The organism is Streptomyces sp. NPDC042371, from assembly GCF_056437465.1.
The window spans coordinates 1-113,618 of the sequence record NZ_JBWKAP010000009.1 but is presented as its reverse complement, the minus strand read 5'-3'; the positions used below and the strand labels follow the sequence as shown (position 1 = coordinate 113,618).

96 protein-coding genes (1 of these 96 running past the window's edge) are annotated in these 113,618 nt (G+C 72.7%); 55 read left to right on the top strand and 41 right to left on the bottom strand.

Features of this window, described 5'->3' with window-relative positions; all coding sequences use genetic code 11:
* On the bottom strand, positions 1 to 741 hold the 5' portion of the coding sequence (locus tag AC068B_RS27165) for an 8-amino-7-oxononanoate synthase (RefSeq protein WP_478674259.1). Its footprint begins 453 nt before the window's first position; only the first 741 of its 1,194 coding nucleotides appear in the window; it begins with the start codon at positions 739 to 741; its stop codon lies off the left edge, out of view.
* Positions 742 to 861: 120 nt separating this feature from the next.
* On the opposite strand from AC068B_RS27165, the gene bioB reads away from it, so the two are divergent.
* The 4 genes from bioB (at position 862) to AC068B_RS27145 (ending at position 4,905) form a co-directional block, all read left to right on the top strand.
* Positions 862 to 2,064: a biotin synthase BioB gene (gene bioB, locus AC068B_RS27160; RefSeq protein WP_478674258.1), complete on the top strand. Its 1,203-nt coding sequence runs from the start codon at positions 862 to 864 to the stop codon at positions 2,062 to 2,064.
* On the top strand, positions 2,057 to 3,355 hold the full coding sequence (locus AC068B_RS27155; RefSeq protein WP_478674257.1) for an adenosylmethionine--8-amino-7-oxononanoate transaminase: 1,299 nt from the start codon (positions 2,057 to 2,059) through the stop codon (positions 3,353 to 3,355). The genes bioB and AC068B_RS27155 overlap by 8 nt, the downstream gene beginning before the upstream one ends.
* A gap of 1 nt (position 3,356) precedes the next feature.
* Positions 3,357 to 4,091 (top strand): dethiobiotin synthase, encoded by a 735-nt coding sequence (gene bioD, locus AC068B_RS27150; protein WP_478674256.1) that lies wholly within the window; start codon positions 3,357 to 3,359, stop codon positions 4,089 to 4,091.
* A 142-nt stretch (positions 4,092 to 4,233) separates the two neighbouring features.
* Positions 4,234 to 4,905, top strand: coding sequence for a class I SAM-dependent methyltransferase (locus AC068B_RS27145; protein ID WP_478674255.1), 672 nt, complete (start codon positions 4,234 to 4,236; stop codon positions 4,903 to 4,905).
* A gap of 33 nt (positions 4,906 to 4,938) precedes the next feature.
* Here AC068B_RS27145 and AC068B_RS27140 read toward each other — a convergent pair whose 3' ends face one another.
* Positions 4,939 to 5,310: a fic family toxin-antitoxin system, toxin component gene (locus AC068B_RS27140; RefSeq protein ID WP_478674254.1), complete on the bottom strand. Its 372-nt coding sequence runs from the start codon at positions 5,308 to 5,310 to the stop codon at positions 4,939 to 4,941.
* Positions 5,311 to 5,314: 4 nt separating this feature from the next.
* Positions 5,315 to 5,563: an antitoxin gene (locus AC068B_RS27135; RefSeq protein WP_468566953.1), complete on the bottom strand. Its 249-nt coding sequence runs from the start codon at positions 5,561 to 5,563 to the stop codon at positions 5,315 to 5,317.
* 164 nt (positions 5,564 to 5,727) lie between these two features.
* On the opposite strand from AC068B_RS27135, the gene AC068B_RS27130 reads away from it, so the two are divergent.
* The 6 genes from AC068B_RS27130 to AC068B_RS27105 all read left to right on the top strand — a co-directional run bounded on the left by AC068B_RS27130 (position 5,728) and on the right by AC068B_RS27105 (position 12,254).
* A complete protein-coding gene (locus tag AC068B_RS27130) occupies positions 5,728 to 6,570 on the top strand; it encodes an ABC transporter ATP-binding protein (RefSeq protein WP_478674253.1) in 843 nt (280 codons plus the stop codon).
* A gap of 13 nt (positions 6,571 to 6,583) precedes the next feature.
* The gene (locus AC068B_RS27125; RefSeq protein ID WP_478674252.1) at positions 6,584 to 9,148 is read left to right on the top strand and encodes an ABC transporter permease; all 2,565 of its coding nucleotides are present in this window, start codon (positions 6,584 to 6,586) and stop codon (positions 9,146 to 9,148) included.
* A complete protein-coding gene (locus tag AC068B_RS27120) occupies positions 9,148 to 9,318 on the top strand; it encodes a hypothetical protein (RefSeq protein WP_478674251.1) in 171 nt (56 codons plus the stop codon). Before AC068B_RS27125 ends, AC068B_RS27120 begins: the two co-directional genes overlap by 1 nt.
* On the top strand, positions 9,315 to 9,749 hold the full coding sequence (locus AC068B_RS27115; protein WP_478674250.1) for a GNAT family N-acetyltransferase: 435 nt from the start codon (positions 9,315 to 9,317) through the stop codon (positions 9,747 to 9,749). Before AC068B_RS27120 ends, AC068B_RS27115 begins: the two co-directional genes overlap by 4 nt.
* A gap of 160 nt (positions 9,750 to 9,909) precedes the next feature.
* Complete coding sequence (locus AC068B_RS27110) at positions 9,910 to 11,244, top strand: hemolysin family protein (RefSeq protein WP_478674249.1); 1,335 nt, start codon at positions 9,910 to 9,912, stop codon at positions 11,242 to 11,244.
* A complete protein-coding gene (locus tag AC068B_RS27105; protein WP_478674248.1) occupies positions 11,241 to 12,254 on the top strand; it encodes a hemolysin family protein in 1,014 nt (337 codons plus the stop codon). Before AC068B_RS27110 ends, AC068B_RS27105 begins: the two co-directional genes overlap by 4 nt.
* 78 nt (positions 12,255 to 12,332) lie before the next feature.
* Here AC068B_RS27105 and AC068B_RS27100 read toward each other — a convergent pair whose 3' ends face one another.
* Entirely contained in the window at positions 12,333 to 12,608 is a 276-nt protein-coding gene (locus AC068B_RS27100; RefSeq protein ID WP_478674247.1) for a holin, read from the bottom strand.
* Positions 12,609 to 12,725: 117 nt separating this feature from the next.
* Between AC068B_RS27100 and AC068B_RS27095 the strand changes: the two genes are divergently transcribed.
* A complete protein-coding gene (locus AC068B_RS27095; protein WP_468566940.1) occupies positions 12,726 to 13,505 on the top strand; it encodes an SGNH/GDSL hydrolase family protein in 780 nt (259 codons plus the stop codon).
* Between the two features lie 49 nt (positions 13,506 to 13,554).
* Here the strand turns inward: AC068B_RS27095 and AC068B_RS27090 are convergent, their stop codons facing one another.
* Entirely contained in the window at positions 13,555 to 14,466 is a 912-nt protein-coding gene (locus tag AC068B_RS27090) for a glutaminase (RefSeq protein ID WP_478674246.1), read from the bottom strand.
* 270 nt (positions 14,467 to 14,736) lie between these two features.
* Here AC068B_RS27090 and AC068B_RS27085 point away from each other — a divergent pair, with 270 nt between their 5' ends.
* Together AC068B_RS27085 and AC068B_RS27080 are read left to right on the top strand one after the other, a co-directional pair.
* On the top strand, positions 14,737 to 15,624 hold the full coding sequence (locus AC068B_RS27085; RefSeq protein ID WP_478674245.1) for an ArsR/SmtB family transcription factor: 888 nt from the start codon (positions 14,737 to 14,739) through the stop codon (positions 15,622 to 15,624).
* A gap of 110 nt (positions 15,625 to 15,734) precedes the next feature.
* Positions 15,735 to 16,118 (top strand): winged helix-turn-helix transcriptional regulator, encoded by a 384-nt coding sequence (locus AC068B_RS27080; protein WP_478674244.1) that lies wholly within the window; start codon positions 15,735 to 15,737, stop codon positions 16,116 to 16,118.
* 17 nt (positions 16,119 to 16,135) lie between these two features.
* On the opposite strand, the gene AC068B_RS27075 is transcribed toward AC068B_RS27080, so the two are convergent.
* Positions 16,136 to 17,251 carry a MerR family transcriptional regulator gene (locus tag AC068B_RS27075; RefSeq protein WP_478674243.1) on the bottom strand — a complete coding sequence of 372 codons (1,116 nt, stop codon included), beginning with the start codon at positions 17,249 to 17,251 and terminating at the stop codon, positions 16,136 to 16,138.
* A 353-nt stretch (positions 17,252 to 17,604) separates the two neighbouring features.
* Here AC068B_RS27075 and AC068B_RS27070 point away from each other — a divergent pair, with 353 nt between their 5' ends.
* The 4 genes from AC068B_RS27070 to purB all read left to right on the top strand — a co-directional run bounded on the left by AC068B_RS27070 (position 17,605) and on the right by purB (position 33,399).
* Positions 17,605 to 21,561: a non-ribosomal peptide synthetase gene (locus AC068B_RS27070; RefSeq protein ID WP_478674242.1), complete on the top strand. Its 3,957-nt coding sequence runs from the start codon at positions 17,605 to 17,607 to the stop codon at positions 21,559 to 21,561.
* Positions 21,561 to 30,869 (top strand): amino acid adenylation domain-containing protein, encoded by a 9,309-nt coding sequence (locus tag AC068B_RS27065; RefSeq protein ID WP_478674241.1) that lies wholly within the window; start codon positions 21,561 to 21,563, stop codon positions 30,867 to 30,869. The genes AC068B_RS27070 and AC068B_RS27065 overlap by 1 nt, the downstream gene beginning before the upstream one ends.
* A gap of 87 nt (positions 30,870 to 30,956) precedes the next feature.
* Positions 30,957 to 31,826, top strand: a complete 870-nt coding sequence (locus AC068B_RS27060) for a TauD/TfdA dioxygenase family protein (RefSeq protein ID WP_468566924.1) — start codon at positions 30,957 to 30,959, stop codon at positions 31,824 to 31,826.
* A 130-nt stretch (positions 31,827 to 31,956) separates the two neighbouring features.
* Entirely contained in the window at positions 31,957 to 33,399 is a 1,443-nt protein-coding gene (gene purB, locus AC068B_RS27055; protein ID WP_478674240.1) for an adenylosuccinate lyase, read from the top strand.
* An 88-nt stretch (positions 33,400 to 33,487) separates the two neighbouring features.
* Here the strand turns inward: purB and AC068B_RS27050 are convergent, their stop codons facing one another.
* From AC068B_RS27050 to AC068B_RS27040, 3 genes are all read right to left on the bottom strand, one after another.
* On the bottom strand, positions 33,488 to 34,324 hold the full coding sequence (locus AC068B_RS27050; protein ID WP_478674239.1) for a SigB/SigF/SigG family RNA polymerase sigma factor: 837 nt from the start codon (positions 34,322 to 34,324) through the stop codon (positions 33,488 to 33,490).
* Positions 34,325 to 34,560: 236 nt separating this feature from the next.
* Positions 34,561 to 35,955 (bottom strand): diaminopimelate decarboxylase, encoded by a 1,395-nt coding sequence (gene lysA, locus AC068B_RS27045; protein ID WP_478674238.1) that lies wholly within the window; start codon positions 35,953 to 35,955, stop codon positions 34,561 to 34,563.
* A 31-nt stretch (positions 35,956 to 35,986) separates the two neighbouring features.
* Entirely contained in the window at positions 35,987 to 36,349 is a 363-nt protein-coding gene (locus AC068B_RS27040; RefSeq protein WP_478674237.1) for an SAV_915 family protein, read from the bottom strand.
* Positions 36,350 to 36,692: 343 nt separating this feature from the next.
* Between AC068B_RS27040 and AC068B_RS27035 the strand changes: the two genes are divergently transcribed.
* The 5 genes from AC068B_RS27035 to AC068B_RS27015 all read left to right on the top strand — a co-directional run bounded on the left by AC068B_RS27035 (position 36,693) and on the right by AC068B_RS27015 (position 43,818).
* Positions 36,693 to 37,481: a GNAT family N-acetyltransferase gene (locus AC068B_RS27035; RefSeq protein ID WP_478674236.1), complete on the top strand. Its 789-nt coding sequence runs from the start codon at positions 36,693 to 36,695 to the stop codon at positions 37,479 to 37,481.
* A gap of 167 nt (positions 37,482 to 37,648) precedes the next feature.
* On the top strand, positions 37,649 to 39,499 hold the full coding sequence (locus AC068B_RS27030; RefSeq protein ID WP_478674235.1) for a methylmalonyl-CoA mutase family protein: 1,851 nt from the start codon (positions 37,649 to 37,651) through the stop codon (positions 39,497 to 39,499).
* Positions 39,499 to 41,700 (top strand): methylmalonyl-CoA mutase, encoded by a 2,202-nt coding sequence (gene scpA / locus AC068B_RS27025; protein WP_478674234.1) that lies wholly within the window; start codon positions 39,499 to 39,501, stop codon positions 41,698 to 41,700. Before AC068B_RS27030 ends, scpA begins: the two co-directional genes overlap by 1 nt.
* 19 nt (positions 41,701 to 41,719) lie before the next feature.
* Positions 41,720 to 42,712, top strand: coding sequence for a methylmalonyl Co-A mutase-associated GTPase MeaB (meaB, locus tag AC068B_RS27020; RefSeq protein ID WP_478674233.1), 993 nt, complete (start codon positions 41,720 to 41,722; stop codon positions 42,710 to 42,712).
* A 32-nt stretch (positions 42,713 to 42,744) separates the two neighbouring features.
* Positions 42,745 to 43,818, top strand: a complete 1,074-nt coding sequence (locus AC068B_RS27015) for an enoyl-CoA hydratase/isomerase family protein (RefSeq protein ID WP_478674232.1) — start codon at positions 42,745 to 42,747, stop codon at positions 43,816 to 43,818.
* Positions 43,819 to 43,839: 21 nt separating this feature from the next.
* On the opposite strand, the gene AC068B_RS27010 is transcribed toward AC068B_RS27015, so the two are convergent.
* The 3 genes from AC068B_RS27010 to AC068B_RS27000 are packed head-to-tail and all read right to left on the bottom strand — an operon-like array spanning position 43,840 to position 46,046.
* Positions 43,840 to 44,295, bottom strand: coding sequence for a hypothetical protein (locus AC068B_RS27010; RefSeq protein WP_478674231.1), 456 nt, complete (start codon positions 44,293 to 44,295; stop codon positions 43,840 to 43,842).
* Positions 44,296 to 44,355: 60 nt separating this feature from the next.
* Positions 44,356 to 45,102, bottom strand: coding sequence for an ABC transporter permease (locus AC068B_RS27005; protein ID WP_478674230.1), 747 nt, complete (start codon positions 45,100 to 45,102; stop codon positions 44,356 to 44,358).
* Between the two features lie 2 nt (positions 45,103 to 45,104).
* Positions 45,105 to 46,046 (bottom strand): ABC transporter ATP-binding protein, encoded by a 942-nt coding sequence (locus AC068B_RS27000; RefSeq protein WP_478674229.1) that lies wholly within the window; start codon positions 46,044 to 46,046, stop codon positions 45,105 to 45,107.
* A gap of 109 nt (positions 46,047 to 46,155) precedes the next feature.
* On the opposite strand from AC068B_RS27000, the gene AC068B_RS26995 reads away from it, so the two are divergent.
* The 3 genes from AC068B_RS26995 to AC068B_RS26985 all read left to right on the top strand — a co-directional run bounded on the left by AC068B_RS26995 (position 46,156) and on the right by AC068B_RS26985 (position 49,305).
* Positions 46,156 to 47,373 carry a sensor histidine kinase gene (locus AC068B_RS26995; RefSeq protein WP_478674228.1) on the top strand — a complete coding sequence of 406 codons (1,218 nt, stop codon included), beginning with the start codon at positions 46,156 to 46,158 and terminating at the stop codon, positions 47,371 to 47,373.
* A 14-nt stretch (positions 47,374 to 47,387) separates the two neighbouring features.
* Entirely contained in the window at positions 47,388 to 48,050 is a 663-nt protein-coding gene (locus AC068B_RS26990; protein ID WP_356252595.1) for a response regulator transcription factor, read from the top strand.
* A gap of 97 nt (positions 48,051 to 48,147) precedes the next feature.
* Positions 48,148 to 49,305 (top strand): ROK family transcriptional regulator, encoded by a 1,158-nt coding sequence (locus tag AC068B_RS26985; protein WP_478674227.1) that lies wholly within the window; start codon positions 48,148 to 48,150, stop codon positions 49,303 to 49,305.
* A 22-nt stretch (positions 49,306 to 49,327) separates the two neighbouring features.
* Here the strand turns inward: AC068B_RS26985 and AC068B_RS26980 are convergent, their stop codons facing one another.
* Together AC068B_RS26980 and AC068B_RS26975 are read right to left on the bottom strand one after the other, a co-directional pair.
* Positions 49,328 to 50,089, bottom strand: a complete 762-nt coding sequence (locus tag AC068B_RS26980; RefSeq protein WP_478674479.1) for a GntR family transcriptional regulator — start codon at positions 50,087 to 50,089, stop codon at positions 49,328 to 49,330.
* Between the two features lie 306 nt (positions 50,090 to 50,395).
* Positions 50,396 to 51,286: an RNA polymerase sigma-70 factor gene (locus AC068B_RS26975; RefSeq protein ID WP_478674226.1), complete on the bottom strand. Its 891-nt coding sequence runs from the start codon at positions 51,284 to 51,286 to the stop codon at positions 50,396 to 50,398.
* Positions 51,287 to 51,503: 217 nt separating this feature from the next.
* On the opposite strand from AC068B_RS26975, the gene AC068B_RS26970 reads away from it, so the two are divergent.
* On the top strand, positions 51,504 to 52,334 hold the full coding sequence (locus AC068B_RS26970) for an alpha/beta fold hydrolase (RefSeq protein ID WP_478674225.1): 831 nt from the start codon (positions 51,504 to 51,506) through the stop codon (positions 52,332 to 52,334).
* Between the two features lie 21 nt (positions 52,335 to 52,355).
* On the opposite strand, the gene AC068B_RS26965 is transcribed toward AC068B_RS26970, so the two are convergent.
* The gene (locus AC068B_RS26965) at positions 52,356 to 52,766 is read right to left on the bottom strand and encodes a VOC family protein (RefSeq protein WP_478674224.1); all 411 of its coding nucleotides are present in this window, start codon (positions 52,764 to 52,766) and stop codon (positions 52,356 to 52,358) included.
* A 184-nt stretch (positions 52,767 to 52,950) separates the two neighbouring features.
* Here AC068B_RS26965 and AC068B_RS26960 point away from each other — a divergent pair, with 184 nt between their 5' ends.
* Both AC068B_RS26960 and AC068B_RS26955 read left to right on the top strand, forming a co-directional pair.
* Entirely contained in the window at positions 52,951 to 54,531 is a 1,581-nt protein-coding gene (locus tag AC068B_RS26960; protein ID WP_478674223.1) for an alkaline phosphatase D family protein, read from the top strand.
* Between the two features lie 137 nt (positions 54,532 to 54,668).
* The gene (locus AC068B_RS26955; RefSeq protein WP_478674222.1) at positions 54,669 to 56,141 is read left to right on the top strand and encodes a GNAT family N-acetyltransferase; all 1,473 of its coding nucleotides are present in this window, start codon (positions 54,669 to 54,671) and stop codon (positions 56,139 to 56,141) included.
* On the opposite strand, the gene AC068B_RS26950 is transcribed toward AC068B_RS26955, so the two are convergent.
* Positions 56,065 to 57,351, bottom strand: a complete 1,287-nt coding sequence (locus tag AC068B_RS26950) for a trans-sulfuration enzyme family protein (protein ID WP_478674221.1) — start codon at positions 57,349 to 57,351, stop codon at positions 56,065 to 56,067. The genes AC068B_RS26955 and AC068B_RS26950 overlap by 77 nt on opposite strands.
* Positions 57,352 to 57,411: 60 nt before the next feature.
* Here AC068B_RS26950 and AC068B_RS26945 point away from each other — a divergent pair, with 60 nt between their 5' ends.
* The gene (locus AC068B_RS26945) at positions 57,412 to 57,927 is read left to right on the top strand and encodes an Lrp/AsnC family transcriptional regulator (protein ID WP_468566879.1); all 516 of its coding nucleotides are present in this window, start codon (positions 57,412 to 57,414) and stop codon (positions 57,925 to 57,927) included.
* A gap of 32 nt (positions 57,928 to 57,959) precedes the next feature.
* Positions 57,960 to 59,678: a DUF885 domain-containing protein gene (locus AC068B_RS26940; RefSeq protein WP_478674220.1), complete on the top strand. Its 1,719-nt coding sequence runs from the start codon at positions 57,960 to 57,962 to the stop codon at positions 59,676 to 59,678.
* Between the two features lie 27 nt (positions 59,679 to 59,705).
* Here the strand turns inward: AC068B_RS26940 and AC068B_RS26935 are convergent, their stop codons facing one another.
* Both AC068B_RS26935 and AC068B_RS26930 read right to left on the bottom strand, forming a co-directional pair.
* Positions 59,706 to 60,551 carry an SDR family oxidoreductase gene (locus AC068B_RS26935; protein ID WP_478674219.1) on the bottom strand — a complete coding sequence of 282 codons (846 nt, stop codon included), beginning with the start codon at positions 60,549 to 60,551 and terminating at the stop codon, positions 59,706 to 59,708.
* A gap of 68 nt (positions 60,552 to 60,619) precedes the next feature.
* Complete coding sequence (locus AC068B_RS26930) at positions 60,620 to 61,156, bottom strand: rhodanese-like domain-containing protein (protein WP_478674218.1); 537 nt, start codon at positions 61,154 to 61,156, stop codon at positions 60,620 to 60,622.
* 431 nt (positions 61,157 to 61,587) lie between these two features.
* Here AC068B_RS26930 and AC068B_RS26925 point away from each other — a divergent pair, with 431 nt between their 5' ends.
* Together AC068B_RS26925 and AC068B_RS26920 are read left to right on the top strand one after the other, a co-directional pair.
* Positions 61,588 to 62,325 (top strand): S1 family peptidase, encoded by a 738-nt coding sequence (locus tag AC068B_RS26925; protein ID WP_478674217.1) that lies wholly within the window; start codon positions 61,588 to 61,590, stop codon positions 62,323 to 62,325.
* Positions 62,326 to 62,486: 161 nt separating this feature from the next.
* Positions 62,487 to 62,933 carry an Lrp/AsnC family transcriptional regulator gene (locus tag AC068B_RS26920; RefSeq protein WP_356252636.1) on the top strand — a complete coding sequence of 149 codons (447 nt, stop codon included), beginning with the start codon at positions 62,487 to 62,489 and terminating at the stop codon, positions 62,931 to 62,933.
* A 13-nt stretch (positions 62,934 to 62,946) separates the two neighbouring features.
* Here the strand turns inward: AC068B_RS26920 and AC068B_RS26915 are convergent, their stop codons facing one another.
* From AC068B_RS26915 to AC068B_RS26900, 4 genes are all read right to left on the bottom strand, one after another.
* Positions 62,947 to 63,747: an SAM-dependent methyltransferase gene (locus AC068B_RS26915; RefSeq protein WP_478674216.1), complete on the bottom strand. Its 801-nt coding sequence runs from the start codon at positions 63,745 to 63,747 to the stop codon at positions 62,947 to 62,949.
* Between the two features lie 109 nt (positions 63,748 to 63,856).
* Complete coding sequence (locus tag AC068B_RS26910; RefSeq protein ID WP_478674215.1) at positions 63,857 to 66,979, bottom strand: AAA family ATPase; 3,123 nt, start codon at positions 66,977 to 66,979, stop codon at positions 63,857 to 63,859.
* A complete protein-coding gene (locus AC068B_RS26905; protein ID WP_478674214.1) occupies positions 66,976 to 68,139 on the bottom strand; it encodes an exonuclease SbcCD subunit D in 1,164 nt (387 codons plus the stop codon). The genes AC068B_RS26910 and AC068B_RS26905 overlap by 4 nt, the downstream gene beginning before the upstream one ends.
* Positions 68,140 to 68,232: 93 nt before the next feature.
* Complete coding sequence (locus tag AC068B_RS26900) at positions 68,233 to 68,859, bottom strand: YigZ family protein (RefSeq protein WP_478674213.1); 627 nt, start codon at positions 68,857 to 68,859, stop codon at positions 68,233 to 68,235.
* 159 nt (positions 68,860 to 69,018) lie between these two features.
* Here AC068B_RS26900 and AC068B_RS26895 point away from each other — a divergent pair, with 159 nt between their 5' ends.
* A complete protein-coding gene (locus AC068B_RS26895) occupies positions 69,019 to 69,672 on the top strand; it encodes a 4'-phosphopantetheinyl transferase family protein (protein ID WP_478674478.1) in 654 nt (217 codons plus the stop codon).
* A gap of 12 nt (positions 69,673 to 69,684) precedes the next feature.
* On the opposite strand, the gene AC068B_RS26890 is transcribed toward AC068B_RS26895, so the two are convergent.
* Together AC068B_RS26890 and AC068B_RS26885 are read right to left on the bottom strand one after the other, a co-directional pair.
* The gene (locus AC068B_RS26890) at positions 69,685 to 71,355 is read right to left on the bottom strand and encodes an amidohydrolase (protein ID WP_478674212.1); all 1,671 of its coding nucleotides are present in this window, start codon (positions 71,353 to 71,355) and stop codon (positions 69,685 to 69,687) included.
* A 44-nt stretch (positions 71,356 to 71,399) separates the two neighbouring features.
* Positions 71,400 to 72,911, bottom strand: a complete 1,512-nt coding sequence (locus AC068B_RS26885) for an APC family permease (protein WP_478674211.1) — start codon at positions 72,909 to 72,911, stop codon at positions 71,400 to 71,402.
* Positions 72,912 to 73,027: 116 nt separating this feature from the next.
* On the opposite strand from AC068B_RS26885, the gene AC068B_RS26880 reads away from it, so the two are divergent.
* Positions 73,028 to 73,651: a TetR/AcrR family transcriptional regulator gene (locus tag AC068B_RS26880; RefSeq protein WP_478674210.1), complete on the top strand. Its 624-nt coding sequence runs from the start codon at positions 73,028 to 73,030 to the stop codon at positions 73,649 to 73,651.
* Between the two features lies 1 nt (position 73,652).
* Here AC068B_RS26880 and AC068B_RS26875 read toward each other — a convergent pair whose 3' ends face one another.
* On the bottom strand, positions 73,653 to 74,327 hold the full coding sequence (locus AC068B_RS26875) for a thiaminase II/PqqC family protein (protein WP_478674209.1): 675 nt from the start codon (positions 74,325 to 74,327) through the stop codon (positions 73,653 to 73,655).
* Between the two features lie 149 nt (positions 74,328 to 74,476).
* Here AC068B_RS26875 and AC068B_RS26870 point away from each other — a divergent pair, with 149 nt between their 5' ends.
* Positions 74,477 to 74,932 carry a tellurite resistance TerB family protein gene (locus AC068B_RS26870; protein WP_356252661.1) on the top strand — a complete coding sequence of 152 codons (456 nt, stop codon included), beginning with the start codon at positions 74,477 to 74,479 and terminating at the stop codon, positions 74,930 to 74,932.
* A 63-nt stretch (positions 74,933 to 74,995) separates the two neighbouring features.
* Here AC068B_RS26870 and AC068B_RS26865 read toward each other — a convergent pair whose 3' ends face one another.
* Positions 74,996 to 75,928 (bottom strand): M48 family metalloprotease, encoded by a 933-nt coding sequence (locus AC068B_RS26865; protein WP_478674208.1) that lies wholly within the window; start codon positions 75,926 to 75,928, stop codon positions 74,996 to 74,998.
* Between the two features lie 23 nt (positions 75,929 to 75,951).
* On the bottom strand, positions 75,952 to 76,386 hold the full coding sequence (locus AC068B_RS26860; RefSeq protein ID WP_478674207.1) for a BlaI/MecI/CopY family transcriptional regulator: 435 nt from the start codon (positions 76,384 to 76,386) through the stop codon (positions 75,952 to 75,954).
* A 150-nt stretch (positions 76,387 to 76,536) separates the two neighbouring features.
* Between AC068B_RS26860 and AC068B_RS26855 the strand changes: the two genes are divergently transcribed.
* The gene (locus AC068B_RS26855) at positions 76,537 to 77,112 is read left to right on the top strand and encodes a TerD family protein (protein WP_359343316.1); all 576 of its coding nucleotides are present in this window, start codon (positions 76,537 to 76,539) and stop codon (positions 77,110 to 77,112) included.
* Positions 77,113 to 77,163: 51 nt separating this feature from the next.
* A complete protein-coding gene (locus AC068B_RS26850) occupies positions 77,164 to 77,571 on the top strand; it encodes a CoA-binding protein (protein WP_478674206.1) in 408 nt (135 codons plus the stop codon).
* A 19-nt stretch (positions 77,572 to 77,590) separates the two neighbouring features.
* Here AC068B_RS26850 and AC068B_RS26845 read toward each other — a convergent pair whose 3' ends face one another.
* Complete coding sequence (locus tag AC068B_RS26845) at positions 77,591 to 78,652, bottom strand: PucR family transcriptional regulator (protein ID WP_478674205.1); 1,062 nt, start codon at positions 78,650 to 78,652, stop codon at positions 77,591 to 77,593.
* Positions 78,653 to 78,759: 107 nt separating this feature from the next.
* On the opposite strand from AC068B_RS26845, the gene AC068B_RS26840 reads away from it, so the two are divergent.
* From AC068B_RS26840 to AC068B_RS26830, 3 genes are all read left to right on the top strand, one after another.
* Positions 78,760 to 79,200, top strand: a complete 441-nt coding sequence (locus AC068B_RS26840; RefSeq protein WP_478674204.1) for a nitroreductase family deazaflavin-dependent oxidoreductase — start codon at positions 78,760 to 78,762, stop codon at positions 79,198 to 79,200.
* A gap of 177 nt (positions 79,201 to 79,377) precedes the next feature.
* Complete coding sequence (locus AC068B_RS26835) at positions 79,378 to 80,247, top strand: AAA family ATPase (protein WP_478674203.1); 870 nt, start codon at positions 79,378 to 79,380, stop codon at positions 80,245 to 80,247.
* The gene (locus AC068B_RS26830) at positions 80,244 to 81,683 is read left to right on the top strand and encodes a VWA domain-containing protein (protein WP_478674202.1); all 1,440 of its coding nucleotides are present in this window, start codon (positions 80,244 to 80,246) and stop codon (positions 81,681 to 81,683) included. Before AC068B_RS26835 ends, AC068B_RS26830 begins: the two co-directional genes overlap by 4 nt.
* On the opposite strand, the gene AC068B_RS26825 is transcribed toward AC068B_RS26830, so the two are convergent.
* From AC068B_RS26825 to AC068B_RS26795, 7 genes are all read right to left on the bottom strand, one after another.
* Positions 81,649 to 82,602, bottom strand: a complete 954-nt coding sequence (locus AC068B_RS26825; RefSeq protein ID WP_478674201.1) for a tellurite resistance/C4-dicarboxylate transporter family protein — start codon at positions 82,600 to 82,602, stop codon at positions 81,649 to 81,651. The two genes, AC068B_RS26830 and AC068B_RS26825, sit on opposite strands and share 35 nt — an antisense overlap.
* Before the next feature lie 81 nt (positions 82,603 to 82,683).
* A complete protein-coding gene (locus AC068B_RS26820) occupies positions 82,684 to 83,913 on the bottom strand; it encodes a carboxylesterase family protein (RefSeq protein ID WP_478674200.1) in 1,230 nt (409 codons plus the stop codon).
* A gap of 84 nt (positions 83,914 to 83,997) precedes the next feature.
* Entirely contained in the window at positions 83,998 to 84,372 is a 375-nt protein-coding gene (locus AC068B_RS26815; protein ID WP_478674199.1) for a VOC family protein, read from the bottom strand.
* Between the two features lie 16 nt (positions 84,373 to 84,388).
* The gene (locus AC068B_RS26810) at positions 84,389 to 85,561 is read right to left on the bottom strand and encodes an XdhC family protein (protein ID WP_478674198.1); all 1,173 of its coding nucleotides are present in this window, start codon (positions 85,559 to 85,561) and stop codon (positions 84,389 to 84,391) included.
* Positions 85,554 to 87,692, bottom strand: coding sequence for a xanthine dehydrogenase family protein molybdopterin-binding subunit (locus AC068B_RS26805; protein ID WP_478674197.1), 2,139 nt, complete (start codon positions 87,690 to 87,692; stop codon positions 85,554 to 85,556). Before AC068B_RS26805 ends, AC068B_RS26810 begins: the two co-directional genes overlap by 8 nt.
* Positions 87,689 to 88,681: an FAD binding domain-containing protein gene (locus AC068B_RS26800; RefSeq protein ID WP_478674196.1), complete on the bottom strand. Its 993-nt coding sequence runs from the start codon at positions 88,679 to 88,681 to the stop codon at positions 87,689 to 87,691. The genes AC068B_RS26805 and AC068B_RS26800 overlap by 4 nt, the downstream gene beginning before the upstream one ends.
* Positions 88,678 to 89,220, bottom strand: coding sequence for a (2Fe-2S)-binding protein (locus tag AC068B_RS26795; RefSeq protein WP_478674195.1), 543 nt, complete (start codon positions 89,218 to 89,220; stop codon positions 88,678 to 88,680). The genes AC068B_RS26800 and AC068B_RS26795 overlap by 4 nt, the downstream gene beginning before the upstream one ends.
* Positions 89,221 to 89,471: 251 nt before the next feature.
* On the opposite strand from AC068B_RS26795, the gene AC068B_RS26790 reads away from it, so the two are divergent.
* The 4 genes from AC068B_RS26790 to AC068B_RS26775 all read left to right on the top strand — a co-directional run bounded on the left by AC068B_RS26790 (position 89,472) and on the right by AC068B_RS26775 (position 92,921).
* Positions 89,472 to 90,062, top strand: coding sequence for a TetR/AcrR family transcriptional regulator (locus AC068B_RS26790; protein ID WP_478674194.1), 591 nt, complete (start codon positions 89,472 to 89,474; stop codon positions 90,060 to 90,062).
* A 191-nt stretch (positions 90,063 to 90,253) separates the two neighbouring features.
* Positions 90,254 to 90,949 carry a type 1 glutamine amidotransferase domain-containing protein gene (locus tag AC068B_RS26785; protein ID WP_478674193.1) on the top strand — a complete coding sequence of 232 codons (696 nt, stop codon included), beginning with the start codon at positions 90,254 to 90,256 and terminating at the stop codon, positions 90,947 to 90,949.
* 3 nt (positions 90,950 to 90,952) lie between these two features.
* Complete coding sequence (locus AC068B_RS26780; RefSeq protein ID WP_478674192.1) at positions 90,953 to 91,543, top strand: TetR/AcrR family transcriptional regulator; 591 nt, start codon at positions 90,953 to 90,955, stop codon at positions 91,541 to 91,543.
* Positions 91,544 to 91,586: 43 nt separating this feature from the next.
* Positions 91,587 to 92,921 carry an aldehyde dehydrogenase family protein gene (locus AC068B_RS26775; protein WP_478674191.1) on the top strand — a complete coding sequence of 445 codons (1,335 nt, stop codon included), beginning with the start codon at positions 91,587 to 91,589 and terminating at the stop codon, positions 92,919 to 92,921.
* Between the two features lie 10 nt (positions 92,922 to 92,931).
* Here the strand turns inward: AC068B_RS26775 and AC068B_RS26770 are convergent, their stop codons facing one another.
* From AC068B_RS26770 to AC068B_RS26755, 4 genes are all read right to left on the bottom strand, one after another.
* Entirely contained in the window at positions 92,932 to 93,516 is a 585-nt protein-coding gene (locus AC068B_RS26770) for a M15 family metallopeptidase (protein ID WP_478674190.1), read from the bottom strand.
* Between the two features lie 297 nt (positions 93,517 to 93,813).
* Positions 93,814 to 97,011: an AfsR/SARP family transcriptional regulator gene (locus tag AC068B_RS26765; protein WP_478674189.1), complete on the bottom strand. Its 3,198-nt coding sequence runs from the start codon at positions 97,009 to 97,011 to the stop codon at positions 93,814 to 93,816.
* A gap of 257 nt (positions 97,012 to 97,268) precedes the next feature.
* Positions 97,269 to 98,633, bottom strand: a complete 1,365-nt coding sequence (locus AC068B_RS26760; protein ID WP_478674188.1) for an FAD-dependent oxidoreductase — start codon at positions 98,631 to 98,633, stop codon at positions 97,269 to 97,271.
* 190 nt (positions 98,634 to 98,823) lie between these two features.
* On the bottom strand, positions 98,824 to 99,441 hold the full coding sequence (locus AC068B_RS26755) for a TOPRIM nucleotidyl transferase/hydrolase domain-containing protein (RefSeq protein ID WP_478674187.1): 618 nt from the start codon (positions 99,439 to 99,441) through the stop codon (positions 98,824 to 98,826).
* Positions 99,442 to 99,552: 111 nt separating this feature from the next.
* Here AC068B_RS26755 and AC068B_RS26750 point away from each other — a divergent pair, with 111 nt between their 5' ends.
* The 4 genes from AC068B_RS26750 (at position 99,553) to AC068B_RS26735 (ending at position 104,468) form a co-directional block, all read left to right on the top strand.
* Complete coding sequence (locus tag AC068B_RS26750; RefSeq protein ID WP_478674186.1) at positions 99,553 to 100,353, top strand: methyltransferase domain-containing protein; 801 nt, start codon at positions 99,553 to 99,555, stop codon at positions 100,351 to 100,353.
* A 265-nt stretch (positions 100,354 to 100,618) separates the two neighbouring features.
* The gene (locus AC068B_RS26745) at positions 100,619 to 101,902 is read left to right on the top strand and encodes a hypothetical protein (protein ID WP_478674477.1); all 1,284 of its coding nucleotides are present in this window, start codon (positions 100,619 to 100,621) and stop codon (positions 101,900 to 101,902) included.
* 80 nt (positions 101,903 to 101,982) lie between these two features.
* Positions 101,983 to 103,218 carry an AAA family ATPase gene (locus AC068B_RS26740; protein WP_478674185.1) on the top strand — a complete coding sequence of 412 codons (1,236 nt, stop codon included), beginning with the start codon at positions 101,983 to 101,985 and terminating at the stop codon, positions 103,216 to 103,218.
* Positions 103,215 to 104,468: a vWA domain-containing protein gene (locus tag AC068B_RS26735; RefSeq protein WP_478674184.1), complete on the top strand. Its 1,254-nt coding sequence runs from the start codon at positions 103,215 to 103,217 to the stop codon at positions 104,466 to 104,468. Before AC068B_RS26740 ends, AC068B_RS26735 begins: the two co-directional genes overlap by 4 nt.
* A gap of 54 nt (positions 104,469 to 104,522) precedes the next feature.
* Here AC068B_RS26735 and katG read toward each other — a convergent pair whose 3' ends face one another.
* On the bottom strand, positions 104,523 to 106,748 hold the full coding sequence (gene katG / locus AC068B_RS26730) for a catalase/peroxidase HPI (RefSeq protein ID WP_478674183.1): 2,226 nt from the start codon (positions 106,746 to 106,748) through the stop codon (positions 104,523 to 104,525).
* A gap of 234 nt (positions 106,749 to 106,982) precedes the next feature.
* Between katG and AC068B_RS26725 the strand changes: the two genes are divergently transcribed.
* On the top strand, positions 106,983 to 107,399 hold the full coding sequence (locus AC068B_RS26725; RefSeq protein ID WP_478674182.1) for a Fur family transcriptional regulator: 417 nt from the start codon (positions 106,983 to 106,985) through the stop codon (positions 107,397 to 107,399).
* A 44-nt stretch (positions 107,400 to 107,443) separates the two neighbouring features.
* Here AC068B_RS26725 and AC068B_RS26720 read toward each other — a convergent pair whose 3' ends face one another.
* Complete coding sequence (locus AC068B_RS26720; protein ID WP_478674181.1) at positions 107,444 to 107,866, bottom strand: secondary thiamine-phosphate synthase enzyme YjbQ; 423 nt, start codon at positions 107,864 to 107,866, stop codon at positions 107,444 to 107,446.
* Positions 107,867 to 107,968: 102 nt separating this feature from the next.
* On the opposite strand from AC068B_RS26720, the gene AC068B_RS26715 reads away from it, so the two are divergent.
* The 6 genes from AC068B_RS26715 (at position 107,969) to AC068B_RS26690 (ending at position 113,490) form a co-directional block, all read left to right on the top strand.
* Positions 107,969 to 108,052 (top strand): putative leader peptide, encoded by an 84-nt coding sequence (locus AC068B_RS26715; RefSeq protein ID WP_355809829.1) that lies wholly within the window; start codon positions 107,969 to 107,971, stop codon positions 108,050 to 108,052.
* Between the two features lie 253 nt (positions 108,053 to 108,305).
* Positions 108,306 to 109,199, top strand: a complete 894-nt coding sequence (locus tag AC068B_RS26710; RefSeq protein ID WP_478674180.1) for an ABC transporter permease — start codon at positions 108,306 to 108,308, stop codon at positions 109,197 to 109,199.
* The gene (locus AC068B_RS26705; protein ID WP_478674179.1) at positions 109,172 to 109,945 is read left to right on the top strand and encodes an ABC transporter ATP-binding protein; all 774 of its coding nucleotides are present in this window, start codon (positions 109,172 to 109,174) and stop codon (positions 109,943 to 109,945) included. The genes AC068B_RS26710 and AC068B_RS26705 overlap by 28 nt, the downstream gene beginning before the upstream one ends.
* Before the next feature lie 80 nt (positions 109,946 to 110,025).
* Positions 110,026 to 111,075, top strand: coding sequence for an ABC transporter substrate-binding protein (locus tag AC068B_RS26700; protein ID WP_478674178.1), 1,050 nt, complete (start codon positions 110,026 to 110,028; stop codon positions 111,073 to 111,075).
* A 2-nt stretch (positions 111,076 to 111,077) separates the two neighbouring features.
* Positions 111,078 to 112,286, top strand: coding sequence for an LLM class flavin-dependent oxidoreductase (locus AC068B_RS26695; RefSeq protein WP_356252754.1), 1,209 nt, complete (start codon positions 111,078 to 111,080; stop codon positions 112,284 to 112,286).
* Between the two features lie 91 nt (positions 112,287 to 112,377).
* Positions 112,378 to 113,490, top strand: coding sequence for an NAD(P)-binding domain-containing protein (locus AC068B_RS26690; RefSeq protein ID WP_478674177.1), 1,113 nt, complete (start codon positions 112,378 to 112,380; stop codon positions 113,488 to 113,490).
* The last annotated feature ends 128 nt before the right edge of the window (positions 113,491 to 113,618 follow it).

Genomic DNA, 113,618 nt, shown 5'->3' with positions numbered 1-113,618 from the left:
GAGGGTGAGGGTGGCCACGGTGTCGTCCGCCCCCGCGAGCCCCACGGCGTGCGGCGCGCCCCGGCCGCCCTCGCCGAGCACCCCGAGTCCATGGGCGTCGTCGACGATCAGCCCGGCGTCGAACTCCCGGCAGGCCGCGGCGAGTTCCGTCAGCGGCGCCATGTCGCCGTCCACCGAGAACACCGAGTCGGACACCAGCACGGCGGGCCCGTCGTGGGCGTCGAGCGTCTTGCGCACCGCCTCGGGGTCGGCGTGCGGCACCACCTGGGTCGTCCCGCGTGCGAGACGGCATCCGTCGATCAGCGACGCGTGGTTGCCCGCGTCGGAGACGATGAGCGTGCCGTGCGGGGCGAGTGCGGTGACGGCGGCGAGGTTCGCCGCGTATCCGGAGGAGAAGACGAGGGCCGCCTCGAAGCCGCAGAACTCGGCGAGCTCGCGCTCGAGTTCGGCGTGCAGCTCCGTGGAACCGGTGACGAGCCGCGAGCCGGTGGCGCCGCCGCCCCAGCGCCGGGCCGCGGCCGCCGCGCCCTCGGTGACCTCCGGGTGCCGGGTCAGGCCCAGGTAGTCGTTGCCCGCCAGGTCGAGGAGGCCGTCCGGGTCCGCGGAGCGCGGGCGCAGGGTGCGGACGAGTCCCGCGTCCGCGCGCAGCCGCGCCTGTTCGTCGAGCCAGCCGAAGGCCGCGCTCGACGCGGTGTCCGGCGCGGTGGACGGCCCCGTCAGGGGGTGCCTGTTTGTAGACATTGCACAGACCTTAGCCGCCGGACCACCTGGCCAGGGTGTGGCAATACCCACACCTCAAACCGTTTCTGTTGTGCGAACTCTCCTTGGCCGGGGAGGCTGCCGTGCGTAAGGATCAGCGCCATGGACCTGCTGAACACGCTGGTGGAAAAAGGGCTTCGGCGCGAGCTGCCGACCCGCGAAGAGGCGCTGGCCGTACTGGCCACCTCCGACGACGATCTCCTGGACGTAGTGGCCGCCGCCGGGAAGGTGCGGCGGCACTGGTTCGGGCGACGGGTGAAACTCAACTATCTGGTCAACCTCAAGTCGGGCCTGTGCCCCGAGGACTGCTCGTACTGTTCGCAGCGGCTCGGCTCCAAGGCCGAGATCCTCAAGTACACCTGGCTGAAGCCCGACGAGGCCTCGCAGGCCGCGGCGGCCGGGGTCGCGGGCGGCGCCAAGCGGGTGTGCCTGGTCGCCAGCGGCCGCGGTCCGACGGACCGGGACGTCGACCGGGTGGCGCAGACCATCGCGGCGGTGAAGGAGCAGAACGAGGGCGTCGAGGTGTGTGCCTGCCTCGGGCTCCTCTCGGACGGGCAGGCGGAGCGTCTGCGGGGCGCGGGCGCGGACGCGTACAACCACAACCTCAACACGTCGGAAGCGACGTACGCGGACATCACCAAGACGCACACCTACGCCGACCGTGTCGACACCGTCCAGAAGGCGCACGCGGCGGGCCTCTCCGCCTGCTCGGGACTGATCGCCGGGATGGGCGAGCGCGACGAGGACCTCGTCGACGTCGTCTTCTCGCTGCGCGAACTCGACCCGGACTCGGTGCCGGTGAACTTCCTGATCCCCTTCGAGGGCACCCCGCTGGCCAAGGAGTGGAACCTCACGCCCCAGCGCTGCCTGCGCATCCTCGCGATGGCCCGCTTCGTCTGCCCCGACATCGAGGTGCGCATCGCGGGCGGCCGCGAGGTGCATCTGCGCTCCCTGCAGCCGCTCGCCCTGAACATCGCCAACTCGATCTTCCTGGGCGACTACCTGACCAGCGAGGGCCAGGCGGGCAAGGACGACCTGGCGATGATCGCGGACGCCGGATTCGAGGTCGAGGGCACGGACCAGGTGACGCTGCCGGAGCATCGCGCCGACGCTGCCCCTGCCGCCGCGGCGGCGGACGCCGGGGGCTGCGGCTCACACGGGGGCGGCGGCTGCGGTCCCTGCGGGTCCGGTGAGCCCGCCGCGGAGCCCGTGGCCGAGGCCGTGCCGGATGCCAACGAGGCGCGTACGGACCTGGTGGCGGTGCGCCGCCGGGGCGCGGGAACGGATCTGGCGCCCAATGCCTGACCGGTCCACCCTCTCCACGGAGCAGTTGCTCGCACTCGACCGGCAGCACGTCTGGCACCCCTACGGGCCGATGCCCGGCCGTCAGGAACCCCTGGTCGTCGAGTCGGCGAGCGGCGTCCGGATGCGTCTGGCGGGCGGCGGGGGCGAGCTGATCGACGGCATGTCGTCCTGGTGGTCGGCGATCCACGGCTACAACCATCCGGTCCTCAACGAGGCGGTACGCGGCCAGCTGGACCGGGTGAGCCACGTGATGTTCGGCGGGCTCACGCACGAGCCTGCCGTCTCGCTCGCCAAGCGCCTCGTCCACATGACGCCCGACGGTCTGGAGCACGTCTTCCTCTCCGACTCGGGTTCGGTCTCGGTCGAGGTCGCGGTCAAGATGTGCCTGCAGCACTGGCGCTCACTCGGCCGCCCCGAGAAGCAGCGGATGCTGACGTGGCGCGGCGGTTACCACGGCGACACCTGGCAGCCGATGGCCGTGTGCGACCCCAAGGGGGGCATGCACGAGCTGTGGCAGGGCGTCCTGCCGCAGCAGGTGTTCGCGGACGCGCCGCCCAGCGGGTTCGACGCGTACGAGGAGTCGTACGCCGATCACCTCCATGAGCTGATCGGGCGGCACGCCGACGAGCTGGCCGCGGTGATCGTCGAGCCGGTGGTGCAGGGCGCGGGCGGGATGCGCTTCCACTCCCCCGGCTACCTCCGCGCCCTGCGGGAGGCATGCGACGCCCATGACGTCCTGCTCGTGTTCGACGAGATCGCGACGGGCTTCGGCCGCACGGGCGCGCTGTTCGCGGCCGACCATGCGGGCGTCACACCCGATGTCATGTGTGTCGGCAAGGCCCTGACCGGCGGCTATCTGTCGATGGCGGCGACGCTGTGCACGCCCCGCGTCGCCGACGGCATCTCGCAGGGCGAGGTGCCGGTCCTGGCGCACGGCCCGACGTTCATGGGGAACCCGCTGGCCGCCGCGGTGGCCGGTGCCTCGATCGACCTGCTGCTCGGGCAGGACTGGCAGACCGAGGTCAAGCGGATCGAGACGGGGCTGCGGGGCGGTCTGGCCGAGGCGGCCGACCTTCCTGCGGTCCGGGAGGTCCGTGTCCTCGGGGCGATCGGCGTCGTACAGCTGGACCACCCGGTGGACATGGCCGCGGCGACCCGGGCGGCGGTGCGCGAGGGCGTGTGGGTGCGGCCGTTCCGCGACCTGATCTACACGATGCCGCCGTTCATCACGGGCGACGACGACGTGGCACGGATCGCGCGCGCGGTGTGCGCGGCGGCGAAGGAGGGCTGACGTGACGGTGATCGTGGTGTCCGGTACGGGCACGGAGATCGGCAAGACGGTGACGACGGCCGCGGTGGCCGCCGTCGCCCGCGCGGCCGGGCGCAGCGTCGCGGTGCTCAAACCGGCACAGACCGGGGTCGGCCCCGGTGAGCCCGGCGACGCCCAGGAGGTGCTGCGGCTGGCGGGCGACGGCATCACCACGCGTGAACTCGCCCGCTATCCCGAGCCGTTGGCGCCCGACGTGGCGGCGCGGCGGTCCGGCCGTGCCCAGGTCCACCCGCACGAGGCGGCCGAAGCGGCGGCGAAGCTCGCGACCGAGCACGATCTGGTGCTGGTCGAGGGGGCGGGCGGTCTGCTGGTGCGCCTCGACGACGAGGGCGGCACCCTCGCGGACGCCGCCCGGCTCCTGGGCGCGCCGGTTCTGATGGTGGTGTCGGCGGGCCTCGGCTCGCTCAACACGACGGGCCTGACGGCGGAGGCGCTGCGGGCGCGCGGCGTGCGCCAGCTGGGTCCGCTGGTCGGCAGCTGGCCGTCCGTGCCCGACCTGGCGTCCCGCTGCAACCTGGCGGACCTGCCGAAGGACGCGGGCACACCGCTGCTCGGCGCCATTCCGGAGGGGGCCGGGGCGCTCGAAGGGGCCGCCTTCCGCGCCGCGGCCGGGAGCTGGCTGGGGCCGGAGCTCGGCGGCACGTGGGACGCGGTGTCCTTCGCCGAGCGGGAGGCACCCGGAGCGCTCGTGCAGTGACGCGGTGAGCGGGACGGTGGGGCGGGTGACTCCTGGGGCGCGGTCGGCGAGGCGCGTCCGCTTCGAGGGTCGAGCGCCCCGCCGTCCGGGCACCATGGCGGTATCCGCTCGATCCGCCGAGGATCTCCGCCGAGGAGGGCCCATGTCGCCGCGCTCCGCCAAGCCCGTGTCCCGGGACGTCGTGCACCACCCCGTTTTCGCCCGCTTCTACGCCCGGCAGAGCGTCGCCGCCGAGTCCGTGATCGGCGTCCACCGCCGGGAGCTGCTCGCCGGTCTCTCCGGCCGGGTCATCGAGGTCGGGGCGGGCAACGGGCTCAACTTCGCGCACTACCCGGGTGCGGTCTCCGAAGTGGTGGCGATCGAGCCGGAGCGGCTGCTGCGGCGGCTTGCGGTGTCCGCGGCCCTGCGTGCGGACGTGCCGGTGGACGTCGTGCCGGGCGCCGCAGAGGCGCTGCCCGTCAAGAGCGAGGCGTTCGACGCGGCGGTCGTCTCGCTGGTGCTGTGCAGCGTGCGGGATGTGCCGCGGGCGCTCGGCGAGCTGCGAAGAGTGCTCAGGCCCGGCGGTGAGCTGCGGTTCTTCGAGCACGGCAGGGCGCCGGGGAAGCTGATGGTGGGCGCCCAGCGCGTCCTGGACCGCACGGTGTGGCCTCCCCTGTTCGGCGGCTGTCACGTCTCGCGGGACACGATCGGGGCGCTGCGCGAGGCGGGCTTCGAGCTCGGTGCGCACCGGCGGCTGCTGGTGCCCGCGAAGGGGCCGCGCCTGCCGACGTCGTACTGCGTGCTCGGTACGGCGTACCGCCCCGACGCTCCCTGACACGCCGGTGTCAGCGCCCGGCCCGTGGCGGGCTCACAGGCTCCACTGGCGCAGTTGTTCCGCGATGGCGTGCACGCTCGCGTCGCCCTCCTTGACCAGCCGGGCGAGGTCACGCACTTGCTCGGGCGAGGTGACGACCTTCAGGCCGCTGGAGACGAGGTAGGCGTAGGCGACGGAGGAGGCGAAGAGGGCGTTGGAGCGCTCCAGCGCCGGGATGTGCAGCAGGACCTGGAGGAGCGCAGCGGCGCGGTCGTGCGGCGTTTCGTAGACGGGAACGCCGAATATCTCCGCCTCGTGTCTGCTCACGGCGGCGACGAGTGCGCCCCAGTCGGTGACCTGGGGGTCTCCGGGCGTCTTGTGTTCGGCGATCATCAGGAGCCAGGCAAGGTCGATTCTGAGGTTCAACGGCTCAGCGACGACCTTCACGCAGCGGGCGGCTGCCCTCGCGCTCGACGCCGAACTCCTCGGCGAAGACGGATTCGTACTGCTTCATGAAGTCGGCGGCGGACTCCACGAAGGTGTGTCCGATTTCGCCTGCGTCCTGTTTGACCAGTTCTTCAATGTAGCGATTGACGCTCATTCCTCGGGCCAGGGCGCGCTCCCGCGCGGCCCGGGCGGTGTCCTCGTCCACCCGCACGTTCAGCTGAGTCTTCGCCATACCGTCAAGCTAGCGCCGGAGCGCTAGCACGACAAGACCGCCAGGACCATGCCCCTTACATACGTTCCGGGGCCCGACCTCGGAGGGATACCGGACACCCGGGGAGCCCCACTACTCTCGGCGGCAATACGGGAGTTGGAACGGCCACAACCCAGGAGGCCGCCTTGTCCACACCTGCTTCGGCACCGTTCACGGACAGTTCGGAGCCCGCCGGGATCGCCGCGCGTGCTCGCGGCCTCACCAAGGCGTACGGCTCCGGCGAGACGACCGTCCTCGCCCTCGACTCAGTCGACGTGGACATCGCACGCGGGCGCTTCACGGCCGTCATGGGCCCTTCCGGGTCGGGGAAGTCCACCCTTATGCACTGCCTGGCCGGGCTCGACAGCGTGTCGGCGGGCCAGGTGTGGCTCGGCGACACCGAGATCACGGGCCTGAAGGAGCGCGAGCTGACCCGGCTGCGGCGCGACCGCATCGGCTTCATGTTCCAGTCCTTCAACCTCATCCCCACGCTCAACGCCCTGGAGAACATGACGCTCCCGATGGACATCGCGGGACAGCGGCCCGACCGCGACTGGCTGGAGCACGTCATCGACACGCTGGGCCTGCGGGACCGGCTGAAGCACCGCCCGGCGCAACTGTCCGGCGGTCAGCAGCAGCGGGTGGCCTGCGCGCGGGCGCTCGCCGCGAAGCCCGAGCTGATCTTCGCCGACGAGCCGACGGGCAACCTCGACTCGCGGGCCGGTCTCGAGGTCCTGGGCTTCCTGCGCGACGCGGTGGACCAGCTCGGCCAGACCGTGGTGATGGTGACCCACGACCCGAGCGCGGCAGGCCACTCCGACCTGGTCCTCTTTCTCGGCGACGGGCGGATCGTGGACGACATGGCGCGGCCGACGGCGGATGCGGTCCTGGAGCGCATGAAGAGGTTCGACGCCCTGCACGCGGCGGCGCCCGACGCACCCGAAAAACCAGCGCACGCACCCGCCGACCGCCCGTCCGAGCAGAGCTGAGCAGGGGGCCGCGGTGCTGAAGGCGACGCTCAGGAGCTTCCTCGCGCACAAGGGCAGGCTCGCGCTCTCCGCGCTTGCCGTCATCCTCTCGGTCGCGTTCGTCGCGGGCAGCCTGATCTTCTCGGACACGGTCACCCGCACCTTCGACCGCCTGTTCGCCTCCACCTCCGCCGATGTGACGGTGGAGCCGAAGGAGGACCTCGACGAAGCGGTGCCCTCCGGGCAGACGCCGACGGTCCCGGCGCACCTCAAGGAGCAGGTGTCCGGGGTTCCCGGAGTCGCGGCGGCCCACATCGACGTGTCCGTCGACAACATCACCATCGTGGACCGCGACAACGAATCCGTGGGCTCCACGACGGGCGCTCCCACGATCGCCACGAACTGGTACCCCACCGACCGCAGCCCCGTGGAGCTCACCTCGGGCCATGCCCCGCGCGGCGGCGGCCAGGCGATGATCGACGCGGACACGGCCGACAAGAAGAACGTGGAGATCGGGGACACGCTCACCGTCCTCGCACGCCCCGGCTCGTTCAAGGTCGAGGTCGTCGGCATCGCCACCTTCACCACCACCAACCCCGGGGCTGCACTCGTCTTCCTGGACACCGCGAGCGCCCAGCGCGAGCTGCTCGGCTCGAAGAGGGTGGCGACGAGCATCGACGTGACCGCCGCCGACGGCGTGAGCGACACGACGCTCAAGCGCCGCATCGGCGCCGAACTGGGCTCAGGCTACGACCTGAAGACCGCCGACGAGCAGGCCGAGTCCGCGGCGTCCGAGCTCGGCGGCTTCCTGGACGTCATCAAGTACGTGATGCTCGGCTTCGCCGGTGTCGCCGTGCTCGTGGGCATCTTCCTGATCGTCAACACCTTCTCGATGCTCATCGCACAGCGCACCCGCGAACTGGGCCTGCTGCGCGCGCTCGGCGCCGACCGCAGGCAGGTGCGCCGGTCGGTGCTCATCGAGGCGCTCCTGCTGGGGCTCGTCGGCTCGACGCTGGGGCTCGCCGCGGGCGTAGGTCTTGCTCTCGGCCTGATCAAGCTGATGGGCCTGCTCGGCATGAACCTGAAGTCCACGGAGATGGTCATCGGGTGGGCGACGCCCGTCGCCTCGTACGTCGTCGGGGTCGGCGTCACGTTCGTCGCGGCGTACCTCCCCGCCCGGCGGGCCGCGCACGTCTCGCCGATGGCCGCGCTCGCGGACGCCGAGATCGCCGGTGTGGGGCGGCCGTTGAAGGTACGGGCTGTCGCCGGTGCCCTCGTCGGCGCGGCCGGTGCCGCCGCCCTGGTCGGCTGCGCGAACGCGGAGAAGACCTCGTCCGCGGCGTCGCTCCTCGGCCTCGGCATCGTCCTGACCCTGATCGCCACGGTCATCGCGGGGCCGCTCCTGGTGCGCCCGGTGATCCGGGTCCTCGGCGGCGTCTTCCCCGCGGTCTTCGGCTCCGTCGGCCGGATGAGCCAGCGCAACGCGCTGCGCAACCCGCGCCGCACGGGCGCCACCGCGGCCGCGCTCATGGTGGGGCTCGCGCTGGTCGGAGGCCTCTCGGTGGCCAGCGCTTCGATGACGAAGTCGTTCGACCGGCAGATCGACAAGACGCTCGGCGCGGACTTCGTCGTGCAGAACAGCAACTTCATGCCGTTCTCGTCGGAGATCACCGGGAAGGTCGAGGACACCGAGGGCGCGGGGCTCGTCGTACGCCAGCGCTTCACCCCCATCGAACTGGCGCTGCCCGACGGCAAGAACGTCGAGTCGACCGCCGCGGGCTACGACCCGCAGCTCGACGAGGTGGCCAAGGTGACGTACGCGCAGGGCAGTTCGCGGGCCGCGCTCGCCGCGGGGCGGATCGGCATGGACGTGGACTACGCGAAGAAGCACAAGGTGCGCATCGGTGACGTACTGGAGGCGACGTTCCCCGGCGGGCGCGGCACGAAGCTGACCGTCGGCGCGCTCACCGACCAGGACTCGCCCGAGGGCTTCGGCGTCGAGGGCGGGCTCTTCATGGGGTTCGGCACGGTCGAGAAGTACGTGCCGGGCGGCCAGGACTCCGCGCTGTACGTCAACGCGGCGTCCGGCACGGACGCGGACACCCTGCGTGCCCGCCTGGACAAGAGCCTCGACCCCTATCCACAGGTGCAGGTGCGCGACCAGGCCGACTACAAGGAGCTGATCCGGCAGCAGATCGCCGTGATGCTCTACCTCGTCTACGCCCTCCTCGGTCTCGCGATCGTCATCGCGGTGCTGGGCGTCGTGAACACCCTGGCCCTGTCTGTCGTGGAGCGCACCCGGGAGATCGGGCTGCTGCGCGCCATCGGCCTCGGGCGGCGTCAGCTGCGCCGGATGATCCGTCTGGAATCGGTGGTGATCGCGGTGTTCGGGGCGCTGCTCGGGCTCGCGCTCGGGCTGGTCTGGGGCGTCGCCGTGCAGCAGGTGCTCGCGCTGCAGGGCATGAAGGAGCTGGCGTTCCCCTGGACGACGATCGTCGCGGTGGTGATCGGCTCGGTGGTCGTCGGCCTGGCGGCGGCGCTGCTGCCCGCGCTGCGCGCCTCGCGCATGAACGTACTGGCGGCCATCGCGCACGAGTGATGGACTGGCCCCTCGGCGGGCTCCCGATCCTGCTCATCGGCACCGTCCGCCAGATGGCCGACCAGCTGCGCGCCCAGCGGGAGCGGTACGGCTTCTCGTACATCACGGCCGTCCACATCCTGGAAATTTCGCGCGCCGGGGCGGCGGCCGGTGATGGGATGGCCGTATGAGCGATCTTCGAATACGGGCCGCGGCGGCCGGGGATCTGGATGCGGTGCTCGCCTTCTGGAAGGAGGCCGCCGAGGGCACGAGCATCAGCGACGACCGCTCCGGCGTGGAGCGGCTCGTCGCCCGCGATCCGGAGGCCCTGATCCTCGCCGAGCGCGACGGCGAGCTTGCGGGGACGGTGATCGCGGGCTTCGATGGCTGGCGCTGCCACCTCTACCGGCTGGCGGTGCATCCGGACCACCGCCGCCGGGGCGTGGGCTCGGCGCTGCTCGCCGCCGCGGAGGAGCGGTTCGTGCGGCTCGGCGGGCGCCGCGGTGACGCGATGGTCCTGGACGGCAATGATCTCGCCCACCACGCGTGGCGTGCGGCGGGCTACGCTCCGGAACCGCAGTGGAGCCGCTGGGTGAAGCCGCTGTCCGCGGGTACTCGGTAAACCCCGACAGAGGTTCGAGTGGCTTTGCTGATCCTTTACCATGGACCCACCACTCGTATCCAACTGAAAGGTGTGAGCGTCCGCCCATGGGCGAGCCTCCCAGTACCCGACATCGCGCATTCCTCCTGCCCCTGCCCGATCATGGGACGGAGGTGACCCGATGACCGAAGTGCTTCTGCTCCTCGTGGCGGTGCTGCTCTCGCTGGCGTGCGGTGTGTTCGTCGCCGCGGAGTTCTCCCTCACGACGGTCGAGCGCAGCGAGCTCGAGCGGGCAGTCGAGCGCGGCGAGCGCGGCGCCGCCGGTGCCCTCAAAGCCGTCAAGAACCTCACCTTCCAGCTCTCGGGCGCCCAGCTGGGCATTACCGTCACCAACCTGGTGGTCGGCATGCTCTCCGAGCCGTCCATCGCCGCGCTGATCGCGGGCCCGCTGCGCGACCTCGGCATACCGCGGTCGGCGGCGTCCTCCATCGCCCTGGTGATCGGGACGGCGCTGTCCACGGTCTTCCTGATGGTCATCGGCGAGCTGGTGCCCAAGAACTGGGCGATCTCCTCGCCGCTCGCCGTCGCCAAGCGGGTGGCCACGCCGCAGCGTCTGTTCAGCGCCGCGTTCCGGCCGTTCATCGCGCATCTCAACAACACCGCGAACCGTTCCGTACGCCGCTTCGGCATCGAGCCCGCAGAGGAGCTCGCCTCCGCGCGCGGCCCCAAGGAGCTGGTGGCCCTGGCCCGCCACTCCGCGAAGGCGGGCGCCCTGGAGGCGGACACGGCCGAGCTGTTCGTGCGCACGCTGAACCTCGCCGACCTCACGGCGGAGAACGTGATGACGCCCCGCGTGCAGGTCATGGCCCTCGACGTGCACGCCACGTGCGAGGACGTCGCGAATGCCACCCGCGCCACCGGCCTCTCCCGCTTTCCCGTGTACCGCGGAAACCTGGACACGGTCGTCGGCGTCGCGCACATCAAGGACGTGCTCGCCGTGCCCGCGGAGCGCAGGCAGCGGGTGCCCGTCGCCGAGCTGATGCGCGAGCCCCTGCTCGTGCCGGAGACGCTCACCGTCGACCGGCTCCTGGACCGCCTTTCGGGCAAGCGCACGATGGCCGTGGTCATCGACGAGTACGGCGGCACCGCCGGGGTGGCCACCCTGGAGGACATCGTCGAGGAGGTCGTCGGCGAGGTGCGGGACGAGCACGACCCGCACGAGACGCCCGACATCGCCCACGCGGGCACCGACGACGACGGCAGGACGCTCTACTCCGCCGACGGCGCGGCTCGCACCGACCAGCTCGCGCGGGTCGGCCTCCGGACGCCGGACGGGCCGTACGAGACGCTCGCCGGACTCGTCGCCACGGAGCTCGGCCGCATTCCCGCCGTCGGCGACAGCGTCGAGGTGGGCGGCTGGCGGCTCGACGTCGTCGACGCGGCCGGGCGCCGCGCCGCCCGCGTCATGCTGCACGCTCCGCTCGCCGCCGACGACCACGAGGAGGATGTCCGATGATCGCCGTTCAGTTGCTGATCGGTCTGGCGACGCTCGTCGTCAACGCCTTCTTCGTGGGCGCCGAATTCGCCCTGATCTCCGTGCGCCGCAGCCAGATCGAGCCGCACGCGGAGGAGGGGAACAAGCGCGCCAAGAGCGTGATGTGGGGCCTGCAGCACGTGTCGGCGCTGCTCGCCGCGGCGCAGCTGGGCATCACGCTGTGCACGCTCGTCCTCGGTATCGTCGCGGAGCCTGCGATCGCGCATCTGCTGGAGCCCGCGTTCGACGCGGTGGGCGTGCCGCACGGCCTGGTCCACCCGATCTCGTTCGTCATCGCGCTGGCCCTGGCCACGTATCTGCACATGCTGCTCGGCGAGATGATCCCGAAGAACATCGCGCTCGCGGAGCCCGTGCGCTCCGCGCTGCTGCTCGGCCCGCCGCTGGTGGCGCTCGCGCGGGCGCTGCGCCCCGTGATCTTCGCGATCAACGCGTTCGCCAACGGCCTGCTGAAGCTGCTGCACGTCGAGGCCAAGGACGAGGTGTCGGCGAGCTTCTCCGACGACGACCTCGCCCGCATGGTCAAGGACTCCGGGGACGCGGGTCTGATCGACAACCGTGCGCAGGAGCGGCTGCACGACGCGCTCGAACTGGGCCGCCGCCCGGTCAGGGACGTGGTCCTGCCCCTGGAGGACGTGGTCTACGCGCGCGTGGGCGTCACTCCGGAGCGGCTGGAGGCACTCTCGGCCGAGTCCGGGTTCTCCCGCTTCCCCGTGGTCGACGACGGCCGCCGGATCGTGGGCTATCTGCACGTGAAGGACGCCCTGGACCGGGCGCCGCGCGATCTGCCGTTCCGGGTGCCGGACATGCGCAAGATCGCCCAGGTGCGCGAGACGACACCGCTGGACGACGTCCTGACCGCCATGCGCGGCAGCCGTACCCATGTGGCGGCGGTGCTCGGCTCGGACGGGCGGCTCGCCGGGATGGTCACGATGGAGGACGTCCTGCAGCGGCTCTTCGGCCAGCCGGTGTGAGCCGGTAACCGGTGTGAGCCGGTAAGGGGTGGGACCGGGCCGGGGCGGCGTCTTCGTGGCCCCGGCCCGGTCCCACGTTCAGACCGCGGGCTCTCCCGCCGTCTTCGGCTTCTTCGGCTTCTTCGCCTTCGTGGTCGGCTGCTCGGTGATGCCGGGTCCTGCCGCCCCGACCTCCGAGGTGCCGATCGCCGTCAGGACCGCAAGGACCGCGGCCAGCCCCGCCGTCGCGAAGGCCGCGCCCCACGCGACGTCCAGCAGGCTGGTCGCCCCCGCCACCAGCACGGCGGCCAGCGCCTGCGCGAAGGTGCGGATCGCACGTTCCGTGGTGGCCTTCCAGAAGGCTGCGGTCCACATGGTGGCTCGCTCTCTCGTGACGATGGCGTGCCTATGACATACCGCCGTCGGGCCGCGCTGCCCAGATCCGCCGCACCGCCCCGCCGGACGGCCCGGCGGGTTACGATCACTTTCGCCATGCAGATGAATGTCAATTACACCAGTCTCGTCGCGGTGGGCGACTCCTTCACCGAGGGCATGTCGGATCTGCTGCCCGACGGCACCTACCGCGGGTGGGCCGACCTCCTCGCCGCCCGGATGGCCGCGCAGAGCCCCGGCTTCCGCTACGCGAACCTCGCCGTGCGCGGCAAGCTCATCGGCCAGATCGTCGCCGAGCAGGTGGATGTCGCGGCCGCGATGCAGGCCGACGTGGTCACCCTGGTGGGCGGCCTCAACGACACCCTGCGCCCCAAGTGCGACATGGGCCGGGTCCGTGGTCTGCTCGAGGAGGCCGTCGAACGGCTCGCCCCCTCCTGCAAGCAGCTCGTCCTGATGCGCAGCCCGGGACGGAACGGCCCGGTGATGGAGCGGTTCCGTCCGCGCATGGAGGAGCTCTACTCGTACGTCGACGACCTGGCGTCCCGGCACGACGCGATCGTCGTGGACCTCTACGGCGCGGCCGTCCTCGGCGACCAGCGCATGTGGGACGTGGACCGGCTGCACCCCACCGCCGAGGGGCACCGCAGGATCGCCGAGGCGGTGTGGCAGGCGCTCGGCCACGCCCCGGAGGACGACTGGCAGACGCCGCTGCCCGCCGCCGTGCCGCCGGGCTGGGCCACGCGCCGCATCGCCGACGCCCGGTTCGCCAGGCAGTACCTCGGCCCGTGGATAGGCCGCCGCCTCACCGGCCGCTCGTCCGGCGACGGACGCGCACCGAAGCGCCCCGACCTGCTCCCCTACGACGGCCCGCTCCCTTAGGGCCTGTGTCGGAAGCCCCGCCTGCCCCGCGGCACCCGGCGAAGGAGCTCTAGAACACCGACCAGCCCGTCACCGTGGTGAAGTGGTCGAGCGCGGAGACGCCCGCCACGGAGTTGCCGTACGTGTCCAGGCCCGGGCTCCAGACGCACAACGTGCAGCGCCCCGGGATCACCGCGACGATGCCGCCGCCGACGCCGCTCTTGCCCGGCAGGCCGACGCGGTAGGCGAAGCTGCCCGCCGCGTCGTACGTACCGCAGGTGAGCATGACCGCGTTGACCTGCTTCGCCTCGCGCGCGGGCAGCAGGCGGGTGCCGTCGCGGCGCAGTCCGTGCCGGGCCAGGAAGGCCCCCGCGAGGGCGAGGTCGCGGCAGCTCATGCGGATCGCGCACTGCCGGAAGTAGTGCTCAAGGACCGTGGAGACGGGGTTGTCGAGGTTGCCGTAGCTCGCCATGAAGTGCGCCAGGGCCGCGTTGCGGTCGCCGTGCTCGGCCTCGGAGGCCGCCACCACCGGGTCGAAGGCGACGTCCGGGTTGCCGCTCTCCGCGCGCAGGAACTCCAGCATCGTCGTGCCAGCGTCTCCGGTGAGGCTCTGCAGCCGGTCCGTGACGACCAGCGCTCCGGCGTTGATGAACGGGTTGCGCGGGATGCCGCTCTCGTACTCGAGCTGGACGAGCGAGTTGAAGGGGTTGCCCGACGGCTCCGTGCCGACCCGGTCCCAGATCCGCTCGCCGCCCTCGGCGAGGACGAGCGCGAGGCTGAAGGCCTTGGAGATGGACTGGACGGAGAACGGCTCCTCCCAGTCCCCCACCCCGTGCACCTCGCCGTTGACGTCGGCGACCGCCATGCCGAAACGCTCGGCGTCCACGTCCGCGAGCGCCGGAATGTACTGGGCCACTTGGCCCCGGCCCACCAACGGCCAGGCATAGGCGGCGACTTCTTCGAGAACGGCCTGGTAGTCCACAATCTGAGCTTTCTGCCTGTGTGGCGCGACCGTTTCCTCCCGAAAAGCCGCTGGATACAGGACTTTGTCATCGGTCGCGGCCACAGGATAACGCCTGGCCGAGATGGGCCCTCGTCCGGGATGTCGTGCGTGCCGGAAACTTGGTCGAGCGTCGGAGGCCAACGGGGGGAAGCCATGCTGCGCATCCATTTCACCGGCGACGACTTGGCGAACGTACGACTTGCCCGGCGTCCGGATCCGCTGTGGGAGATCGTATGCAGCCTGTGCCGCTTGCAGACACGCGAGGGCGCCCTCGCGTTCGCGCCATGGCGGCGGATGGCCGGTGGGCTGGTCCGGCAGGGGCGGGCGGGCCGAGGGGTGGCGTCGGCGCTGTGCAGTCTGGTGCCGCGTGCGGCCTACTTCCCCGACTTCCTCACCCCGCCCGTCGAAGTCGGGCCCCATGAGCTGCGGGACGGCATCGACCGGGTGCTCGCGACGCCGCGCCGTCGGCTGCGGCACGAGCTGTCCCTGCTGTCGGCGGGCGGTGGGCGCCCTTGGGCGGGTGCGGAGTTGGCGCGCGGTGACAGGGCGGCGCTGACCGCGCTCGGCGGGAACCTCCGTACCTACCACCGGGAGTTCATCGCGCCGGTGTGGAAGCGCATCGACACGGCCACGGCGACGGACCGGGCCCTGCGCACCCGCGCCCTCATGGACGGCGGGACGCGGGCCCTGTTGAACAGCCTGCGGCCGATGGCCGTGTGGGAGCCGCCGGTGCTCGCGGTCGACTATCCGGTTGAGCGCGACCTGTACCTCCAGGGCCGGGGCCTGCTCCTGGTCCCGTCGTACTTCTGCTGGCGGCGCCCCATCACCCTGGCCGACACCCAGCTGCGTCCGGTGCTCGTCTATCCGGTTGACAAGACCCCGTCGTCGCCTGCCGCCTCCCCGGCGTCGCTGGCCCGGCTGCTGGGGCCGACCCGCGCCGCGCTCCTGTACGAGACCGCCGTGCAGACCTGCCCCACCACCTCCGAACTCGCCCACGCGACAGGGGTTTCCCTGCCGAGCGCGAGCCAGCAACTCGCAGTGCTGCGGGAGGGAGGACTCATCGCGTCCCGACGCAACGGAAAGCGGGTCCTGCACACCGCGACCCCCTTGGGCCTGCGACTCCTCGACGGTCGCTGAGGCCACTCCCTCCACGACGTCTGCGCTGTGCTCTCTTGTGGTTACTCAGGAACCGTAGGAGAGTCAGCGCCGACCTGGAAGAACGTGTTTTTCGGTGACTGGGGGACCTGGTGGGGACCAAACTGCAGCTCAACGGCCTGCCCGAGGACGCCGACCTGCGGCGCGCGGACTCCCTGGCGCGGGAGATCTTCTCGGACGTCGCCAACAAGTGGGCGCTCCTGATCATCGAGGCGCTCGGCGAGGGCACCCTGCGCTTCAGCGAGCTGCGCGACGAGGTCGAGGGCATCAGCCACAAGATGCTCACCCAGAACCTGCGCATGCTGGAGCGCAACGGCCTGGTCGACCGGAAAGTGCACCCCACCGTGCCGCCACGGGTCGAGTACACCCTCACAGGACCTGGCCGGGCCCTGCGCGCCGCGGTCGACGTCATCTGCGGCTGGACCCAGCAGCACCTCGGTCACATCGAGAGCGCCCGGGACCGTTTCGACTCCTGACGGGCGCGCCGTTCTCGTCAGGCCACCAGCAGGCGGAGGCCCAGCTCGGCCGCGTCGAGGGCGACCAGGTGGCGGTTGCGCTCCGCCCACCGTCCCGAGGAGAGGTCGTCGTGGAGCCGGTCCACCGCGCGCTGTTCGGCCTCCGGGCCGACTCGGGTCCACACCGACACCGCGCGGCGCACGTGTTCCTCCAGATACGCCTCGGGGCGGCGCCAGTAGGCCTCGAAGAAGCCGTCGGCGCAGTCCCACGGGACGAGCACCGGTTCCGCGCGGCCCTCGATCGCACGGGCCAGGTCGGCCAGTGAGGGCCAGTCGGCGAGCAGGCCTGCGAACTCGGGCAGATAGTCGCGGGTGAGCCAGAAGCGTTGCCGCCAGCCGGTGTCACTCGCGTCGTACGTGAACACGACCACCCGGCGGGCCACGCGCCGCATTTCACGCAGCCCGGCGACCGGATCCGGCCAGTGGTGAACGGTGCTCACCGCCATCGCGGCGTCGAAGGACTGGTCCTCGAAGGGAAGGCTCTCCGCGGCGGCGGCCACGCACGGCGCCGCGCCCGCTGGACGCTGCGCCCGCATGACGGCCGACGGTTCCACCGACGTCACGTCGCGGTCCAGAGGCTCGTAGGAGCCGGTGCCCGCCCCGACGTTCAACACCGTTTGCGCGTCCCCGAGTGCGTCCCAGATCCTCTCGGCGATCCGCGGCTCGGTGCGCCGCGTCGCCGGATAGGCGGACCCGATGGTGTCGTACAACTGCGTTCCGAAAATCTTCAATTGCTCCTCCGGCGTGGTCCTGATCCCCATGGCCCGTGCCTCCAGCTCCCGGTCGATGGCGGTCACCGTGGCGGCGGCGCGATCCCGTTGCTCAAGGAGCAGGCCGCGCATCCGGCGCAGGTGCGCGACCGCGTCGGTGGCCGGGTCGTCGACCAGGCCCGCGATCTCGCGCAGTCCGAAGCCGAGTCGGCGGTAGCCGAGCACTTCGCGCAGCCGCTCGACGTCGCCCGCGGAGTAGGCCCGGTACCCGGCCTCGGTCCGCGCGGACGGTCGTACGAGGCCTATCTCGTCGTAGTGGTGCAGCGTGCGGACGCTCACGTCGGCCAGCTCGGCCACGCGCCCCACGGTCAGGTGCTCCTCCATGGCCCGGACTATCCGGCATCACGCCACGTGAGGGTCAAGCGCTCCCCACCCGGCGCCGCTCCCCTCGTGCCGGTGCCCGAAGGGCACTCCTCGATGCCCGGGTTTCTGCCCGCAATGCCCAAACGGGCAGCAATCGGGGCACATGAGTCCGTTGACACAGTGAAGAACCGAGGCCAATGATTGTGGCTGGCCGGACCCTTGACCCTCTGACCAGGCCTGACGACAGTCCGCGATTCGCCCACGCCGCCCACGCCGTCCCGGCACTCTCCACTCCACCCGCCCGCGGCGGCAATGCCGCACACGGCGGCTTCCGTCGGCGTCGATCGTCCACCTCACGGCAGAAGGACCGCTCCTTGACGGCGATACACACCCCCCACCCCGTGTCCTCCTGCGCACCGGAGTCCGGTGCGCGGCCGCTCTCGTCCTTCGGCCAGCAGCGCCTGTGGGCGCTGGAGCAGGCCGAGGGCTCCCACTCGGCGTACAACGAGCAGATGGCCTACCTCATCGAGGGCGACCTGGACCGGGCGCTGCTCGGACGGGCCCTCGACGCCGTGGCCGCGCGGCACGAGACGCTGCGCACCCGTTTCGTCGCGGTGGAGGGCGAGGCGCGGCAGGAAGTCGCGCCGCCCGGGGCCGGGTTCGCGCTGCACTCGGAGGATCTGTCCGACCGGCCTGACGCCGAGGAGGTCCTCGTCGCCCGGCAGCGCGAGGAGTGCGAGACCCCCTTCGACCTCGGCGCCGGGCCGCTCGCCCGGGGACGCCTCCTCACGCTCGCGCCGGACCGGCACGCCCTGCTGCTGACGATGCATCACTCCATCTTCGACGGACGGTCGATGGAGATCATGCTGCCGGAGCTGAGCACGGTCTACACCGCCCTGCTGCGCGGCGAGCAGGACCCGTTGCCGCCGCTGCCCGCGCAGTTCGCCGACCACGCGGCGCGGCAGCACGCGTGGGTCGAGGGCGAGGAGGCCGCCGCGCAGACCGCTTACTGGCGGGAGCAGTTGGAAGGCGCCCCCGCGCTGCTCCCGCTCCCGACCGACCGGCCGCGTCCGCTGCTCCAGGACCACTCGGGCGGCCGGGTCCCCGTCCGCCTCTCCCCCGGGCTCACGGACGCGCTGCGCGCCGCCGCCCGCGCCGAGCGCGGCACCCTCTTCACCGCCGTCCTCACCGGCTGGCACGTCCTCCTCGGGCTGCTCTCCGGGGAGGCGGACACGGTCGTCGGGATTCCGGTCGCGGGCCGTCGCCGTCCTGAGGACGCGCAGCTGATCGGCTTCTACGTCAACTCCCTCGCGCTGCGCACCGATCTGTCCGGCGATCCGACCGGTGCCGAGGCGCTCGGTCGCGTGCGTGCGGCGCTGCGCGGAGCGCTCGACCACCAGGACCTGCCCTTCGAGCGGGTGGTGAGCGCGGTCAACCCGCGCCGCGACCTCTCCCACAGCCCGCTGTTCCAGACGATGCTCGCGTGGGGCGCCACCCGCCAGGACCAGCTCCAACTGCCCGGCGCCCGGGTCGAGCCCCTCGACATCCCGCACGCCCCCGCGAAGTTCGACCTCACGCTGTCGCTGAACGAGGAGGACGGCGGAGTCGTCGGGCACCTCGACTACGCCCGCGCGCTGTTCAACCACGACACGGCCGAGCGGTTCGGCCGGTACTTCACGCGCGTGCTCGAGCAGTTGGCCCGGCACCCCGAGCGCGAGATCACCGGGTACGCGCTGCTGGACGCGGACGAGCGCGCGGAACTCCTCGCGGAGGGGCGGGGGCGGGTCGCCTCCGGCCCGGTGGCCGGGCCCGTCGAGCGCTTCGCCGAGCAGGTGCGGCTGCGGCCCGACGAGCCGGCGCTGGTCTGCGGCGGTACGCAACTGAGCTACGCGGAGCTGGACCGGCGGGCCAATCGGCTCGCGCACGCCCTGTACGCCCGTGGTGTGCGTCCCGGTCAGGTCGTCGGTCTGCACTGCGGCCGTACGGCGGAGCTGGTCGTCGGCATCTGGGGCGTTCTGAAGGTGGGCGCCGCGTACCTGCCGCTCGACCCCGGCCAGCCCCACGGGCGGCTCCGGGCCATCGTCGAGGAGGCCGCGCCGACCTTGGTGCTCGGTGATGTCGCCGACCCGCCGGGGCCGTGGCAGGAGCTGGCGGAGGTGGAGGCCGAGGGGGACCGCGACGACGCGCCCTGGGAGCTGCCGTCGCCCTCGCAGCTCGCCTACGTCATCTACACGTCGGGCTCGACCGGCCGCCCCAAGGGCGTCGCCGCGACCCATGGCAACGTTGCCAACCTGCTGGAGAACTGGCTCGCCGCCTACGGCGCCCTGCCCGGTGCGGCGTCCTCGGCATGGGCCAGCATCGGCTTCGACGCGTCCGTGCACGAGCTGTTCATCCCGCCGACCACCGGCGGCGTGCTGCATCTCGTACCCGACGAAGTGCGCGGCGACCCCGGGGTGCTGCTCGACTGGATGCGGGAGCACCGGATCGCGCACGCGTGGCTGCCCGCCTCGTACATCACCTGGATCGACGAGGACCCGGCCGCCCGCCTCGACGGTCTTTCGCTGCGGCAACTGGCCACCGGCGCCGAACCGTTGCCCGAGCAGGCGCTGTGGCGACTGCGCGCGACCCTGCCGGGTCTGCGAGTCTGCTACGTCTACGGGCCGACCGAGACCACCGTCTACAGCATCACCCACAACGAGCCGCGGGACCTGGACCGGCGCTCGCCGATCGGGCGGCCGGTCGACAACACCCGTATCTATCTGCTCGACCGGCGCCGCGAGCCGGTGCCTCCCGGCGTCGTCGGCGAGGTGTACATCGGTGGGGCCGGTGTCACACAGGGCTATCTGAACCGGCCCGACCTGACCGAGGAGCGCTTCCCCGCCGACCCGTTCGTACCGGGCGAGCGGGTCTACCGCACGGGTGACCTGGCGCGCCGACTGCCCGACGGGAACTACGAGTTCGTCGGCCGGGCCGACGACCAGGTCAAGCTGCGCGGGTTCCGCATCGAGCCCGGCGAGGTCGCGGCGGCCCTGCGCGAGCTGCCCGGTGTGCAGGAGGCCGCGGTCCTCTCCGACCGGGACGAGACCGGGGAGCTGTGCCTGGTCGCGGGCATCGGACGGGGCGAGGCCCCTGACTCCACGCCCGCGCAGTGGCGCGCGGCGCTCGCCGAACGGCTGCCGGACTACATGATTCCGTCGCTCTTCGCCGAGTTCCCGCGGCTGCCGCTGAACCGCAACGGGAAGCTGGACCGCAAGGAAGTCCTCGACCGTGCCCGCGCGTCGCGGTCCGACCAGGTCAACACCCTGGCGCCGCGCGACCGGGTCGAGATGGCGCTGTACCGAATATGGCGGCAGGTGCTGCTGCACCGCGACATCGGCATCACCGACGACTTCTTCGCGGTGGGCGGCACCTCGCTCTCCGCCATCAAGGTGGCGCATCTGATCCGGGAGGAGTTCGGCCAGACCCTGTCGACCCGCGACGTCCTCCAGTACCCGACGGTGGAACGGCTCGCGGCACGGCTGCGCGGGCAGACACCGGTGACGCCCGACGACGGCCTCGTCGAGATCCGGGCGGGCCGGAACGACGGACGCCGCGTGGTCTGCGTCCACCCGGCGGGCGGCACCGCCTTCTGCTACCTCCCGCTGGCGGGCGCCCTGCCGGACGGCATCCACGTGCAGGGGATCCAGGCACAGGGCATCGACCCGGGCGAGGAGCCGCTGCGCACGGTCGAGGCGATGGCGGAGCACTATCTGACGCTGCTGCAGACCAAGCCCGACGAATCCCTGGTCATCTGCGGTCTCTCCTTCGGCGGACTCGTCGCCCACGAGATGGGCCGGAAGCTCGCGCTGGCCGGGCACCACGGGGTGTCCGTGGTGCTGCTCGACACGCACGGGACGGACGACCCGGTGGAGCGGGCGAGGTTCGCGCCGGTCGACGCCGCCGAGTTCCGCGACAAGCTGGTCCGCTTCAACGGCATGTACCCCGGGATCGACGACGCGCAGATCGACCGGTACTTCCGGATCTACAACCACAACCGGGAGGCTGCCCGCGACTACGTGCCGGGGCCCTCGGACGCCCCGCTGCTCCTCGTACAGGCCGCCGAGGCGGAGGTCGCCGAGGGCGGTGACCCCGTGGCGGCGGGCGAGGCGCTGCGACAGTTCTGGCGCGCCCGCGCCGGAGCCGGGCTCACCGTGGAGATGGTCGACGGCGGCCACTGGGACGTCCTGGAGGGCGAGCGGATCCCCCGGATCGCCGACCTGATCGCGGACCGGCTCGCCCAGCCGGATGGCGACCCCGCCGCACCCGCTACGACCGCTACGACCGAGGACTGATGCGCACCTCATCCCGTTCCGTCGGCCTGGCCCAAGCGGTACACGAACAGAGCCTGCGGACCCCCACTGCCCCTGCCGTCGTCGACGGCGACCGGACCCTGAGCCACGCCGTGCTCGACGCGTCGGCCGCCGCCGTCGCGGCCGGACTGCGTGCACGCGGGATCGGCCCCGGCGACGCGGTCGCCGTGGGGCTCGCCCGGTCGTGGCAGCTCGTCTGCGTCATGCTGGGCGTGCTCCGGCTCGGCGCCCAGGTCGTCCCCGCCGACCGGCTGAGCCCCGCCGACCGCATCGGGCACATCCTCGACGACTCCGGCGCCCGGCTCCTGGTGCACGACGGCACGTTCCCGTCCGCCCCGGCTCTCCTCTCCGGCCTGCCCGCCGGGGTCACCGCGCTCGCGGCCGACGCGCTGCTCGACGCGCCGGTCCGCGCGGCGGACGGGCCGCCGCCCGCCGCGCCCGCGCCAATCTCCTTCGTCTTCTACACCTCGGGGACCACGGGACGCCCCAAGGGCGTGGAGGTCCGCGACGCGGGCATCCTGCGCCTGGCCGACCCGGAGTTCCTGCCGGACGCGCAGGGCGCCCGCTTCGCCTTCCTGTCGAACCCGGCCTTCGACGCGCTCAGCTTCGAGGTGTGGGTGCCGCTGCTGACCGGCGGCTGCTGTGTCGTCCTCGCCGACGAGGACGTGCAGTCCCCGGAACGGCTTGCCTCGGTGCTGCGCCGGGAACGTGTCCAGACCGCCTTCGTCACGACGTCGCTGTTCAACGCGGTGGTGGACACGGAGCCCGGCTGCTTCTCCGGTCTGACAGATCTGCTCGTCGGCGGCGAACAGCTCAACGCGCCGCTCGTGCGTCGCTGGTACCGCCACAACGCCGCCGCCGGGAGCCGCACCCGGGTCCACAACGCCTACGGCCCCACCGAGTGCACGACGTTCGCGCTGCACCACCCGATCCCGCGGGACTTCGACGCCTCCGTCGTGCCCCTCGGGCGCCCGCTGCCGCAGACCGGCATCACCTTGGTCGCGCCGGGCACCACCTGGCCGGTCGTGCCCGGTGAAGAGGCCGAACTGCTCCTTTCCGGGACCGGTGTCGCAGCGGGGTACCGCAACCTGCCCGCGGAGACCGCCCGGCGCTTCGTGACGCTGCCCGGCGAGGACGGCACGGCCACCGCGTACTACCGCACCGGTGATCTAGTGCGGCGCGCGGCCGACGGCGACCTGACGTACGTCGGCCGCGCCGACCGGCAGGTCAAGGTCCGCGGCTTCCGCATCGAGCCCGGCGAGGTGGAGCGGCACATCGCCGAGCACCCCGCCGTGCGACAGGTGCACGTGTGCGCCCACAAGGACGAGCGGGGCGGCCCGGCGGAGCTGCTCGCCTACCTCGTCGCCGAACCTGCCCTGACCTGGGCCGGGTTCGAGGAACATCTGGCTGCCGCACTCCCCGGCTATATGCGCCCGCACCACCTCTACCGCGTCCCCGCGCTGCCCCTCACCGCCAACGGCAAGGTCGACGAGGCGGCGCTCCGCGCGAGCGGCGCCGCGCCCTGGCGCCCCGAGGCCGCGAGCCGCCCGGCGGCCGTCGCCCCCCAGGCGGCGGACGAACCGCTGCGCGTGGTGCTCGACCTCGCGGGCGAGATCCTGGGCGTGCCGGGGCTCCGCCCCGAGGACCGGTGGATCGCGTGCGGCGGCGACTCGTTGAAGGCACTTCGGCTGCGGTACGGGATCCGTCGCCGCCTGGGCTGCGAGGTACCGGCCCACCGCGTGCTGCACGGCGATCTCGCCGGTGTCGCGGACGCCGTGCGCGAAGCCCGTGGCGACGGCGCGCCCGCGCTTCCCGAAGCCACCGCGGCCGGGGCCCTTTCCGGCCCCGCCACCGGCGAGCAGGAACGTCTCTGGTTCCTGCAGCAGCGGTCCCCGGACTCCCGCGCCTACGACGTCCGCCTCGCCTTCGCCGTCACGGGCCCGGTGCGCCGGGAGGCGCTGCGTTCGGCTCTCGCCGCGCTGGTCGCGCGGCACCCGGCGCTGCGGACCGGTTTCGCGGCGACCGCTGACGGGCTGTGGCAGCGGGTGGGCGAGGCGTACGACCCGTGGACGGACGCGGACGCGTCGGGCGCAGGGGCTCCCGAGGGCGCGGGGCACGATCCGCAGGACGCCTTCTTCGCCGTGCCCTTCGACCTGTCGTCCCCCAGGATGCTGCGCGCGTGCTGGCTGCCGTCGGAGGACGGCGGGACGCTGCTGCTGCACCTGCACCACGTCGCCGTGGACGGCTGGTCAGTCAACGTGCTGCTGCGCGACCTGTCGGCCGGGTACGCCGCGGCCGTCTCCGGCGACGCGGTGCCGACCTCGTCCGACGGGACGCCCACGCCGCTGGACTTCGCCGACTGGCAGCGCCATTGGCACACGAGCCCCGGGTACGCGGCACAGCGCGACGAGCTGTCGGCTCTGTACGCCGCGACCGCCGCCGACGCCGCGGACTCCGGCGGAGCGCAGGAGCTCCCGCTGCCCCGGCCAGGACACGACGCCGGGGGACGGCTGCTGTGCGACGCGCTCGACGCGTCGGGCCGCGCCGCTCTGGACCGGCTCTGCGGCGACCTCGGCCTGACGCGCTTCGAGCTGCTGGCCGGTGTCTACGCCTGGGCGCTGTACGGCGTGACCGGCCGGACCCGGCTGCGCGTGGCGGCGCCGGTCGCGCACCGGCCCGTGCGGGAGTTCTCGGACAGCGTCGGCATGTTCGCCAACACCGTGCTCCTTCCGCTGTCCGTGGACCCGCGGGGGACCGTGCGGGACGAGGTGGCGCGGACCGGCTCCGCCGTAAGGGAGTTGATGGGGCGTCAGGATGTGGCGCTCGCCGACGTCCTGACCGCGCGCCCGCACGGCGCCGCGGACGAGGCGCCGTTCGACTTCCTCCTCGTACTGGAGAACACCGACTACGACTCCCTCGCGCTGCCCGGATGCGCCGCGCGGCCGCTGTGGCCGGTGGCCGCGGAGGCCAAGTGCCCGGTGACCCTGACGGTCGTCGACCGCCCCGAGGGCCTCGAGTGTCTCTGGGAGTACGCCGACGACCGCCTCGACGCCGACCAGGCAGCCGCCCTGGCCGCCCTCTTCCGGCAGGGCCTGACCGCGTTGTCCGGCACCCCAGACACCACACCGGCGGAGCTGGCCGCGCCGTACCGCGGCTCGCTGCCCGAGCCGGGCCGGGGCGCCTCCGCCGAGCTGCCGTGGACCACAGTCGCCGAGGGCTTCGCCCGCCAGGCGGCCCGGGCCCCGGACGCGCCCGCGCTGCGGACCGCGACGGGCGCACTCTCCTACGCTGCGCTCGACCGGCACGCCGCCGCGCTCGCCGCGGAACTCGCCAACACGCTGCGGCTGCCGGACGCGGACGAACAGAGCCACGTCGCGCTGTTCCTGGAACCGTCCGTCGAGCACGTGGTGGCGCTCCTCGCGCTGGCCCGGCTGAACCTGACGGCGGTGCCGCTCGACCCGTCCTACCCGGCGGCGCTGCTGCGGCAGGTGCTGGAGCAGACCGACCCGCTGTGCGTGCTGCTCATGCCGGGCGACGGGACGGCGTTCGACGGCGTGGACCCCGGCGGCGCGCCCCGCCTGCACGTCACGCTGTCCGACGCGGGTTCCGACACCGAGGCCGCCGACGGCGGGCCGGTGCTGCCCGCACACCGCGGCACCCGACCGCTGTACACGCTCTTCACGTCAGGCTCCACGGGCCGACCCAAGGGTGTGCGGGTCTTCGACCGCACGCTGAGCAACCTGGTGCACTGGCAGGCGGGCCCCGGCGGCCTGGGCGCGCCCGCGCTGACCCAGCAGTTCGCCATGCTCTCCTTCGACGTCTCCTTCCAGGAGATCTTCGGCACCCTGTGCACCGGCGGCTGTCTGCGGCTGATCGATCCCGCCCTGCGACGGGACGTCCCCGCGCTGCTCGACCAGCTGGAGTCGGAGGGCGTCGAACGGCTCTTCCTGCCGTACGTGGCCCTGCAGTTGCTCGCCGAACACGCCGTGCACCTGGGCCGTTACCCCGCCCGGCTGCGCGAGGTGGTGACCGCGGGCGAGCAGCTCGTCTGCACCGGCGCCATCCGCCGGTGGTTCGCCGAGATGCCCGGCTCACGGCTTTTCAACCACTACGGCCCGACCGAGACGCACGTCGTCAGCGCCCTGTGCCTGGACGGCGATCCGGCCGACTGGCCGGACCGCCCGGCGATCGGGCACCCGGTGGCGGGCGCGGTGCTGCGCGTCGTCGACGAGGCGGACCTCCCGATGCCTCCCGGCGGCGCCGGAGAACTGCTCATCGGCGGCGTGCCGGACGAGCCGTGCTACCTGGGCGAGACCCCGCTGAACCGGGAACGGTTCGTCCGGCTCCCGGGCGACGGGCTCTTCTACCGCAGCGGCGACCGTGCGCGCTTCGACCACGACGGTCTGCTGCACTGCCTCGGCCGCGCGGACGACCAGATCAAGCTCAGCGGCCACCGGCTGGAGCCGGGACAGGTCGAGGCCGCGCTGATGCGCCACGACGCCGTCCTCGGCGCCGTCGTCGCCGTCGAAGGGGCGTCGCTGGTCGCCTGCCTCCAGTGCCGCGGCGACGCGCCGACGCCCGCGGAGCTGCGCGAGCACCTGGCCGGGCTGCTCCCCGGGCACATACGCGTGGAGCGCTTCCGTCTCCTCGAACGGCTGCCGCGCACCCCGAGCGGCAAGCTAGACCGGGCCGCCGCACTGCGCGCACCCGGCCTGGACCTCGGGGGCGCCCCCAGCGGGAACACCACAGCGCCGCCGTCCGCACGGGAGGCTCAACTGGCCGCCGTGTTCGAGGAAGTGACCGGCCTGCCCATCGCGGCGGACCAGACCTACTTCGCGGCGGGCGCCTCCAGCCTCGGCCTGATGCGCTTCCACCTGCGCTGCACCGCGGGGCTCGGCCTCCGCTTCACCGTCGCCGACCTCTTCGAACACGTCACTCCCAGGGAGCTGGCGGGATTCCTCCAGCGCACAGAACGCCAGCGCACGGACCCGGTGGCAGATACGCGTACGACCAACTCCCCCACCGGGGCGGCGGACGACCCCATCGCTGTCGTCGGGATGGCCGTCCGCGCACCCGGCGCACCCGACCTCGCGGCCTTCTGGGACCTCGTCGTCTCCGGGCGGAGCGGCATCGAGTACTTCGACGCGCCGGACGGCCTGGTCGGCGCGCGCAGCCAGCTGGACGGGATGCTGGACTTCGACCCCGCACGGTTCGGCATCAGCCGTCAGGAAGCCCGGCTGATGGACCCGCAGCAGCGCCAACTGCTCATGACCTGCGTCGAGGCGCTCGCCCACGCGGGCATCGCCGACCCCGGCGCGCTGCGGACCGGTCTGATCGCGGGCGCGGGCGAGAACACCTACTTCCGGGCGATGCTCCGCGACACCGATCCCGACGCGCTGCCCGACGACTTCCAGCTGGCCCTCCACCACGAGAAGGACTTCTTCGCCACCAAGGTCGCCTTCCACCTCGGGCTCACCGGACCTGCGTTCGCGGGCCAGACGGCGTGCTCAAGCTCGCTCGTCGCCGTGCACCTCGCGGCGTCCCTGCTGCGGCTCGGCGACGCCGACGTGATGCTCGCGGGCGGCGTACTCGTCGACCCGGAGCTGTCCGACGGATACCGCTACCGTCCGCAGCACATCTTCTCCCCCGACGGCCACTGCAGGCCCTTCAGCGACGACGCGGGCGGCACCGTCGGGGGCAGCGGCGCAGGGGTGCTCGTACTCAAGCCGCTCGCCCGCGCGCGCCGTGACGGCGACACCGTCTACGCGGTGCTCAGCGGCTCCGCGGTGAACAACGACGGCGCGGCCAAGCTCAGCTACAGCGCCCCGTCCCTGGCGGGTCAGCGCGAGGTGATCCGCAGCGCGCTGACGCGCAGCGGCCGCGCGGGCTCCGACGTGGCGTACGTCGAGGCACACGGCACCGGCACCCGGCTCGGCGACCCGGTGGAGGCAGGGGCGCTGCGCCAGGCCCTCGGGGTGGACGAGCCCGACCATTGCGCCCTCAGCTCGGTGAAGAGTCAGATCGGCCATCTGGGCGCGGCCGCCGGAGCCGTGGGTCTGATCAGGGCGGTGCTCGCGGTCCACCACGGCCGGATTCCACCGACGCGTGACTTCCGCGCGCTCAACCCGGAGATCGGTCCCTCCCCGGCGCCCTTCTACATACCGACGCAGGCGCTTCCCTGGCCGGAGGGCCGGGAGCGGGTCGCCGCGGTGAGCAGCTTCGGCATCGGCGGCACCAACGCGCACGTGATCGTGGAGGCGGCGGCTCCGTCCGCGGTCCCGGTCGCGGAGGAGGTCACGGGCTCCGAAGCCGTGCCGCTCGTCGTGCTCTCGGGTGTCGGCGAGGCCCAACTCGCCGCGGACGCCGCACGCGTCGCCGACCACCTCACCCGGCATCCCGACAGCTACGCCCGTACGCTCCGGCACCTTCAGGCGGGGCGGCCGCAGGGCCCGCTGCGTGCGGCCGCCGTCTGCCCGGACGCGGCGACCGCGGTCGCCTGGCTGCACACGGCGGCCGCTACGGCGGCGCGGCCCGAGCCCGTGCCCGGTCCCGCCCTGGAGACCCTGGGCCACCCGGCGCCAGAGCTGGCCGACGCCTGGCTGGCGGGCCGCGCGCTCGCCTGGCCGGACGGCCCGGCGCAACCGCCGTGGGACTTCCCCGCCCCGGCGTTCGACCTCTCTCCTTACGACCTGCCCCGCGCGGCCGCCCGGCCCCCGGCGCTCCCGTCGACCGGCGGGGATGCCGCGTCCGACGTCGTGGCCGTACCGGTCCGGCTGCCCGAGACGGAGTGGCTGCACCAGCCGCAGTGGACCCGGCTGCGGCGGGCCGCGGCGGGCCCCGCCGTCGCGCCGTGCGCGCGGACGTTGGTCGTCGTCGCCGACGGCCCGCCGGACGGCGCCGCACCGGCCGTGCTCGCCGCGGGCCACCGCCGCGTGGTGTGGGTCAGGGCGGCGGAACACTTCGCCCGCCCCGAGCGCGACCGTTTCGAGGCCGACCCGGCCGACCCCGAGCAGTTGCGGCGCGTCCTGCACGCGCTCGCCGAGGAGGGCTGCGCGGAGGTCGACTGGCTGCACACGCTCCCGCTCGGCATCGACGGGTCGGTCGGCGACAAGTCGCTCGACCGGGCGGTCTGGGCCTGCCTGGACACCCCCGCCGCCGTGGTCCGCGCCCTCCAAGGGGCGCCGCGGGAGCTGACGGTACGGCCGTGGTGGCTGTCGTGCGGGGCCCGGCCTGTGCTCGGCGCGGTCACCCGCCCGGAGGCGGCGCTGCTCGCCGGAGTCACCGAGGTCGCGCCGCAGGAGGGTGCCCCGGACGGGCACTGGGTGGACGTCGAGGACCCGGACGGCTGGGCGCCGCAGCTGTCGGCGCTGCTGGTCGCGTCGGCCTCCGCACCACCGCCGCGCCATCTGGCGCTGCGCGAGGGCTACTGGTGGGAGCAGGTCATGCTGCCCCTGCGCGGGGCGGCTCCGGAGGGGGCGACGGCGATGGCCGCGGCGGCTCCCGCGGACGGCGACCACTTGATCCTGGGCGGCACCGGCGGCCTCGGCACCGGGCTCGCGGCCTGGCTGCTCCAGCACACCGAAGGACGTGTGCTGCTGCTGTCCCGGCGGCCGCGGCTGCCCGAGGAGCTGGCCCGCTGGGCGGACCGCGTCGATCTCGTCGAGGCGGATCTCGCCGTCACACCGCGGAAGGAAGTGGCGGCCCTCATCGCCGCCCGCACGGCGGCGCTGGCCTCCGTGGTGCACGCCGTCGGGGTACCTGCGGGCGGTCTGCTGTCCCTGCGTGAGGCGGGCTCCGCACACGTGGCGCACGCCGCCAAGGTGCGCGGCGCCCTGCTGGTGGAACTCCTCGTCGAGCAGTTCCTGCCGGACGTCGCGGTCTACTGCTCCTCCATGTCGGCGCAGCTCGGCGGCGTCGGCCAGTACGACTACGCGGCGACCAACGCCCTGCTCGACGCCTTCGCCCAGTACGGCGGCGACGGGACGGGGCGGACCGCGCGGACCTCGCGGATCGGCATCGGCTGGGACGTGTGGCGGGAGGCGGGCATGGCGGTGCGCGGACCGCGGAGCGACAGCAGGCACCAGGCGCACCTGGAGGTGGGCCTGACCGCGGCCGAGGGAGTGCGTACGTTCGCGCGGGCGCTCGAACTCCGGCTGCCGCACGTGCTCGTGTCCACCACGGACCTCGACCGGTCCCGCGCCTTCTACGCCGGTCCGGTGCCCGGCACGCCGCGTCAGAGCAGCGCGCCCGCGGAGGAGGGCCAGGCGCCCGGCGAGCTGCTGGCCGAATGGACGCGGACCGCGCTGGACGTCGACGACCTCGCTCCCGACGCGTCGCTGTACGACCTGGGGGCCGACTCGCTGACCCTCCTGGACCTCATCGAGAAGATCGACCGGCACTTCGGGGTGGAGCTGGACCTGGCCTCCTTCAGCCACCGGGCCAGCCTCACCGAGATCGTGGAACTGCTTGCCGAACAGCGCGGCGAGCCGACGGCCCCGGCGGACACCCACACGGAGACCGAGACCGACGAGGTCGCCCTGGAGGTGTGGCAGGAGGGCACAGGCACCGACGTGGTGTGCCTGATCCACCCGGTCGGCGGGGACATCCAGTCCTACCGTCCCCTGGTCGCCGCGCTCGACCCGGGCCTGTCCGTCGTACTGATCGCCGACCCCGGCCTGCGGCAGGCAGCCCCGCCCGGCTGGACGCTGCGCGACCGCGCCCGGCGGTACGCGGCGGCGCTGCGGGCCCGCTTCCCCCGGGAGGCGTGGCGCTGGCACCTGGCGGGCTGGTCCTTCGGGGCCTGGGTCGCCGCCGACATGGCGGCCGAGGCCGAGGCGGCCGGGCACCCGGCCCGCTCGCTGCACCTGGTCGACCCGCCGCCGCCCGGCAGCGGCACGGTCTTCGAGGGGTACGACGACACCCAGCTCAGCGCGGTGTTCGCCGCCGAACTCGGCATCGCGGGGGACGGTGCGGCGGGGCAGCAGGCCCGTGCGTACGCCGACCGGCTCGCCCGCTGCTGCCGGGCCAACCTGCGCAGCATGGCCGCCCACGAGGTGCCCCGGATCGCCACCACCGCCACCCGGCTCTGGCAGGCCGAGCGGCCGTTCGCCGGGCTCCCCGCGCTCGGCAGCCCGGCTGAGCAGCGCGCCCGCTGGCGTGCCCGGCTGCCGGAGACGCTGGAGTGGGGCGTGCTGGCCACGGACCACTACGGCATTGTCCGGCCGCCGCACGCCGGAACGGTGGCGGAGGCGATCAACATCGCGAGCCACACCGCACCGCACCGCCCCTGACACGCAGTCACCCCGGGGCCGCGCCACGGCCCCGGCACCTGTGCACCACCCGGACACCCCGACCCCCCGCAACCCCAGGAGGACCCTGTGGAGCAGTACGAGCTTGACGCCCTCGAAGCCATCACGACCAGGCCGCCGAGGGAGTACCGGGAGATCTCCGTGGCTCCCCTGACCCCCGTCATCGGCGCCGAGGTCTCCGGCGTGGACCTCGGACAGCTGTCCGAGACGCAGCTGGCCGAAGTCAAGACTGCCTTCCTCGACCACCACGTCCTGGTCTTCCGCGACCAGGAGATCACCGACGAGCAGCACAAGCGCCTCGCCGGGCACTTCGGTGAGCTGCGCCCGGTCAACCCCCCGCCGCCGGAGGGGGACCCGTACGTGCTGGAGATCAAGACCAGCTCGGCGGCGGCGAACGTCGCGGGGAACGCCTGGCACGCGGACGGCACCGCGGACGCCGAGCCCTCCCTCGGTTCGATGCTCTACATCACCGAGACGCCCGAAGGCGGGAGCGGTGGCGACACGCTCTTCGCCAACATGCACCTGGCCTACGAGATGCTCTCCCCCACCTGGCGCGGCCTCCTCGACGGCCTGACCGCCGTGCACGACGGCTACCAGAGCTTCCGGGGCTACACCGTGCCGTCGAACTACGAGGTCCCGGTCAACGAACACCCGCTCGTGGTCCGGCACCCCGAGACCGACCGCCCGATCCTCTATGTGAACCAGGCGTACACCTCCCGCATCCCGCAGCTGTCGGAGGACGAGAGCCGTGCGGTGCTCGACATGCTCTTCGCCCTCGTGCCGAACCGCGCGATGCTGACCTGCCGCGTCCGCTGGGCCCCGAACACCCTGGTCTTCTGGGACAACAGGTGTGTCCAGCACCATGCGACGTACGACTACTACCCGCTGACCCGCTACGGCCGTCGCGTCGCGATCAACGGGGGCCCGCTGAAGGGCTGACCGTCGCGTGCCGGGCCGCCCACGGGGCGGCCCGGGCGCCGAAGTGACCGGCCAGGCGTCTCTGACCTGGAGGTTCCTACACATGAGGATGGTTCGGAGCCTGTAGGGACGCCCGGTAAACTCCGTACACGTGACTGCCGCGCCCGCAAAGCCCCGTATCCCGAACGTCCTCGCCGGACGTTATGCCTCCGCCGAGCTCGCCACCCTCTGGTCGCCCGAGCAGAAGGTGAAGCTGGAGCGTCAGCTCTGGCTCGCCGTGCTGCGCGCCCAGAAGGACCTCGGGATCGAGGTTCCCGACGCCGCCATCGCCGACTACGAGCGCGTGCTCGACCAGGTCGACCTGGCCTCGATCGCCGAGCGCGAGAAGGTCACGCGCCATGACGTGAAGGCCCGCATCGAGGAGTTCAACGCCCTCGCCGGGCACGAGCACGTCCACAAGGGCATGACCTCGCGCGACCTGACCGAGAACGTGGAGCAGCTGCAGATCCGGCTCTCCCTGGAGCTGATCCGTTCCCGTACCGTCGCGGTCCTCGCCCGGCTGGGCAAGCTCGCCGGTGAGTACGGCGAGCTGGTCATGGCGGGCCGCTCCCACAACGTCGCCGCGCAGGCGACGACGCTGGGCAAGCGCTTCGCGACCGGCGCCGACGAGCTCCTCGTCGCCTACCGCCGCCTGGACGACCTGCTCGGCCGCTACCCGCTGCGCGGCATCAAGGGCCCGGTCGGCACCGCCCAGGACATGCTCGACCTGCTCGGTGGCGACGCCGCCAAGCTGACCGACCTTGAGCAGCGCATCGCCGGGCACCTCGGCTTCGACAGCGCGTTCACCTCCGTCGGCCAGGTCTACCCCCGCTCGCTCGACTACGAGGTCGTCACCGCCCTGGTGCAGGTCGCCTCCGCGCCCTCCTCGCTGGCCAAGACGATCCGTCTGATGGCAGGCCACGAGCTGGTGACCGAGGGCTTCAAGCCGGGCCAGGTCGGTTCGTCCGCGATGCCGCACAAGATGAACACCCGCTCCTGCGAGCGCGTCAACGGCCTCACCGTCGTCCTGCGCGGCTATGCCTCGATGACCGGCGAGCTGGCGGGCGACCAGTGGAACGAGGGCGACGTCTCCTGCTCCGTCGTGCGACGGGTCGCCCTGCCCGACGCGTTCTTCGCGCTCGACGGCCTCCTGGAGACCTTCCTGACCGTGCTCGACGAGTTCGGTGCCTTCCCGGCGGTCGTGGCGCGCGAGCTGGACCGCTACCTCCCCTTCCTCGCCACCACCAAGGTCCTGATGGCCTCGGTGCGCGCGGGCGTCGGCCGCGAGGAGGCCCACGAAGCCATCAAGGAGAACGCGGTCGCCTCCGCGCTCGCGATGCGCGAGCAGGGCGCCGAGCGCAACGAACTGCTCGACAAGCTCGCCGCGGACGAGCGGATCCCGCTGGACCGCGCCCAGTTGGACGAGCTGATGGCCGACAAGCTGTCGTTCACCGGCGCGGCGAGCGACCAGGTCGCCACGGTCGTCGGGCAGATCGAGGCCCTGCTGAAGGAGCACCCGGAGGCCGCGGCCTACACGCCGGGCGCGATTCTGTAACTCCGGAGCCGACGGCCCGCATCGAGATGGCCCGGCCCGCCCACCGATCGGTGGGCGGGCCGGGCCATCTCGTGCGCCGGGGCCCGGGTCAGGCCGCCCGGGCGGCCGGGGACCCGTGGTCGGCCTCGGCGCGCACCCGGGCACAGCTGCGGCTGATCAGGCGCGAGACGTGCATCTGGGAGATGCCGAGCTCCTGCGCGATCCGGCTCTGCGTCATGTCCTCGAAGTAGCGCAGGTACAGGATGGTCCGCTCGCGCTCGGGCAGCTTCCGCAGCCCCCGCTTGGCCGCCTCCCGGTCGGTGATGACGTCGTACGCCGCGTCGGGCGCCCCCAGGGTGTCGGCGAGGCTGAACCCGTCGGCGTCGGCGGACGAGATCTCGGCGTCCAGCGACAGGGCGCTGTAACCCTCCATGGCCTGCATGCCGTCCCGCACCTCGTCCTCCGTCAGCCCCGCGTGCGCGGCGATGTCGGCGGTGGCGGGCTCGGGTCCGCTGCCCGGCATGTCGCGGAGTTCGCGGCGCGCGACACGGACCTTGTTGCGCAGGTCCTGGACGCGCCGGGGGACCCGTACGTCCCACATCCGGTCGCGGAAGTGCCTGCGCAGTTCGCCGGTGATGGTGGGCACGGCATAGCTCTCGAAGGCGCCGCGGCCGGGCTCGTACCGGTTGACGGCCTTGACCAGGCCCATCGCGGCGACCTGCCGCAGGTCTTCCAGGCTCTCGCCCTTGTTGCGGTAGCGGGCGGCCAGCCGGTGGGCCATGGGCAGCCAGGCCCCGACGATCTCCTCGCACAGGACTTCCCGCTCCGGCCCGTCCGCGAGGGCGGCGAGCCGGGCGAACTCCTCGGCGGTGTCCGGTGCGTCGTGGTGGGAGTGCCGGGCCGCCGTGCGGCGGCGGGCGGAATGGTCAGTGAGGTTCGTGAGCATCAGTTCGCTCCTCAACGGTGCGCCGACATGGACCGCGAGAAACGGGGCGCCCCGGCATCAGGCATCCACCAGGGGCAGACACACCGCTCCCGCGAACGCGCCTCCTGTCCGAAGCACGACATTCGCCTGCCCTTGCGATCCGGCACCAAACAGGTGTCCACACAAGGCAGTCGAGAACGCCCCGCAGCACGGTGCGGTCGGCCCGCCGCATCACTCCCCTCTCCTGGTGCGGGCCGCTACAGACCCACGTCCCTGCTCCGGAAGTCCTCCAGCGACTCCCGGCGGACCAGCAGCCTGGCGTGCCCGTCGGCCACGGCGACGACGGGTGGGCGGCCGACGAGGTTGTACCCGGAGGCCATCGACAGGTGGTACGCCCCGGCGGCGGGGACGCCGAGCAGGTCCCCCGGCCGTACGTCGCCGGGCAGCGGGACGTCCGAGGCGAGGATGTCACCGGCCTCGCAGTGCCGTCCGACGACGGTCACCGCGGCGGGCTCGGCCGTGGAGCGCCGTCCGACCAGCCGGGGCACGTAGCGCACGCCGTAGAGGGCCGGACGCGGGTTGTCGCTCATGCCGCCGTCGACGGCGACGAAGGTGTGCCTGGCGGTGCGCTTGACCGCGAGGACCCGGTAGAGCGCCACTCCCGCCGGGCCCGCGATGGCCCGCCCCGGCTCCACGATCAGGCGGGGCACCTGCAGACCGGCCACCGCACAGCTCTCGACCAGCTCGGCCCGCACCCGGCGGGCGAGCGCGGGAACGTCGAGCGCGTCCTCGCCGGGTCGGTACGCGATGCCGTGCCCGCCGCCGAGGTCCAGTTCGGGCAGCGTGAGGCCGTGCTGGTCCTTGATGCGGGCCATCAGCCCGACCATGCGGCGCACCGCGGCGAGGAAGGGCTTCTCCGTGGTGATCTGCGAGCCGAGGTGGCAGTGCAGGCCCACCAGTTCGAGCGTCGGCTGGCCCAGGATGCGGGCGACCGCGTGCTGGGCGGAGCCGTCCGCGAGCGAGAGGCCGAACTTCTGGTCGTCGGTGCCCGTGCGGATCTTGGCGTGTCCACCGGCTGCGATGCCGGGCACCACCCGCACCATCACCTTCTGGCGGCTGCCCGGCGGCACGGCCGCGGCAAGCCGGGCGATCTCCGACGCGCTGTCGATGACGATCCGGCCCACGCCGAGCCGGAGGGCGGCCCGCAGGTCGTGCGGGCTCTTCGCATTGCCGTGCAGCACGATGCGCTCCGCGGGGAAGCCCGTGGTGACGGCGAGCTCCAGTTCACCGGCGGAGCACACGTCGAGGCCCAGCCCCTCCTCCTCCATCCAGTGCGCCATGGCGCGGCACAGGAACGCCTTGGCGGCGTAGAGGACTTCGGCGTCCGGGAAGGCCTGCCGGTAGGTGCGGCAGCGGATGCGCACGTCGGTCTCGTCGATGACGTACGCGGGGGTGCCGAAGCGCTCGGCGATGTCGGTCAGCGGGACACCGCCGACGGTGAGGTCGCCGTGGGCCGGTGCCGTGGTGGTGGGCCAGACGGACAGTTCGGCGTCGGGCCGTTCGGCGTCGGGCGGGGTGACGGGGGCGGGGGCCGGGACAGGGCGCGCGGCGGGGGCCGGTGCCGGGAACGGGGGTACGTGCAGTGTGGTCATGACAGCTTCTCTCTTCGCCTCGACTTCGTCCTCAGCCGTTCCGCGAGGTCAGGGCACCCACCAGGGCGAACCTGCCCTGTCGGATGGTGGTCGCCCGCGGCGGGGCGACGGGGTGGGCGGCGAGCCGCGGGTCGACGGTGACCTCGCTGACGCCGAGCGGCTCGGCGAGGGACCGCAGCGCCGGTTCGGAGAGCCTGATCCACGCCTGTCGGGGGCCGAGAGCCGCGCTCAGGCGGCGTGGGGTCGTGAAGGCGACGACGGTGCGTCCGCCGACCGGTGTGCGGAACAGGCGGGCGACGCAGCCCGCGGGTCCCGGCCGGACGGGGACGAACAGTGGTCCGGCCGGGCCGGGTTCGCAGGGCTCGGGGTCCTCGTCGCAGAGACGCTCGACCATGGGTTCCTCCGGTGGGGACAGCAGGGAAGGAAAGGGACACCGCGGGTTCGGTCGGAAGCCGACGGCATACGGTGACGTTATGCCCGGCACCGGGTGTCAACCGACCCTCCATGACGAGACGTTGACGGAACGGTGCAGCCCTCTGACGCGTTGCTGGCGCCGGAGCCCGCCCGGCCGTCAGGGAAACGTCGAAACCACCGGTGCGCTCTTGAGCGAACGGTCCCGGCCCAGTTGGATGTGGGGCAGAACGGGAACCCGGCGCCGAGGCAGCCGGTCACCGGCCACGGTCCCGCGGACCGGTGCACCCGGTTCACTCGAAGGCCTCACTCCGAAGGAGCGTCTGATGATGCAACTTCCCCCGCACCACCTGCCCGCCGTGCCCCGCTGGTTCGCTCCCGACTCTCCCGGGCCCGCGTCCCTGCCCGAGCACGTCGCCGCCACCGGCATCGGCCGGTGGTGGGCCGACCGTGCCCTGGATCCGCGGGCCGTGGCGGTCTCGTGCGCGGGCCACGTGCTCCTGCGCGGCGATCCCGGCAGTGTCGCGCCGGATCTGCTCGCTCCCTTCGCGCACAGCCACGTCGAGGCGCCCGCCCGCTTCCTCCCGGTGCTCGGCGCCGCCTTCGACCGCCTCGTACCGGCCGAACGCATGGTGTACGTGCATCGAGAACCGGTGCCCGCGCCGCGCACGCCGCGGGGAGTGACCGTGCGCCGCCTGACGCCTTCGGACGCGCCCGCGCTCGCCGCCCTCTCACCGGAGTCGGCGTGGATCCATGACAGTTGGGGCGGGCCGGAGGGGCTCGCCGCGTCCGGGCACGGCTGGGCGGCGGTGGACCGGGACGGCCAGGTCGCCGCCGTGGCCTGCGGCTACTTCACCGGACAGACGTACGAGGACGTGGCCGTGCTCACCACGCCCGAGCGCCGTCGCGAACGCCTCGGTCTCGCCTGTGTCACCGCCCTGTGCGCCGACATCACCGCACGCGGCCGGAGAGCGAGCTGGTCCTGCAGCCGGGACAACCGCCCCAGCCGCCTGCTGGCCTGGACGGCGGGGTTCCGGCTGCAGCGGGAGTACGTGCAGTACGTCACTGGAAAGGCGCTCGCCCCGCCCCGGGCCTCCACCGACGTCCCGGCCTGACACACCGCTGCCGCGATATCTGCTGCGATGCCCGACTTGGTGACCGGTTCGATGCCTGCGGCAAGCAATAGCCGTCCGCTCGTTCGAGATCAAGAGCGACCGGAAGAGGGCAAGGTCACAGCCATTCATGGCACCGCGTGCCATGGGTTGCGCCCTAGCATCGGGGCATGACGGTCCTGCCTGACGACGGGCTTTCGCTGGCCGCCGAGTTCCCTGATGCGACCCATGAGCAGTGGCACCGCCTTGTGGAAGGCGTGCTGCGCAAGTCGGGTAAGGACGTATCGGGCACGGCCGCAGAGGAAGCGCTGTCCACCACCCTCGAGGACGGGCTCACCACCCGCCCCCTGTACACCGCGCGCGACGCCGCGCCCGACGCCGGTCTCCCCGGCTTCGCCCCGTTCGTCAGGGGGTCCGTTCCCGAGGGCAACACCCCGGGTGGCTGGGACGTCCGGCAGCGGTACGCGAGCGCCGACCCCGCGCGCACCAACGAAGCCGTCCTCACCGACCTGGAGAACGGCGTCACCTCCCTCTGGCTGACCGCGGGCCCCGCAGGCCTGCCGGTCTCCGGCCTAGAGCGGGCCCTCGACGGCGTCTACCTCGACCTGGTGCCCCTCGCGCTCGACGCGGGCGACCAGACCGAGCCCGCCGCCCGAGAGCTGCTGCGCCTGTACGCGGCCGCGGGTGTCGCCGACGACGCGGTGCGCGGCACGCTCGGCGCCGACCCGCTCGGGCACAAGGCCCGCACCGGGGAGAAGGTGACCTCCTTCGAGGGCGTCGCCGAACTGGCCCGGCTGTGCGGCGAGCGCCATCCCGGCCTGCGCGCCCTGACCGTGGACGCCCTGCCGTACCACGAGGCGGGCGCCTCCGCCGCGCAGGAGCTCGGCGCCTCGCTCGCCACGGGTGTCGAGTACCTGCGCGCGCTCCACGACGCCGGTCTCGGCGTCGACAAGGCCTTCGCGCAACTGGAGTTCAGGTACGCGGCCACCGCCGACCAGTTCCTCACCATCGCCAAGCTGCGCGCCGCGCGCCGCCTCTGGGCGCGCGTCGCCGAGGTGTCCGGGGTCCCGGCGGCCGGGGCGCAGCGCCAGCACGCGGTGACCTCACCGGTGATGATGACCCGCCGCGACCCGTGGGTGAACATGCTGCGGACCACCGTGGCGTGTCTCGCCGCGGGCGTGGGCGGCGCGAACTCCGTCACCGTCCTGCCGTTCGACCACGAGCTCGGTCTGCCGGACGCGTTCGCGCGCCGCATCGCCCGCAACACGTCGACGATCCTCCTTGAGGAGTCGCACCTGGCGCGCGTCATCGACCCGGCGGGCGGCTCCTGGTACGTGGAGCGGCTCACCGACGAACTGGCGCACGCCGCCTGGGAGTTCTTCAAGGAGATCGAGCGCGCGGACGGTCAGGCCGCGGCCCTGCGCTCCGGCCTGGTCGGCGACCGGATCGCCGCGACCTGGGCCGAGCGCAAGAAGAAGCTGGCCCGGCGCCGCGAACCGATCACCGGCGTCAGTGAGTTCCCGCTGCTCGCGGAGCGCACGGTCGAGCGCGAGCCCGCGCCCGCCGGACACACGGGCGGTCTGCCCCGGGTGCGCCGCGACGAAGCGTACGAGGAGCTGCGCGCCCGCTCGGACGCCCACCTCGACGCGACCGGCGCCCGCCCCAAGGTGTTCGTCGCCGCGCTCGGCCCCGCCGCCGCGCACACCGCGCGGGCGACCTTCGCCTCGAACCTCTTCATGGCGGGCGGGGTCGAGGCCGTGCACGACCCGGTGTCGGTGGACGCGGAGTCGGCCGCCGATGCGTTCACGGCGAGCGGGGCGACGGTGGCGTGCGTCTGCTCCAGCGACGCGCTCTACGCCGAGCAGGCCGACGCGGTCGCGCGGGCCCTGAAGTCGGCGGGCGCGCTACGCGTGTTCCTCGCGGGCCGCGGGGAGTTCACCGACATCGACGAGTACGTCTTCGCCGGCTGCGACGCGGTCGCCGTGCTCACCTCCACCCTCGACCGCATGGGAGTGGCGTAATGCGGATCCCCGAGTTCGACGACATCGAGCTGGGCCCGGCCGACGGCCCGGCCCCATCGGCCGAGCAGTGGCACGCCGCCGTGAAGGAGTCCGTGGGCAAGTCAGAGGCGGACCTGCTGTGGGAGACGCCCGAGGGCATCGCGGTCAAGCCGCTGTACACCGGGGCCGACGCGGAGGGCCTCGACTTCCTGGGGACGTACCCGGGCGTCGCGCCGTATCTGCGCGGCCCGTACCCGACGATGTACGTGAACCAGCCCTGGACGATCCGGCAGTACGCGGGATTCTCCACCGCCGAGGAGTCCAACGCCTTCTACCGCCGCAACCTCGCGGCCGGGCAGAAGGGCCTGTCGGTCGCCTTCGACCTGCCGACCCACCGCGGCTACGACAGCGACCACCCGCGCGTCACCGGTGACGTCGGCATGGCGGGCGTCGCCATCGACTCGATCTACGACATGCGTCAGCTGTTCGACGGCATTCCGCTGGACAAGATGACGGTGTCGATGACGATGAACGGCGCGGTGCTGCCGGTCCTCGCGCTGTACATCGTGGCGGCGGAGGAACAGGGCGTACCGCCCGAGAAGTTGGCCGGGACCATCCAGAACGACATCCTCAAGGAGTTCATGGTCCGCAACACCTACATCTATCCGCCGAAGCCCTCGATGCGGATCATCTCCGACATCTTCGCGTACACCTCGCAGAAGATGCCGCGCTACAACTCCATCTCCATCTCGGGCTATCACATCCAGGAAGCCGGTGCGACGGCCGACCTGGAGCTCGCGTACACCCTCGCCGACGGCGTGGAGTACCTGCGCGCGGGCCAGGAGGCGGGCCTGGACGTGGACGCGTTCGCGCCGCGGCTCTCCTTCTTCTGGGCGATCGGCATGAACTTCTTCATGGAGGTCGCCAAGCTCCGCGCGGCGCGCCTGCTCTGGGCGAAGCTCGTCAAGCAGTTCGACCCGAAGAACGCCAAGTCCCTTTCGCTGCGCACCCATTCGCAGACGTCGGGCTGGTCGCTGACCGCTCAGGACGTGTTCAACAACGTCACGCGCACGTGTGTCGAGGCGATGGCGGCGACGCAGGGCCACACGCAGTCCCTGCACACGAACGCCCTGGACGAGGCGCTCGCCCTGCCGACCGACTTCTCCGCGCGCATCGCCCGCAACACCCAGCTCCTGATCCAGCAGGAGTCGGGGACGACCCGGACCATCGATCCATGGGGCGGCAGCGCGTACGTCGAGAAGCTCACGTACGACCTGGCCCGACGTGCCTGGCAGCACATCGAGGAGGTCGAGGCGGCGGGCGGCATGGCGCAGGCCATCGACGCCGGTATCCCGAAGCTGCGCGTCGAGGAGGCCGCGGCCCGTACGCAGGCCCGCATCGACTCGGGGCGCCAGCCCGTCATCGGCGTCAACAAGTACCGGGTGGACAGCGACGAGCAGATCGACGTCCTCAAGGTCGACAACTCCTCGGTGCGCGCCCAGCAGATCGCCAAGCTGAAGCGGCTGCGCGAGGAGCGCGACGAGGCGGCCTGTCAGGACGCGCTGCGCGCGCTCACCGCGGCCGCCGAGCGCGGCCCCGGCCAGGGCCTGGAGGGCAACCTGCTCGCGCTCGCGGTCGACGCGGCCCGCGCGAAGGCCACGGTCGGTGAGATCTCCGACGCACTGGAGAGCGTGTACGGGCGGCACGCGGGCCAGATCCGTACGATCTCCGGTGTGTACCGCACCGAAGCAGGCCAGTCCCCGTCCGTCGAGCGCACCCGCACGCTCGTGGACGCCTTCGGCGAGGCCGAGGGGCGCAGGCCGCGCATCCTGGTCGCGAAGATGGGCCAGGACGGCCACGACCGCGGCCAGAAGGTCATCGCCACCGCCTTCGCCGACCTGGGCTTCGACGTCGACGTCGGCCCGCTGTTCCAGACCCCGGCGGAGGTCGCGCGCCAGGCCGTCGAGGCGGACGTGCACATCGTGGGTGTCTCCTCGCTGGCCGCCGGTCACCTCACGCTCGTGCCCGCGCTGCGCGAGGAGCTCGCCGCCGAGGGCCGCGACGACATCATGATCGTCGTGGGCGGTGTCATCCCGCCGCAGGACATCGAGGCGCTGCACGACGCGGGCGCCACGGCGGTGTTCCCGCCCGGCACGGTGATCCCCGACGCGGCGTTCGACCTGGTGAAGCGTCTGGCGGCCGATCTCGGCCACGAACTGTGAGCCGGTGAGTGGCGACCCCATGGCTGTGAAGATCGACATCGATACGTATGTGAAGGGCGTCCTCGACGGGAAGCGCGCGTACGTCGCGCGGGCCATCACCCTCGTCGAGTCGACCCGTCCGCAGCACCGGGCGCTGGCACAGCAGTTGCTGACCGAGCTCCTCCCGCACAGCGGGCGGGCCCGGCGGGTCGGCATCAGCGGGGTACCCGGCGTGGGCAAGTCCACGTTCATCGACGCGCTCGGCACGATGCTCACCTCGCTGGGGCACCGGGTCGCGGTGCTCGCGGTCGACCCGTCCTCGACGCGTACGGGCGGCTCCATCCTGGGCGACAAGACCAGGATGGAGCGGCTCTCGCTGGATTCCGCCGCTTTCGTACGGCCGTCTCCCTCCGCCGGGACGCTCGGCGGGGTCGCCAAGGCGACGCGCGAGTCGATCGTGGTGATGGAGGCGGCGGGGTACGACGTGGTGCTCGTGGAGACCGTGGGCGTCGGGCAGTCGGAGACGGCGGTCGCGAACATGGTCGACACGTTCCTGCTGCTGACCCTCGCCCGCACCGGTGACCAGTTGCAGGGCATCAAGAAGGGCGTACTGGAACTCGCCGACGTCATCGCCGTGAACAAGGCGGACGGGCCCCACGAGCGGGACGCGCGCTCGGCCGCCCGGGAACTGGCGGGCGCCCTGCGCCTCATGCATCCGGCGGACGCCGCATGGACCCCGCCCGTGCTGACCTGCAGCGCCCGCGAGTCGAGCGGCCTCGACACCCTCTGGGAGCGGATCGAGCAGCACCGCTCGCTCCTGGACTCGGCGGGGCGCCTCGCCGCCAAGCGCCGTGACCAGCAGGTCGACTGGACCTGGTCGATGGTGCGGGACGAACTCCTGGGCAGGCTGCGCGGCCACGCGGAGGTGCAGCGGCTCTCCCCCGGCCTCGAACAGCGCGTCCGGGAAGGCACCCTGACGGCCACGTCCGCCGCCGAGCAGATCCTCGACGCCTTCCAGGGCGACCGCCCCTGACCGCGCCCCACGTGAACGGAGCCACCCGCACCATGAACGCCACGCCCGACGCCCCCGCCGACACCGTCGCCGACTCCCCCGTCCTGCTCCGTCAGGAAGGCCGCGCCGGGCACATCGTCCTGAACCGGCCCCGGGCCATCAACGCCCTGAACCACCCCATGGTCCGGATCATGGCGGACGCCCTGGACGCCTGGGAGCGGGACGAGTCGGTGGCGACGGTGGTGCTCACCGGCGCCGGGGAGCGCGGGCTGTGCGCGGGCGGCGACATCCGCTCCATCCACGACGACGTCCGCGCGGGCGGCGTGGCGGCGTCGGCCGCGTTCTGGCACGACGAGTACCTCCTCAATGCGCGCATCGCCCGTTTCCCGAAGCCGTACGTGGCCGTCATGGACGGCATCGTGATGGGCGGCGGTGTCGGCGTCTCGGCGCACGGCGGGGTGCGGGTGGTCACCGAGCGGTCCAAGGTGGCGATGCCGGAGACCGGCATCGGCTTCGTGCCCGATGTGGGCGGCACGTATCTGCTGACGCGGACGCCCGGTGAGCTCGGCACGCATCTCGCGCTGACGGGGACGCCGGTGGGCGCGGGCGACGCGCTGCTGTGCGGCCTTGCGGACCACTACGTGCCGTCGGAGCGGCTGGCGGAGTTCACCGGGGCGCTCGCCGACGCGCACGTGATGGATGTGGTGCGGGAGTTCGCGGCCGCGGCACCGGCCGGTGAGCTGGCGGCCCACCGTGAGTGGATCGACCACTGCTACGCCGCGGATTCCGTCGAGGAGATCGTGGACCGGCTGCACGCCAGTGGTGACCGGCACGCGAAGGAGGCGGCCGAGACGATCCTGGCGAAGTCCCCGACGTCCCTGAAGGTCACGCTGGCCGCGCTGCGCCGGGCGCGTGCGCTGCCCACCCTGGAAGCGGTCCTCGAACAGGAGTACCGCGTGTCCTGTGCCGCGCTGAGCTCGCCCGACCTGCCGGAGGGCATCCGGGCCCAGGTCGTCGACAAGGACCGCAGGCCGCGCTGGTCGCCCTCGGAGCTCTCCGGAGTGACGGACGCGGACGTGGCCCGCTTCTTCGAGCCGACGGGCGCGGTATCGCTCGGCCTCATCTGACGGACTTCACTCGTCGTCGCCTCAGGGCGGGTCCGTCTCCGTGACCACGGCGAGCAGTTGGAACGGCTGTTCCTTGTCCCACTGGGCGACGCCGAGAGCTATCCAGCGTCCGTCCGCCCGCCACAGGTGGAGGTCCGGCACGCAGGAGCTCAACTGGGCCCACGGCTCCGGTATCTCCTCATCCGCGTCGCCGAAGTCCACCGCCACGGTGCGCTCGAAGAGGCTCGCCAGGCTGAACTTCTGCGGTGGCCCCCAGCGGTCGGCGAGGAGCACGGTCAGGGCGTCGCGCTCCGCGTCGTACTGCTCCTCGATGAGCTGCCACCGCGTGCCGTCGTCCTCCCAGAACGTCTCACTCGTCAGTAACTCCGCGATGTGGAACCCGGGCCCCTCAAAGCCGCGCTCGGACCTGCCGTGCTCCGCGGGGAAGTCCCGGGAGCGCAGCAGGTCGATCGCGGCGAGATGCTGTGCGCTGCTCATGACGTCCAGTAAAGCGGGCGCCACTGACAACGCGTCATGCGCCGTGCGTCACGCTGCGCGTCACGCGTCGCGGCGGCGCACCGCCCACCAACCGGCGAGCAGCACGACGGCCGTCCACGCCGCGGTCACCGCGAGCCCGGACAAGGGGCCGACGCTTCCGGTCGGGTTCTCGTGCAGCACCTGCTGTCCCGCCTTGTCCGGCAGGAATCCGGCGGCACCGTCCGCGACGTCGCCGACCACGAACGAGACGATGAGCGTGAAGGGGATGAGGATGCTGAGCACGGCGACCCCGCTGCGCAGCACGGCCGTCAGGCCCGCCGCGAGGAGCGCCATCAGCGCCAGGTAGATGCCTCCACCGACGCAGGCCCTTACGGCGCCCGGGTGGCCGAGCCCGATCGCGTAGTCCCCCATGAAGGCCTGGCTGGTCAGGAAGGTGGCGAAGCTGGTGACGAGTCCGGCGAGCAGGGCGAGGCCGCCGATGACCAGCATCTTGGAGCCGTAGAAGAGCCCCCTGCGCGGTACGGCCGCGAGCGAGATCCGCAGGGCACCGCTCGTGTACTCGGAGGAGACGGCGGTCGTCCCGAAGCTGATCGCCGCGATCTGGCCGAAGTTGAAGGCGTAGAAGGCGTCGAAGAGCGGTTCCGCGTCGGCGTTGTCCGCCTCGGCCTGACCGACGGTCGCGAAGGCCAGTGCGGTGATGGCGATGGTCGCCACGAAGACGATGACGAGCGAGACCAGGCTCGACCGCAGCGACTTGATCTTGATCCACTCTGCGTGGGTGACGGGCAGTACGGCGGAGTTCGCCATGATCAGGCCTCCTGACGGGTGCGGGACGCGGTGCCGGTGGGTGCCCTGAACTCGGCCTCGTCGGCCGTCAGGGCGAGATATGCCTGTTCCAGGGAGGTCTGTTCGTCGGCGAGTTCGAGCACCTGGACCCCGGCGCCCGAGGCGATCGCGCCGATCTCCTCCGCCTTCGCCCCGTCGACCGTCCAGCGGCCGTCGACCGGCTCCCCGAGGACGTACCCCTGGCCGGACAGCAGTTCACGGAGGCGGTCGGGGTCCGTCGTGCGCACGCGGACCCGCGCCTGGCTGTGCGACGCGATGAACGCGGTCATGGGGTCGTCCGCGAGCAGCCTGCCGCGGCCCAGGACCACGAGGTGGTCGGCGAAGGTCGCGGTCTCGTTCATGAGGTGGCTGGAGACGAGCACCGTGCGGCCCTCCTCGGCCAGGCGGCGCAGCAACTCGCGGATCCAGATGATGCCTTCGGGATCCAGACCGTTGGAGGGCTCGTCCAGCATCACGACCTCGGGATCGCCCAGGAGCGCGGCGGCGATGCCGAGGCGTTGCCGCATGCCCAGCGAGAACGTCTTGATCCTGCGCCCCGCCACGGAGGCGAGACCCGACTCGTCCAGGACCTCGTCCACCCGCCGCGCGGGGATGCGGTTGCTGACCGCGAGGGCGAGGAGATGGTTGCGTGCGGTGCGCGAGCCGTGGGCCGCCTGGGCGTCGAGGAGCGCCCCGACGTGGCGCAGGGGTTCGGCGAGTTCGGTGTAGGGGCGGCCGCCCACCGTGGCCGTGCCCGAGGTGGGGCGGTCCAGGCCCAGGACGAGTCGCATGGTGGTCGACTTGCCGGCGCCGTTGGGGCCGAGGAATCCGGTGACCCGGCCGGGGCGGACGCTGAACGTGAGGGCGTCCACGGCGCGGGTCGTGCCGTACTCCTTGGTCAGGTCTTTGACGTCGATGCTGGTCATGGGCATCAGCCTGGCCGTTGGCGTGCCGCCTGGGCTTCCCCCGCCCGGGGAGATCGTCTCCCCCTCACGGGGGAGTCGTGCGGTGCGGGTGGCCTGGCACGATGACGGAATGCCCGGCTTCCTGAGACCCCTGACGCGCGCGGTCACCTACACGCGCTGGCTGCACATGTTCCTGGGGTCGGCCATTGCGTGGGTGTGCGCCTCGATCTATCCGGGGCTCTCCGAGCCCTCGTACGCCGACTGGGTGCTCGTCGGGGTCACCCCCGTCCCCCTGCTGGTGCTCGCTGCCATGGTGCCCGTCATGCGCAGGGCCGAGGGGCTGCAGGCCAGGATGATGCTGTTTCCCGGTCAGCACGCGCGCGTGCCGGGTGGTGAGATCGAGGAGCCCGGCATCTCCGTGGCCCCTTCCGCCTCCTGGCGTGACCGGGTACGGACCGCCGTCTGGCTGGTGTTCCGCCTGGAGCTGGGCATCGCCCTGGTTCATCTGACGGGCCAGCTCATTGGAATGGTCTTCGCCTTGACGGGCGCGAACGACCAGCCTCCGGAGTCGGACGGCCTGCTGCTCACCCCGCCCGACACGGCCTGGATCAAGGCGCCGCTGAGCCTTCTGCTCGTCCTGGCGGAGCTCGGCGTACTGCTGGCGGCGGGCCATCTGATGGCCGTGGTGGCCCAACGCCTGCTCGGCCCCTCCCCCGCCGAACGCCTCGCCGTGATGGAGGAGCGCACCGAACAGCTCCTGGAACGCAACCGCATCGCACGCGAACTGCACGACTCCATAGGTCATGCCCTGACCGTCGCCGTCGTCCAGGCGGGCGCCGCAAGGGCCGCATCCGACCCGGAGTTCACCGCACGGGCCCTGGAGGCGGTCGAGGAGACCGGGCGGGCCGCCCTGGAGGACCTGGAGCGGGTCCTGCGCGTGCTGCGCGAGGACGAGCAGCCCGTGAGCGGACGGCCGGCCCTCACCGACGCCGACCGGCTGCTCCAGTCGGCGCGTGCGTCGGGCGCGAAGGTGGACGTGGAGGTGTCGGGGCCCGTGGAGCGGCTGCCCGGCCCGGTCTCCCGGGAGGGCTACCGCATGCTCCAGGAGGCGCTGACCAACGTCCTGCGCCACTCCGGGCCCGTGCCGGTGCGCCTGCGCATCACCGTGGACGACGGCCGCCTGGTGATGAACGTGCGCAACGCGCTGCCGGGCGCGACCAGTTCCACGGGGCGCGGCGGCAGCGGCCTGCGCGGCATCCGGGAGCGGGCGACGCTGCTCGGCGGGCGGGCCACCACGGGACCGCACGACGGCGAATGGCAGGTGCACGTCGAGCTGCCCCTGCGGTGATCTAGGCTGATCCGATGCCGGTGACCGTGCTCCTCGTCGACGACGAACCCCTCGTACGCGCGGGCCTGCGTGCCGTCCTGGAGGCGCAGCCCGACATCCGGGTGGTGGGCGAGGCGGCGGACGGCGCTGCGGTGATCCCCCTCGTCCGCGAGCTGCGCCCCGACGTGGTCGCCATGGACGTCCGCATGCCGCTGCTCGACGGCATCGAGGCCACCCGCGCGGTGCTGCGCACGGTGCAGGATCCGCCGAAGATCCTGGTGGTGACGACCTTCGAGAACGACGAGTACGTGTACGAGGCGCTGCGCGCGGGCGCCGACGGGTTCCTGCTGAAGCGGGCCAGGCCCGCGGAGATCGTGCACGCCGTGCGGCTGGTCGCCGAGGGCGAGTCGCTGCTCTTCCCTGCTGCGGTCCGGCAGCTGGCGGGCGAGTACGGCGCGGAGCGGGGCAATCCGCAGGCCAGGGACACGCTCGCGAAGGCGGCCCTGACCGAGCGCGAGGCGGACGTGCTGCGGCTGATGGCACGCGGCCTGTCCAACGCGGAGATCGCCGCCCGGCTGATCGTGGGCACCGAGACGGTCAAGTCCCATGTGAGTGCCGTCCTCGCGAAGCTGGGGGCGCGGGACCGGACGCAGGCGGTCATCGCCGCCTACGAATCCGGTTTCGTCTCGCCGGGATGACGCACCTGTGTGAGGCGCAGGCGGGCCCGGCACTCGCCGCCGTACCGTCCTGCGAGTACGATCCGGCCATCATGCGCACGAGCTGGGAGGACGGACGTTGGGGCAGCTGAGTGGCGGGGACCCCTCTCTGTTGCGGCGTATCAACTCCGCGGTGGTGCTGCACGCGCTGCGTGCCGTGGACTTGGCGACGCTCACGGAGATCACCCGCGTGACCGGGCTCTCCCGGCCCACCGTCGAGGGGGTCGTGGAGGGGCTCATCGAGGCCGGACTCGTGGTGGAGTCACTGGCCGAGGACGGCGGCGCACGGCGCCAGGGCCGCCCTGCGCGGAAGTTCCGCTTCCGGGCGGAGGCAGGTCATCTGCTCGGCCTGGAGATCGGTCCGCACCGGGTGGCCGCCGTCCTCTCGGACCTGGACGGCAAGGTGCTCGGAGCGGCCTCCAAGGGTGTCTCGGCGGAGGCGTCCGCGGACGACAGGCTGGAACGTCTGCGGACCGTGGTCGCCGATCTGCTGCGGCGTGCCGGGATCGCCCGCAGTTCGCTGCGTGCCGTCGGGGTGGGCAGCCCGGGCATCCTGGACGCGGACGGCACGGTGCGGCTGAGCACGGCGCTGCCCGAGTGGACGGGGCTTCAGCTGGGCGAGCGGCTGCGCAGGTCGTTCAAGTGCCCGGTCCTGGTGGAGAACGACGCCAACGCCGCGGCTGTCGCCGAGCACTGGCAGGGCGCGGCGGCCGACACGGATGACGTGGTGTTCGTCCTCGCGGGGCTGAGCCCGGGGGCGGGGTCGCTGATCGGCGGGCGGCTCCACCGGGGCTACGGCGGCGCCGCGGGCGAGATCGGCGCGCTGCACCTGCTGGGCAGGGAGGTCACTCCGGAGACGCTGCTCTCCACCACGGGCGAGCCGCTGCACCCCTTGGACGAGCAGGCCGTCGCCGAGGTCTTCGCGCACGCGCGCGAGGGTGACGAGCGGGCGCAGGCCGCGGTGGAGCGGTTCATCCAGCGGCTCGTGCACGACGTGGCCGCTCTCGTCCTCGCCCTCGATCCGGAGCTGGTCGTCGTGGGCGGCTGGGCTGCGGGTCTGGACGGCGTCCTTGAGCCCCTGCACCGGGAGCTGGAGCGCTACTGCCTGCGGCCGCCGCGGGTCGCGCTGTCGATGCTGGGCGAGGCGTCCGTGTCGACGGGAGCGCTGCGGCTGGCGCTCGACCATGTCGAGGAGCAGCTGTTCGCCGTCGAAGGGACCGTCACCGCGCGTCGGTGACGGTCCCTTCGGCCGGGCGGAGTCAGGAGGCGCGGCGCTCCGAGTCGTGGTGGATCTCCACCCCGCCGGAGTCCCCGAACGTGAGGCGGCAGGTGTCCGCCCGGTAGGTGGCCACGGAGACCGCTGCCGTGCGGCCCTCGGCGAAGAAGCGGGTCGTCACGACGAGCACCGGTGCTCCGGGGAGCCGGTCGAGGGCCCTGGCGTCGTCCGCGCGGGCCGAGCCGAGCTCCACGGCCCGGTCCTGCCCTTCGAGGCCGAGCCTGGCGAGCTCGCGCAGGACGACGCGCGCGCGTGCCGCGCCGGACGGCGCGTCCATGCCGGTCAGTTCGGCCACCGACGACGTGGGTACGAAGAGGAGCTCCGCGGCCACGGGCTGGCCGTTCGACACGCGTGTGCGGCGCACCATGTGCACCTGCTCGTCCGCGGCGGTCTCCAGCATCCGGGCCACGTCGGCCGGCGGGACCGCCGGAGCGCAGTCCGCGGGCTGCCAGGCGTCGCCGACCGCGCCCGGCCAGGTGCCCTGCGCGGATCCGACGGCCACGCCCATCCGCGGCGGGGCGACCGTGGTGCCCACTCCGCGGCGGCGCTGCAGCCTGCCTTCGAGTTCGAGCTGTTCGAGGGCCTGCCGGAGAGTGGCGCGGGCGACACCGAAGCGGGCGGCCAGATCGCGCTCGTTCGGCAGGATCTCGCCCACGGCAAATTCGGAGTCGAGCGCCTCACTGAGCACGGTCTTCAGATGCCAGTACTTCGGCTCCGGCACCGTTTCGAGCTGCGTGGTCCCCACCCTGTCCTCCGCAATCGCCGTGACCGGCGGCGTTTTAGCGCCCTTGTTTATTAAAGGTTCCTGCACTATCTCTGCGACCATAGGCCTGCACCCACCCTTGGTCAAGACCAATCCTCGATCCGTTACAGCCTGCACAGGGACGATGCCACAGAGCATTCATCCGGAGTTCGCGCGGGGCCAAGCAGGCGTAATCGGCCAGGCACACATGAACGGCTGGCAAAGATCGCACGACTGAGCCCCCGCCAACCGGGGCGGGGGCTCTGAAGTGCTACGACGCGCCGCCGATGGCGGCGCGGGGCCGGGACGCTACGGAACGAGCGACGCGAGCTTGTCCGGATTGCGGACGATGTAGACGTCCTGGATGAGGCCGTCGGCGACGTCCAACCGGAATACGGAGTCGGCCCTGCCGTCGACCACGATGAAGAGGCACTCCGCGCCGTTCACCTCGATGAAGCGGACGTCCAGCTCGCGCGCGGCCCTTGCCACCTTGCCCGCGGTGCTGTGCAGGAAGCGGCCCACCTTGTCGGCGGAGTGCAGGGTGCGCAGCGGCGCCTTCGACTTGCCGCCGCTGTCGCCGACCAGCCGGACGTCCGGCGCGAGGAGGGACATCAGCCCGTCCAGGTCGCCCTCGGTCGCCGCGGCGAGGAAGCGCTCGGTCAGGTCGCGGCGCTCGGCGGGGTCGACCTTGTAGCGGGGCCTGCCCTCGTCGACGTGCCTGCGGGCCCGCCCGGCGAGCTGGCGCACGGAGGCCTCGGTGCGGTCGAGCGTGACCGCGATCTCGGCGAAGGGGAACCCGAAGGCCTCGCGCAGCACGAACACAGCACGTTCCAGCGGCGAGAGCGACTCCAGGACCACGAGGACCGCCAGGGACACCGAGTCGGCGAGCACGGCCCGCTCCGCGGTGTCCGGGACGGACGACTCCAGTTCGGTGGCGTAGGGCTCCGGGAGCCAGGGACCCACGTACGCCTCGCGCCGGGACTGCAGGTGGCGCAGGCGGTCGATGGCGAGGCGGGTGGTGACGCGCACCAAGAAGGCGCGGGGTTCGCGCACTTGGTCGTGGTCGGACGTCGACCAGCGCAGCCAGGCCTCCTGGACGACGTCCTCCGCGTCGGCCACCCGGCCGAGCATGCGGTAGGCGACGCCCATCAGGACTGGTCGGTGCTCTTCGAAGACGTCGGTCATGCTGTCGGTAGCCACGCTTCTATCCCAGCCCACGGAACAGCGCCTGTCCAGGCACTTTGGCTGCGGCACGCGGCACACTCGGCGCCTCCGGAGACCGGCCTTCCCAAGCACCGCCGACCGCCCTCTTGAACTGGGACCTACTGAGCGGTAATTGTTGCTGACAGCGTGTCTAACGTAACGCGTGCCCATCGTGTTGAGGAGCCGTCGCCCGGCGGCGGGGACAGGAGCAGTCATGGCCGCAGAGGTCTCCTTCAGTGTCGCGTCGCCCGGTGGCCCGCACACCGTGACGATCTCCTACGAACGGGCGGGCGCCGGAGAGCCCCTGCTGCTGCTCCACGGCATCGGCCACCACCGACAGGCCTGGGATCCGGTGCTCGAGATCCTGGCCGCCGAGCACGACGTGATCGCGGTGGACCTGCCGGGCTTCGGCCGTTCGCCCGCGCTGCCCGACGCGATGGAGTACGGCCTGCCGTCGGTCGTCCCGGCACTCGGCGCGCTGTGCGAGACGCTGGGGATCGAGCGTCCGCACGTGGCGGGCAACTCCCTGGGCGGGCTGCTCGCCCTCGAGCTGGGCCGCGAGAAGCTGGTCCGCTCCGTCACCGCGCTCTCCCCCGCCGGTTTCTGGACGCCCGCGGAGCGCCGGTACGCGTTCACGACGCTGCTCGCGATGCGGCAAGGCGCACGTGTACTGCCGCGTCCCGCGATCGAGCGGCTGTCCACCAGCGCGGCCGGGCGCACGGCGCTGACGAGCACCATCTACGCCCGCCCCTGGCGCCGTTCCCCGGAGGCCGTCGTCGCGGAGACGCTCGCGCTGCGCGACGCCACGGGGTTCGACGCGACGCTGGCGGCCGGGCGCGATGTCCTCTTCCAGGACGATTTGACGGGCGTGCCGGTCACCGTCGCCTGGGGCACGCGGGACCGGCTGCTCCTGCGCCGCCAGGGGATACGCGCGAAGCACACCATCCCCGGCGCGCGGCTGGTCCGGCTCCCGGGCTGCGGCCACGTGCCGATGAACGACGACCCTGCGCTCGTGGCCCGCGTCATCCTCGACACCTGCCGCTGACCGGCGCCCGGCGCGGGCGGCTCAGCCGTTGGTCCACGCGCGCGTGGAGAGCACCAGACGGTAGCCGTCGGGGTCCTCGACGGTGACGCCCCACTCGTTCCAGTACGGGTTCGGCGACTGAACCCGCTTGCCGCCGTGCCCCTCCAGCCGTGCCACCAGCTCTTCGGGCACCTCTCCGTCGAGGTAGATGACGAGCAGGTCCTCCTCGGTGGGGCGCGGCAGGACGGGCGCGGACGCCTCGTGGACGAGCTCCAGGTGCCACGAGGCGTCCGGACGGCCCACCATCAGGAGATCGTGCTCGCCGGGGGCGCCGCCGCCCTCGGCCCGGTACAGGACGCCGAGGCCGAGTCCGTCGACCCAGAACCGCTCGGCTGCCGCGAGGTCGCGGGACGGGCGGGCGATGCGGATGTGGCTCTGACCGCTGAACGGCACGGGACTCCCCCTCTGGTGCGGCGCGCCGGTCGGCCCGCCTGCGGGCAAGAGCCTAGACAGTGCCCGCGCGGCGGTTCCCCCACGCCTGTGGTGAGTTGTTCACTTGTGCTTCGCGTGGGCGCTGTGGCGCGGTACCGCCCGGGCACCCGCACACTGGTCGCACCCGTCAACTGGAGGCGCATTCATGTCGCAACGTCAGCCGAGTCCGTCCCCCCGTCGCCGCAGCGTGCTGCGCGGATCGCTCGCCGTACCGGCGGCGCTCGCCGTGCCCGCGCTGGCCGGGGCAGCTCCTTCGCTCGCCCTCTCGGGCCGTCCGAAGGCCGGGTGGGGCGTACAGGCCGGAGACGTGACGGCGCACTCGGGGCTCGTGTGGGTCCGGTCCGACCGGCCCGCCCGGATGATCGTGGAGACGTCCGCCACCGAGTCGTTCCGCAACCCCCAGCGGTGGCGCGGCCCGCTGCTCGGCCCGGACACGGACTTCACGGGGACGACGCGGCTGCGCGGGCTGCCCTCGGGAGAGCAGATCCACTACCGGGTGCTGCTCGCCGACCCGGACGACCCGCGCCGTACGGGGAAGCCGGTCCCCGGCACGTTCCGCACCGCGCCGAAGGGCCGCAAGCAGGACGTCCGCTTCCTGTGGTCGGGTGACATCGCGGGCCAGGGCTGGGGCATCAACCCGGACCGCGGCGGCTACCGCATCTTCGAGGAGATGCGCCGCAGGGACCCGGACTTCTTCCTGTGCAGCGGTGACAACATCTACGCCGACGGGCCCATCCTGCCCAGCGTCACGCTGCCCGACGGCAGCGTGTGGCGGAACGTCACGACGGAGGAGAAGTCCAAGGTCGCCGAGACCCTCGGGGAGTTCCGCGGCGCGTTCCGCTACAACCTGCTCGACGAGAACCTGCGGCGGTTCAACGCCCAGGTGCCGTCGATCGTCCAGTGGGACGACCACGAGGTGCACAACAACTGGTATCCGGGGCAGATCCTGGCGGACGCGCGGTACACGGAGAAGAACGTGGACGTCCTCGCGGAGCGCTCGCTGCGGGCGTTCAGCGAGTACTTCCCCGTCTCGACCCTGCCGCCGGGCGACGAGGACGGCCGGGTGTACCGGGTGCTGCGGCACGGACCGCTCCTGGACGTGTTCGTCCTCGACATGCGCACCTACCGCAACGCCAACTCCCCCGGCAGGCAGCCCGACGACGCCACCGGCATCCTCGGCGCCCGGCAGCTGGCCTGGCTCAAGCGCGAGCTGTCCCGCTCGCGGGCCGTGTGGAAGGTGATCGCCTCCGACATGCCGCTCGGCCTCGTCGTGGCCGACGGCAGGGAGAACTTCGAGGCCGTGGCGCAGGGCGATCCCGGCGCGCCGCTGGGCCGAGAGCTGCAGATCGCCGAACTGCTGCGGCACATCAAGCACCGCAAGGTCACGGGCACGGTATGGCTGACCGCCGACGTGCACTACACCTCCGCGCAGCACTACGACCCGTCGCGCGCGGCGTTCAAGGACTTCGCGCCGTTCTGGGAGTTCGTGTCCGGGCCGCTGGCCGCGGGCGGCTTCCCCGCGGCGAAGCTCGACGCGACGTTCGGCCCCGAGCAGAAGTTCATCAAGGCCCCGAGCCGGGCGAACACCTCTCCCGCGGAGACTCCGCAGTACTTCGGGGAGGTCGACATCGACGGCGGCAGCGGTGAGTTGACGGTGCGGCTGCGGCAGGAGGGCGGCGGGGTGCTGTTCTCGAAGGTGCTGCAGCCGGGCCGGGTGGGGCAGTGAGCGGCTGCCGGTGACGCGTCGCGGGCGGCGCCTGCGAAATTGCCGCCAAAGGGGCAGATGACCTCTTTACCCATCAGTCACAGGACGTTCGTGATCACGAAACACCGGTCAAGCACAGTGAACGTATGCGAGCTGACATGTCTGACGTGACACGGACCAAGCACGGACGCCCCGTTCATCACTGGCGGCGCGACGTGGTCGAACTGGCGGCCCTGTTCACCGCCGTCGCGGTGGCCGACGCCGTCGCGAACACGGTGGGGCACGGCCCCGACGGGCCCGCCCTGCTGGTGGTGTCTGCCGTGGTGCTGCTCGCCACGGCAGGCTTCCACATCTGGTGGGCCAGGAGGCACGACCACGCCCCGCCGCCCGCGCACGATACCGCCGCCCGGCCGCCCGCGGACGCGGAGCAGGCCGGGCCCACCACGACCTCCCCCGCGACCGAGGCATCCTCGGCACTCCCCGGCGAGACCACCCTCTGGCGGATGCGCACGACCGTGCGGGACGAGCCGGGATCGCTGGCCGCGCTGTGCGTGACGCTCGCCGAGCACCGGATCGACATCCTCAGCCTCCAGGCGCACCCACTGGCCGAGGGCACCGTCGACGAGTTCCTGCTGCGGGCGCCCGCGGAGCTCTCCGGTGCCGCCATCAGCCGGTCGATCGCGCAGGCGGGCGGCGCGGGCACCTGGATCGAGCGCGCCGACGCCCATGACCTGGTGGATGCCCCGACCCGGATCCTCGGCCTGGCCACCCGCACCGCGCTCGACGCGGCCGAACTCCCCCTGGCCCTGCGGCACCTCCTGGGCCGCTGCACCATCCGCTCGCTGCCCGCCACCTCGCGCACGGGAACCCGCGGGGACGCGGCCGCACCGTCGGAGGCAACCCCGGTGGACGGCGTGCTCGAAGGCACGGTGCTGCGGCTGAAGGGCCCCGACGGTGAGGTCATCACCGTGGAGCGCCCCTATCTGCCGTTCACCCCCACGGAGTTCGCCCGCGCACGGGCCCTCGTGGAGCTCGACACGCGGCTCGGCCCGCGCATCCCGCACAGCCAGGACGTCCTGACGCTCCCCGAGGGCAACTCCATCACGGTGCGGCGTGCCGACACGGCCGACATCGAGGCCGCCAAGGCCATGCACGAGCGCTGCTCGCCCCGCACGCTGGACAAGCGCTACCACGGCCCGGTGCACGACGCCGACCGCTACCTCAACCACCTCCTCAGCCCCCGGTTCGGGCGCACGCTCGCGGTGCGCACCGCGTCCGGGCGGATCGTCGGCATCGGCCACCTCCTGTGGGACGGCGACGAGACCGAGGTCGCGCTGCTGGTCGAGGACGAGTGGCAGCGCCGCGGCATCGGCAGCCAACTGCTCGGCCGACTGGTGACGATGGCGGTAGAGGCGGGCTGCGAGAGCGTGTACGCCGTGACGCAGGCGTCCAACACCGGCATGGTGGCCGCGATGCGCGGGCTCGGCCTGCCGCTCGACTACCAGATCGAGGAGGGCACGCTGGTGATCACGGCCCGCCTGGACGCGACGCCGGTCAGTTCGCGGCTGCCGTACGACCACGCGCAGCGCCCTGAAGAGCGCCTCGGACATGCTCAGCAGGCGGAGCGCTGACGGTCCCGACGGCCGCCGGAGCGGGGACGGCGACCGGCACGGGGCCCAGCGCCCGGTCCAGGTCGTGCCACAGGTCCTCGACGTCCTCGAGACCGCACGACATGCGCAGCAGCCGGTCGCTGACCCCGGCCGAGCGCCGGTCCTGCGCGTCCACCACGCGGTGGCTGATGGACGCCGGGTGCTGGATGAGCGAGTCGACGCTGCCGAGGCTGACCGCCGGGGTGATCAGCCGTACACCGGCGATCACCCCGTGCGGGTCGCCGTGCACCTCGAAGGCGACCATGGCGCCGCCCATCCGCGGATAGTGGACGCGGTCCACGCGCGGGTCGGCGGCGAGGCGGCGGGCCAGTTCCGCCGCGTTCGCCGAAGCCGCGCGCACCCGGACCGGGAGCGTGGCCAGGCCGCGCAGCAGCAGGTATCCGGCGAGCGGATGCAGCACCCCGCCGGTGGCGAACCGGACCTGGCGCAGGCCGCGCGCGAGCTCCTCGTCGCACGCGACGACTCCGCCGAGTACGTCGCCGTGCCCGCCCAGGTACTTGGTGGCGCTGTGCAGCACCAGACGGGCGCCGCTCTCGGCGGGCCGCTGCAGGACGGGCGTCGCGAAGGTGTTGTCGGCGAGCAGCGGCACCGTGCCGCAGGCGCGGGCGACCGCGGCCAGGTCCAGTTCGGCGAGGGTGGGGTTGGCGGGCGACTCGACCATCACCAGACCGGTGTCGGGGCGGATGGCGTCGGCGATGCCCTCCGGGTCGACCCAGGTCACCTCCGTGCCGACGAGCCCCGCGGTGAGCAGGTGGTCGCTGCAGCCGTACAGCGGCCGGACGGCCACGACATGGCGCAGGCGCGCTGATCCCCGTACGAGAAGCACCGCGGTCAGCGCCGCCATGCCGCTGGCGAAGGCGACCGCGCTCTCGGTGCCTTCGAGCCGGGCGAGGGCGGTCTCGAAGCGGGCGACGGTCGGATTGCCGAGCCGTGCGTAGACCGGCGGCCCGTCGTCGACGACCCCTTCGGCGGCGAAGGCGTCGATGCGGGCGGCCTCGGCCCTGCTGTCACGGGAGGGGTAGGTCGTGGAGAGGTCGATCGGCGGGGCGTGCAGGCCCATTTCGGCCAGATCGTCCCGCCCTGCGTGCACCGCTTCGGTGGCCAGGGCGCGCGAGGGTGGGGTGCTGCCGACGGAGGGTGTGTGCGGTGCTTTCCCGGTGTTCGCTTCCATGCCGCACAGGCTGAACAACACCCGGGGCCATGGGCCCGAACCCCGTGCTACGTTCGGCCGATGGCCGATTCTGTCGCACTGGACCCGGTGGACCTCCACATATTGCGCGTGCTGCAGAACGATGCCCGGACCACTTATCGGGACCTGGCGGCGCACGTCGGGGTCGCGCCCTCCACGTGTCTCGACCGGGTGACCCGGCTGCGGCGTTCCGGGGTGATTCTCGGACACGAGCTGCGCCTGGACCCTGCGAAGCTCGGCCGCGGGGTCGAAGCGCTCCTCTCCGTGCAGGTCAGGCCGCACCGCAGGGATCTTGTGGGCCCCTTCGTGGAGCGCGTCAGGGCCCTGCCCGAGTCGTTGTCCCTCTTCCACCTCACGGGCCCAGAGGACTTCCTCGTGCACGTGGCGGTGGCCGGGCCCGCGGACCTGCAGCGGCTCGTCCTCGACGAGTTCACGGCACGGCGCGAAGTGGCGCGCGTCGAGACCCGGTTGATCTTCCAGCAGTGGGCGTGCGGCCCGCTGCTGCCGCCCGACGCCGCAGCCGACCCGGCGCAGGATCCACCGAGTGAATCATGGTGACGCGCAGCGGTCCCGCGTACGAGGATGTCCGCATGTCAGTCACCGAGAACCCGCATCCGAACACCGGCCCCCTGCCCCGCGCCGTCGCCGACGCCTACGTCGACGAGCTCATCGCCCTCGACCCCATCACGGGCACCTACCTCGGCATCGCGGAGAGCAGCAGCAAGCTCCCCGACACCTCCCCCGAGGGCCAGGAGGCCATCGCCCGGCTGGCGCGCACGACTCTGGCCCGGCTGGACGAGGCGGAGCGCAGGCCCGGCGCGGACAGCGAGTCCGAACGCCGCTGCGGACGGCTGCTGCGGGAGCGGCTCACCGCGCAGCTGGCCGTGCACGAGGCCGACGAGGGGCTGCGATCGGTCGGCAATCTGCACACGATGCCGCACCAGGTGCGGGAGATCTTCAACCTGTCCCCCATGGAGACGGAGGACGACTGGGCCGCGATCGCCGAGCGGCTGCGCGCCGTGCCGACCGCGCTCGAGGGGTATCGGGCCTCGCTCGAACTGGGCCTGGAGCGGAAGCTGTTCGGGCCGCCGCGCCCCACGGACACCTTCATCGGACAGCTCACCGAGTGGGCGGGGGAAAGCGGCGACGCCCCGAGCGGGCGCGGCTGGTTCGAGGACTTCGCGTCCGCGGGTCCTGACGCGCTGCGCACCGATCTGGACACCGCGGCCCGCGCGGCCAGCGCGTCGGTCGTGGCGCTGCGCGACTGGATGCGGGACGTCTACGCACCCGCGATCGAGGGCGCCCCGGACATCGTGGGCCGCGAGCGCTACGCCCGCCTGTCCCGCGAGTGCAACGGCACGGACCTGGACCTCGACGAGGCGTACGCGTACGGCTGGTCGGAGTTCCACCGGCTGCTCGCCGAGATGAAGACCGAGGCCGAGAAGATCCTGCCCGGCGCGGCCACGCCGTGGGTGGCGCTCGCCCACCTGGACGAGCACGGTGCGCACATCGAGGGCGTGGACGAGGTCCGGGTCTGGCTGCAGGAGCTGATGGACGAGGCGATCGACGCCCTGGACGGCACCCACTTCGAACTCGCCGAGCGGGTGCGGAAGGTGGAGTCCCACATCGCCCCGCCCGGCGGCGCGGCGGCCCCCTACTACACGGGCCCGTCCGAGGACTTCTCGCGGCCGGGCCGCACCTGGCTGCCGACGATGGGCGAGACCCGCTTCCCGGTCTACGACCTCGTCTCGACCTGGTACCACGAGGGCGTGCCCGGCCATCACCTCCAGCTCGCCCAGTGGGCGCACGTCGCGGAGGACCTCTCCCGCTACCAGGCGACCGTAGGCATCGTCAGCGCCAACGCCGAGGGCTGGGCGCTGTACGCGGAGCGGCTGATGGACGAGCTCGGCTTCCTCACCGACCCGGAGCGCAGGCTCGGCTATCTCGACGCGCAGATGATGCGCGCGCTGCGGGTCATCGTCGACATCGGGATGCACCTGGAGCTGGAGATCCCGGCGGACTCCCCCTTCCGTCCCGGTGAGCGCTGGACGCCGGACCTCGCCCAGGAGTTCTACGACGCGCACTGCAGCCGCCCCACGGACTACGTGACGAGCGAGATGACCCGCTACCTCACCATCCCGGGCCAGGCCATCGGCTACAAGCTGGGTGAGCGTGCCTGGCTGCTCGGCCGGGAGAACGCGCGGCGGCGGCACGGTGCCGCGTTCGACGCCAAGGCGTGGCACATGGCCGCGCTGTCGCAGGGGCCCCTGGGCCTGGACGACCTGGTGGAGGAGTTGTCCGGGCTCTGAGCCCCGGGCTTCATCTGAGCCCGGGCTTCAGCGGCGGCAGCCGCCTTCCGAGTCGATGACCTGACCGGTGATCCACTCCGCCTCGTCCGTGGCGAGCCACGCGATGAGGCGGGCCGGGTCGTCCGGCATGCCCCAGCGGCCCGCCGGGAAACGGGACTCGACCTCCGCGTAGGCCTCGCCATGGAGGTAATCCGTGTCCACGGGGCCGGGGTTGATGCAGTTCACCGTGACGGCGAGGTCGGCCAGTGCGGTGGAGAGCGAGCGGGTCGCCGAGGCCAGGGCGCCCTTCTGCAAGCCGTACGCGATCTCGTCCGGCATGCCGCCCGCGATGTCCTGCCCCGACGTCATCATCACGACGCGGCCGCCCGGGGTGCGGTGCGGCAACTGCGTGCGCAGCCGTGCGTACGCCTGGACGAGGAGGATCACCGAGCGGGTGTCGACCGCCCAGTGCGCGTCGAGCATGGCCGCGTCGATCTCGTCGAGCGATCCGTCGCTGCCGCTCAGCGCATGGTTGGCGACGAGGATGTCGAGGCGGCCGCCGAGCGCTTCGGCGGCCGTCCCGATCAGATCGGCGGGCGCCGAGGGCTCCGTGAGGTCGCCGGGCCCGGCGACGACCGGTGCGTCCGGGTCGCCGAGCGCCTCGCGCACTCCGGCGACGACGTCCTCCGTCCGGTCGGCGCCCCAGGGCATCGCGGCATCGTGCGGGATGTGATGGTGCAGGTAGACCCCGGCGCCGTACGCGGCGAGCCGTCGGGCTACGGCATATCCGATGCCCCCGCGTCGGCTGGCTCCGGTGACGAGGGCGGTCCGGCCGCGCAACGGGAGCGGGTCACGGCGGAGTTGGGCGGGTGTGGGCGGCGGCAAGTGCGGCATGACTGACCATGGTGGACGCCGGGACTCCGTCGCGCACGTGATTTCTTGCGGCCTGCCGGTCCTGCCGGTCAGCAGCCGCAGTCCTCGGCGCCGACCGGAGCGGTGAGCGCGTCGGGGTCGCGCCGCTCGCGGCCCTCCCACGTCTCGAACTCGAATCCCTCGCGCGCCCAGTACTCGAAGCCGCCGAGCATCTCCTTGACCTGGAAGCCCAGTTGGGCGAGGGCGAGCGCCGCGCGGGTCGCGCCGTTGCAGCCGGGGCCCCAGCAGTAGGTGACGACCGGCACCGACCTGTCGAGGAGCAGCTCCGCCTGCTCGGGGATGAGGGCGGTCGGCAGGTGGACGGCGCCGGGTACGTGTCCCTGGTCCCAGGAGGCGGTGGAGCGGGTGTCGATGACGGCGAAGCCCGGGTCGCCGTCCTCGGCGAGCGCCGAGGCCACGTCGGACACGTCGGCGTGGAAGGCGAGGCTCGCGCCGAAGTACGCGGCGGCCGCGGCCGGGGACGCGGGCGGAATCCGCAGGACCGCATTTCCGGCTGCGGGCGGCGCCGCAGCGGTGTGGGACTGAGCGGAGGAAGGGGCGCTGAGCTGCACGTTCGTGTGGTTCATGGCCAAAAATCTACGGGTGGCGACCGGAACTCTGAAGCGGTGATCCCCGGCATCCTCCCGGGCTCACCGTCGAATCCCCGGCGCATCACGGTTCGACCACCCCCTTCCCCTGCGGGCCGCGCAGGCGAAGCCAACAGGGTTGTCGTGAAAGGGCGTTGCCAGGAGTACGCACCTTCCGCCGAGAATGGTCCGGACCAGGATTCGGCTTGATCATGCACTGCTCCGCAAGCTCACCCACGGCCGCGACAACCGCACAGAAGGCACGGTCGGCACCCTTGCGCCGCCCACAACTCCTCTGCCAGATTCTCTTCCGCCAGAGATGGCATGTACGCGACAGAAGATACCCGCCTTCTCAGCGTGCACTGCGACTGCATACCTATGCGGTCTCGTCCTCATCAAGGACGTTTCATCCCCACACAATGGAGACGAACGTGCGAATATCCAGACTCGTCCCCGCGCTCGCGGCCACCGCCCTCGCTGTTCTGGGGCTCGCCCCCACCGCAGTGGCCCAGAGCGCGACGCGCGCGGAAACGCCCGCCGTGGCATCCACCCAGAGCCCCCGGCCGATCATCGGCGGCGGCTACGCCAGCAACGCGCCCTGGGCGGCCAGGCTCTTCTCCAACGGCCGGCAGACCTGCAGCTCCACGATCATCGCCCCGACCTGGATCCTCACCGCCAAGCACTGCGTCAGCGGCGGCGGCCTGTCGTTCCGCATCGGCAGCCTCGACCAGACGTCCGGCGGCACCACGGCCAACGGCACCAGCGTCAGCACCCACCCCTCCGCCGACCTGGCCCTGGTCAAGCTGGACCGCTCCGTGCCGGGCACCTACTCGCGCCTCGGCTCCCCGGGCTCGGTGACGGTGGGTCAGACCGTGCAGGTGTACGGCTGGGGAGCGACGTCCCAGTGCGGCCAGGAGATCAACTGCCAGTCCCAGTTCCTGAAGGTCGCCGACGTCGTCGTGACCGGCGGCTGCCGCGACGCCTACCAGGGCCAGGCCATCTGTGCCCGGCGCGGCAACGGCATCACCGCGGGCGGCGACTCCGGCGGCCCCATGAATGCCAACGGCGCGCAGGTCGGCGTCGCCTCCACCAGTGACCGCCAGACCACGACCGCGTACACGAACGTGACGGCGTACCGCTCCTGGATCCAGAGCATCGCGGGCGTCTGACAGCGCGCCGTGTGCGGCGGCGTTCCGCGGAGCTGTGCCGCCCCCGCGCCCTCACCGCGCGGGGGCGGCACAGGTCCGCTCCCCGGACCTTTGCGGACGAGTGGGACCAATCCCCGGCATCCCTCTTGATCGGCCGGGGATTTCCCTGTTACCTCTCGGCCATGACCGGTTATTCCACGGACGCCACCGACTGGCGCATCCTCGATGTCCTCCAGCGGGAGGGCCGCGCCAGCTACGCCGAGCTGGCGCGCGCCGTCTCGATGTCCGCGAGCGCCGTGACCGAGCGGGTGCGGCGCCTGGAGGAGGCCGGTGTCATCCAGGGGTATGGGGCGGTGGTGGACCCGGAGCGGCTCGGTCTGCCCATCCTCGCGTTCGTGCGCCTGCGCTACCCCAACGGCAACTACAAGCCGTTCCACGACCTGGTCGACGCCACTCCGGAGATCCTCGAGGCGCACCACGTCACCGGCGACGACTGCTTCGTCATCAAGGTCGCCGCGCGCTCGATGCAGCACCTCGAAGAGGTGGCGGGCAAGATCGGCGCGCTGGGGTCGGTCACGACGAGCATCGTGTACTCCTCGCCGCTGCCGCGAAGGCCGCTGGGCCGCTGACCGGCCAGTGGGTTCAGCCGGACTTGCGTGCCACGCCGCCGTAGATGCCGATCGCGTCGGACCCCGCGGGTGACGGGGCGTCCGGACGCCAGAACGGCACCTGGGCCAGGCCGGGCTCCTCCAGCTCGAAGCCGTCGAAGAACCGCATGACCTCGGCCTTGGGCCGCAGGTTCAGGGTGGCGGTGGCCTGGTTGTACACGGCCTCGGCGTCGCGGCGGTCGGCGAAGTCGCTCGTGGCGTGCGAGAGGACGAGGAAGCTTCCGGCGGGCAACGCGTCGCGCAGGGTGGCGACGATCCGCTCGGGCTCCTCCGCCTCGGTGAGGAAGTGGACGATCGCCACGAGGAACAGGGCGACCGGCTCGTCGAAGTCGATGACGCGGCGGACGTCGGGGTGGTCGATGATCGCCCGCGGGTCGCGCAGGTCGGCGAGGACGGTGCTGGTCGTGCCGGAGCCGCTGAGCAGCGCTCCGGCGTGCGTGTTCACGATCGGGTCGTTGTCCACGTAGGCGACGCGCACGTCCGGCGCCAGCTCGTGGGCGGTCTCGTGCACGTTCGGAGGGGTGGGCAGCCCGGTGCCGATGTCGAGGATCTGACGGACGCCCTCGCCCACGACGTGGCGGACGGCCCGCCGCATGAAGTCGCGGTTGGCCTGCACGCCGATGCGCACCTCGGGCGCGGCCGCGGCGAGTTCGTCCCCGGCCTTGCGGTCCACCTCGTAGTTGTCCTTGCCGCCCAGCAGGTAGTCGTAGATCCGGGCCGGATGCGGCCTGCTGGTGTCGATCTCCTCGGCACGGAAGCCGCCGTCCTGTCCCACGCTTCGCCCCTTTCGACGACCGCCACGGCCACCCGGCCCGCGAGCGGCTGGCGACAGCTTGTCACACCAACTTGCCTGCACAGCAAGCGGTTCCGGGCAAACGATCTCCTCAGGCCCCGCCCCGCTGGCGTACGACCGAACCGTCCCGCCCCTTCACGACCTCGAGCTGTGCGTGCACCCGCCGTCGCAGGTCCGCGACGTGGCTGACGATGCCGACGCTGCGGTCCCGCTCGCGGAGCGAGTCGAGCACGTCGAGGACCTCGTCGAGCGTCTGGTCGTCGAGGCTGCCGAACCCCTCGTCGATGAAGAGCGTGTCCAGCCGGACGCCGCCCGCCTCGTCAGTGACCACGTCGGCGAGCCCCAGCGCCAGGGCGAGGGAGGCGAAGAACGTCTCGCCGCCGGACAGGGTCGCCGTGTCGCGCTCGCGCCCCGTCCAGGCGTCGACCACGTGCAGCCCGAGGCCCGAACGGCCGCGCCCCGCGCGGTCGTCGGAGTGCACCAGGGTGTAGCGCCCGGACGACATGCGCTGCAGCCGGACGGTCGCGGCCGCGGCCACCTGCTCAAGCCGGGCCGCGAGGACGTACGACTCCAGGCGCATCCTGCGTTCGTTGTCCGCCGAGGTGCCCGCGGCGAGACCGGCCATGCGGGCCACCCGGTCGTACGCGGCACGCAACGGCGCGAGCCTGCGCGTCCCGGCCGTCGTCCGCGCGGAGAGCCGGTCGAGTTCGGTGCAGCGGCCCGCGGCGGCGTCCCGCGCGGATGCCGCGTCCCTCAGGCGCCGGGCGGCGGCCTCGGCGTCGTCCCGGGCAGCCCAGAGGTCGGCGGTCGGCTGCTGGGCGGCGGCGGCCGTGTCCGGTTCGGCGAGGACGGAGCGCACGGCGGCCTCGTCGTTCCGCCAGGCGTCGATGCGGTGCTGGACCTCGCGGTACCTGGCGTCGTCGAGGAGGGCGGCCGCGGCGGCCGTCGGCGTGTCGAACCCGGCGCGGAAGGCCGCGTCGGCGAGTCGCGCGTCGGCGTCCTTGAGGCGTTCGGCGGTGTCGTCCGCGGCGCGGGCGGCGTCCGCCGCCTCGGTGAGCAGCTCGGTCTGCCGCTCCAGCTGGGCGGCGCGGGCGGCGACGCTGCCGGTGGTGCCCCGCGCGCGGAGCAACTCCGCGTCGAGGGCGTCCTGTTCGCGCACGAGGGCGTCGCGCAAGGTGGCCCTCGAAGCGGCGCGTCGCGCGGCCTCCTGCTGCTGGGCGAGCCTGCGGTCGTACTCGCGCTCGGCCTGCGCCAGGGCCTCCCGGGCGGCGTGCAGCCCGGAGGCACGGTCGCGCGCCTCGGTGTACGCGTGCCGCAACGCGTCGACGGACGCGGCGAGTTCGTCGGTGGTGGGGTCTTCGGAGGTGGGTGCGCCCGCGCCTGATTCCGTGCCGGTGGCGTTGGTGTCGTCCGGGTCCAGCACGGGGCCGCCCCGCGCGGCGGCCTTCGCCGCGGCCAGGGATTCCCGGACGTCCCCGAGGGCGCTCTCGGCGGTCGTGCGGGACTCGTCCGCGCGGCGGTGGGCGGCCAGCGCCACCTCCTCGGCGTGGCGGTCCACGTGTCCGGCGATCTTTCGCGCCGGGTCGGGGTGCTCCGTGGCTCCGCACACCGCGCACGGCTCGCCGTCACTCAGGTGGGCCGCCAGTTCGGCGGCGATGCCGGTGAGGCGCTGCTCCTTGAGGGCGAGCCAGTGCTCGTGGGCGGCGGTGGCGGACTCGCGGGCGGCGAGGGCGTGTTCCTGCGCCGCCGCGACGTCCCGGGCGAGCCGGTCGCGGCGGCGGGCCGCTTCGAGGCGGGCCTCGGCGGGTGCGAGCAGGCCCGCCAGGCGCTCGGCGCGGGCCGCGGCTTCCTGGGCGGACTCGATGCGCTCCTGGAGCGTGGCCCGGGTCGTGTCCCAGCCGTCGAGCCAGCCAGACGCGTCCTCGAGCAGCTCGTCGTCCGCGCGCTCTTGGCGGTCGAGTGCCGCACGTTCGGTGTCGATCTCGGTGGTCCGCCGCTCGGCGCGCCGGGCCGATGCGAGGCCGCCCAGTTCCTCGGCGGCCGTGCGCGCGGCGGCGGCGAGGCCCGCCGCGCCGGAGGAGGCGAACGTCTCGGGCAGTCGGCCACGCGCGCGTGCCTCGGCTGCCGCGGCGTGGCGGTGCTCGGTGTCGGCGGTGTCGCGCAGGCCGAGCGCGGGCGCGACCGTCTCGGCCTTGCGGGCCCTTTCAAGGCGCTCTTCGAGAACGCGCTGTTCGTCCACGCGCGCGTGGAGCTGCGCGGCGCGTGTCTGCGCCTCCGCGAAGCGGTCCTGCAGCCGGTCGAGTTCGCGCACCTCGCCGAGCCTGCGCTCCGCAGCGGCCTGGGCGGATTCGGCGGCCGTGAGCGCACAGTGCGCGACGGTGAGGCGTTCCCGGGCACCCGCGCGGGCGACGGCCGCCCAGGTGAGGACCGCGTCCGCCAGGCCCGGGTCGCCGGGCGTCAGGTCGGGCAGGGGTAGTTCGGCTTCCTGTCCGCCGTCGCCCGCGGCCTGCTGCATGCGGTGCGCGTCGGCGAGGAGCACGGCGTCGCCCTCCTTGACCTCGGTCTCGGTGGTGCGCCGCTGCTCGGCGAGCCGCTGTTCCACGGCGGCGAACCTGCGCGTGTCGAAGAGCCGCCCGAGGAGCTTGCCGCGTGCCTCGGCGTCCGCGCGCAGGAATCGGGCGAAGTCGCCCTGGGGCAGGAGCACGACCTGGCAGAACTGTTCCTTGCTCATGCCGAGGAGCTGGGAGATCTCCTCGCCGATCTCCTGGTGGGACCGGCTCAGGGCCTTCCAGACGCCCGGTCCCGCCCCGGTGTCCGCGCCCTCTTCCGGCGCCGCCCCGGCGTCGTACTCGCGCAGCCAGCTCTGTGCCTTCTCCGTGGTGGTACCCGTGCCGCGCTTCTTGGGACGCTCCCACGGAGGCTGGCGGGTGACTTCCAGACGGCGTCCGGCGACGGTCAGTTCGAGGCGCACCTCCGTGCGCGTGCCCTGCTGCGCGTGGTCGCTGCGCAGCGTCATGCCCTGGCCGCTGCCCTGCCGGGCGCCGGGCACCGAGCCGTAGAGCGCGTAGCAGACGGCGTCCAGGACGGAGGTCTTGCCCGCGCCGGTCGGGCCGTGCAGCAGGAAGAGTCCGGCGGCGCTGAGGTCGTCGAAGTCGATGTCCTGGGTGGTGCCGAAGGGCCCGAAGGCGGTGATGCGGAGCCGGTGCAGCCTCATCGGGCGACCTCGCGCACGGTGGCGTCGGTGCGGACCGCGTCGAACGCAGAACGCAGCACTTCCTGTTCCTGCTCGTCGGGTCCCGCACCGCGCACGTGGGTCACGAAGTCCTCGGCGATCTGCTGGTCGCTGCGGCCCTGGAGACGCTGGGCGTACGAGACGTCCGGATCGTCGGGGGCCCGGTCGGGGGCGAAGACGAGGCTGAGGGTGTGCGGGAAGCGCTCGCAGAGCCTGGCCATCGGGTCGTCGGGGCGCACCGCGTCGGTCAGGGTGGCCTCGACCCACGCGTCCTCGTGGCGGGCGAGGGCCGGGTCGTCGAGCAGGGCGTCGAGGGTGCCCCGGATGCGGGCGAGCGGGCGCGGCACCGGGCAGTCGACCCGCTCGGCCTCGATGTGCCCCTCGGGTCCCAGGTCGACGAGCCACATGCTCTTGCGGTGGTCGGCCTCCGAGAAGGAGTACGGCAGGGGCGAGCCCGAGTAGCGCACGCGGTCGCCGAGGGTCTGGCTGCCGTGCAGGTGGCCGAGGGCTGCGTAGTCCACGCCTTCGAAGACACCGGCAGGCACGGCCGCCACCCCGCCCACGGTGATGTCCCGCTCGCTGTCGCTGGCCTCCCCACCGCTGACGAAAGCGTGGGCGAGGACGACGGAGCGGGTGCCCGGTGTACGGGTGGCGAGGTCGGCCCGCACGCGGTCCATAGCGGCCCCGATGACCGCCTCGTGCCCGGCCTTGTCGACCGCGAACTCGTCCTTAACCAGGGCGGGTTCGAGGTACGGCAATCCGTAGAACGCCACGTCCCCGTGGGCGTCGCCGAGGATCACCGGCTCCGCGCAGGCGGCCGGGTCGGTGCGCAGATGGATGCCCGCGCGGTCGATGAGGCCCGCGCCGACGCCCAGGCGGCGGGCCGAGTCATGGTTCCCGGAGATCATCACCGTCGGCACGCCGAGGTCCGCGAGGCGGTGCAGGGCGTCGTCGAACAGCTCGACGGCCGCGAGCGGAGGCACCGCCCTGTCGTACACGTCCCCGGCCACCACGACGGCGTCCACCTCGCGCTCGCGCACGGTCGCCAGCAGGTGGCCGATGAACGCGGCCTGGGCGTCGAGCATGTTCACGCGGTGGAACGAGCGGCCCAGGTGCCAGTCGGACGTGTGCAGCAGCCTCATGATTCCCGAGACTATCGGGCGGGTCGGACATCACGGGCGGCCACTCCCGTAACTCCCCCGGACACCCGTGCGGCTTCCCCGGACCCCCGTACGTCAGACATCCCCGTACGCCTCTCCCCCGAGCTCGAACGCGGCGCTTCCGGCGGTGGCGTCGGCAAGCCAGCCGCGGAAGGCGTCCACGTCGGCGTCGGGCAGCCCGATCTCGATCGTGACGACGTCCCCGTAGTGGACGTCGCGCACCTCGCGGCCCGCCGCCCGCAGATCGTTCTGGACCTTGCCCGCGCGCTGGTGGTCGACCGTGACGGTGGCCAGGCGGAAGCGGCGGCGGGTCACGGTGCCGAGGGCGTCGAGCGCCTCGCCGACCGATCCTCCGTAGGCACGGATGAGCCCACCGGCGCCGAGCTTGACCCCTCCGTAGTAGCGGGTCACGACGGCGGCGACGTAGCGCATGTCGCGGCGCAGCAGCATCTGCAGCATCGGGACGCCCGCGGTGCCGCCGGGCTCGCCGTCGTCGCTCGCCTTCTGTACGGCGGCATCGGCCCCGATCACGTACGCGAAGCAGTTGTGGCTGGCGGTCGGGTGCTCCTTGCGGATGCGTGCGACGAATTCCTGGGCCTCCCGCTCGGTGGCCGCGGGTGCCAGGGCGCACAGGAAGCGCGAGCGGTTGATCTCGGTCTCGTGCACGCCCTCGCGGGCCACTGTGCGGTACTCGTCCTGCATCACGCCAGCGTAGGCGCTCGTCGGAGGGTAGCCGCACCCGGGCGTGCCGCCGGTGGCGTAGGCCACAGCCCGCACTCCTGCGCGGGGCACCCGGTACCGTGATCTCCCGTGACGTCACCTTCGATACCCGCGCGCCAAGTCCCCGATCCGGCGGGCCCCTTGGCAACCCTGCTCGACGGCGTGCCCGTCACCGTCGTCGAGACCCACGACGACCCGGTCGACGCCGTCCTCTTCCCGGCGGAGGAGGCGGTGGTCGCGAACGCGGTGGCCAAGCGGCGCAACGAGTTCACCACCGTGCGGCACTGCGCCCGTACCGCGCTGGCCCGGATCGGCGTGCCGCCCGCGCCGATCCTGCCGGGGCACCGCGGCGCTCCCGGCTGGCCGGACGGCGTCGTCGGCAGCATGACGCACTGCGCCGGGTACCGCGCGGCGGTCGTGGCCCGCGCGGGCGAGGTGATCTCCGTCGGCATCGACGCGGAGCCGGGCGAGCCGCTGCGCGACCCGGACGTCCTGAACCTGGTCGCCGACGAGACGGAGCGTGCCGTGCTGGCCTCGCTCGGCTCCCGGCAGCCGACCATTCCCTGGGACCGGTTGCTGTTCAGCGCGAAGGAGTCCGTCTACAAGACGTGGTTCCCGCTCACCGGACGCTGGCTCGGCTTCGAGGACGCACACGTGGAGCTCGCCGCGGACGGAACGTTCACCGCGCGGCTGCTGGTCGAGGGGCCGGTCGTGCAGGGCGTCGAGCTCAAGGGGTTCTCCGGTCGGTGGATCGTGCGGGACGGGATCGCCGCCACGGCCATCGTCCTGCGCTGACGCCAGGGCCGCTCATCCCCTGTCAGTGACCCGATAGGTGGCCCAGCCGCCCAGCCAGGTACCCAGCACGCGCGCGTGGCGGATCTCCATCGGGTCCGCCGCGCGCGGGTCGGCGGAGAGCAGGACCAAGTCGGCGGGTGCGCCAGGGGCCAGCGCCAGACGGTCGTCGGCGCCCGCCTGGTGGGCGACACCGGTCGTCGCGGCCGTCAGCGCCTCGTCGACGGTGAGCCGCTGGTGCGGGAGCCAGCCGTCGGCGGGCTCACCCGTGAACGTACGCCTGGTGACGGCGACTTGAATGCCCTCCAGCGGTACGTGCGAGCTGACCGGCCAGTCGCTGCCGAAGGACAGCCGCACGCCCCTGCGCGCCAGCTCCCCCATGGGGTACTGCAGCGCGGCCCGCGCCGCGCCGATGCGCGGGATGGACAGCTCGGTCTGGAGCGGGTCCGGCTGTGCCCACAGGGGCTCGAAGTTGGCGATGACACCGAGCTCCGCGAAGCGCGGCAGATCGGCCGGGTCGACGATCTGGACGTGGGTGATCACCGGGCGCCGGTCCCAGGCCGGGTTGGCGGCGGCCGCGGACTCGATGGCGTCGAGCGCCGCGCGCACCCCGGCGTCCCCGATGGCGTGGATGTGCGTCTGGAAGCCGTCGGCGTCGAAGGCCCGCACGGCCTCGGCGAGGGCGCTCGGCTCCCACACCGGCATGCCGCAGCTGTGCGGCGCGTCCAGGTAGGGGGCGAGCATGGCGGCCGTGCCGCCCTCGACGACCCCGTCGCTGAAGAACTTCACCGTCCGCGCGGAGAGCAGTTCCCCGCCGTCGGCCGCCACGCGCGCGCGGGTCGCGGCGAACGGCGCGAGCTGCCCGCGCCAGCGGTCCGGGTCGGCGCGCTGGGCCAGGTCGACGCGGAGGGCGAGGGCCCCGCGCCGGGCGGCCGCGAGATAGGCGCCCACCATCTCCGGTTCGACCCAGGCGTCCTGGACCCAGGTGATGCCCGCGCGCGCGTACGCGTGCCCGGCGCGGCGGACCGCCTCCACCAGCTCGTCCTCCTCGCGCACCGGCACCTGGTCGAGCACGAGGTCGCAGGCGTGCCATTCGCGCAGGGTGCCGAGAGGGCTGCCGTCCGCGCGCCGCACGATCCAGCCGAGGCGCGGCTCCGGAGTCGCCTCCGTGACCCCGGCCCTGTGCAGCGCCTCGGTGTTGCACCACACGGTGTGGTAGTCGTGGGCGCGCAGGACGACGGGCCGGTCGGGCACCGCGGCGTCCAGCCAGCGCGCGTCGAACTCGCCGTCGGGCGCGAGCGCCGGGTCGTAGGAGGCGCCGACGACCCACTTGGCCTCAGGGTGCCGCTGCGCCCACCGTCCGACTTCGGCGACGATCGCGTCGACGGAGTCCAGCTCCTTGATCTGCGGCCCGAAACTCTCCAGGCCGCCGAAGAGCGGGTGGGCGTGCCCGTCTCCGAAGGCGGCCATCAGCAACCCCTCGCCGACGTCGACGACCTCGTCGGCGGTGGGGGCGAGGGCGCGGGCTTCGTCGCCGAGCGCGAGGACGCGGCCGTCGCGCACGGCGAGAGCGGTGGTGTCGCCACCGGGCCCACCGATTTCACTGGCCCCGCCGGTCCCGCTGGCCGCGCGGGTGGCGCTCCCGGTGCGGACCGTGCCGAGGAAGACGAGGGTCGCCGCCGTCATGCTGTCGCTCTCTCCTTCAGGTTGCCGTTCGGGCGGGTCGTCGTTCAGACGCGTTCCGCGTCCACCGTCGTCAGCCGCTCGTACGCCGCCGGGGCGCGCCGCCGGATCCGCAGCGCCACTCCCACCCCCACCACGAACAGCAGCGGCAGCGGTGCGATCAGGGCCGCGTTCACACCGCTCGACGCCCCGGTGAGCAGGTCGAGGTCGGCGCAGACCAGGACGATCATGACGGCGAGCCCCGCGCAGGCAAGCAGCGGTGCGACGACCACGCGCCAGGACGGCATGCCGCGCCGGTCGCGGCGGAAGAACCCGTACACGGCAAGCGCCGCGAGGGCCTGCATGAGGATGACGCCGAGGATGCCGGAGCCGCTGCTCCACAGGAAGGTGACGGTGTACGGATCGGCACCGCCGATCATCGTCACGACGATCACGGCGAGCGCGATGGCCGACTGCGTGAGCACCGCGACAGCCGGTGCCCGCGTCTTCGGCGACACCGTGCCGAGGCGGGCGGGCAGCAGGCCTTCCCTGCCCAGGGCGTAGAAGTAGCGGGCGGCGCCGTTGTGGAAGGCCAGGGTGGCGGCGAAGGCGCTGGTGATGATCAGCACGTGCATGGAGTCGGCGGCCCAGGCGCCCGCGAACCGTTCGGTGGCGGCGAACACCATGTCGGGGCCGCCGTCCCCGGAGGCGACGGCCTGGGCCTTGTCGGATCCGTACGCGTTGATGATCATCCAGACGGTGAAGGTGTAGAAGAGCGCGAGGAACGCCACCGCCACGTAGGTGGCACGGGGCACCGTCCGCTCGGGCCGCCGCGCCTCCTCCGCGTAGATCGCGGTCGCTTCGAAGCCGATGAACGCCCCGATGGTCAGGACGAACATGCCGCCCACCCCCGGCTCCCCCAGCCGGGCGGGTGAGAGCGTGCCGAAGTCGAGGCCCTGCGGGCCGCCCCCGTGCGCGAGGACGCCCGCCTCGAAGACGAACAGCACGAGGACTTCAAGGACGAGCGCGACGCCGAGGATCCTGGCGCTGAGCGTGACCCGGAGGTAGCCGAGCACGCCGATGGCGACGAGGCCCGCCGACGCCCAGATCCACCAGGCCACTCGCACCCCGGTGAGGTCCTCGAAGCCGGACTCGGTGAACCACCCGAAGGCGGCGAGCAGTCCGACCTCGATCGCGTTGTACGCGAAGAGGGCCACGTACGCGGATCCCGCCCCCGTCGCACGTCCCAGTCCCCGCCCGATGTACGCGTAGAACGCACCGGCGTTGCGCACGAACCGGCTCATGGCCGTGAACCCCGCGGCGAAGACCACGAGCAGCAGCCCGGAGAGCAGATAGCCGACCGGCGCCGCGTCGCCCGCCATGCCGATGGCCACCGGGGCCACACCCGCCATGACGGTGAGCGGCGCGGCGGCGGCCACGACGAAGAACACGAGGTCGCCGGTGCCGATGGCGCCTTCGCTGAGGGCGTCGGCGGCGGGGGCCGACGGGGGTCCGGAGGAACTGGGTCGGGTGGCGAGGGGATCGGAGGAGGCAGGTCCCGAGGAGGTGGGTGCGGTCACGCGCGTACTCCAAAACTAAACCCTTTAGTCCGGGCTGCCAGGACCGTACTCTGCGGGGGAAGCATCTGGGAAGAGGGCATGAAGTGACGGGCAGAGGGCGGCCGCACAGACCGGTTTTGAACGCGGATCTGATCGCGCGCGAGGCGCTGGCGATGATCGATGCGGGCGGCACGGACGCGTTCAGCCTGCCGCGGCTCGCCGACCGCCTCGGCGTACGGACCGCCTCCCTGTACAACCACTTGGACGGTCGCCCGGCCGTCATCGAGGGGGTGCGGCGGCTGGTCGTCGAGGAGATGGACGTCTCCGCGTTCGCCGTGCTGCCGTGGCCCGACGCCCTTGCCGCGTGGGCGCGTTCGTACCGCGACGCGTTCGCGCGCCACCCGCACGCCATCGAGCTGCTGGCCACGACGACGATCAGTTCTCCGGCGACGCTCGCCATGTACGAGGCCGTGGTGGAGGCGCTGGCGCGCGGCGGCTGGCCGGAGCGGCACCTGGTGGCGGTCCTGACGAGCGTGGAGTCCTTCCTGCTCGGCTCGGCGCTCGACCTCGTCGCGCCGCCGCTGATGATCGCCCCCTCGGATCACGCCCCTCGGGTGCCCGTCCTCGCCGCGGCACTGCGCGCCGCACACGACGGCAGCAAGTCGGCACGCGCGGACCAGGCCTTCGACGCGGGGCTCGACGCGCTGATCCGTGGCCTGGCGGCGCGGTTGGCGGAGCTGGGCGAGACGGAAGCTGAGTGAGTCAGCGGCCCCCGTCACGCCCGGCGAGAGTCGACCAGAACATCTCCTCGTAGTGCCCCAGCAGTCGGCCGAAGCGCAGATGGGCCGCCGTCACGCGGCCCCGCTCAAGGCCCGCCCGCACCGCGGCGAGGGCCTGCCGGTCGACGTCCGGCGCGGGCTCCGCGAACAGGTCGAAGAAGCCGCACGCCTCGTCGTCGAAGCCGTAGTGGTCGCGCAGCCCGCGGGCGACGGTGGCGCAACAGCTGCCCCAGGCGGCGAAGTTGGCGGTGAGCGCGAGGACGACGTCGGCCGGTTCTCCGTTCAGGGCGAGCCAGGACACGTACGCCGGATAGGCCTGGCAGCCCGGCTGCGGTTCGTACGTCGACGCCTCGGGCGTGCTCACTCCACAGGCCTCGAACAGCGGGTTCAGCCGCTCCCTCGCGAGGCTCTCGCCGTCGGCGAGGGTGTCGAAGAAGGCGGCCGACTCCAGGTCCTTCGCCTCGTCCGCCCGGCGGGCCAGATGCAGGAAGGAGCGCCGGTCCGAGGGGATCACGTGCCGCTGCTCCAGCGCGAGGAGGGCAATGGTCCGCGTCGCCGCCCGGCCGTCGGCGATGCGGGGCACGAGCGGGTTCTTGTCCGGGTCGGGGGCGAGGCGGGCAGCCGTGCTCCGCATGAGTTCTTGTGCCGTCGGAGTCATCACGCGCACCTTCCGCTGGGCGGGAACTTCTCGATCCGACTGCTAGTTTCTACTCTGCTGTAGAAACTGTCGGGGACCCGGACCTGCGCGCAGCGTACCGGGGACTCGTCCAACACCCCTGATACATCGATACGTTTATGGAGTTCCCCATGGCTCTGTGGGACCGCGTCAAGGAATCCGCATCGACGATGCAGACGCAGTTGATGGCGAAGAAGAACGACCTGAAGAGCGGAGCCTTCCGCGACGCGAGCATGGCGATGTGCGCCCTGGTGGCGGCCGCCGACGGCACCGTCGACCCGTCCGAGCGCCAGCGCGTCGCGCAGCTGATCGGCTCGAACGAGGTGCTGCAGAACTTCCCCGCGGACGACCTCCGCCGCCGCTTCGACGAGTACGTGGACAAGCTGACCGCGGACTTCGCGTTCGGCAAGGTGAGCGTGCTCCAGGAAGTCGCCAAGGCGAAGAAGAAGCCCGCCGAGGCCCGCGCGGTGATCCAGATCGGCATCGTCATCGGCGGCGCCGACGGCGACTTCGACAAGGACGAGCAGGCCGTCGTGCGCGAGGCGTGCTTCGCGCTCGACCTGCCGCCGCACGAGTTCGACCTCTAGCAGCGCAGCCGGACCGGCCCGGGCCCCTCGGGCCGGTCCGTTCGCGGCAAACACCGCTGCCGTTCAGAGCGGCGTGGCCGCCCGCAGGATCAGGACCATCGTGACGGCGGAGTTCGCCGAGGACATCGCGGACACGGCGGTGCCGAACGCGGCGGACCACAGGGCGAGCCCCACCCCCGTGAACACGGAGGGCCGGGTCGCGGCCGACGGGGCCGGGGCGAGGAGCGCGGCGACGCGGCGCGGCACCGGCCCGGGCGCCGCCAGACCCGCGAGGGTCGGCGCGGGCACACCTCGCGAGACCAGCGCCGCCTTGCCGATCGCCCGGGCGACAACCCGTCGGTCGCGCACCGCGCGGGCCGCCGCTTCGTCGGCCCAGCGCTCCGCGGCGTAGGCCACGGAGGTGCGCAGCGGCCGCAGGAAGGGGTTGGCACGGGCGGCGAGCTGCGTGACGATCAGATGCCGGTGGTGGCGCGCCGACAGATGCGCCCGCTCGTGGGCGAAGAGCGCGCGGCGCTCCGGGGCGGCGAGCCGGGCCAGCATCCCGGTGGTGACCACGACACGGCCGCCGCCGCGCGAGGGCAGGGCGTAGGCGTACGACGCCTCGTCGGCGAGGACGGCGACGGAGCTGCCGGGCAGCCCTTCGAGGGCGCGGCGCCCCCGGCGGCGCACTCGGGCATGCCGCCAGAGCGTGCGCACACATGCGGCGCACACGACGAGCAGCGCGGGGATCGCGACCTTCCCGGCCACCTCGTCATAGGGGACGGCCGCGCGCACCTCGGGGTCGGACCAGCCGTCGGGCAGCGGGTTGCCCGGCAGTTGGGCGGTGCCGACGACCATCAGGAGGGCCAGACAGAGCGTGCTGCACAGCGCCATCACCCCGGCGACGGCGGTGAGCAGCCGGGTCGCGGTGCGCGGGTGGAGGTGCTGCTCGGCGAGGCGGGCGATCGGCCACGCGGTCAGCGGCAGCACGAGCGGCAGGAAGACGAAGACGCCCATCAGCGAAGTACCCCCATCGGGCGTCAGCCGTCGGCCTCGGCGCCCGCCTGCCCGAGCAGCCCGCGCAGGAGCTCCTCGTCATCAGGGGTGAGCGTCGTGACGAAGCTGGCGAGCACGGCCTCGCGGTTGCTCTCCCCGTCGAGCACCTTGCGCATGCGGAAGGCCGCGAGTCCGGCCTCGTCCGACGCGGGCGTCCAGGCGAACGACCGGCCCGCACGCTCGCGGGTGACCGCGTCCTTGGCGAGGAGGCGGGTCAGGATCGTCATGACGGTCGTGTACGCGAGGTCGCCGCCGATCCGCTCCTGCACCCAGGCCGCGCTGACCGGGCCGCGCGCGGTGTGCAGCGCGGCGAGCACCTGCGACTCCAGCTCGCCCTGCGCGCGACGGCGCAGCCGGGGCTGCCGCTCGTCGTGCGAGTCGTGCCCCTCGCCCGAGTCGTGCTCGTCCTGGTGCGTCATGCCCGCGATCCCTCCAGCCTCAGTGTGCTCCACGGCGGACGCGGAGCGCCCTATCGTAACGGGACACCGCCGCACCACCCACTTCTACACTCCTGTAGATTTCAGTGAGCCAGAAGACAGATCCAGACACTCGGACCGTAGGAGGACATCGTGGGAGTTTCCCTGGCCAAGGGCGGCAACGTCTCGCTCAGCAAGGAGGCCCCGGGCCTCACCGCCGTAGTCGTCGGCCTGGGCTGGGATGTGCGCACCACGACCGGCACGGACTACGACCTCGACGCCAGCGCCCTGCTCTGCGACGAATCGGGCAAGGTCGTCTCCGACCAGCACTTCGTCTTCTACAACAACCTGACGAGCCCGGACGGCTCGGTCGAGCACACCGGCGACAACCTCACCGGTGAGGGCGAGGGCGACGACGAGGCCGTGAAGGTGAACCTCGCGCAGGTCCCCGCCGACATCTCGAAGATCGTCTTCCCGGTGTCGATCCACGACGCCGAGAACCGCGGCCAGAGCTTCGGCCAGGTCCGCAACGCCTTCATCCGCGTGGTGAACCAGGCCGACAACAACGAGATCGCCCGCTACGACCTGTCGGAGGACGCCTCGACGGAGACCGCCATGGTCTTCGGCGAGCTCTACCGACACGGTGCGGAGTGGAAATTCCGTGCGGTCGGCCAGGGTTATGCCAGTGGGCTGCGCGGCATCGCGTCGGACTTCGGCGTGAACGTCTGACCCGCGCGCGGCTCTGACGGCATCCCGCCGCGACATTCGAGGAGGCAGGCCATGTACGGCGACGACGAGACGGTGCGCAGGATCCTGACGGAGCTGGGCGACACCTGGGCCGTCGTGGGCCTGTCGAACAACCGGGACAGGGCGGCGTTCCGCGTCGCTTCGGTCCTGCAGCACTTCGGCAAGCGCGTGGTGCCGGTCCACCCCAAGGCCGAGACGGTCCACGGCGAGCAGGGGTACACATCCCTGTCCGCCGTGCCGTTCCCGGTCGACGTGGTGGACGTGTTCGTCAACAGCGCGCTGGCGGGCCCGGTCGCCGACGAGGCGGTCGCCGCCGGTGCGCGGGCGGTCTGGTTCCAGCTGGGCGTGGTCGACGAGGCGGCGTACGACAGGACGCGCGCCGCGGGCCTGTCCATGGTCATGGACCGCTGCCCCGCCATCGAGATCCCGCGGCTGGACTAGCGCTCCGGAGCGGCCGGTCCTAGAGCGGCTGGTCGGGCCAGTCGAGCAGGCGGGCGCCGATCACCGCGGTCTGCAGGGTGTAGCGGTGCACGGGGTCGGCCGGGTTGGCGCCGGTGAGCTGGTGAATGCGGTCCAGGCGGTACGTCAGGGCGCGCACGCTCAGCGAGAGGCGCCGGGCGGCCTCCGCCGCGACACAGCCCGAGTCGAAGAACGCGGTGAGCGTGTCGATGAGGGGCCCCGCGCCGCCGCGGGCCTGCCGCAGCGGGCCGAGCGTATGGACCACCAGGTCGGCCATGGCCTGCCGGTCGCGGGTCAGCACCGGATAGACGAGCAGATCGGCGGCGCGCAGCACGGGCCCGTCGAGTGCCAGCCGTTCAGCCAGGTCCAGGGCGTTCAGCGCCTCCTCGTACGACTGGACGACGCCGCCCGGGCCGGGCTGCGGCCTGCCGATGACAACACGGCCGCCGTCGATGGCCGCGTACGCGTGCTTGGCGAAGAAGGCGAGGACCTCGCTCTGGTCGCCGGGGGCGATGCACACCAGCCTGCCCTCCTTCGTGGTGAGCAGGATGCTGCGGTTGCCGAACCGGCCGATGAGGGCGGCCTCCACCTCGCGCGGCACGGTGTCCCCCTCCTCGTAGCCGCTCGGGCCCTGGGCGACGGCGACCGCGTGCTCGAAGGAGAGGCGCAGACCGAAGCGTTCGGCGCGTTCGGCGAGCCTGCCCAGGTCGCTGCGGCCGTGGAGCAGATCGTCGATGAACTCCCGCCGGGCCGCCTCCTGCTGACGCACCGCCAGCCGCTGAGCCCGTTCGTACCCCTCGGCGAGGGCGTCCACGGCCTGCTCCACGGCGGCCAGCACGCCGTCGGGAGAAGCCGCCCCGGCGGTGGGCCAGTGGGCACGGGTCGCCGCGAGGTGCGCGCCCACCAGCGCCCGCAGCCCGATGCCCGCATCCGCCGCACGCTCTCCCAGCGCACGGCGCGAGGACAGTTCCTCGCGGGTCAGCCGTCGCCCGGTGGCCGCCGCGGCGGCCAGAATGCCCGGATAGCCGTCGAGATACGCCTCGGGTATGCCGTGCCCCGCCATGTCCGCCCCCGGGGTCGTGGTGAACTTCTGCCACCGTGGTGAATCAATTGATGCCTTTCTAGCCCATAATGCGACCGGACCGTTAACCAACCGTCGTTGGGACAGACATGCCTCTGACTGGTGAGTACGAGCCCGGAACATGGGTCTGGTCGAACGAGCAGACCGATCTGTACGAAAGCTCCGGCGGGACGAGGGGGACGACGCTGCAGGGAAAGCCGGTCGTCCTGCTCATCTCGGTCGGCGCCCGGAGCGGGAAGCTCCGCAAGAACCCCCTGATGCGCGTCGAGCACGCCGGGGAGTACGCCGTGGTCGCGTCGAAGGGCGGCGACCCCGCGCACCCGTCCTGGTACCACAACCTGATCGCGCAGCCGCATGTGGAGCTGCAGGACGGGCCGGTAAAGAAGGACTACAGCGCACGGGTCGTCACCGGTGAGGAGCGGCAGCTCTGGTGGGAGCGTGCCGTGGCGGTCTGGCCCCAGTACGACGAGTACCGGGCGAAGACGGACCGCGAGATCCCGCTCTTCGTGCTGACTCCGCTCGAATCCTGACCCGAACGGCACCGCGCGGGCCCCGTGGGGCTCTCCGGAGCCCCACGGGAGCCGCGACGTGACGTTCGACGCAAACGGCGTCCGCCCGTTGTGGAGGGGCGCACCGAGCTGATCGGCTACGGGGACCGGGACCCGGGGGAGGCACCGGGGGAGCCGATCAGCACAGGAGAACTCCGCATGACGACCGGGTACTTCACGTCCGTCGACGACGTCGCGGCCCGCCTGGCCGCGACCGGCTATCTGGCCTCGCCCGCCGTCGCCACCACCGTGTTCCTCGCCGACCGCCTCGGCAAGCCCCTGCTGGTCGAGGGTCCGGCCGGGGTGGGCAAGACGGAGCTGGCGAAGGCCGTCGCCGCGGTCGCGGACGCGCGGCTCGTGCGGCTGCAGTGCTACGAGGGCGTCGACGAGTCGCGCGCCCTGTACGAGTGGAACCACGCCAAGCAGTTGCTGCGCATCACCGCGGGCCGCGACGAGTCGTGGGACGAGGCGCGCACCGACATCTTCAGCGAGGAGTTCCTGCTCTCACGGCCGCTGCTCACCGCGATCCGCGGCGGCGAGCCGAAGGTCCTGCTGATCGACGAGACGGACAAGGCCGACGTCGAGGTCGAGGGGCTCCTCCTCGAAGTCCTGAGCGACTTCCAGGTCACGGTGCCGGAACTGGGCACGATCAGCGCGGAGCGCCGTCCGTTCGTCGTCCTCACCTCCAACGCGAGCCGCGAGCTGTCCGAGGCGCTGCGCCGTCGCTGTCTCTTCCTCCACATCGGCTTTCCCGATGAGGAGCTGGAGCGTCGCATCGTCCGGCTGAAGGTGCCCGGTCTCGACGAGGCGCTCGCCGCTTCGGTGGTGCGGGTGGTCGGCGCGCTGCGCGCGATGGACCTGCGGAAGGTGCCGTCGGTCGCGGAGACCATCGACTGGGCGCGGACGCTGCTCGCGCTGGGTGCCGACACCCTGGACGAGACCGTGGTGCGGGACAGTCTCGGCGTCGTCCTCAAGCATCAGGACGACGTGCTGAAGGCCGCCGCCAAGCTGGACCTGGAAGCCGTGTGACGGCGCCGCCCGAGGGTCCGCCCGGCTCCCCCGCCGACGGGATCACCGGCCGGGTCACCGGTCTGGTCAGGACGCTCCGGTCGCACGGGCTACGCATCGGTCCCGGCGAGACCGTCGACGCGGCGGCGGCCCTGGAGGCGCTCGGCCTCACCGACAGGGAGCGGGTCAGGGAGGGGCTCGCCGCCGCGCTGCTCCACCAGGAGAGCCAGCGTGCGGTCTTCGACCCGGTCTTCGATCTGTACTTTCCGGCGGGAGTCGGCGCGCCGGGCGGCCGGGACGACCCCGCGGACGCCCCCGTGCGCGAGGGCGGCAACGCCGAACGGGACGCGCTGCGCGAACGGCTCGTCGCCGCGCTCGCCGCGGACGACCAGGCGCTCATCGGGCAGTTGGCGGGCGAGGCCGTGGACGGCTTCGGCGGGTACGGCGCGTCGGCGCCGGGCGGGGACGGCTGGTCGTCGTACCAGACGCTGAGCAGGCTGCGTCCCGAGACGCTGCTCGCACGCGTGCTGGCCGCCATCCGTGCGGGTTCGGCCGGACAGGACACCGGCCTGGCCGCGTTCACCGACCGCCTCCTGGCCGACGAGGTCCGGCGCCGCATCGAGGGGTTCCGTGAGCGCGTCAGGACCGAGGCGCGCCGCCGGGTCGCCGAGCGGCGCGGCACGGAGGAGATCGCCCTGCGCGCCGTGGCGACGACCGCCGACCGCGTCGACTTCCTCCTGGCGGGCCGCGGGCACCTGGACGAACTGCGCAGGGCGGTGCATCCGCTGGCCCGCAAGCTCGCGACGCGGCTGGCCGCCCGGCGCCGCAGGGCCGCGCACGGCAGCATCGATCTGCGCCGCACCCTGCGCGGTTCGCTGTCGACGGGCGGCGTGCCGATGCGTCCTGTGCTGCGCCGTCGCCGTCCCGCACGCCCCGAGCTGGTCCTGCTGTGCGATGTGTCCGGATCGGTGGCGGGCTTCGCGAACTTCACTATGCTGCTGGTGCAGGCGCTGCACGACCAGTTCAGCAAGGTGCGGGTGTTCGCCTTCGTCAACCGGGTCGACGAGGTGACGGGGCTCGTCGCGCACGGCAGCGCCGATCCGGCGGGCCTCGGCGCCCGGATCCTCGGCGAGGCGACGGTGACGGGCTGGCACGGCAGCAGCGACTACGGCACTTCCCTGGGCGAGTTCGCCGAGCGGTACGCCGACGCGGTCGGCCCGCGCTCGACGGTCTTCGTCCTCGGCGACGCCCGTACGAACATGAGCGACCCCAATCTCCCCGCCCTGCGGCACATCGCCGAGCGGGCCCGCCGGGTGTACTGGCTCAATCCGGAGGGGCGCGGGAACTGGTCGACCGGGGACTCGGCGGCGTACGCGTACGCCGAACTCGTCGAGATGCACGAGTGCCGCAACGCGCAGCAGCTCAGCGCGCTGATCGCGCGGCTGCTGCCGGTCTGAGTGCCGATCTGACCGTCCCCGCGCCCACGCACAGCCAGACCGCCACCGCGATCCACAGCAGCACCCGGCCCAGCTCCTCCAGCCAGGGGATCCGGGCTGCGGCGCTCACCGAGAGCGCGGCGACCGCCGTCATTCCCATGGGGAAGACCGTGGCCCAGCGGCGCACGTCGTAGCGCAGCCGCGGCCGCCGCACCTCGGCGATGAGCAGGACGAGGTACCACGCCAGGTCGAGGGCCAGCACGATCAGCGTCACGGTGCGCAGGACATCGTGCCAGGCCCCGCCGTACAGGGGCGCGGCGACGAGCTTCGACCCCGCGAGCGCCGAGATCGCGAGGGCGCCGCCCGCCACCCACTGGTCCCCCGCGCCCGTCCGGACCTCCGCGAAGTCGAACCGGGCGAGGGCGGCGGCGTACAGCGCCAGGCCCAGGCAGAAGAACACGAGCGCGACGACGCAGAGCGGGCGCGCGGGCAGGACGGCGGCCAGGGTGCCGGACAGCACCGCAATGGCCTGGGTGGCGACGCAGACGAGGAAGACCGCCCCCGGCATGCGGTGCCCCCAATGGCGTACGACAGGGGGCAGCAGGACCAGCCAGAGGGCGGCCGCAAGCACCAGCAGGCACACGGCGACGAACGCCCGGTCCAGGAGCGCGAGGCGGGTGCCGAGCACGCATGTCGCGGCGACGGCGGTGAGCGCGGGCGGGGTGTCCGCCTCCGACTCCCATCGGGCGCGGTCGGAGAACAGCCGGACGGCGAAGTCCGCGGCGAGCGCGAGCCAGGCGGCGACGGTCAGGGCGAGCGCCACGCGGGAGGGCGTCTCGTGGCCGAGGAGGTGCAGGCCGACGGAGATGATCCCGGTGGCCATCACCGCGGAACCCGCCGCGGGCGGCAGCCCCGACCACCACGACGCGCGAAGGGTCATGGCCCCAGCATCGGTGACCGCGCACGGACCCGCCGGTCGGGCGGGTCCGATCGGTGAGCCCCGGCGGTCACCTCGCCGAGCTCACGCGGGCTGGGGCACCGGCCCGTCCGTCAGGGACGCGGGCAGCGCGCCTGGCGTGCCCGTGCGGGCGAAGGCGAGCCATGCGGAGCGCAGCGCCCTGCCGAGCTCCTCGATCTCCGCCCGCGGCGTGGTGCCGAGGACCGGCGCCGACCGCCACGCGTCGTAGGTGCCGAAGAGCAGGGGCAGTTCGAGGCAGTGGGCGGCGCCGAGCGGGGATCCGGCGGGGCGCCAGTCGATGCGGTACGCGTGCACCCGGGCGCCGGCCTCGGCCAGGCGCTCGCCGTACCGGGTGAGCGGCGCCTCGTACACCTCGCGGGTGCGCACGGCCGTGTCCTCGTCCTCGCCCTGGAAGACGGTCATGTCGTCGGCGTTCCAGCCGTACAGGACGTCGAGGCCGCGCACGTTCTCGCCGAACGGGGCGCCGGGGCCCGGGAGGGGGGCGATGCCCTCCACCGGGACGAACGCGGGTTCCATCCGCCTGCCCGCGGTGCGCAGGTGGAACAGCGCCGTTTCCCCCTGCGCCGCGAGGATCGCGGGGATGTCGGCCGTGCGCGGGTCGGTGCCGAGCGTGTCGGCGAAGAACCGGCCGAGTGCGAGCGACTCCTTGTGGGGCCGGGCGGTGATCTCCAGCGGGGCGCTCTGGAGGATGGCCCTGCGGAACAGGCCGCGGGCCTCGGGCAGTTCCATCAGGAGGCGGACGGAGATGCCGCCCGCGGACTGTCCGAACACCGTGACGTTCGACGGGTCGCCGCCGTACGCGGCGATGTGCGTGTGGACCCAGCGCAACGCCTCCAGCTGGTCGTACAGACCGAGGTTGCCCTCGCTCACCCCGTCGAGGCAGAGGTAACCCAACGCGCCCAGACGGTAGTTGACGCTGACGACCACCACGTCGCCCTCGGCGGCGAGCACGCTGCCGTCGTACCAGTCCATGAGGCCCGCGCCGCTGCTGAAGCCGCCGCCGTGCAGCCATACGAGCACCGGCCTGGCGCCCGCGTCCCGGGCAGGAGTGGCGACCGACAGGTTGAGACAGTCCTCGCCCTGGGGACGGCTGTCCTGGGGCGTGCCCATGACGAAGTCGAGCCTGGAGGGCGGTTGCGGGCTTATCTCGCCGTCGACAGGGCGAGGGTCGTGGTCCGCGACGGGCCGGGGCCGCGCGAAGCGTTCGGCGATGGCATAGCGGATCGGTCCCGAACGCACCACTTCCGTACGGGTCGTCATCGTGTCGGTCATGCTCCGCACCTCTCAAATGTTGACGGTTCAACCCTGCGAAGTTTCCGTCAACGGGCGGTACGGCGCCACTGGTTGGGCCGGTCGTCAGCCGAGGTAGTCCGTGCGTCCTTCGTCGTCGAGCTCGAAGGGGCCGTCGGGGATGATGCAGAACTCGTTCCCCTCGGGGTCGGCCATGACCAGGAATCCGCCGTCGTCGTATCCCTCCAGCCTGCGTCCGCCGAGCGCCTCGACCCGCCGCTGTTCGGCGGCCGGGTCGGACGCCGCGATGTCGAAGTGCATGCGGTTCTTCCGCACCTTGGGCCCATCGTTCCGCTGGATCCCAAGACCGAGGCCGTTCTCGCGCCGCAGCCATACGTAGGGACCCGTGCGGCCCACGACCGGTCTGCCGAGCAGCTCGGACCAGAACGTCGCGAGCCGCTCGGGGTCGGTGGCGTCGATGATCAGGGCGTTGATCTGCATGGCTGATCCTTTCAGCTCAGACCATCGCGTCGGCCCGCGCAGGGCCGCCCGGCACGTCGTGGTGGATCGGGGTCCGTGAACCGGTCAGCGGGCGGCCCGTGCCGCCCTGGCGCGCCGCGACGATCTCCGCCGCGATGGACAAGGCGGTCTCCTCGGGCGTGCGGGCGCCGAGGTCGAGGCCGATCGGCGAGCGCAGCCGGGCCAGTTCGGCCTCGGTGACGCCCTCCTCGCGCAGCCTGCGGTTGCGGTCCTCGTGGGTGCGGCGCGAGCCCATCGCGCCGACGAACGCGACGGGCAGCCGCAGGGCGGACGCGAGCAGCGGCACATCGAATTTGGCGTCGTGGGTGAGCACGCACAGGACCGTGCGGGTGTCCGTCTTGGTGGCGCGGAGGTAGCGGTGCGGCCACTCGATCACGATCTCGTCGGCATCCGGGAAACGGGCCCGGGTGGCGAAGACGGGCCGGGCGTCGCAGACCGTCACGCGGTAGCCGAGGAACTTGCCCGCGCGGACGAGAGCCGCCGCGAAGTCCACGGCGCCGAAGACGATCATGCGGGGCGGCGGCTGGCTCGACTCGACGAGGACCGTCACCGCGCTGCCGCAGTGCGCTCCGCTCTCGGAGACCACGAACTCCCCGGTGCGCCCCGCCGCGAGGAGGGCGCGGCTCTCCCCCACGGCGGTCTGGTCGAGCTCCGGGTGCCCGCCCAGCGTTCCTTGGTACGCCCCGTGCCGCCCGCCCACGTCGGGCCCCGCCGGGGCCACCAGGAGCGGTCGGCCGAGCAGTTCGGCGGGGCCCCTGAACACCCGGGCCAGGGCCGCGGCCTCACGGCGGGCGGCGGCCGACAGGGCGGCGGCGAAGACCGCCCTGTCGGGTGCGTCCGCGGCCACCGGGGCGACCAGGACCTCGATGACCCCGCCGCAGGTGAGCCCGACCGCGAAGGCGTCGTCGTCGCTGTAGCCGAACCGCTCGACGACGGCTTCGCCCTGTTCGAGTGCCTGGACGCACAGGTCGTAGACCGCCGCCTCCACACAGCCGCCGGAGACCGAACCGATGACGGTTCCCTCCCCGTCGACGGCGAGCGCGGCGCCGGGACCGCGCGGAGCGCTGCCGCCGACGCTCACGACGGTGGCGACCGCGAAGTCCCGGCCCTCCTCGACCCAGCGGTTCAGGTCGGCGGCGATGTCAAGCACGGTGCTCTTCCCCGAGTGCGGTCCCCGCCCGCAGGACGCGGTCGGGGCGGATGGGGAGCGAACGGTGCCGGACACCGGTGGCGTGCCGGACCGCGTTGGCGATGGCCGCCGCGGCGCCCACGATGCCGATCTCCCCGACGCCCTTGATGCCGACGGGGTCCTCGGCGTCCGGGTCGTCGACCCAGTCCGCCTCGATGTGCGGCACGTCGGCGTGCGAGGCGATGTGGTAGCCCGCGAGGTCGGGGCCCACGAGGCCGCCCGTCGCCGGGTCCCTGACGGCTTCCTCGTGCAGCGCCATGGACAGGCCCCAGGTCATGCCGCCGACCAGCTGGCTGCGCGCGGTCAGCGGGTTGACGATCCGGCCCGCGGCGAAGATGCCGAGCATGCGCCGCACGCGCACCTCGCCGGTGGTGACGTCCACGGCGACCTCGGCGAACTGCGCGCCGAAAGCGTGCCGTTCCTTCTGCGAGAGCGCCCCGATGACGTCGCTGGTGTCCGCCCGCGCCGTGAGGCCGTCCGGCGGAATGTCACCGCCGAGGACCAGCTTCTCCCGCAGTTCGCGCGCCGCGAGCGTGATGGCCCAGCCCCAGGAGCGGGTGCCCATGGAGCCGCCCGCGAGCATCGCGTGACCGAAGTCGCTGTCGCCGATGCGGACCCGGACCAGCTCCGTCGGCACTTCGAGGGCGTCCGCCGCGATCAGGGTGAGCGCGGTGCGCGCGCCGGTGCCGACGTCCGCCGCGGTGATGCGCACGGTGAAGGTCCCGTCGGCCTCCGCCGTGACCGCCGCCGTGCTCGGGGCGACGAGCACCGGGAAGGTGGCCGACGCCGTGCCGGTGCCGAGCAGCCAGCGGCCTTCGCGGCGCAGGCCGGGGCGCGGGTCGCGGTCCGCCCAGCCGAACCTGCGGGCGCCCTCTTCGAAGCACGCGAGCAGATTGCGGCTGCTGAACGGCAGACCGGAGACGGGGCCCACGTCCGGTTCGTTGCGGGCCCGCAGCGCGATCGGGTCGACGCCGCACCGCTCCGCGAGTTCGTCGAGCGCGGACTCCACCGCGAAGGAGCCCGGTGCCTCGCCCGGGGCCCGTACCCAGGTCGGCGTCGGCAGGTCGAGGCGGACGACGCGGTTGACGGTGTGGTGCGCGTCGGCCGCGTACATGGCACGCCCGAATCCGGCGCTCTCCTCGACGAACTCGTGGACCGTCGACGACAGGCTCTGCGCCTGGTGGTCGAAGGCACGCAGCCGCCCGTCCGGGTCGGCGCCGAGCCGGACGCGTTGCGTGGTGGGGCTGCGGTAGCCGATGAGCGAGAAGACCTGAGGGCGGGTCAGGACGACGCGGACGGGCCGGTCGAGGGCGGTCGCCGCCATCACGGCGAGCACCTGGTGGGCCCGCGGCCCCTTGGACCCGAAGGCGCCGCCGACGTGCTCCGACTGCACCCGCACCGAGGCCGGGTCGAGGGAGAAGAGCTGCGCCAGTTCGCTCGCTACCCAGCTGCTGCCCTGGTTGGAGTCGACGACCTCCAGGCGGCCGCCGTCCCAGCGTGCCGTCGCGACGTGCGGCTCCATCGAGCTGTGGTGCTCTTCGGGCGTCGTGTACTCGGCGTCCACGACGTGCGCGGACGCGGCGAGCTGCGCCTCCAGGTCGCCCTTCTCCGTGCGCATCCCGTCGGTGTCCGGCGTGTACGTCCCCGGGCGTCCCGCGGAGAAGGCGACGTCGTGCTGCTCCTGGTCGTAGTGGACCACGAGCGCCTCCGCGGCCTCCCTGGCCTGCTCGGACGTCTCGGCCACGACCAGCGCCACCGGCCAGCCCACATAGGGCACCCGGTCGTGCTGGAAGACTTCGAGGACCGGGTCGGGCCGCCCGAGCATCCCCACGTAGTCCCCGTCGACGCGTGGCGCGTTCCCGTGGTGCAGCACGGACACGACGCCGGGCATGGCGAGGACGGGCGCGGTGTCGACCGAACGGACCCGGCCGCGGGCGATCGTGGACAGCACGAGCCAGCCGTGGGCGAGGTTCGCGAAGGGGATCTCGCCTGCGTAGCGGGCCGCGCCGGTGACCTTGTCGCGGCCTTCGATGCGGGTGTGCGGGGTGCCGACGGCGCCCGTCACCGCGGTGGTTGCGGTGGTCGTGGTCATCGGGCGGCCTCCTCGGTGAGTTCGGACAGCAGGGCCACGACGAGGTTGCGCGTCAGCGTCACCTTGTAGCCGTTGTCGGGCAGCGTGCGGGCGGCCGCGAGTTCGGCGTCGGCCGCGGCGGCGAAGGCCTCGGCGGTCGCGGGTCCCCCGGTCAGCGCCCGCTCGGCCGCCCTGGCCCGCCACGGGCGGGACGCGACGGCGCCGATGCCGATGCGCACGTCACGGACGACACCGTCCCGCACGTCCAGGGCGGCGGCGATCGAACCGATGGCGAACGCGTACGAGGCGCGCTCGCGCACCTTGCGGTAGCGGGAGACCGCGGCGACCGGGGCGGACGGCAGGCTGACATGGGTGATGAGGGCGCCGGACGGCAGCGCGGTCTCCAGGTGGGGGGTGTCGCCCACGGGCAGGTAGAACTCGGTGATCGGCAACTCGCCGGGTCCGTCGGCCGTTTCGTAGTGGACGACCGCGTCGAAGGCCGCGAGGGCCACGCCCATGTCGGAGGGGTGGACGGCCACGCAGTGCTCGGTGGCGCCGAGGATCGCGTGGTTGTGGTGCTCGCCCTCGACGGCGGAACAGCCGCTGCCGGGCTCGCGCTTGTTGCAGGGCTTGGTGAGGTCGGTGAAGTACCCGCAGCGGGTGCGCTGGAGGAGGTTCCCGCCGACCGTCGCCATGTTGCGCAGCTGGCCCGAGGCACCGGCGAGGACCGCCTGTGCCAGCGCGGGGTAGCGGCGGCGCACGTCGGGGTGGGCGGCGAGGTCGCTGTTGGTGACGGTCGCGCCGATGCGCAGTCCGCCGTCCTCGGTGGTCTCGATGGTGTCCAGGGGCAGTTCGCGTACGTCGACGAGGAGCGCGGGCCGCTCCACGCCGGTCTTCATCAGGTCGACGAGGTTGGTGCCGCCGCCGAGGTAGCGGGCTTCGGGGTCGGCGCCGAGCACGGCGACCGCCCCTGACACGTCGTACACCCGCTGGTAGCCGAAGTCCCTCATGCTGCTCCCTCTTCTGCGCGGGCGGCCTCCGCGACGGCCTCCACGATCGACACGTACGCGCCGCAGCGGCACAGGTTGCCGCTCATCCGCTCGCGGATCTCCTCGGCGGTGAGCTCGGGCACGCCCGCCTCGGGCCGCACGTCGGTGGTGGCGGCGCTCGGCCAGCCCTCGGCGTGCTCCTGGAGCGCGCCGAGCGCGGAACAGATCTGTCCCGGTGTGCAGTAGCCGCACTGGAAGCCGTCCCGGTCGAGGAAGGCCTGCTGGACGGGGTGCAGCCGGTCGCCGTCCGCGACGCCCTCGATGGTGGTGATCTCGCGGCCTTCGGAGGCGACCGCGAGGGTCAGACAGGAGACAGCACGGCGGCCGTCGATCAGCACCGTGCAGGCCCCGCACTGGCCTTGGTCGCACCCCTTCTTGGTGCCGGTCAGATCGAGCCGCTCGCGCAGGGCGTCGAGCAGGGTCGTGCGGTGGTCGACGGACAGTGTGTGCTTCTCACCGTTGATGTTCAGGGTGACGGCACTGGACGTCGATGGAGCCATGAGCAGCCTTCTTTCGCGAATCGCGTAGATCGAGGCGTCCCCTGCGGGAGATCGGGAGTGCTGGCGCTTTACAGGAGGCGGGGGCCGCGGCCGCTTCGGCAGCGGGGGTCCCCAGCGGGCGTGTCTGCGGTATGGTGAGCCTAAGTGGACAGCTGTCCGTTAACCGTCGAACTTAGCGGACAGTTGTCCGCTCAGCAAGGCACATCCAGGCCGGGGCGCAGAATCGGCCATGACGCGCCGGAGGAGAGCGAATGGGTCAGCACAAGACCCCGCCCCTGCGCTCGGACGCGCAGCGCAATCGCGAGCGGATCCTCGAAGTGGCCCTGGCGGAGCTGACGCTGGCCAGCGACGCCCCGCTCAGCCTGATCGCGAAGAAGGCGGGCGTCGGGCAGGGCACGTTCTACCGCAACTTCCCGAACCGCGAGTCGCTCGTCCTCGAGGTGTACCGCTACGAGGTCCAGCAGGTCTCCGACGCCGCCTGCCAGTTGCTGGCGAGCCGGACCCCCGACCGGGCCCTGCGGGAGTGGATGGACCGTCTCGTCCGGTACGCGATGGCCAAGGCGGGCCTGGCCGAGGCGATCCGCAAGGCGACGAGCACGCTCGGCAGCCTGGCCGGGGTCGGACCCGGCCCGCTGACCGAGGCCGTCGGCCACCTGCTGAGGGCGAACGAGGAAGCCGGGACCATCCGGCCGGGGGTGACCCCCGACGACTTCCTGCTCGCCATCGCCGGTCTCTGGCACATCGACCCGCACGACGACTGGGAGACCCGGGCCGGACGCCTGATGGACCTGGTCATGGACGGACTGCGGACCGGCGCTCCCGGAGGGCGGGAGCACGGCTGATCCTGCTCGCCCACGGGGCGGCCGGACCGCCTCGCGCACGGCCATCGGATTTCCGATACCTCCCATTGATTTCCTCATTGGATACCTATGCCCGATGGATTTACGTTTGGGGACATCACGCACTGACGTTCTGACTCCAGAACGTCAGAGTGACCGGAACGTCAGACCGCCCGCCCATCGGAGGCCCCCGCATGTCGAAGATCCTGTTCGTAGTCACCGGCGTCGACCACTGGACCCTGGCCGACGGCACCCGGCACCCGACCGGCTTCTGGGCCGAGGAAGCCGTGGCGCCGTACGAGGCGTTCAAGGCCGCCGGTCACGAGATCGTCGTCGCCACCCCCGGCGGCGTCGTCCCGACCGTCGACGGCGGCTCGCTCGCCCCCGAGTTCAACGGCGGGCAGGAGGGCGCCGACAAGGTCGCCGCCTCGCTCGCCGCGTTCACCGAGCTCCAGCACCCGGTCAAGCTGGCCGAGGTGAACCTCGACGACTACGCCGCCGTCTTCTACCCCGGCGGCCACGGCCCCATGGAGGACCTCGCCGTCGACGCCGAGTCCGGCAGGCTGCTCACCCGCGCCCTGGAGACGGACAAGCCGCTCGGGATCGTCTGCCACGCCCCGGCCGCGCTCCTGGCCGCCGTCTCCGCCGACGGCACGCCTGCCTTCGCGGGCTACCGCCTCACCGGTTTCACCAATGTCGAGGAGACCCAGGCGGGCCTCGCCGACCGGGCGAAGTGGCTGCTCCAGGACCGCCTGGTGCAGGGCGGCGCCGACTTCCAGGAGGGCGAGCCCTGGGCCCCGCACGTGATCGTCGACCGCAACCTGGTCACCGGCCAGAACCCCGCGTCCTCCGCCCCGCTCGCCGTCGAGCTGCTCGGGAAGCTGGCCTGAGCCATGGGCACCGACCGGCTCGACGAGGTCCTCGACGCCGCCTACGACTGCCTCACGCGGTACGGCGTGCGACGCACCACGATGGACGACATCGCCTCCGCCATGGGCGTGTCCCGGTCCGCCGTCTACCAGTACGTGCGCGGCAAGGACGACGCCTTCCGCAGGCTCGCCGGACGCCTCCACGAGCAGGCGCTCCGGCGGGCCCGGGCGGCCGTCACCGCCGACGCCCCATACCCGGAGCGGCTCCACGGCGTCCTGGCCGCCAAGCTAGACCTCGTGCTCCAGCTGGCCGGTGACTCCCCGCACGCCGCGGAGCTGCTCGACGAGAAGGCCCGCCTGTTCGGCGACATCTGCACGTCGTTCACGGCGGAGCTGCGCGAGCTGCTGACCGCCCTGTTCACCGAGGCGGGCACGGTCGCGGAGGTCGAGCCCCCGCAGGCCGCCGACATCTGCGTCGCGCTGGTCGTCGGCCTGGAGCGGGCGGCAACCCCCCGGAGCCTGCTGGCCCTGGCCACCGACGTGCTCGCCGCGGGCCTGCTCGGCACAGCCGCCCCGGCGGACAGCCGCGGCGCTCACGGCAGCCCCCAGCGCTGATCGACACAGCACAAAGCACGAACCACCCCCCTGAGGACCCCCCATGACCACCGACGTCACCCCCATCGACCGGACCGCAGCCCTGGTGGCCCGGCTCCGCGCGACCTTCGCCACCGGCCGCACCCGGCCCCTCGCCTGGCGTCAGGAGCAGCTGACCCGGCTGCGCGCGCTGTTCACCGAGAACCGCGAGGCCATCGCCGACGCGCTGCACAGCGATCTGCACAAGCCCCGCCCCGAGGCGTACGGCGCCGAGGTCGACCTGCCCGTGCACGAGATCGACCACACGTTGGCGCACCTCACGGAGTGGCTGGCGCCGCAGCAGCTGGATCAGGCCGCCCTCGCCGGGCTGCCCGAGGGATCCACGGCCGGTACGCAGTACGAGCCGCTGGGCACCGTGCTGGTCATCGCCCCCTGGAACTACCCGGTCCAGCTCTCCCTCGTACCGGTCGCGGGAGCGCTCGCCGCCGGTAACACGGTGATCCTGAAGCCGAGCGAACTCGCCCCGGCCACATCGGAGTTGATGGCCCGCCTCGTGCCGGAGTACCTGGACCCGGAGGCGGTCGCCGTCGTCGAGGGCGGCATTCCCGAAACCACGGCGCTGCTCGCCCAGCGCTTCGACCACATCTTCTACACCGGCAACGGCGCGGTCGGCCGCATCGTGATGCGCGCCGCCGCCGAGCACCTCACCCCCGTCACTCTCGAACTCGGCGGCAAGTCACCGGTGTTCGTGGACCGTGACGCGGACGTCGTGACCGTCGCCGCCCGCCTCGCCGACGCCAAGTTCCGCAACGCCGGGCAGACCTGCGTGGCGCCGGACTACGTCCTGACCGACCCGGCCACCGCCCGCGCCCTCGAAGTCCCGCTCGCGGAGGCCGTGGAGCGGCTCTTCGGCGCCGACCCGCAGTCCTCCCCCGCGTACGGGCGGATGGTGAACCAGCGGCACTTCGACCGGGTCAGCGCCCTGCTGGCTTCCGGCACGACGGCGTTCGGCGGGAAGACCGACCGGGACGACGTGTACATCGCGCCGACCGTCCTGACCGGAGTGACCGGCGACGACCCCGTCATGGGCGAGGAGATCTTCGGCCCGGTCCTGCCCATCGTGGAGGTAGCGGGCCTGGACGAGGCCATCGCCTTCATCAACGACCGCGACAAGCCGCTGGCCCTGTACGGCTTCACGGAGAACGAGACGACACGGCGTCGCCTCGCCGCCGAGACCTCGTCCGGCGGGCTCGGCTTCGGACTGCCGATGGCCCATCTGCGCGTGCCCGACCTGCCGTTCGGCGGTGTCGGCGAGAGCGGCCTCGGCAGCTACCACGGCCCGCACTCCATCGCCACGTTCAGCCACCGCCGCGCCCGCCTGGACGTGCCGCTCGGCTAGGTCTGGCGGGTCAGGACACCGCTCCGTAGCGGGCATGCGGGGCGCCGGTCACGAAGGCCCAGTAGCGGTCGCCGTAGGACCAGTGCCACCACTGCCCGGGGTAGTTCACCAGGCCCGCGGTGGCCAGGGCCGCGGTGAGGGTGCGGCGGTTGCGGCGGGCCGTGGCGGAGATGCGGTCGGCGTCGGCGTGGCAGGCGCCGTCGCACTCCGCGGGGTGGGCGTTCACCGGTGTGCCCAGGTCGAGTTCGGTGCCGTTCGCGGCGCACAGGGTGATGTCGACGGCGGCGCCCGCGACGTGCGGGGCGACCTCGGGCGGCGCCGGGGAGCGGTGCTCCTCGAAGTACTTGGTCTGCAGGTCGAACGGCCGGTATCCCTCGGTGACCAGCAGGCGCAGCCCTTCGGGCAGCAGCCGGGCGGCGCGGGCGAGCCGCCAGGAGACGCCCTCGCGTAACTGGGCGTATGCGCCCTCCGGGTCGGCGAAGCGGTCGTCGACGTCCACGAAGGGCAGGTGGCGGAGGTCGACGAGGGGTTCGCCGCAGTCGCGGACGGGGATGCCGACGACTCTGGGATCGTTCATGAGGACGATCGGCGACATGCTCGGCCCCCCATGGTGACGTCACTCTTCGCGGCGAGGGGCACAGCCCCGGGGACGGACTGCTGCCCGTCCCCGGAGTCCCCCGGTACTGCAGCGGCTCCACGCGCCGCACGGCCCATCCGGCCGACTGGGTCGGTCGTATGGGCCGTGCGCGCAACAGCGGCCCTTCCCCCGATAGTCCCCCGTTGGCTCCCCCGTTGCTGTCGGCCTGAGTGCGCCGCCGACACGTAGAGCCTGACGCGGTGCGCTGCAAGTTCTCTGCAAATCCGCGCCAAGTGCGCTGTGGGAGCGCTCCGCCTACAGGCCGGGCTCGTGCCGCTCACGTGCCTCGTACGCCGTGAAGACGTCCCGCGCCTCTGCGCGCAGCGCGAGCGCGTCCGCCCGTTTGCCCGCCGCCTCCCGCGCCGCGGCGAGATCGCGCAGGGTACGGGCGCGGGCCAGCGGAAGGCCCAGGACGTCCCAGAGAGCGGCGGCCCTGGTGAGCCGTACCTCCGCGGCGGCGATGCGCCCTTCGGCGAGCTCGCACTCGCCGAGCGTGCGCAGCGTGAGTGCCTCCCCGAAGCGGTCGCGGTGTGCCCGGCAGGTGTCCAGGACGCCGCGCAGCTCGGCGGCGGCCGCGGCGGAATGCCCCTGTCTCATGCGGCACTTGGCACGCGCCTGTACCGCGTAGGCCGCCATCAGCGAGTCCCCGATCCCGGTGAGGAGCGTCACCGCCCGGTCGGCGAGCCGCTCCGCGTCGGCGTACGCACCGAGCGCGCGGTGCACGAGGCTCAGTGAGCGCAGCGTGAGTGCTTCGCCCCGTCGGCTGCCGAGCCTGCGGTAGGCCCGCAGGGACTCGTCCAGGAGCGTGAACGCGTGTTCGTCCTCGCCGAGTTCGAGGTGGACGGTGCCCGCGAAGCGGCAGGAGAGGCCGAGGCCCGGGTCGTCCCTGAGCTCCCGGAAGCCGTCGACGGCCCGGGCAAGCACACTGAGCGCGGCCCGCAGCCGTCCCGCCTCCCGCAGGGCGCTCCCGAGTCCGGCGAGGGCGGCGGCCCGGCCGCGGGTGTCCCCGAGATCGGCGCAGATCCCGGACGCCTGCCGGAAGTAGTCCTGCGACTCGGTGAACCGGTCCTGTTCGTAGCGGAGTTGACCGAGGCCGATGAGGAGCAGGGCTTCGCCGGAGCGGTCCTCGGCGCGCCGGGCGGCGGCCAGTGCCGCGTCGTGGCTGCGCCACCAGGCCTCGAAGCGGTTGCCGACGGCGTACGCGGACGAGCACAGGGCGGCCGCGGCCTCGCAGGCCAGGGTGTGCAGGTCGAAGGCCGCGGCGCGTTCGACTGCGGCGGCGAACGCGTCGGCCTCGGACTCGAACCAGGCGGCCGGGTCCGCGAGCGCGCGCCGGGTGGCCGCGGGGCCGACGGGCCGCACTTGGTGCCGCCGGTCCCCGGCCGCCGCGCCGACGGGGCCGCCCGAGTCCAGGAAGCCGCGGTGCAGTTCGACGGCGCCGGACGGCGTGGCCGACGCGACGCGTCCGGTGAGCCAGAGCCCGGCGCCGAGGGCCCGGCCGACGGCGGCGGAGCGCTCGGCGGGGCTGTCCTCGGCCTCGGCGCGTTCGGCCGCGTACACGCGCACGAGGTCGTGCGGCCGGTAGCGGGGCTGCCCGGCGCGGTCCACGAGGGTGCAGTGCAGGAGCTGGGCGTCGATGAGCTGCTCCACGACGCGGTCCGCCTCGCCCTCCGGCACGTCGAGCAGCGCGGCGACCACCCAGGACGCGACGTCGGGCGCGGCGAGCAGGCCGAGGCGGCGCAGGGCGGTGCGGGCGGCCGGGTCCAGGGCGCGGTAGCTCAGGCCGAGGCCCGCCCTGACCTCCAAGTCACCGACGGAGAGTTCGTCCAGGCGGTGGTGTTCGTCGGCCAGCCGGTCGGCGAGCGTGCCCGCCGACCAGTGGCTGCGGGTGGCGAGGCGGGCGCCCGCGATGCGCAGGGCGAGCGGGAGCCCGCCGCACAGCTCCACGATGCGGCGGGCGGCCTCGGGCTCCTCGCGCACGCGCTGTTCGCCCGCGACCCTGGCCAGCAGATCGGTCCCGGGCGCCACGTCGAGGACGTCGAGGTCGGTGCGGTGGGTGCAGGGCAGCGCGCCGAGGCGGGCGCGCGCGGTGATCAGCACACCGCAGGTGGCACTCCCCGGGAGCAGGGGACGCACCTGGGACTCGCTGCCCGCGTCGTCGAGGACGAGCAGGATGCGGCGCCCGGCGACGAGGCTACGGAAGAGGTCCCTCCGTTCCGCGTCCCCCTCCGGCGGGTCGGCGCCCAGGGCGCGCAGCAGTCGGCCGAGCACCTCGCAGGGTTCCACGGGGGCGGTGGCGCCCCGCAGTTCGGCGTAGAGCTGGCCGTCGGGGTAGGCGTCGGCGATCCGGTGGGCGGCGGTGACGCCGAGGACGGACTTGCCGATGCCGCCGGGCCCGGAGATGACGACGACGGGCACGGCCTGGCGCGGTCCGGGCCCCGTCAGCGCGGCCTGCACCTCGCCGAGCTGCGCCTCGCGTCCGGTGAAGTCCCCGATGGCGGGCGGCAGGAGGGCGGGTGCGGGGGGCGGGGGTTCGGCGAGGTGCACGCTGCCGGTGGTGGTCTCGATGCCACCGGGGGCGGCGGCGGGGGCTCCCGTGTCCGCGGCGTACGTTCCCGTGTCCCTGGTGGACGACTCCTCCCCCGGGCCCGGCAGCAGGGACGCGTCCGCCCGCAGGATGGCCTCGTGCATCGACCTGAGCCCCGGGCCCGGGTCGATCCCCAGCTCCTCCGTGAGGACGTCGCGCCCGTCCGTGTACACCGCGAGGGCGTCCGCCTGTCGGCCCAGCCGGTAGAGGGCGAGCATGAGTTGGGCCCGCAGCCGCTCGCGGGTGGGGTGCGTGGCGACCAGCGCGGTGAGCTCGCCGACCAGCTCCGTCTCGCGGCCCGCCTGCGCGAGTTCGGCGCCGATCCGCTCCTCCAGGGCGGCCTGCCGCGCCTCCTCCAGATGGTCGGCCATGGCGCGCAGGGTCTCGCCGATCCCGCCGAGCGCGGGGCCCCGCCACAGCGCGAGGGCTTCGCTCAGCAGCCGGGCCGCCACGGCGTGGTCGCCCGCGGCGGCCGCCCGCCGCCCCCGCGCCGTGAGCCGTTCGAACGCCGCGCGGTCGACGACCTCGGCGTCCGCGTGGATCAGATAGCCGGGCGGTTGTGTCTCGATCACGTCGGCGGACAGGGCGCGGCGCAGCGCGGAGACGTACGACTGGATCAGGGACCTCGCGGTGTCCGGCGGGCGGTCGCCCCAGATGACGTCGATGAGCGCCTCCGCGGAGACCACGCGCCCGGGTTCCAGGAGCAGGGCCGCGAGCAGCGCCCGGGGCTTGGGCCCGCCGAGGGCGAGCCGGTGGCCCGCGCGCCACGCCTCGACCGGCCCCAGTAAGCGGTAGCGCATATCGGGATGTGCGCCGGACACGCTACCCGTACCGTCCGCGCTGTTCACGCCCTTCACGCCGTTCACGCCCAGCTCCATGGGTCCTGCCCCGCACCGCCCCCGATCCACGATCCCCATACCCGGTCCGGCGCACCGCGCCCCGGTCCGGCGCACCGATCGACTGGTCATGCTACGGGGGCGCGACCCCAACCTGCCTGCGTACACAGCGAATCAGGCCAGCTCGGCGACCGGGCGCCCGGACCGGCGCTTCGTCCCCGCAAACGCAAAAGTCGCCAGCCTCGGTGCCATCGGGCACCTCGGCTGACGACTCTGGGCGCGGGGTGTTACGCGCCGCTCGCCTTGAGCATGTCCTCGCGCTCGACGATCTTCACGCGCTCACGGCCCTGCGGCTCGCCGAGCGCCTTCTCCGCGGCGTCGAGGCGGTACCAGCCGTCCCATGTGGTGAAGCGGACGTCGCGCTCGCCGAGGAAGGCGTCCACGGCCTCCGGCTCGGGCGAGGCGGGGGTGTGCAGGCGGCCGTTCTCGCGGTCGGCGAGGAGGCTGGCGACGGTCTCGTTGGCGTCACCCTTGGTGTGGCCGATGAGGCCCACGGGGCCGCGCCGGATCCACCCGGTGACGTACGTCGACTGGAGGTGCTCGCCGGACTCCTCGATCACGCGGCCCGCCTCGTCCGGGACGGTGCCGGACGTGACGTCCCAGGGGAGCTTGGGGAGCTCGTCGGAGAGGTAGCCGACGGCGCGGTAGACCGCCCCGAGGTCCCAGTCCTTGAACTCGCCGGTGCCCTTGACGTTGCCGGTGCCGTCGAGGGCGGTGCGCTCGGTGCGCAGGCCGACGACCTTGCCGTCCTCGCCGAGGATCTCGGTGGGCGACTCGAAGAAGTGTAGGAAGAGCTTGTGCGGGCGGTCGCCGGCGTCGCGGATCGCCCAGTTCTCCAGGGTCTTGGCGACCATGTCGGCCTGCTTGTTGCCGCGCCGGGTCGCGATCGAGCCGTCGTCGTAGTCGATGTCCTCGGGGTCGACGATGACCTCGATGTTGGGCGAGTGGTCCAGCTCGCGCAGCTCCATGGGGCTGAACTTCGCCTGCGCGGGGCCGCGGCGGCCGAAGACGTGGACCTCCAGGGCCTTGTTGGCCTTGAGCCCCTCGTGGACGTTGGCCGGGATCTCGGTGGGCAGCAGCTCGTCGCCGGTCTTGGCGAGGATGCGGGCCACGTCGAGCGCCACGTTGCCGACGCCGAGGACGGCGACCTTCTCCGCCTCCAGCGGCCAGGTCCGCGGCACGTCGGGGTGCCCGTCGTACCAGGACACGAAGTCCGCGGCGCCGTACGAGCCGTCGAGGTCGATGCCGGGTATGTCGAGCGCACGGTCCGCGGTGGCACCCGTGGAGAAGATCACTCCGTCGTAGAAGGTCCGCAGGTCGTCCAGGCTGATGTCGCGCGGGTAGTCGACGTTGCCGAAGAGGCGGATCTGAGGCTTGTCGAGCACCTGGTGCAGGGCCTTGATGATGCCCTTGATCCGGGGGTGGTCGGGGGCGACGCCGTAGCGGATCAGACCGAACGGTGCAGGCATCCGCTCGAAGAGGTCGATCGACACACCCGGCTCGACCGCCACTGCGGATTTGAGCAGCGCGTCGGCGGCATAGATCCCGGCGGGGCCGGCTCCGACAATGGCTACCCGCAGAGGGCGAGGCATGTGAGGTTCCCTTCGAGCGGTGATGGAGTGACTCAAGGGGAAGCCTAAACTAAGGCAAGCCTAACTAAGTAGGCGGGTCATATTTATGACCCCATAAGGCTGCCTTATGAGTCCTACCCTACGCTGCCGGGGTACCGGAAGATCGTCCGGGGGGGGGCTCCACCTGCGCTCCGTCGGCCTCGCCCGACGCTCACACGCTCGCGAACAGCCCGTCGAGCGGGGCCGGGACCTCGCCGGGAGCGAGGGCCTCCGTCAGCAGACGACCGTAGCGGATCTTGCGCCCCTTCTTGGTGCCGAGGAAGCGCCGCAACTGCTGATGGCGTGGCCTGCCCTGGTGGGCGGGCTGGCGCTGCAGGGTCTGCCAGGCGCGCAGGTCGCCCTCGTCCCGGACGATCTCCTCGACCCTCGCCGTGCCCAGCGCACGGATGAGCTCGTCCTCCAGGTCCGCCGCACAGACGTGGATGTCCTGGCGCGACGCCCCGGCCCGCTCGAGCCCGCGATCGTAGAAGCCCTGCTCGGCCACGTCGCACAACCCCGTCAGGCGCAGGCCGAGACCGGGCGGCCCGAGCAGTCCGGCATAGCGCCCGACGCTCATCGCCCCGCCCATCGGCACGACGCACACCCCTTCGGCGGCCAGGTCCCGGCCGCGCAGCACGGCCAGCGCGTCGACGGCCGCGAGGTCGCTGGGCCCCTCCAGGAGCACCGCCGTCCGCAGCCCCAGGTGCACGGCCAGGTCACTCGCCGGTCCCCCGGGACCACCCGCCGCCCAGCCGCTGACCGCATCCCGGAACGCCCACATGTCCGCCATGGCACGAGTCTGCACGTCCACGGCCCGACGCGGCACCGAATATCAACACGCGGCGATCAAGAACCGCCCACCGACGGCCCCGCCGCACCGCCGCCAGGGGACAATCTCCTCATGACACGCGAGAACGACTACCTCCTCGACAACGCACGGTCCGAGGCGGGCGTCCGTTTCGACGCGCTGAGCGAGCTCTTCGACCCCGTGACCTTCCGGCACATCGACGCCTTGGGGATCACTTCGGGATGGAAGTGCTGGGAGGTCGGAGCGGGCGGCTCCTCGGTCGTGGCGTGGCTGGCCGACCGGGTCGGGCCGACCGGCCGCGTGCTGGCGACCGACATCGACACCTCCTGGGCGTCCCGGGCGACGGGAGGGGCCGTCGAGGTGCTGCGCCACGACGTGGGCCGGGACGATCCACCGGCGAGCGGCCTCGACTTCGTGCACGCCCGACTGGTGCTGGTGCACGTCGCCGACCGGGAACGGGCCCTGCGCGCCATGGTCTCCGCGCTGCGGCCGGGCGGATGGCTCCTCCTGGAGGATGCCGATCCGGCGTCGCAGCCACTGATCTGCCTGGACGAGTACGGCCCCGAGCAGGCCCTGGCCAACAGGCTGCGCACCGGCTTCCGTTCACTACTTTCGGCCCGTGGCGCCGACCTGTCCTACGGTCGCAAACTCCCCCGGCTGCTGCGGGAGTCGGGCCTGACCGACGTCACCGCGGACGCCTACTTCCCGATCACGTCCCCGGCCTGCGACGTCCTGGAGGCGGCGACGGTACGGCACGTCCGAGGGCAGCTCGTCTCGGCGGGGCTCGCCACCGACGAGGAGATCGACCGGCATCTCGCGAACGTCACGTCCGGCCGCCTCGACCTCGCCACATCACCGATGGTGTCCGCGTGGGGCCGACGCCCGTTGCCGTAACCACCGCCGGACGGAACAGGCACCGTGCGGGTGGAGACATTAGACACCTGACAGATCACGGCCAGGAAGCTACGATCTGCGCAATGACGACTCATTCTGCTTGCAGATTGGGGGTCCCGTCCGCGCAAGGTGAGTGCTGATGCTCACTCAGATCGCAGACGGTCGTACCCGCCACACCACTTGCACCTCCTCTTCGTTCTCTTCGCTCTCGCCTTCTTTCACTTCCTTCTGGCCGCGCGTACGAGAGTTCGCCGTGCCGCCCTCCATGATCGAGAAGGCGACCGCCCGCCGCGATGTCGGTGACTGGGCGGGGGCATGCTCCGCCGCCAACTTCGACGTCGACATCAGCCCGCGCTCCGTGGCGCGCACGCACGGTCGGCTCATCGCGGCCCATCTCCGGTCGGACCTCCGCCACTTGGCTCCTGACCTGCTGCGCTGGCACATGCCGAGGATCGCTCCCGACGGGCTGCTCCGCCCGGGGCTGACCATCGCGCTCGCCCGGTACGACGCGGCTGACCGGGACGGCGTACGTCCCCTGCAGCTCGTCGCCCGGACGCCGCCCGCCTGGGCCGATGCCGGTCAGCGGATCAGCCTGGCGCTGTGGGACGGTTCCCACAGCGGCACCGGCGCATCCCGTCACCCGCATCCCCACCCCCATCCGCGGTTCCGCCTCGACCTGCACCGGCACCTGTGGGACGTGCGCAGAGCCGGAGAGCTGCGGGTCCGGTCCGGCGCCGACGGTGGCCCCGCCCGGGACCCGGTGGCCGTATCCGACGCACTGGAGACGGCGGTGCAGGGGCTCCGCTGTGCCGTCGACCGATGGGCGGACGAGGCGGCGCTCCTGTTGCGCGCCGACGGGCGGCCCGCCGGGCCCGTCGTCGTGCGACTGGGAGCCGGTCGCCGACTCGTCCTGGAACCCGGCGGCGACGCATACCCGGATGCGGGCACAGGCATCACGCTCCCCGTCCTGCCCGACGCCGCGACCTGGGTCCTGCCCGACCTGGACCTGATCCGGAGCGGCACCATCGAGGCCGGGCGGCTCCACCCGCTGGTCGCCGCGGCGCTGGCACTCGGGTCCCCCAGAGCCACCGCCTCGGCCACGCCCCCGGCGGGGCAGCCCCGCATCGTCGAGTGCCGCGGCGCGCGACACCGCATCGGCCTGGTCGACGGAGCGCTGGCCCCACTGGACCACGACCCTGCCGAGGTACGCCGCGAGGAACTCCTGGCCGCCCTCTCCGGCACCCCGCTGCCCTGTCTGCAAGCCATCGACCAGGCACACCGCAGGCCGGACAGCCTCACCGGAGTCCGCGAACGCCTCGACCACGGCGACATCGACGGCGCCCTCGCCGTCGTCGAGAGCCTGCTCGGCCCCGAAGCGCTGCTGCGGGACGGTCCGTTGCGGGACGAGTTGGAGACGGCCGCGCACCGGCGGGTCGTCCATGGGCTGTACCGGGCGGGACTGATCGGCTCCGGCCCCTCCCCCACCCGCTCGGCCGTCAAAGCCCGTCACAGCGTCCGGTCGCACCCGCTCCACTCGTCCACGCGCTGACCTACACCCACACCCTCACCCGGGCCGCCCGACCGGCCCTGCCACCACACGTCGCACGACCAACCCCAAGGTGACCACACATGCCCCAGCACGCCCTGAACCAGCCCACCCGACAACTCGACGTCGCAGGAGCCCTGTTGGACCTGCTCCGCGACTCGACCACCGAACCCCGCACCGACACACAACTGGAGGCCCTCACCCTCGCGGTCGCCGCCGACCTCCCCGTACTTCTGTGGGGGGAGCCGGGCATCGGCAAGACCGCAGCTCTGACGCAGCTCTCCACCGCCCTGGACCTCCCGCTGACCACGGTGATCGCCAGCGTGCACGAGCCGTCCGACTTCTCCGGGCTGCCCGTCGTCGGGGACGACCCGGCGGTGCAGGGCGTCCCGATGGCACCCCCGGACTGGGCTGTGCGCCTGGTCAGGGCGGGTCGGGGGCTCCTGTTCCTCGACGAGCTGTCCACCGCGCCTCCGGCGGTCCAGGCCGCCCTGCTCCGCGTGGTCCTCGAACGGCGCATCGGCGCCCTCCAACTCCCGCCCGGCGTACGCATTGTGGCCGCCGCCAACCCACGTTCCTCCGCGGCCGACGGCTGGGAGCTCAGCCCGCCCCTCGCCAACCGGTTCGTCCACCTGCAGTGGGCCCACGACCACGACGTGGTCGTACGTGGCCTCGGCGGGACCTGGCCGCGGGCCACGCTGCCCCAGCTCGCGCCGGACAGGCTGCCGGAGGCCGTGGCCTTCGCCCGCCGCGGTGTGTGCGGGCTGCTCGCCGCCCGCCCCAAGCTCGTGCACCAGCTGCCCGGCAGCGAAGCACGTCGCGGCGGCGCCTGGCCCTCGCCGCGGAGTTGGGAGATGGCACTGCGTCTGACCGCCTTCGCGACCGCCGCCGGTTCCTCCCGTGACGTGCTCTCCCTGCTGGTCAGGGGAACCGTGGGAGACGGGCCGGGTCTTGAGCTGCTGGCCGCGCTGGACCGGATGGACCTGCCCGACCCCGAGGTGCTCCTCGCCGACCCCGCGCACGCCGACCTGCCGCAGCGGGGCGATCTGCGCCAGGCCGTGCTCGACGCCGTGGTGGAGGCGGTCAGGAACCGTCCTGAGAAGCCGCGTTGGGACGCGGCGTGGGCGCTCCTGGTCCGCGCGGTGGAGACCGGCGCCCCCGACCTGGTCGTCGTCCCGGCCAGCACGCTCGCCTCGCTGCGCCGGGAGGACTGGGACGTACCGGCCTCGATCGAGGGTCTGGCCGGGACCGTGTCCCTGTCCCAGCGGGCGAACCGTTCGGTCGCCCGTGCCCGCGCCACCGCCAAGGCGGGCTTGTGACCGCGGCGGCCCCGGTAGACGCCGCGCACGCCCTGGACCAGGACAAGCTCTTCGCCGCCCGCCTCCACGCGGCCCGCGCCCGACCCTACCTGGCCACGGCCCTGTTCGCCCTGCACACCGCGGCGTCACGGCAGGTGCCGACGATGGCCGTCGACCGGCACTGGCGCTGCTACGTCTCGCCGGGGTTCGTGGACCGCACGCCCGTGGAGGAACTGGCGGGCGTGTGGGTGCACGAGGTCTCCCACCTGCTGCGGGACCACCACGGACGCAGCGACCGGGTCGCCCGGGAGCGCGGGCTGAGCGGCCCCGGCGAGCGGCTGCGCATGAACATCGCCGCGGACTGCGAGATCAACGACGACGTGTTCGGGGACGGCCTGGTCCAACCCGAAGGCGCCGTACGGCCCGAGACCCTGGGGCTGCCCGAAGGGGAGCTCATGGAGGACTACCTGCGCCAGTTCCGGCTCGGGCCGAGGACGCAGAGCATGTCCTGGCTGGACTGCGGAAGCGGCGCCGACGGGCTGCAACGGGCGTGGGAACTCGGGCCGGACGGTGCGCACGGACTCAGCGAACAAGAGAGGGACGCGGTCCGCTTCCGGGTGGCCCAGGGCATCACCGCCCGGCCGGGCAGCGCGCCGAAGGGGTGGCAGCGGTGGGCGGAGGAGGCGTTCCATCCGCCGCAGCCGTGGCGGGACTTGCTGGGTGCGGCCGTCCGCTCCGCGGCGTCGGGTCCCGGCGCGGGTGAGGACTACACGTACGGCCGACCGGCGCGGCGCTCCGCCGGGGTGCCGGGCGTCGTCCTGCCGAGCCTGCGGCGCAGGCCGCCCCGGGTCTGCGTGGTCATCGACACGTCCGGTTCGGTGAGCGATGCCGAACTGGGCAGTGCGCTCCTCGAAGTGACCGCGATCTCCCGTGCGGTGGGCGGCCGCCGCGATCTGGTCACGGTGCTGCCGTGCGACGCGGCCGCCCCGGCCGTGCACACGCTGTGCCGGGCGGAGGGGATCCCGCTGGTGGGCGGCGGGGGCACGGATCTGCGGGCGGGCTTCGCCAGGGCCCTGCGGGCGCGGCCCGGACCCGACGTCGTCGTGGTCCTGACCGACGGTCAGACGCCGTGGCCGAGCACCCGGCCCTCGTGCCGGACGGTGGTCGGGCTCTTCCCCCGGCAGGGGTCGGCCGGGTCCTGGGACGAGGACGACCCCGACTACGTACCGGACACGCCGCCCGACTGGGCCCGAGTGGTGGAGATCGGGTAGGCGGCGCGTCCAGGTCGGCCCACTCACCTGGACGCGCCGGTCACCCGGCGTGTGTCACGCGATGTCGAACCGGTCGAGGTTCATGACCTTGACCCACGCCGCGACGAAGTCCTGCACGAACTTCTCCTTCGCGTCGTCGCTCGCGTAGACCTCGGCGAGCGCGCGCAGCTCGGAGTTGGAGCCGAAGACCAGGTCGGCGCGGGTCCCGGTCCACTTGACGGCGCCGGAGGCGTCGCGGCCCTCGAACGTGTCCTGGGCCTCGGACGTCGACTTCCACTCCGTGCCCAGGTCGAGCAGGTTGACGAAGAAGTCGTTGGTGAGGGTGCCGGGGCGCGTGGTGAGGACGCCGCGCTTCGAGCCCTGGTGGTTCGCGCCGAGGACGCGCAGACCGCCGACGAGGACCGTCATCTCCGGGGCGCTCAGGGTCAGCAGGTTCGCCTTGTCGAGCAGCAGGTACTCGGCGGGCAGGCGGTTGCCCTTGCCCGCATAGTTGCGGAACCCGTCGGCGGACGGCTCGATCTCGGCGAACGACTCGACGTCGGTCTGTTCCTGCGAGGCGTCGACGCGGCCCGGGGTGAAGGCCACCTCGACGTCGAAGCCCCCGTCCTTGGCGGCCTGCTCGACGGCCGCGCTGCCCGCGAGCACGATCAGGTCGGCGAGCGATACCTGCTTGCCGTCCGTGCGGGACGAGTTGAAGGACTCCTGGATGCCCTCCAGGGCACGCAGCACCGTCGCCAGCTCGTCGGGGTTGTTGACCTCCCAGCCGCGCTGCGGCTCCAGGCGGATCCGCGCGCCGTTGGCGCCGCCGCGCTTGTCGCTGCCGCGGAACGAGGACGCGGCCGCCCACGCGGTGGACACGAGCTGGGACACCGACAGGTCCGAGGCGAGGATCTGCGCCTTGAGCGCGGTGACGTCCCCGGCGTCGATGCTCTCGTACGACACCTCGGGCAGCGGGTCCTGCCACACCAGCGTCTCGCTGGGGACCTCCGGGCCGAGGTAGCGCACGATCGGGCCCATGTCGCGGTGGGTCAGCTTGAACCAGGCGCGTGCGAAGGCGTCCGCGAACGCGTCCGGGTCGTCCTTGAAGCGGCGCGAGATCTGCTCGTAGACCGGGTCGAGGCGGAGCGACAGGTCGGTCGTCAGCATCGTCGGGGCGTGGGTCTTGGAGGCGTCGAAGGCATCGGGGACGGTGCCCGCGCCCGCGCCGTCCTTCGGCCGCCACTGGTGTGCGCCCGCGGGGCTCTTGAAGAGCTCCCACTCGTAGCCGAAGAGGATCTCGAAGAAGCTGTTGTCCCACGTCGTGGGCGTGTCGGTCCAAATGCCCTCAAGGCCGCTGGTGATCGCGTCGGCGCCCACGCCGGTGCCGTGCGTGCTCCGCCAGCCCAGGCCCATCTGCTCCATCGGGGCGGCCTCGGGGTCGTCGCCGACCGCGTCGGCGGGACCGGCGCCGTGAGTCTTGCCGAAGGTGTGACCCCCCGCGATCAGGGCGACGGTCTCCTCGTCGTTCATCGCCATCCGGCGGAACGTCTCACGGATGTCGCGGGCCGCGGCGATCGGGTCCGGAGTGCCGTTCGGGCCCTCGGGGTTGACGTAGATGAGGCCCATCTGGACCGCGCCGAGCGGGTTCTCCAGCTCTCGGTCGCCGGTGTAGCGCTCGTCGCCGAGCCAGTCGGTCTCGGGGCCCCAGTAGACGTCCTCGTCGGGCTCCCACACGTCGGCGCGGCCGCCGCCGAAGCCGAAGGTCTTGAAGCCCATCGACTCCAGGGCGACGTTGCCGGTGAGGATGAGCAGGTCGGCCCAGGAAAGCGCCTGGCCGTACTTCTTCTTGACCGGCCACAGCAGACGGCGGGCCTTGTCGAGGCTTGCGTTGTCCGGCCAGCTGTTGAGCGGGGCGAAGCGCTGCTGTCCGGCACCGGCGCCGCCACGCCCGTCGCTGATCCGGTAGGTGCCCGCACTGTGCCACGCCATGCGGATCATGAACGGGCCGTAGTTGCCGAAGTCCGCGGGCCACCAGTCCTGGGAGGTCGTGAGCGTCTCGGCGATGTCCCGCTTCACGGACGGCAGGTCGAGGCTCTTGAACGCCTCGGCGTAGTCGAACTCCTCGCCCAGCGGGTTGGCCACGGCGGGGTTCTTGGCCAGGATCTTCAGGTTGAGACGCTCCGGCCACCACTGCCGGTTTCCACCGCCCTGGGTCGGGTGCGCCGCGCGGTGCACGACCGGGCAGCCGCCCGTTTCCTCCGGCTTGGGGTCGGTGACGATTGCATCGTGGTTCTCAGTCATGGGAATCCTTCCGGAGAGGGCGGATCGCGGTGCTCAAGAGCTGAGGGTGATGGAGCAGGTGCACGCGCGGGTCGGAAGGCGATCCGGTGAAGCCGTGTGTCGTTCCCTGCCGTTGCCCTGACCCTTGGCTGTCAGCCAGATCCGATCCTACGATGGACGAAATCCAAGTCAATACGACAGACAGGCGCACGCACATTCATTCGTAAGGGCTATGCACAGTGAGGGTTGGTGGTCATGAGTGACCTGCTGCAACGGCTTCGCGGACGCGGCTGGCGGATGACCGCCCAGCGCCGCGTGGTCGCCGAGGTGCTCGCCGGTGAACACGTCCACCTGACCGCCGACGAGGTGCTCGCCCAGGCCACCCTCCGACTGCCGGAGATATCCCGCGCCACCGTCTACAACACCCTCGGCGAACTCGTCCTGCTCGGCGAGGTGATCGAGGTGGCCACGGACGGCCGCGCCAAGCGCTACGACCCCAACGCCCACCGCCCCCACCAGCACCTGGTCTGCTCGGGCTGCGGCGCGATCCGCGACGTCCACCCCGTCGGCGACCCCCTGACCGACCTGCCGCACTCCGAGCGGTACGGCTTCACCGTGTCCGCGGCCGAGGTGACCTACCGGGGCCGGTGCCCCGAGTGCGCGGCCGCCTGACCTGCGCCCTCACCAGGGCGTGACGAACCGTCACCCGAGGTCCGTCACCCGAGGAACGACAACCGCACCTGCCTCCGCGGGTTGTCCCTGTTCGTGTCGACCAGGCAGACCGACTGCCACGTACCCAGCTCCAGGCGGCCGTCGACGACCGGCAGCGTCGCGTGCGGCGGGACCAGGGCGGGCAGGACGTGGTCGCGGCCGTGCCCCGGGCTGCCGTGGCGGTGCTGCCAGCGGTCGTCCGCGGGGAGCAGGGTGTGCAGCGCGGCGAGCAGGTCGTCGTCGCTGCCCGCCCCCGTCTCCAGTAGGGCGATTCCCGCGGTGGCGTGCGGGACGAAGATGTTGAGGAGGCCGTCGCGGCCGTCGGCCGCTTCGCGCAGAAAGGCCTCGCAGTCGGCGGTGAGGTCGTGGACCACCTCCGTCGATCCGGTCGTGACCTGCAGGACTCGAGTGGTGAACGCATCGGGCATGCGTCCATCCTCCCCCACCCCGCCTTCCATCCGCTGATACCGGATGTCCGCCTTTCGAGACACCATTGACCGTGCGTGGACGAAGTGGCTACGTTCTGCGGCATGTTGCGTTCAGCTCTGCTCACCACGCGCGGTCACATCGACCTGCTGCGGGTGGCCTCGTCCGCGTGTCGACGCGGCTGCTGACGCCCTTCTCCCGCTTTCGCCTTTCTTCCTCTTCACCCGTTCCGGTCGGTAGGCGCTCAGTGCTGCTCTCGCATGTCCGCGAGCCCGGATTCCCTCATGCCCGTACATCCGCATGTGTGCATGCCCATACATCCGCATGTGTGACGTGAGCTCAAGCCCGGCCTCAGGGTCGGGCCGCCGCCTGCGCCCCGGCTGCCGGTAACCCCTCCACACCCCCTTCCTTCCCTCCCGCCCCTCTCCCCGTGGAGCGCCTGTGAGCATCAGCCATGCCCCACCGCATTCGCCTACGCCCGATATATCCCCCAAGTCATCTTCCGCTCCTGAGCCAGCACCCGGACCGGGACCCGAACTCGAAGCCCTCGTGCCCTCCTCCAGCCGCCGCGCACGCGTCCCCCGCTGGCTGCGCCGCACCTCGGGACCGCTCGCGCTGCTCGCGCTCTGGCAGATCCTCAGCGCCACCGGCGTACTGACCAGTGACGTGCTCGCGTCCCCCGGAACCGTCGCCCGGGTCGCAGGCGATCTCATCGGGAACGGGTCCCTGCAGAACGCCATGGGGGTGTCCCTGCAGCGCGTCGCCCTCGGCCTGCTGTTCGGCACCGTCGTCGGAACGTCGCTCGCGCTCGTCTCCGGGCTCTTCCGCATCGGCGAGGACCTCGTGGACGCCAGCGTGCAGATGCTGCGCACCGTGCCGTTCGTCGGGCTGATCCCGCTGTTCATCATCTGGTTCGGCATCGGCGAGGCGCCCAAGATCGCCATCATCACGCTCGGCGTCTCCTTCCCGCTCTATCTGAACGTGTACGCCGGTATCCGGGGCGTCGACGCCCAGTTGATCGAGGCCGGGGAGTCGCTCGGCCTGTCGCGGTGGGGGCTCGTGCGGCACGTCATCCTGCCGGGCGCGCTGCCCGGCGCCATGACGGGACTGCGCTACTCGCTCGGCATCTCCTGGCTCGCTCTCGTCTTCGCCGAGCAGGTCAACGCGGACACGGGCCTCGGCTTCCTCATGGTCCAGGCCCGCGACTTCCTGCGCACCGACGTGATCGTCGTCTGCCTGGTCGTCTACGCCTTCCTCGGCCTGACGGCCGACTTCGTCGTCCGAACCCTCGAAAGGCTGCTGCTGCAATGGCGACCGACGTTCACCGGCCGGTGACCACGACCGTGTCCACCACGAAGACCACCACGCCGTCCGCCGTCCGCGTCGACGGGCTGACCCGCACCTTCGACGGGCGTGCCGTCATCGACGACCTGCAACTGGACGTGCGTCCTGGCGAGTTCGTGGCGCTGCTTGGCCGCAGCGGCTGCGGCAAGTCGACGCTGCTGCGCATCCTGGCGGGGCTCGACCGCGACATCGAGGGCACCGTGCTCGTGCCGCGCCGCAAGGCCGTGGCGTTCCAGGCTCCCCGGCTGATGCCTTGGAAGCGGGTGTGGCGCAATGTGCTGCTCGGGCTGCCGGGCAAGCCGGTCCGGGAGGTCGCCGAGCAGGCCCTGGCCGAGGTGGGCCTCAAGCACCGCACGAACGCCTGGCCCAAGACCCTCTCCGGCGGCGAGGCCCAGCGTGCCTCGCTGGCCCGGGCCCTGGTGCGCGAGCCCGACCTGCTGCTGCTCGACGAGCCGTTCGGCGCGCTCGACGCGCTGACCCGCATCAAGGCCCAGCGTCTCGTCGACGAGCTGTGGCAGCGGCGCGGCTGCGCGGTCCTGCTCGTCACGCACGACGTCGAGGAGGCGGTGCTCCTCGCCGACCGGGTCCTCGTCATGGACGACGGCGTCATCGCGTACGAGACGGAGATCGACCTGGAGCGGCCGCGCGGCATCTCCGACCCCCGCTTCGGTGAGCTCCGCGCCGAGCTGCTCCAGCGGCTCGGCGTCGAGGCGCCTCCCGAAGCTGCCGCCGCCTGACCAACCACCGCCCCCGGCTCTAACCCCGCTCGCCCCCAGTCCCCGCCCCGTCCCCACGTAACGAAGCGAACGGAACCACCATGCGACGACCACGCCCCGCCCCCGCCGCCGCCCTACTGCTCTCCCTGGCCCTGCTGCTCGCCGCCTGCTCCGGCACCTCGTCCGCCGACGGTTCCATCGGCGGCTCGGGCGGCGGCACCGACGGCAAGGGGTCCCTGACCCTCAACGTCGGCGACCAGAAGGGTGGTTCCGAGGCCGTGCTGCGCGCGGCCGGAGAGCTCGACGACCTCGACTACAAGATCCGCTGGTCGACCTTCACCTCCGGCCCGCCGCTCCTGGAGGCCATCAACGCCAAGGCCGTCGACATCGGCGGCATCGGCAACACCCCGCCCGTCTTCGCAGCGGGCGCGGGCTCGAAGATCTCCGTGGTGGCCGCGAGCCACGGCACCGCGGCCGGGGACGCGATCCTCGTGCCCAACGACTCCGGGCTGCAGCAGCCCCGGGAGCTGAAGGGCAAGTCCGTTGCCGTGGCGCAGGGTTCGTCGGCGCACTACCAGCTGATCGCCTCCCTCAAGAAGGCCGGGCTCGACTTCAAGGACGTCCAGGTCAAGTACCTGCAACCGGCCGATGCGCTCGCCGCGTTCAGCAGCGGCAAGGTGGACGCCTGGGCCGTCTGGGACCCGTACACCTCGCAGGTTCTGCGGGCCAAGAAGGGCCGCGTCCTGACCGACGGGGACGGGCTGGTGAACGGCCTCGCCTTCCAGGCCGCCGCGCCCGGCGCCCTCGACGACAAGAAGAAGACCGCGGCGATCTCCGACTACCTGAAGCGGCTCCGCCGGGCGCAGGACTGGGTCTACAAGCACCCGGAGGCCTGGGCGAAGGTCTGGGCGAAGGACACCGGACTCCCCTACGAGGTCGCGCTCGACGCCGTCAAGCGCACCAACGGCACCCGGGTCCAGGTGGCCGTGGACAAGAACGTGATCGCCTCCGAGCAGGAGATCGCGGACACGTTCACCGATCTCGAACTGATTCCGCGCCGCATCGACTTCGGCGACTTCGTCGACCCCCGCTTCAACGGCGACCTGCCGCCGTCCACCACCGAGCCGCGCTCGTACCGCAAGGAGTCCTGACCATGAACGTCCACCTGCACTGGTTCCTGCCGACCGGCGGCGACGGCCGCACCCTCGTCGACCGCCACGCCTACACCGACGGCGGCATCACGCGCTCCCGCGTCACCCCGGTGAGCGGCGTGCGCGCGCCCGACATCGAGTATCTGGCCCAGATCGCCAAGGCCGCCGAGCAGTTGGGCTTCGAGGCGGTGCTCACGCCGACCGGCACGTGGTGCGAGGACGCCTGGCTGACGACGGTCGCGCTCGCCCAGCACACCGAGCGGCTGAAGTTCCTCGTCGCCTTCCGCCCCGGGGTGATCTCGCCGGTGCTCGCCGCGCAGATGGCGGCGACGTATCAGCGCATCACCCGCGGCCGACTGCTGCTGAACGTGGTGACGGGCGGCGACTCGACCGAGCAACGGCGGTTCGGCGACCACCTGGACCACGACCGCCGCTACTCCCGCACGGACGAGTTCCTCTCGGTCGTACGGGGAGTGTGGGGCGGCACGCCGTTCGACTTCCACGGCGAGCACTTCCAGGTCGACGGCGGGCTCACCGCGCTGCCGCCGGATCCGCTGCCGGAGATCTTCTTCGGCGGCTCGTCGGCCGCGGCGGGTCCCGTCGCGGCGCGACACTCGGACGTCTACCTGACCTGGGGCGAACCGCCGGAGCAGGTGAAGCAGAAGATCGACTGGATTCGCGGGCTCGCCGAGAAGGAGGGCCGCACGGTCCGTTTCGGCATCCGGCTGCACACGATCTCCCGCGATTCGTCCGCCGAGGCGTGGGCGACCGCGAACCGGCTGCTCGACGACCTCGACCCGGACACGATCGCCGCCGCCCAGGAGGCGCTCGGACGCAGTGAGTCGGTGGGCCAGCAGCGGATGCTCGCGCTGCACGGCGGCTCGCGGGACAAGCTGGAGATCTCCCCGAACCTGTGGGCCGGTGTCGGTCTGGTGCGGGGCGGGGCGGGCACCGCCCTGGTCGGCAGCCACGCCGATGTCGCCGACCGGATCGAGGAGTACCACGCGCTCGGTGTGGAGCACTTCGTGCTGTCCGGCTACCCGCACCTGGAAGAGGCGTACTGGTTCGGCGAGGGCGTCATTCCCGACCTGGCCGCGCGCGGGCTGCTGCCGCGGATCCCGGCGTCGCCACTGTCCGGTGTGCCCGCGGCGAACGGCCGCCCGGCCTCCGCCCCGGGCGGCGCGCCCCTCCTGGTCGCGGGCGGGCGCTGACGGTCGCGGGCGGGCGCTGATCGTCGCGGGCGGGCACTGAGAGTTCCGGCCCGCCGGGAAGATCCTGGACTCCGATGAAGTTAGTAGAAACGTGAACGACATCGGGGTACGAGACGCGGCCGCCTCAGCGGCGGTACAGAACGTGGACGTGGTCGTCGTCGGCGCCGGGCAGGCGGGCCTGTCCAGCGCCTACCACCTGCGGCGGGTCGGCTTCGAGCCGGGCCGGGACTTCGTGGTCCTCGACCACGCGCCCCGGCCCGGCGGCGCCTGGCAGTTCCGGTGGCCTTCCCTGACGTACGGGAAGGTGCACGGCATGCACTCGCTCCCCGGCATGGAACTGACGGGTGCGGACCCCGCGCGCCCGTCGTCGGAGGTCATCGGGGCGTACTTCGAGGAGTACGAGCACCGCTTCGACCTGCGCGTTCGACGCCCCGTCGACGTGCACGGAGTCCGCGAGGGCAACGGCGGCAGGCTGCTCGTCGAGACATCGGCAGGCACCTGGTCGACGCGGGCTCTCATCAACGCGACGGGCACCTGGGACCGGCCGTTCTGGCCCCGCTACCCGGGCCAGGACACCTTCCGTGGGCGGCAGTTGCACACCGCGATCTATCCCGGCCCCGAGGCCTTCAAGGGGCAGCGTGTGATCGTCGTGGGCGGCGGCGCATCCGGCACGCAGCACCTCATGGAGATCGCCCCTTACGCGGCCGAAACCACCTGGGTCACCCGCAGCGAGCCGGTGTTCCGCGAAGGGCCCTTCAACGAGAACTGGGGGCGCGAGGCCGTCGCCATGGTCGAGGAGCGCGTGCGTCAGGGCCTGCCGCCGCGGAGCGTGGTGTCGGTGACGGGGCTGCCCGTGAACGATGCGATCCGGCAGGCGCGGGCCGACGGCGTCCTCGACCGGCTCCCGATGTTCGACCGGATCACACCGACCGGCGTCGAGTGGGACGACGGCCGCCGCGTGGACGCCGACGTCATCCTCTGGGCGACCGGTTTCCGCCCTGCCGTCGACCACCTGGCCCCGCTGCGGCTGCGCGAGCCGGGCGGCGGCATCCGCGTGGAGGGCACCGGGGCCGCCGCGGACCCCCGCATCCACTTGGTGGGCTACGGTCCTTCAGCCAGCACGATCGGCGCCAATCGCGCGGGGCGCGCGGCGGTGCGCGATGTCCAGCGGCTGCTGGCCGGGGCTTCGGTTCCGAGCTCCTAGGTGTATTGATCACGAGCGTTGTTAACGCTGGCGGGGCTTGATCATGGCGAAGACCTCCGGTGTGGTGGAGCTGTCTAGGACTGCACCACACGGAGGTCTTCGTGTCCCACCGTAATGCCCGGCTGACC

What these genes read in the sequence shown, in the direction of transcription:
- bioB (WP_478674258.1), top strand. Translation starts at nt 862, where the DNA reads ATGGACCTGCTGAACACGCTGGTGGAAAAAGGGCTTCGGCGCGAGCTG.
- AC068B_RS27155 (WP_478674257.1), top strand. Translation starts at nt 2,057, where the DNA reads ATGCCTGACCGGTCCACCCTCTCCACGGAGCAGTTGCTCGCACTCGAC.
- AC068B_RS27145 (WP_478674255.1), top strand. Translation starts at nt 4,234, where the DNA reads ATGTCGCCGCGCTCCGCCAAGCCCGTGTCCCGGGACGTCGTGCACCAC.
- AC068B_RS27135 (WP_468566953.1), bottom strand. Translation starts at nt 5,563, where the DNA reads ATGGCGAAGACTCAGCTGAACGTGCGGGTGGACGAGGACACCGCCCGG.
- AC068B_RS27120 (WP_478674251.1), top strand. Translation starts at nt 9,148, where the DNA reads ATGGACTGGCCCCTCGGCGGGCTCCCGATCCTGCTCATCGGCACCGTC.
- AC068B_RS27115 (WP_478674250.1), top strand. Translation starts at nt 9,315, where the DNA reads ATGAGCGATCTTCGAATACGGGCCGCGGCGGCCGGGGATCTGGATGCG.
- AC068B_RS27110 (WP_478674249.1), top strand. Translation starts at nt 9,910, where the DNA reads ATGACCGAAGTGCTTCTGCTCCTCGTGGCGGTGCTGCTCTCGCTGGCG.
- AC068B_RS27105 (WP_478674248.1), top strand. Translation starts at nt 11,241, where the DNA reads ATGATCGCCGTTCAGTTGCTGATCGGTCTGGCGACGCTCGTCGTCAAC.
- AC068B_RS27100 (WP_478674247.1), bottom strand. Translation starts at nt 12,608, where the DNA reads ATGTGGACCGCAGCCTTCTGGAAGGCCACCACGGAACGTGCGATCCGC.
- AC068B_RS27095 (WP_468566940.1), top strand. Translation starts at nt 12,726, where the DNA reads ATGCAGATGAATGTCAATTACACCAGTCTCGTCGCGGTGGGCGACTCC.
- AC068B_RS27075 (WP_478674243.1), bottom strand. Translation starts at nt 17,251, where the DNA reads ATGGAGGAGCACCTGACCGTGGGGCGCGTGGCCGAGCTGGCCGACGTG.
- AC068B_RS27065 (WP_478674241.1), top strand. Translation starts at nt 21,561, where the DNA reads ATGCGCACCTCATCCCGTTCCGTCGGCCTGGCCCAAGCGGTACACGAA.
- AC068B_RS27050 (WP_478674239.1), bottom strand. Translation starts at nt 34,324, where the DNA reads ATGCTCACGAACCTCACTGACCATTCCGCCCGCCGCCGCACGGCGGCC.
- lysA (WP_478674238.1), bottom strand. Translation starts at nt 35,955, where the DNA reads ATGACCACACTGCACGTACCCCCGTTCCCGGCACCGGCCCCCGCCGCG.
- AC068B_RS27040 (WP_478674237.1), bottom strand. Translation starts at nt 36,349, where the DNA reads ATGGTCGAGCGTCTCTGCGACGAGGACCCCGAGCCCTGCGAACCCGGC.
- AC068B_RS27035 (WP_478674236.1), top strand. Translation starts at nt 36,693, where the DNA reads ATGATGCAACTTCCCCCGCACCACCTGCCCGCCGTGCCCCGCTGGTTC.
- AC068B_RS27030 (WP_478674235.1), top strand. Translation starts at nt 37,649, where the DNA reads ATGACGGTCCTGCCTGACGACGGGCTTTCGCTGGCCGCCGAGTTCCCT.
- scpA (WP_478674234.1), top strand. Translation starts at nt 39,499, where the DNA reads ATGCGGATCCCCGAGTTCGACGACATCGAGCTGGGCCCGGCCGACGGC.
- meaB (WP_478674233.1), top strand. Translation starts at nt 41,720, where the DNA reads ATGGCTGTGAAGATCGACATCGATACGTATGTGAAGGGCGTCCTCGAC.
- AC068B_RS27015 (WP_478674232.1), top strand. Translation starts at nt 42,745, where the DNA reads ATGAACGCCACGCCCGACGCCCCCGCCGACACCGTCGCCGACTCCCCC.
- AC068B_RS27010 (WP_478674231.1), bottom strand. Translation starts at nt 44,295, where the DNA reads ATGAGCAGCGCACAGCATCTCGCCGCGATCGACCTGCTGCGCTCCCGG.
- AC068B_RS27005 (WP_478674230.1), bottom strand. Translation starts at nt 45,102, where the DNA reads ATGGCGAACTCCGCCGTACTGCCCGTCACCCACGCAGAGTGGATCAAG.
- AC068B_RS27000 (WP_478674229.1), bottom strand. Translation starts at nt 46,046, where the DNA reads ATGACCAGCATCGACGTCAAAGACCTGACCAAGGAGTACGGCACGACC.
- AC068B_RS26995 (WP_478674228.1), top strand. Translation starts at nt 46,156, where the DNA reads ATGCCCGGCTTCCTGAGACCCCTGACGCGCGCGGTCACCTACACGCGC.
- AC068B_RS26990 (WP_356252595.1), top strand. Translation starts at nt 47,388, where the DNA reads ATGCCGGTGACCGTGCTCCTCGTCGACGACGAACCCCTCGTACGCGCG.
- AC068B_RS26970 (WP_478674225.1), top strand. Translation starts at nt 51,504, where the DNA reads ATGGCCGCAGAGGTCTCCTTCAGTGTCGCGTCGCCCGGTGGCCCGCAC.
- AC068B_RS26960 (WP_478674223.1), top strand. Translation starts at nt 52,951, where the DNA reads ATGTCGCAACGTCAGCCGAGTCCGTCCCCCCGTCGCCGCAGCGTGCTG.
- AC068B_RS26955 (WP_478674222.1), top strand. Translation starts at nt 54,669, where the DNA reads ATGTCTGACGTGACACGGACCAAGCACGGACGCCCCGTTCATCACTGG.
- AC068B_RS26950 (WP_478674221.1), bottom strand. Translation starts at nt 57,351, where the DNA reads ATGGAAGCGAACACCGGGAAAGCACCGCACACACCCTCCGTCGGCAGC.
- AC068B_RS26945 (WP_468566879.1), top strand. Translation starts at nt 57,412, where the DNA reads ATGGCCGATTCTGTCGCACTGGACCCGGTGGACCTCCACATATTGCGC.
- AC068B_RS26940 (WP_478674220.1), top strand. Translation starts at nt 57,960, where the DNA reads ATGTCAGTCACCGAGAACCCGCATCCGAACACCGGCCCCCTGCCCCGC.
- AC068B_RS26935 (WP_478674219.1), bottom strand. Translation starts at nt 60,551, where the DNA reads ATGCCGCACTTGCCGCCGCCCACACCCGCCCAACTCCGCCGTGACCCG.
- AC068B_RS26930 (WP_478674218.1), bottom strand. Translation starts at nt 61,156, where the DNA reads ATGAACCACACGAACGTGCAGCTCAGCGCCCCTTCCTCCGCTCAGTCC.
- AC068B_RS26920 (WP_356252636.1), top strand. Translation starts at nt 62,487, where the DNA reads ATGACCGGTTATTCCACGGACGCCACCGACTGGCGCATCCTCGATGTC.
- AC068B_RS26910 (WP_478674215.1), bottom strand. Translation starts at nt 66,979, where the DNA reads ATGAGGCTGCACCGGCTCCGCATCACCGCCTTCGGGCCCTTCGGCACC.
- AC068B_RS26905 (WP_478674214.1), bottom strand. Translation starts at nt 68,139, where the DNA reads ATGAGGCTGCTGCACACGTCCGACTGGCACCTGGGCCGCTCGTTCCAC.
- AC068B_RS26900 (WP_478674213.1), bottom strand. Translation starts at nt 68,859, where the DNA reads ATGCAGGACGAGTACCGCACAGTGGCCCGCGAGGGCGTGCACGAGACC.
- AC068B_RS26890 (WP_478674212.1), bottom strand. Translation starts at nt 71,355, where the DNA reads ATGACGGCGGCGACCCTCGTCTTCCTCGGCACGGTCCGCACCGGGAGC.
- AC068B_RS26875 (WP_478674209.1), bottom strand. Translation starts at nt 74,327, where the DNA reads ATGACTCCGACGGCACAAGAACTCATGCGGAGCACGGCTGCCCGCCTC.
- AC068B_RS26870 (WP_356252661.1), top strand. Translation starts at nt 74,477, where the DNA reads ATGGCTCTGTGGGACCGCGTCAAGGAATCCGCATCGACGATGCAGACG.
- AC068B_RS26865 (WP_478674208.1), bottom strand. Translation starts at nt 75,928, where the DNA reads ATGGGCGTCTTCGTCTTCCTGCCGCTCGTGCTGCCGCTGACCGCGTGG.
- AC068B_RS26860 (WP_478674207.1), bottom strand. Translation starts at nt 76,386, where the DNA reads ATGACGCACCAGGACGAGCACGACTCGGGCGAGGGGCACGACTCGCAC.
- AC068B_RS26850 (WP_478674206.1), top strand. Translation starts at nt 77,164, where the DNA reads ATGTACGGCGACGACGAGACGGTGCGCAGGATCCTGACGGAGCTGGGC.
- AC068B_RS26845 (WP_478674205.1), bottom strand. Translation starts at nt 78,652, where the DNA reads ATGGCGGGGCACGGCATACCCGAGGCGTATCTCGACGGCTATCCGGGC.
- AC068B_RS26840 (WP_478674204.1), top strand. Translation starts at nt 78,760, where the DNA reads ATGCCTCTGACTGGTGAGTACGAGCCCGGAACATGGGTCTGGTCGAAC.
- AC068B_RS26835 (WP_478674203.1), top strand. Translation starts at nt 79,378, where the DNA reads ATGACGACCGGGTACTTCACGTCCGTCGACGACGTCGCGGCCCGCCTG.
- AC068B_RS26825 (WP_478674201.1), bottom strand. Translation starts at nt 82,602, where the DNA reads ATGACCCTTCGCGCGTCGTGGTGGTCGGGGCTGCCGCCCGCGGCGGGT.
- AC068B_RS26820 (WP_478674200.1), bottom strand. Translation starts at nt 83,913, where the DNA reads ATGACCGACACGATGACGACCCGTACGGAAGTGGTGCGTTCGGGACCG.
- AC068B_RS26815 (WP_478674199.1), bottom strand. Translation starts at nt 84,372, where the DNA reads ATGCAGATCAACGCCCTGATCATCGACGCCACCGACCCCGAGCGGCTC.
- AC068B_RS26805 (WP_478674197.1), bottom strand. Translation starts at nt 87,692, where the DNA reads ATGACCACGACCACCGCAACCACCGCGGTGACGGGCGCCGTCGGCACC.
- AC068B_RS26800 (WP_478674196.1), bottom strand. Translation starts at nt 88,681, where the DNA reads ATGAGGGACTTCGGCTACCAGCGGGTGTACGACGTGTCAGGGGCGGTC.
- AC068B_RS26795 (WP_478674195.1), bottom strand. Translation starts at nt 89,220, where the DNA reads ATGGCTCCATCGACGTCCAGTGCCGTCACCCTGAACATCAACGGTGAG.
- AC068B_RS26790 (WP_478674194.1), top strand. Translation starts at nt 89,472, where the DNA reads ATGGGTCAGCACAAGACCCCGCCCCTGCGCTCGGACGCGCAGCGCAAT.
- AC068B_RS26785 (WP_478674193.1), top strand. Translation starts at nt 90,254, where the DNA reads ATGTCGAAGATCCTGTTCGTAGTCACCGGCGTCGACCACTGGACCCTG.
- AC068B_RS26780 (WP_478674192.1), top strand. Translation starts at nt 90,953, where the DNA reads ATGGGCACCGACCGGCTCGACGAGGTCCTCGACGCCGCCTACGACTGC.
- AC068B_RS26775 (WP_478674191.1), top strand. Translation starts at nt 91,587, where the DNA reads ATGACCACCGACGTCACCCCCATCGACCGGACCGCAGCCCTGGTGGCC.
- AC068B_RS26770 (WP_478674190.1), bottom strand. Translation starts at nt 93,516, where the DNA reads ATGTCGCCGATCGTCCTCATGAACGATCCCAGAGTCGTCGGCATCCCC.
- AC068B_RS26760 (WP_478674188.1), bottom strand. Translation starts at nt 98,633, where the DNA reads ATGCCTCGCCCTCTGCGGGTAGCCATTGTCGGAGCCGGCCCCGCCGGG.
- AC068B_RS26755 (WP_478674187.1), bottom strand. Translation starts at nt 99,441, where the DNA reads ATGGCGGACATGTGGGCGTTCCGGGATGCGGTCAGCGGCTGGGCGGCG.
- AC068B_RS26750 (WP_478674186.1), top strand. Translation starts at nt 99,553, where the DNA reads ATGACACGCGAGAACGACTACCTCCTCGACAACGCACGGTCCGAGGCG.
- AC068B_RS26745 (WP_478674477.1), top strand. Translation starts at nt 100,619, where the DNA reads ATGATCGAGAAGGCGACCGCCCGCCGCGATGTCGGTGACTGGGCGGGG.
- AC068B_RS26740 (WP_478674185.1), top strand. Translation starts at nt 101,983, where the DNA reads ATGCCCCAGCACGCCCTGAACCAGCCCACCCGACAACTCGACGTCGCA.
- katG (WP_478674183.1), bottom strand. Translation starts at nt 106,748, where the DNA reads ATGACTGAGAACCACGATGCAATCGTCACCGACCCCAAGCCGGAGGAA.
- AC068B_RS26725 (WP_478674182.1), top strand. Translation starts at nt 106,983, where the DNA reads ATGAGTGACCTGCTGCAACGGCTTCGCGGACGCGGCTGGCGGATGACC.
- AC068B_RS26720 (WP_478674181.1), bottom strand. Translation starts at nt 107,866, where the DNA reads ATGCCCGATGCGTTCACCACTCGAGTCCTGCAGGTCACGACCGGATCG.
- AC068B_RS26715 (WP_355809829.1), top strand. Translation starts at nt 107,969, where the DNA reads ATGTTGCGTTCAGCTCTGCTCACCACGCGCGGTCACATCGACCTGCTG.
- AC068B_RS26705 (WP_478674179.1), top strand. Translation starts at nt 109,172, where the DNA reads ATGGCGACCGACGTTCACCGGCCGGTGACCACGACCGTGTCCACCACG.
- AC068B_RS26700 (WP_478674178.1), top strand. Translation starts at nt 110,026, where the DNA reads ATGCGACGACCACGCCCCGCCCCCGCCGCCGCCCTACTGCTCTCCCTG.
- AC068B_RS26695 (WP_356252754.1), top strand. Translation starts at nt 111,078, where the DNA reads ATGAACGTCCACCTGCACTGGTTCCTGCCGACCGGCGGCGACGGCCGC.